Source organism: Pseudomonas trivialis (genome assembly GCF_001439805.1).
GTDB lineage: Bacteria > Pseudomonadota > Gammaproteobacteria > Pseudomonadales > Pseudomonadaceae > Aquipseudomonas > Aquipseudomonas trivialis.
On record NZ_JYLK01000009.1, the window covers coordinates 1 to 115,343 of the forward strand.

General features: G+C 59.6%; 100 protein-coding genes and 3 pseudogenes (1 of these 103 running past the window's edge). 58 read left to right on the forward strand and 45 right to left on the reverse strand.

Features of this window, described 5'->3' with window-relative positions:
- The 4 genes from TU79_RS14520 to TU79_RS14535 form a co-directional block, all read left to right on the forward strand.
- A partial coding sequence (locus TU79_RS14520; protein WP_211263080.1) for a transposase occupies positions 1-121 on the forward strand: 121 nt, incomplete at its 5' end.
- 119 nt (positions 122-240) lie between these two features.
- Positions 241-1,893 carry an acyl-CoA dehydrogenase family protein gene (locus TU79_RS14525; protein WP_057008629.1) on the forward strand — a complete coding sequence of 551 codons (1,653 nt, stop codon included), beginning with the start codon at positions 241-243 and terminating at the stop codon, positions 1,891-1,893.
- Positions 1,894-1,999: 106 nt separating this feature from the next.
- Positions 2,000-3,472: an AMP nucleosidase gene (gene amn / locus TU79_RS14530; RefSeq protein WP_162276074.1), complete on the forward strand. Its 1,473-nt coding sequence runs from the start codon at positions 2,000-2,002 to the stop codon at positions 3,470-3,472.
- Between the two features lie 71 nt (positions 3,473-3,543).
- A complete protein-coding gene (locus TU79_RS14535) occupies positions 3,544-4,179 on the forward strand; it encodes a pseudouridine synthase (protein ID WP_057008631.1) in 636 nt (211 codons plus the stop codon).
- 46 nt (positions 4,180-4,225) lie between these two features.
- Here the strand turns inward: TU79_RS14535 and TU79_RS14540 are convergent, their stop codons facing one another.
- The gene (locus TU79_RS14540) at positions 4,226-4,705 is read right to left on the reverse strand and encodes an Lrp/AsnC family transcriptional regulator (RefSeq protein WP_003176264.1); all 480 of its coding nucleotides are present in this window, start codon (positions 4,703-4,705) and stop codon (positions 4,226-4,228) included.
- 427 nt (positions 4,706-5,132) lie between these two features.
- Here TU79_RS14540 and TU79_RS14545 point away from each other — a divergent pair, with 427 nt between their 5' ends.
- Positions 5,133-6,140 (forward strand): DUF6515 family protein, encoded by a 1,008-nt coding sequence (locus TU79_RS14545; RefSeq protein ID WP_057008632.1) that lies wholly within the window; start codon positions 5,133-5,135, stop codon positions 6,138-6,140.
- On the opposite strand, the gene TU79_RS14550 is transcribed toward TU79_RS14545, so the two are convergent.
- Both TU79_RS14550 and TU79_RS14555 read right to left on the reverse strand, forming a co-directional pair.
- Complete coding sequence (locus tag TU79_RS14550; RefSeq protein ID WP_057008633.1) at positions 6,137-7,030, reverse strand: cation diffusion facilitator family transporter; 894 nt, start codon at positions 7,028-7,030, stop codon at positions 6,137-6,139. The genes TU79_RS14545 and TU79_RS14550 overlap by 4 nt on opposite strands.
- Positions 7,031-7,039: 9 nt before the next feature.
- Entirely contained in the window at positions 7,040-7,459 is a 420-nt protein-coding gene (locus tag TU79_RS14555) for a hypothetical protein (RefSeq protein ID WP_057008634.1), read from the reverse strand.
- A 167-nt stretch (positions 7,460-7,626) separates the two neighbouring features.
- On the opposite strand from TU79_RS14555, the gene hrpB reads away from it, so the two are divergent.
- The 5 genes from hrpB (at position 7,627) to TU79_RS14580 (ending at position 16,339) form a co-directional block, all read left to right on the forward strand.
- Positions 7,627-10,119 (forward strand): ATP-dependent helicase HrpB, encoded by a 2,493-nt coding sequence (gene hrpB, locus TU79_RS14560; protein ID WP_057008635.1) that lies wholly within the window; start codon positions 7,627-7,629, stop codon positions 10,117-10,119.
- Between the two features lie 305 nt (positions 10,120-10,424).
- Positions 10,425-11,894: a site-specific integrase gene (locus TU79_RS14565; protein WP_057008636.1), complete on the forward strand. Its 1,470-nt coding sequence runs from the start codon at positions 10,425-10,427 to the stop codon at positions 11,892-11,894.
- Complete coding sequence (locus tag TU79_RS14570; protein WP_057008637.1) at positions 11,887-13,821, forward strand: hypothetical protein; 1,935 nt, start codon at positions 11,887-11,889, stop codon at positions 13,819-13,821. The genes TU79_RS14565 and TU79_RS14570 overlap by 8 nt, the downstream gene beginning before the upstream one ends.
- Positions 13,818-15,866, forward strand: a complete 2,049-nt coding sequence (locus TU79_RS14575) for a hypothetical protein (protein WP_057008638.1) — start codon at positions 13,818-13,820, stop codon at positions 15,864-15,866. The genes TU79_RS14570 and TU79_RS14575 overlap by 4 nt, the downstream gene beginning before the upstream one ends.
- A 2-nt stretch (positions 15,867-15,868) precedes the next feature.
- The gene (locus TU79_RS14580; RefSeq protein ID WP_057008639.1) at positions 15,869-16,339 is read left to right on the forward strand and encodes a hypothetical protein; all 471 of its coding nucleotides are present in this window, start codon (positions 15,869-15,871) and stop codon (positions 16,337-16,339) included.
- A gap of 766 nt (positions 16,340-17,105) precedes the next feature.
- On the opposite strand, the pseudogene TU79_RS26070 reads toward TU79_RS14580, so the two are convergent.
- A pseudogene (locus TU79_RS26070) lies at positions 17,106-17,234 on the reverse strand (IS66 family transposase); the annotation flags it as partial.
- Positions 17,235-17,568: 334 nt separating this feature from the next.
- Here TU79_RS26070 and TU79_RS14590 point away from each other — a divergent pair.
- From TU79_RS14590 to TU79_RS14600, 3 genes are all read left to right on the forward strand, one after another.
- Complete coding sequence (locus TU79_RS14590) at positions 17,569-17,934, forward strand: hypothetical protein (protein ID WP_057008641.1); 366 nt, start codon at positions 17,569-17,571, stop codon at positions 17,932-17,934.
- Positions 17,935-18,277: 343 nt separating this feature from the next.
- Positions 18,278-19,939, forward strand: coding sequence for an ATP-dependent nuclease (locus tag TU79_RS14595; RefSeq protein ID WP_057008642.1), 1,662 nt, complete (start codon positions 18,278-18,280; stop codon positions 19,937-19,939).
- Positions 19,932-21,089, forward strand: a complete 1,158-nt coding sequence (locus tag TU79_RS14600; RefSeq protein WP_057008643.1) for a UvrD-helicase domain-containing protein — start codon at positions 19,932-19,934, stop codon at positions 21,087-21,089. The genes TU79_RS14595 and TU79_RS14600 overlap by 8 nt, the downstream gene beginning before the upstream one ends.
- A gap of 215 nt (positions 21,090-21,304) precedes the next feature.
- On the opposite strand, the gene TU79_RS26960 is transcribed toward TU79_RS14600, so the two are convergent.
- The 4 genes from TU79_RS26960 to TU79_RS14620 are packed head-to-tail and all read right to left on the reverse strand — an operon-like array spanning position 21,305 to position 24,587.
- On the reverse strand, positions 21,305-21,796 hold the full coding sequence (locus TU79_RS26960; protein WP_081602861.1) for an NUDIX domain-containing protein: 492 nt from the start codon (positions 21,794-21,796) through the stop codon (positions 21,305-21,307).
- Positions 21,717-22,367 (reverse strand): DUF7002 family protein, encoded by a 651-nt coding sequence (locus TU79_RS14610; RefSeq protein WP_015371090.1) that lies wholly within the window; start codon positions 22,365-22,367, stop codon positions 21,717-21,719. The genes TU79_RS26960 and TU79_RS14610 overlap by 80 nt, the downstream gene beginning before the upstream one ends.
- 3 nt (positions 22,368-22,370) lie before the next feature.
- Complete coding sequence (locus TU79_RS14615; RefSeq protein WP_057008644.1) at positions 22,371-24,044, reverse strand: adenylosuccinate synthetase; 1,674 nt, start codon at positions 24,042-24,044, stop codon at positions 22,371-22,373.
- A 3-nt stretch (positions 24,045-24,047) separates the two neighbouring features.
- Entirely contained in the window at positions 24,048-24,587 is a 540-nt protein-coding gene (locus tag TU79_RS14620) for an AAA family ATPase (RefSeq protein ID WP_015371092.1), read from the reverse strand.
- Positions 24,588-24,861: 274 nt separating this feature from the next.
- On the opposite strand from TU79_RS14620, the gene TU79_RS14625 reads away from it, so the two are divergent.
- The 4 genes and pseudogenes from TU79_RS14625 to TU79_RS14640 all read left to right on the forward strand — a co-directional run bounded on the left by TU79_RS14625 (position 24,862) and on the right by TU79_RS14640 (position 27,155).
- Positions 24,862-25,257: a hypothetical protein gene (locus tag TU79_RS14625; RefSeq protein WP_015371093.1), complete on the forward strand. Its 396-nt coding sequence runs from the start codon at positions 24,862-24,864 to the stop codon at positions 25,255-25,257.
- Positions 25,258-25,374: 117 nt separating this feature from the next.
- Positions 25,375-25,556 (forward strand): annotated as a pseudogene (locus tag TU79_RS14630) (hypothetical protein).
- A 475-nt stretch (positions 25,557-26,031) separates the two neighbouring features.
- The gene (locus TU79_RS14635; RefSeq protein ID WP_015371095.1) at positions 26,032-26,679 is read left to right on the forward strand and encodes a hypothetical protein; all 648 of its coding nucleotides are present in this window, start codon (positions 26,032-26,034) and stop codon (positions 26,677-26,679) included.
- Entirely contained in the window at positions 26,676-27,155 is a 480-nt protein-coding gene (locus TU79_RS14640; RefSeq protein ID WP_015371096.1) for a surface-adhesin E family protein, read from the forward strand. Before TU79_RS14635 ends, TU79_RS14640 begins: the two co-directional genes overlap by 4 nt.
- 375 nt (positions 27,156-27,530) lie before the next feature.
- Here TU79_RS14640 and TU79_RS14645 read toward each other — a convergent pair whose 3' ends face one another.
- The 3 genes from TU79_RS14645 to TU79_RS14655 all read right to left on the reverse strand — a co-directional run bounded on the left by TU79_RS14645 (position 27,531) and on the right by TU79_RS14655 (position 30,960).
- On the reverse strand, positions 27,531-28,505 hold the full coding sequence (locus TU79_RS14645) for a hypothetical protein (RefSeq protein ID WP_057008645.1): 975 nt from the start codon (positions 28,503-28,505) through the stop codon (positions 27,531-27,533).
- A 666-nt stretch (positions 28,506-29,171) separates the two neighbouring features.
- Complete coding sequence (locus TU79_RS14650) at positions 29,172-30,260, reverse strand: endonuclease/exonuclease/phosphatase family protein (RefSeq protein ID WP_057008646.1); 1,089 nt, start codon at positions 30,258-30,260, stop codon at positions 29,172-29,174.
- 40 nt (positions 30,261-30,300) lie between these two features.
- Entirely contained in the window at positions 30,301-30,960 is a 660-nt protein-coding gene (locus TU79_RS14655) for a DUF7847 domain-containing protein (protein WP_057008647.1), read from the reverse strand.
- A 180-nt stretch (positions 30,961-31,140) separates the two neighbouring features.
- On the opposite strand from TU79_RS14655, the gene TU79_RS14660 reads away from it, so the two are divergent.
- The 3 genes from TU79_RS14660 (at position 31,141) to TU79_RS14670 (ending at position 33,100) form a co-directional block, all read left to right on the forward strand.
- A complete protein-coding gene (locus TU79_RS14660) occupies positions 31,141-31,869 on the forward strand; it encodes a DUF2076 domain-containing protein (protein ID WP_057008648.1) in 729 nt (242 codons plus the stop codon).
- 117 nt (positions 31,870-31,986) lie between these two features.
- Positions 31,987-32,463, forward strand: coding sequence for a LabA-like NYN domain-containing protein (locus TU79_RS14665; protein ID WP_003236960.1), 477 nt, complete (start codon positions 31,987-31,989; stop codon positions 32,461-32,463).
- 25 nt (positions 32,464-32,488) lie between these two features.
- Positions 32,489-33,100: a 3'-5' exonuclease gene (locus tag TU79_RS14670; protein WP_057008649.1), complete on the forward strand. Its 612-nt coding sequence runs from the start codon at positions 32,489-32,491 to the stop codon at positions 33,098-33,100.
- 237 nt (positions 33,101-33,337) lie between these two features.
- Here the strand turns inward: TU79_RS14670 and TU79_RS14675 are convergent, their stop codons facing one another.
- A complete protein-coding gene (locus tag TU79_RS14675; RefSeq protein WP_057008650.1) occupies positions 33,338-33,634 on the reverse strand; it encodes a DUF3077 domain-containing protein in 297 nt (98 codons plus the stop codon).
- A gap of 492 nt (positions 33,635-34,126) precedes the next feature.
- Here TU79_RS14675 and TU79_RS14680 point away from each other — a divergent pair, with 492 nt between their 5' ends.
- From TU79_RS14680 to TU79_RS14700, 5 genes are all read left to right on the forward strand, one after another.
- The gene (locus TU79_RS14680) at positions 34,127-34,693 is read left to right on the forward strand and encodes a hypothetical protein (protein WP_057008651.1); all 567 of its coding nucleotides are present in this window, start codon (positions 34,127-34,129) and stop codon (positions 34,691-34,693) included.
- On the forward strand, positions 34,683-34,946 hold the full coding sequence (locus TU79_RS14685; protein ID WP_057008652.1) for an acyl carrier protein: 264 nt from the start codon (positions 34,683-34,685) through the stop codon (positions 34,944-34,946). The genes TU79_RS14680 and TU79_RS14685 overlap by 11 nt, the downstream gene beginning before the upstream one ends.
- Before the next feature lie 113 nt (positions 34,947-35,059).
- On the forward strand, positions 35,060-35,956 hold the full coding sequence (yedA, locus tag TU79_RS14690; RefSeq protein ID WP_057008653.1) for a drug/metabolite exporter YedA: 897 nt from the start codon (positions 35,060-35,062) through the stop codon (positions 35,954-35,956).
- Between the two features lie 48 nt (positions 35,957-36,004).
- On the forward strand, positions 36,005-37,342 hold the full coding sequence (gene rhlE1 / locus TU79_RS14695) for an RNA helicase RhlE1 (protein ID WP_057008654.1): 1,338 nt from the start codon (positions 36,005-36,007) through the stop codon (positions 37,340-37,342).
- A gap of 268 nt (positions 37,343-37,610) precedes the next feature.
- Positions 37,611-38,114, forward strand: coding sequence for a hypothetical protein (locus tag TU79_RS14700; protein ID WP_057008655.1), 504 nt, complete (start codon positions 37,611-37,613; stop codon positions 38,112-38,114).
- Between the two features lie 66 nt (positions 38,115-38,180).
- Here TU79_RS14700 and TU79_RS14705 read toward each other — a convergent pair whose 3' ends face one another.
- Both TU79_RS14705 and TU79_RS14710 read right to left on the reverse strand, forming a co-directional pair.
- Complete coding sequence (locus tag TU79_RS14705) at positions 38,181-39,407, reverse strand: TIGR03862 family flavoprotein (protein ID WP_057008656.1); 1,227 nt, start codon at positions 39,405-39,407, stop codon at positions 38,181-38,183.
- A 171-nt stretch (positions 39,408-39,578) separates the two neighbouring features.
- Positions 39,579-40,499 carry a histone deacetylase family protein gene (locus TU79_RS14710; RefSeq protein WP_057008657.1) on the reverse strand — a complete coding sequence of 307 codons (921 nt, stop codon included), beginning with the start codon at positions 40,497-40,499 and terminating at the stop codon, positions 39,579-39,581.
- A 75-nt stretch (positions 40,500-40,574) separates the two neighbouring features.
- On the opposite strand from TU79_RS14710, the gene TU79_RS14715 reads away from it, so the two are divergent.
- From TU79_RS14715 to TU79_RS14725, 3 genes are read left to right on the forward strand one after another with little or no spacing between them, the layout of a single operon-like run.
- Positions 40,575-41,144, forward strand: coding sequence for a GNAT family N-acetyltransferase (locus TU79_RS14715; RefSeq protein ID WP_057008658.1), 570 nt, complete (start codon positions 40,575-40,577; stop codon positions 41,142-41,144).
- A gap of 38 nt (positions 41,145-41,182) precedes the next feature.
- Positions 41,183-42,052, forward strand: coding sequence for an acyl-CoA thioesterase II (gene tesB, locus TU79_RS14720; protein ID WP_057008659.1), 870 nt, complete (start codon positions 41,183-41,185; stop codon positions 42,050-42,052).
- Positions 42,049-42,648 (forward strand): HAD family hydrolase, encoded by a 600-nt coding sequence (locus tag TU79_RS14725; RefSeq protein WP_057008660.1) that lies wholly within the window; start codon positions 42,049-42,051, stop codon positions 42,646-42,648. The genes tesB and TU79_RS14725 overlap by 4 nt, the downstream gene beginning before the upstream one ends.
- 53 nt (positions 42,649-42,701) lie before the next feature.
- On the opposite strand, the gene TU79_RS14730 is transcribed toward TU79_RS14725, so the two are convergent.
- The 3 genes from TU79_RS14730 to TU79_RS14740 are packed head-to-tail and all read right to left on the reverse strand — an operon-like array spanning position 42,702 to position 45,031.
- Positions 42,702-43,673, reverse strand: a complete 972-nt coding sequence (locus TU79_RS14730) for a hypothetical protein (RefSeq protein WP_057008661.1) — start codon at positions 43,671-43,673, stop codon at positions 42,702-42,704.
- A complete protein-coding gene (ypfJ, locus tag TU79_RS14735) occupies positions 43,674-44,561 on the reverse strand; it encodes a KPN_02809 family neutral zinc metallopeptidase (RefSeq protein WP_057008662.1) in 888 nt (295 codons plus the stop codon).
- 53 nt (positions 44,562-44,614) lie between these two features.
- A complete protein-coding gene (locus TU79_RS14740; RefSeq protein ID WP_057008663.1) occupies positions 44,615-45,031 on the reverse strand; it encodes a lipoprotein in 417 nt (138 codons plus the stop codon).
- A 185-nt stretch (positions 45,032-45,216) separates the two neighbouring features.
- Here TU79_RS14740 and TU79_RS14745 point away from each other — a divergent pair, with 185 nt between their 5' ends.
- A complete protein-coding gene (locus TU79_RS14745) occupies positions 45,217-46,095 on the forward strand; it encodes a DMT family transporter (RefSeq protein WP_003236935.1) in 879 nt (292 codons plus the stop codon).
- 1 nt (position 46,096) lies between these two features.
- Here TU79_RS14745 and TU79_RS14750 read toward each other — a convergent pair whose 3' ends face one another.
- Positions 46,097-47,431, reverse strand: coding sequence for an MFS transporter (locus tag TU79_RS14750; protein ID WP_057008664.1), 1,335 nt, complete (start codon positions 47,429-47,431; stop codon positions 46,097-46,099).
- Between the two features lie 213 nt (positions 47,432-47,644).
- On the opposite strand from TU79_RS14750, the gene quiC reads away from it, so the two are divergent.
- Both quiC and TU79_RS14760 read left to right on the forward strand, forming a co-directional pair.
- On the forward strand, positions 47,645-49,546 hold the full coding sequence (quiC, locus tag TU79_RS14755) for a 3-dehydroshikimate dehydratase QuiC (RefSeq protein ID WP_057008665.1): 1,902 nt from the start codon (positions 47,645-47,647) through the stop codon (positions 49,544-49,546).
- A gap of 78 nt (positions 49,547-49,624) precedes the next feature.
- On the forward strand, positions 49,625-50,290 hold the full coding sequence (locus tag TU79_RS14760; RefSeq protein WP_003236928.1) for a TetR/AcrR family transcriptional regulator: 666 nt from the start codon (positions 49,625-49,627) through the stop codon (positions 50,288-50,290).
- Between the two features lie 287 nt (positions 50,291-50,577).
- Here TU79_RS14760 and TU79_RS14765 read toward each other — a convergent pair whose 3' ends face one another.
- A complete protein-coding gene (locus TU79_RS14765) occupies positions 50,578-51,429 on the reverse strand; it encodes a shikimate dehydrogenase (RefSeq protein WP_162276089.1) in 852 nt (283 codons plus the stop codon).
- Positions 51,426-51,872, reverse strand: coding sequence for a type II 3-dehydroquinate dehydratase (gene aroQ, locus TU79_RS14770; RefSeq protein WP_057008667.1), 447 nt, complete (start codon positions 51,870-51,872; stop codon positions 51,426-51,428). The genes TU79_RS14765 and aroQ overlap by 4 nt, the downstream gene beginning before the upstream one ends.
- A 223-nt stretch (positions 51,873-52,095) precedes the next feature.
- Here aroQ and TU79_RS14775 point away from each other — a divergent pair.
- Positions 52,096-52,374 (forward strand): annotated as a pseudogene (locus TU79_RS14775) (DUF2442 domain-containing protein); the annotation flags it as partial.
- Between the two features lie 17 nt (positions 52,375-52,391).
- On the opposite strand, the gene trmA reads toward TU79_RS14775, so the two are convergent.
- Together trmA and TU79_RS14785 are read right to left on the reverse strand one after the other, a co-directional pair.
- Positions 52,392-53,471 carry a tRNA (uridine(54)-C5)-methyltransferase TrmA gene (gene trmA, locus TU79_RS14780; protein ID WP_057008668.1) on the reverse strand — a complete coding sequence of 360 codons (1,080 nt, stop codon included), beginning with the start codon at positions 53,469-53,471 and terminating at the stop codon, positions 52,392-52,394.
- The gene (locus TU79_RS14785) at positions 53,468-54,763 is read right to left on the reverse strand and encodes an NCS2 family permease (protein ID WP_057008669.1); all 1,296 of its coding nucleotides are present in this window, start codon (positions 54,761-54,763) and stop codon (positions 53,468-53,470) included. The genes trmA and TU79_RS14785 overlap by 4 nt, the downstream gene beginning before the upstream one ends.
- Before the next feature lie 188 nt (positions 54,764-54,951).
- Between TU79_RS14785 and TU79_RS14790 the strand changes: the two genes are divergently transcribed.
- From TU79_RS14790 to TU79_RS14805, 4 genes are all read left to right on the forward strand, one after another.
- A complete protein-coding gene (locus TU79_RS14790; protein WP_057008766.1) occupies positions 54,952-55,398 on the forward strand; it encodes a DUF4879 domain-containing protein in 447 nt (148 codons plus the stop codon).
- A gap of 95 nt (positions 55,399-55,493) precedes the next feature.
- Positions 55,494-56,018: a (2Fe-2S)-binding protein gene (locus TU79_RS14795; RefSeq protein WP_057008670.1), complete on the forward strand. Its 525-nt coding sequence runs from the start codon at positions 55,494-55,496 to the stop codon at positions 56,016-56,018.
- The gene (locus TU79_RS14800) at positions 56,015-57,004 is read left to right on the forward strand and encodes an FAD binding domain-containing protein (RefSeq protein ID WP_057008671.1); all 990 of its coding nucleotides are present in this window, start codon (positions 56,015-56,017) and stop codon (positions 57,002-57,004) included. Before TU79_RS14795 ends, TU79_RS14800 begins: the two co-directional genes overlap by 4 nt.
- A complete protein-coding gene (locus tag TU79_RS14805) occupies positions 57,001-59,184 on the forward strand; it encodes a xanthine dehydrogenase family protein molybdopterin-binding subunit (RefSeq protein WP_057008672.1) in 2,184 nt (727 codons plus the stop codon). The genes TU79_RS14800 and TU79_RS14805 overlap by 4 nt, the downstream gene beginning before the upstream one ends.
- Before the next feature lie 65 nt (positions 59,185-59,249).
- Here TU79_RS14805 and TU79_RS14810 read toward each other — a convergent pair whose 3' ends face one another.
- Both TU79_RS14810 and TU79_RS14815 read right to left on the reverse strand, forming a co-directional pair.
- On the reverse strand, positions 59,250-62,228 hold the full coding sequence (locus TU79_RS14810) for a membrane-targeted effector domain-containing toxin (protein ID WP_231986874.1): 2,979 nt from the start codon (positions 62,226-62,228) through the stop codon (positions 59,250-59,252).
- 207 nt (positions 62,229-62,435) lie between these two features.
- Positions 62,436-63,674: an MFS transporter gene (locus TU79_RS14815; RefSeq protein WP_057008673.1), complete on the reverse strand. Its 1,239-nt coding sequence runs from the start codon at positions 63,672-63,674 to the stop codon at positions 62,436-62,438.
- Between the two features lie 319 nt (positions 63,675-63,993).
- Between TU79_RS14815 and TU79_RS14820 the strand changes: the two genes are divergently transcribed.
- The 3 genes from TU79_RS14820 to TU79_RS25330 are packed head-to-tail and all read left to right on the forward strand — an operon-like array spanning position 63,994 to position 66,616.
- A complete protein-coding gene (locus tag TU79_RS14820; RefSeq protein WP_057008674.1) occupies positions 63,994-65,427 on the forward strand; it encodes a cytochrome ubiquinol oxidase subunit I in 1,434 nt (477 codons plus the stop codon).
- 1 nt (position 65,428) lies between these two features.
- The gene (gene cydB, locus TU79_RS14825) at positions 65,429-66,436 is read left to right on the forward strand and encodes a cytochrome d ubiquinol oxidase subunit II (RefSeq protein WP_057008675.1); all 1,008 of its coding nucleotides are present in this window, start codon (positions 65,429-65,431) and stop codon (positions 66,434-66,436) included.
- Positions 66,437-66,448: 12 nt separating this feature from the next.
- Complete coding sequence (locus TU79_RS25330) at positions 66,449-66,616, forward strand: DUF2474 domain-containing protein (RefSeq protein WP_010206690.1); 168 nt, start codon at positions 66,449-66,451, stop codon at positions 66,614-66,616.
- A 70-nt stretch (positions 66,617-66,686) separates the two neighbouring features.
- Here TU79_RS25330 and TU79_RS14830 read toward each other — a convergent pair whose 3' ends face one another.
- The gene (locus TU79_RS14830; protein ID WP_057008676.1) at positions 66,687-67,811 is read right to left on the reverse strand and encodes a methyltransferase; all 1,125 of its coding nucleotides are present in this window, start codon (positions 67,809-67,811) and stop codon (positions 66,687-66,689) included.
- Positions 67,812-67,975: 164 nt separating this feature from the next.
- Positions 67,976-68,686, reverse strand: coding sequence for a helix-turn-helix transcriptional regulator (locus TU79_RS14835; protein WP_057008677.1), 711 nt, complete (start codon positions 68,684-68,686; stop codon positions 67,976-67,978).
- 424 nt (positions 68,687-69,110) lie between these two features.
- Between TU79_RS14835 and TU79_RS14840 the strand changes: the two genes are divergently transcribed.
- Positions 69,111-69,887, forward strand: a complete 777-nt coding sequence (locus tag TU79_RS14840; RefSeq protein WP_057008678.1) for a ferredoxin--NADP reductase — start codon at positions 69,111-69,113, stop codon at positions 69,885-69,887.
- Between the two features lie 45 nt (positions 69,888-69,932).
- Here the strand turns inward: TU79_RS14840 and mscL are convergent, their stop codons facing one another.
- On the reverse strand, positions 69,933-70,349 hold the full coding sequence (mscL, locus tag TU79_RS14845; protein ID WP_057008679.1) for a large-conductance mechanosensitive channel protein MscL: 417 nt from the start codon (positions 70,347-70,349) through the stop codon (positions 69,933-69,935).
- Positions 70,350-70,638: 289 nt separating this feature from the next.
- On the opposite strand from mscL, the gene TU79_RS14850 reads away from it, so the two are divergent.
- The 6 genes from TU79_RS14850 to yjiA all read left to right on the forward strand — a co-directional run bounded on the left by TU79_RS14850 (position 70,639) and on the right by yjiA (position 77,732).
- Entirely contained in the window at positions 70,639-72,180 is a 1,542-nt protein-coding gene (locus TU79_RS14850) for a catalase (RefSeq protein ID WP_057008680.1), read from the forward strand.
- A 52-nt stretch (positions 72,181-72,232) separates the two neighbouring features.
- On the forward strand, positions 72,233-72,772 hold the full coding sequence (locus TU79_RS14855; RefSeq protein ID WP_057008681.1) for an ankyrin repeat domain-containing protein: 540 nt from the start codon (positions 72,233-72,235) through the stop codon (positions 72,770-72,772).
- A gap of 35 nt (positions 72,773-72,807) precedes the next feature.
- Positions 72,808-74,175 carry a DNA repair protein RadA gene (radA, locus tag TU79_RS14860; protein ID WP_003235145.1) on the forward strand — a complete coding sequence of 456 codons (1,368 nt, stop codon included), beginning with the start codon at positions 72,808-72,810 and terminating at the stop codon, positions 74,173-74,175.
- Between the two features lie 170 nt (positions 74,176-74,345).
- Positions 74,346-76,412 carry a carbon starvation CstA family protein gene (locus TU79_RS14865; RefSeq protein ID WP_057008682.1) on the forward strand — a complete coding sequence of 689 codons (2,067 nt, stop codon included), beginning with the start codon at positions 74,346-74,348 and terminating at the stop codon, positions 76,410-76,412.
- A gap of 15 nt (positions 76,413-76,427) precedes the next feature.
- On the forward strand, positions 76,428-76,625 hold the full coding sequence (locus tag TU79_RS14870; RefSeq protein WP_003176208.1) for a YbdD/YjiX family protein: 198 nt from the start codon (positions 76,428-76,430) through the stop codon (positions 76,623-76,625).
- 147 nt (positions 76,626-76,772) lie between these two features.
- The gene (gene yjiA, locus TU79_RS14875; RefSeq protein ID WP_057008683.1) at positions 76,773-77,732 is read left to right on the forward strand and encodes a GTPase; all 960 of its coding nucleotides are present in this window, start codon (positions 76,773-76,775) and stop codon (positions 77,730-77,732) included.
- 98 nt (positions 77,733-77,830) lie between these two features.
- On the opposite strand, the gene glyA is transcribed toward yjiA, so the two are convergent.
- Both glyA and TU79_RS14885 read right to left on the reverse strand, forming a co-directional pair.
- The gene (gene glyA, locus TU79_RS14880) at positions 77,831-79,084 is read right to left on the reverse strand and encodes a serine hydroxymethyltransferase (RefSeq protein ID WP_057008684.1); all 1,254 of its coding nucleotides are present in this window, start codon (positions 79,082-79,084) and stop codon (positions 77,831-77,833) included.
- 223 nt (positions 79,085-79,307) lie between these two features.
- Entirely contained in the window at positions 79,308-83,159 is a 3,852-nt protein-coding gene (locus tag TU79_RS14885) for a bifunctional diguanylate cyclase/phosphodiesterase (RefSeq protein WP_057008685.1), read from the reverse strand.
- A gap of 283 nt (positions 83,160-83,442) precedes the next feature.
- Between TU79_RS14885 and ettA the strand changes: the two genes are divergently transcribed.
- A complete protein-coding gene (ettA, locus tag TU79_RS14890) occupies positions 83,443-85,107 on the forward strand; it encodes an energy-dependent translational throttle protein EttA (RefSeq protein WP_057008686.1) in 1,665 nt (554 codons plus the stop codon).
- Between the two features lie 172 nt (positions 85,108-85,279).
- Here ettA and TU79_RS14895 read toward each other — a convergent pair whose 3' ends face one another.
- The 5 genes from TU79_RS14895 to TU79_RS14915 form a co-directional block, all read right to left on the reverse strand.
- A complete protein-coding gene (locus TU79_RS14895; RefSeq protein ID WP_057008687.1) occupies positions 85,280-85,777 on the reverse strand; it encodes a GreA/GreB family elongation factor in 498 nt (165 codons plus the stop codon).
- 70 nt (positions 85,778-85,847) lie between these two features.
- On the reverse strand, positions 85,848-86,204 hold the full coding sequence (locus TU79_RS14900) for a hypothetical protein (protein WP_057008688.1): 357 nt from the start codon (positions 86,202-86,204) through the stop codon (positions 85,848-85,850).
- 109 nt (positions 86,205-86,313) lie between these two features.
- Entirely contained in the window at positions 86,314-87,531 is a 1,218-nt protein-coding gene (locus TU79_RS14905) for an MFS transporter (protein ID WP_057008689.1), read from the reverse strand.
- A 105-nt stretch (positions 87,532-87,636) separates the two neighbouring features.
- A complete protein-coding gene (locus tag TU79_RS14910) occupies positions 87,637-89,490 on the reverse strand; it encodes an Lnb N-terminal periplasmic domain-containing protein (protein WP_057008690.1) in 1,854 nt (617 codons plus the stop codon).
- Between the two features lie 92 nt (positions 89,491-89,582).
- Positions 89,583-90,071 carry a DUF3015 domain-containing protein gene (locus TU79_RS14915; RefSeq protein ID WP_017253712.1) on the reverse strand — a complete coding sequence of 163 codons (489 nt, stop codon included), beginning with the start codon at positions 90,069-90,071 and terminating at the stop codon, positions 89,583-89,585.
- Positions 90,072-90,339: 268 nt separating this feature from the next.
- On the opposite strand from TU79_RS14915, the gene TU79_RS14920 reads away from it, so the two are divergent.
- Both TU79_RS14920 and TU79_RS14925 read left to right on the forward strand, forming a co-directional pair.
- The gene (locus TU79_RS14920) at positions 90,340-92,778 is read left to right on the forward strand and encodes a Lon protease family protein (protein WP_057008691.1); all 2,439 of its coding nucleotides are present in this window, start codon (positions 90,340-90,342) and stop codon (positions 92,776-92,778) included.
- Between the two features lie 368 nt (positions 92,779-93,146).
- Entirely contained in the window at positions 93,147-93,464 is a 318-nt protein-coding gene (locus TU79_RS14925) for a PA4575 family protein (RefSeq protein WP_057008692.1), read from the forward strand.
- Positions 93,465-93,472: 8 nt separating this feature from the next.
- Here TU79_RS14925 and TU79_RS14930 read toward each other — a convergent pair whose 3' ends face one another.
- Positions 93,473-95,296, reverse strand: coding sequence for a hypothetical protein (locus TU79_RS14930; RefSeq protein ID WP_082638500.1), 1,824 nt, complete (start codon positions 95,294-95,296; stop codon positions 93,473-93,475).
- Between the two features lie 163 nt (positions 95,297-95,459).
- On the opposite strand from TU79_RS14930, the gene TU79_RS14935 reads away from it, so the two are divergent.
- Positions 95,460-95,948: a TIGR00645 family protein gene (locus TU79_RS14935; RefSeq protein WP_024077486.1), complete on the forward strand. Its 489-nt coding sequence runs from the start codon at positions 95,460-95,462 to the stop codon at positions 95,946-95,948.
- A gap of 15 nt (positions 95,949-95,963) precedes the next feature.
- On the opposite strand, the gene TU79_RS14940 is transcribed toward TU79_RS14935, so the two are convergent.
- The 5 genes from TU79_RS14940 to TU79_RS14960 form a co-directional block, all read right to left on the reverse strand.
- Positions 95,964-97,397 carry a glycosyltransferase family 39 protein gene (locus TU79_RS14940; RefSeq protein WP_057008693.1) on the reverse strand — a complete coding sequence of 478 codons (1,434 nt, stop codon included), beginning with the start codon at positions 97,395-97,397 and terminating at the stop codon, positions 95,964-95,966.
- 173 nt (positions 97,398-97,570) lie between these two features.
- On the reverse strand, positions 97,571-99,304 hold the full coding sequence (locus TU79_RS14945) for an acetyl/propionyl/methylcrotonyl-CoA carboxylase subunit alpha (RefSeq protein WP_057008694.1): 1,734 nt from the start codon (positions 99,302-99,304) through the stop codon (positions 97,571-97,573).
- Positions 99,301-100,920 (reverse strand): 5-oxoprolinase subunit B/C family protein, encoded by a 1,620-nt coding sequence (locus TU79_RS14950; RefSeq protein WP_057008695.1) that lies wholly within the window; start codon positions 100,918-100,920, stop codon positions 99,301-99,303. The genes TU79_RS14945 and TU79_RS14950 overlap by 4 nt, the downstream gene beginning before the upstream one ends.
- Positions 100,921-100,997: 77 nt before the next feature.
- Positions 100,998-101,768 carry a LamB/YcsF family protein gene (locus TU79_RS14955; protein WP_057008696.1) on the reverse strand — a complete coding sequence of 257 codons (771 nt, stop codon included), beginning with the start codon at positions 101,766-101,768 and terminating at the stop codon, positions 100,998-101,000.
- A 21-nt stretch (positions 101,769-101,789) separates the two neighbouring features.
- Positions 101,790-103,022 (reverse strand): NRAMP family divalent metal transporter, encoded by a 1,233-nt coding sequence (locus tag TU79_RS14960; RefSeq protein ID WP_057008697.1) that lies wholly within the window; start codon positions 103,020-103,022, stop codon positions 101,790-101,792.
- 255 nt (positions 103,023-103,277) lie between these two features.
- Between TU79_RS14960 and TU79_RS14965 the strand changes: the two genes are divergently transcribed.
- Complete coding sequence (locus tag TU79_RS14965; protein ID WP_082638501.1) at positions 103,278-103,943, forward strand: GntR family transcriptional regulator; 666 nt, start codon at positions 103,278-103,280, stop codon at positions 103,941-103,943.
- A 122-nt stretch (positions 103,944-104,065) separates the two neighbouring features.
- Here the strand turns inward: TU79_RS14965 and TU79_RS14970 are convergent, their stop codons facing one another.
- The 5 genes from TU79_RS14970 to TU79_RS14990 form a co-directional block, all read right to left on the reverse strand.
- The gene (locus TU79_RS14970) at positions 104,066-105,055 is read right to left on the reverse strand and encodes an aspartate-semialdehyde dehydrogenase (protein WP_057008699.1); all 990 of its coding nucleotides are present in this window, start codon (positions 105,053-105,055) and stop codon (positions 104,066-104,068) included.
- 52 nt (positions 105,056-105,107) lie between these two features.
- Positions 105,108-106,037, reverse strand: a complete 930-nt coding sequence (gene rarD, locus TU79_RS14975) for an EamA family transporter RarD (protein ID WP_057008700.1) — start codon at positions 106,035-106,037, stop codon at positions 105,108-105,110.
- The gene (locus TU79_RS14980) at positions 106,034-106,780 is read right to left on the reverse strand and encodes an iron-containing redox enzyme family protein (RefSeq protein WP_057008701.1); all 747 of its coding nucleotides are present in this window, start codon (positions 106,778-106,780) and stop codon (positions 106,034-106,036) included. The genes rarD and TU79_RS14980 overlap by 4 nt, the downstream gene beginning before the upstream one ends.
- 81 nt (positions 106,781-106,861) lie before the next feature.
- The gene (locus TU79_RS14985) at positions 106,862-107,662 is read right to left on the reverse strand and encodes a HalD/BesD family halogenase (protein WP_057008702.1); all 801 of its coding nucleotides are present in this window, start codon (positions 107,660-107,662) and stop codon (positions 106,862-106,864) included.
- 41 nt (positions 107,663-107,703) lie between these two features.
- A complete protein-coding gene (locus TU79_RS14990; RefSeq protein WP_057008703.1) occupies positions 107,704-108,936 on the reverse strand; it encodes a cation:proton antiporter domain-containing protein in 1,233 nt (410 codons plus the stop codon).
- Positions 108,937-109,341: 405 nt separating this feature from the next.
- Between TU79_RS14990 and ftrA the strand changes: the two genes are divergently transcribed.
- The 7 genes from ftrA to TU79_RS15025 all read left to right on the forward strand — a co-directional run.
- On the forward strand, positions 109,342-110,322 hold the full coding sequence (gene ftrA / locus TU79_RS14995) for a transcriptional regulator FtrA (RefSeq protein ID WP_057008704.1): 981 nt from the start codon (positions 109,342-109,344) through the stop codon (positions 110,320-110,322).
- A gap of 233 nt (positions 110,323-110,555) precedes the next feature.
- Positions 110,556-112,106 (forward strand): amino acid adenylation domain-containing protein, encoded by a 1,551-nt coding sequence (locus tag TU79_RS15000; RefSeq protein WP_057008705.1) that lies wholly within the window; start codon positions 110,556-110,558, stop codon positions 112,104-112,106.
- Positions 112,107-112,340 (forward strand): acyl carrier protein, encoded by a 234-nt coding sequence (locus tag TU79_RS15005; protein ID WP_057008706.1) that lies wholly within the window; start codon positions 112,107-112,109, stop codon positions 112,338-112,340.
- A 13-nt stretch (positions 112,341-112,353) separates the two neighbouring features.
- Positions 112,354-113,295 carry a chlorinating enzyme gene (locus TU79_RS15010; RefSeq protein ID WP_057008707.1) on the forward strand — a complete coding sequence of 314 codons (942 nt, stop codon included), beginning with the start codon at positions 112,354-112,356 and terminating at the stop codon, positions 113,293-113,295.
- 14 nt (positions 113,296-113,309) lie between these two features.
- The gene (locus TU79_RS15015) at positions 113,310-113,966 is read left to right on the forward strand and encodes an alanyl-tRNA editing protein (RefSeq protein WP_069665332.1); all 657 of its coding nucleotides are present in this window, start codon (positions 113,310-113,312) and stop codon (positions 113,964-113,966) included.
- A 13-nt stretch (positions 113,967-113,979) separates the two neighbouring features.
- Complete coding sequence (locus TU79_RS15020) at positions 113,980-114,915, forward strand: DMT family transporter (RefSeq protein ID WP_057008709.1); 936 nt, start codon at positions 113,980-113,982, stop codon at positions 114,913-114,915.
- Positions 114,890-115,343: the 5' portion of a thioesterase II family protein gene (locus tag TU79_RS15025; protein ID WP_057008710.1), read on the forward strand. It continues 311 nt past the right edge of the window; the window shows 454 of its 765 coding nt (coding positions 1-454); its start codon is at positions 114,890-114,892; its stop codon lies off the right edge, out of view. Before TU79_RS15020 ends, TU79_RS15025 begins: the two co-directional genes overlap by 26 nt.

The window sequence follows — 115,343 nt, forward strand, 5'->3', positions numbered from 1 at the left end:
TACGGGTCAGTTGGAAGGAATAAACAATCGAATAAAGGTCATCAAGCGGATGGCGTACGGTTACCGGGATAGCGAATTCTTTTTCATGAAGATCAAGAACGTCTTTCCCGGTAATCCGTGAAGAACCTTTTTTAAGCACAGTGACGATGCTTAACTGAAACGCACTGGGCCTCATCGAGCTGCCTCTTGAACTGCCGGAAGGCGGCGATCGGCATGGGCCTTTTTTCCAGGAGGCCCGTCATGAACCTGCATCAGTTTGCCGAAACCCACGACGTCACCAACCAGCCACCCTCCCTGGATGGCATCAACCTGTACCGCATCGACCTGCCCTTGCAGGACTGGTCACGCCGCTTTGGCGCCGGCTGGGCGCAGCCGCGCATCGATGCCTATGGCGCGCTGGCCGGCGGACCGTTGATGGAGGCCGGGTTCCTGGCGAACCAGAACAAACCCGTGTTCAACAGCCATGATCGCTACGGCCATCGCATTGACCTGGTGGAGTTTCATCCGGCCTATCACCAATTGATGCGCACCGCCGTTGAACACGGCCTGCCGTCGCTGCCGTGGGCTCACCCGCAGGATGGCGCCCATGTGGCCCGCGCCGCGATGACCTACCTGCACACCCAGGCGGAAGCCGGCACCGGCTGCCCGCTGACCATGACCTTCGCCAGCGTTCCGGCCCTGCGCCTGCAGCCGGAGCTGGCGCAGGCCTGGTTACCGAAAATCCTCAGCAGCGAATACGATGGGCGCAACGTCGGCATGGCCCACAAGGCCGGCGTCACCCTCGGCATGGCCATGACCGAAAAGCAGGGCGGCACCGACGTGCGCGCCAACACCACCCGCGCCTGTCCGGTGGGCGCCGGCGGCCCCGGGCAAGCCTATGAGCTGGTGGGCCACAAGTGGTTCTGCTCGGCGCCGATGTGCGATGCCTTCCTCACCCTGGCCCAGACCGACAAGGGCCTCAGTTGTTTCCTGCTGCCACGCCACCGTCCGGACGACACGCGCAATGAGTTCTATATCCAGCGCCTGAAAAACAAGCTGGGCAATTGCTCCAACGCCTCCAGCGAAGTGGAGTTTCGCGGCGCGCTGGCGTGGATGGTCGGCGAAGAGGGGCGTGGCGTGCCGACTATTATCGAAATGGTCGCCATGACCCGTTTCGACTGCATGGTCGGCTCCAGCGCCCTGATGCGCCAGGCGCTGACCCAGGCCAGCCATCATTGCGCCCATCGCCGCGTGGGTGGCCGCGTGCTCAGCGAGCAACCCTTGATGCAGAACGTGCTGGCCGACCTGGCCCTGGAAAGCGAGGCAGCCCTGGCCTTGAGCCTGCGCATGGGCCGCGCCCTGGATCACCTGTGCGACGAACACGAAGCCCGATTCGCCCGGCTGGTCACGGCGGTGGGCAAGTATTGGATCTGCAAGCGCGCGCCGGCGATGATCAACGAAGCGGCGGAATGCATGGGCGGCGCCGGCTATGTGGAGGACAGCATCCTGCCGCGCCTGTACCGTGAGGCGCCGGTGAACTCGACGTGGGAAGGTTCCGGCAACGTGCAATGCCTGGACGTGCTGCGCGCGCTGTCCAAAGAGCCGGGTGTGCTGGAGACGCTGTTTGTCGAACTGGGTGATGGGCATGGCGACAGGCAGTTGGCGCGGCATATCGAACAGTTGAAGACCGCGTTTATGGACACCCAGGACATCCAGTACCGTGCGCGGCAATTGACCGAAGACATCGCCGTGGCATTGCAGGCCAAGTTGCTGCTGGAGGCGGGGAATGCGGCGGTGAGTGATGGGTTTATTGCCAGCCGGTTGGGTGAGTCGTCCGGGCGGGTGTATGGCACGTTGCCGCGTGGGGTGGACGTAGAAGCGATTGTTGCGCGCTCAACCCCCCAATCGGTCTGACTGCAATCGGGAGCAAGCCCCCTCCCACATTTACTGCATTCCAATTCCGGTGTTTCAGTGCAGCCGCGATACAGGCAAGATAAAGGCCTGCAAGTCAGAACACAGGATGCTTACCGTGACCGAAGCTTTTGTTGTCGTTCAAACCGCCGAAGAAGCCGTGGACCGGCTGGCCGCTCTGCATGAGCGTGCGACCGGCGCGCTCAACCAGGCCCTCAAGCAATACCTCAAGGACCGCGTCGAACCCGACGCCGAGCAGCGTGCGCTGTTTCGCTATCCGGAACTGCGCCTGACCTACCACTGCCACGGCGAAGTCCCACAGACCACCCGGGCCTACGCCAAGGTGCAGCTACCCGGTACCTACAGCGTGACCGTCACCCACCCGGCGGCCTTCCGTAAATACCTGCTGGAACAGCTGGTGCCGCTGATGCACGACTTCACCGTGACGGTGGAGGTGGGCGTCAGCCAGCAGAACATCCCGTACCCGTACGTGGTGGAGCAGGGCGACGAACTGGCCGGCTCCGGCGTGACCGCCGCGACCCTGGCGCGCGTGTTCCCCAGCACCGACCTGTCGGCCGCCACCGATGGCATCGCCGATGGCCTCTATGACTGGGAAAACACCGACCCGCTGCCGCTGGCGCTGTTCGATGCGGCCCGCGTGGACTTTTCCCTGCGCCGTCTGGTGCATTACACCGGCAGCGACTGGCGCCATGTGCAACCGTGGATCCTGCTGACCAACTACCACCGCTACGTCGACCAGTTCATCCTGCATGGCCTGGAACAACTGCGCAACGACCCGCGTTTCGTCCGCATGGTGCTGCCGGGCAACGTGATCATCGACAGGAACATGGACCACGGCGAAGCGTCAGCGATTGCCGCAGGCGTGGTGTGGCACCGCTACCAGATGCCGGCCTATCACCTGCAGGCCACCGACGGCCACGGCGTGACCCTGGTGAACATCGGCGTCGGCCCGTCCAACGCCAAGAACATCACCGATCACCTGGCGGTACTGCGCCCGCACTGCTGGCTGATGATCGGCCACTGCGGCGGCCTGCGCCAATCCCAGACCATCGGCGACTATGTACTGGCCCACGCCTATATGCGCCGCGACGGGATCCTCGACCGGGTAGTGCCGCCGAATATCCCGATTCCGGCCCTGGCCGAAGTGCAGATGGCCTTGCAGCAGGCGGCCGCCAGCGTCACCGGCGAAAAAGGCGAAGAGCTGAAAAAACGCCTGCGCACCGGCACGGTGCTGACCTACGACGACCGTAACTGGGAGCTGCGCTGGGCGCAGGAGCGGCCGCTGATCAACCTGTCCCGCGCGGTGGCCGTGGACATGGAAAGCGGCACCATCGCAGCGCAAGGCTACCGGCTGCGCGTGCCCTACGGCACCTTGCTGTGCGTGTCGGACAAGCCGTTGCACAGTGAAATCAAATTGCCGGGTTCAGCCAACGCGTTCTATGAGCGCGCGGTCAGCCAGCACTTGAAGATCGGCATCGAGGCAGTCGACCTGCTGCGCACCGAACTCAACTCGCTGCACTCGCGCAAACTGCGCAGCTTCGACGAGCCGCCGTTCCGCTAAGCGGTTGGGATGGTCATTTGGCGGTCAGGCCACTAGCATTGTCGGTCCTGACCGTTAGATGTTCCTTCGCCATGTCCCGTCCCACCCGTCCCGATTCGCGCCGCCCTGGCGTGAAACCTTCGCAGGCTGCCCCCCGTCGTGTCGCCAAGGCGCCGCCGGCCGAGCCGAAGCTGATCCTGTTCAACAAACCCTTCGATGTGCTGACCCAGTTCAGCGATGAAGGCGGGCGCGCGACCCTCAAGGATTTCATCGACATCCCCGGCATCTACCCGGCGGGCCGCCTGGACCGTGACAGCGAAGGCCTGCTGCTGCTGACCAACGATGGTCAGTTGCAGGCGCGCATTGCCGACCCCAGGCACAAGCTGGCGAAAACCTATTGGGTGCAGGTGGAAGGCGAGCCGAGCGAAGCGCAACTGCAACGCCTGCGCGAAGGCGTGGAGCTCAACGACGGCATGACCTTGCCCGCCCAGGCGCGGCGGCTGGACGAGCCTGAGTTATGGCCGCGTAACCCGCCGGTGCGGTTTCGTAAAAACCTGCCCACGTACTGGCTGGAATTGGTGATTCGCGAGGGGCGCAACCGTCAGGTACGGCGCATGACCGCCGCCGTGGGCCTGCCGACCTTGCGGCTGGTGCGCGTGCGAATTGGGGATTGGACTATCGACGGCCTGGATCAGGGCCAGTGGAAAGCGGTGCTGGCGCGTCTGTAAGCCGGTGTGGGAGGGGCAAGCCCTCGTCCACAGGGGTTCAGTGTTTTCAGGTGCGCAGGTGGGTCAACGGCAGTTCGGTGCTGTTGAGCACCTGATTGAGCACGAAGCTTGAGCGCACGCTGGTTACGCCTTCGATGCGGGTCAGATGGCCCAGCAGCAGTTTTTGATAGTGATCCATGTCCGGCACCACCACTTTGAGCTGATAGTCCGCGTCCATCCCGGTCACCAGGCTGCACTCCAGCACCTGGGGCAGGGTGCGGATGGCCGCTTCAAAGTTCTCGAAGCGCTCGGGGGTGTGCCGGTCCATGCCGATCAGCACATAGGCGGTCAGGCTCAAGCCGAGCATCTTGCGATCGAGCAGGGCGACCTGGCGGGAGATATAGCCGTCGTCTTCCAGTTGCTTGACCCGGCGCGAGCAGGGCGATGGCGACAGGCCGATACGCTCGGCCAGCTCCTGGTTGGAGATCCTCGCGTCGCGTTGCAATTCCGCCAGAATACTCAGGTCGTATCGGTCAAGCTTGCTCATCGGGTTGGCCTTTGTCGTAACTATTGCGGTTAATTATCCATGAAGGGTTAAAAATTGCGCAAGCACTGTTTATTGACGCAATCTTCGCAATCATCCGTCGGACATGGGCGGGTATCGTTATCAACAGAATCACCGCCTGGACAACAGTCCACAGCAGCTCGCCCAATCAGGCTTGCTGCGGCCGCCACCCCAGCAGGGTTGAGCCGGCCTCCAGGCTGCACACTGTCGACACGACGGCGTGAGGTGAGCCAACGCCAAAAGCGTTGCGCCAGGACGAAATTCTCAAGGGGTGGCCGACGGGTCGCCCCTTTTCTTTTGCCCCGTTTTTTACCTGCGATGAAACTTCTTGTGACTGATAACCTGTGCCAGAACCGGGCGAGGCTTTCCCAGTCTCATGTTCAAGCCCTAATCCGCAGTGAGGAATAGCATGAAGCGCATCTGGCGTATGGCAGGTGTTGGTTTGCTGGTGGCAAGCGTCGGCGCGCAGGCATTGGCCGATGAGCGCGATGGCGCGCCGGGGCCGGGTCCCGGGCCGAGGCCTCAGGGCGGCGGGCAGCATGAACGCGGGCCGGAAAGCGGCGGGCGGCCTGAAAACAATCAGCCGCGCCCGGAAAATCAGCGCATTGAACGTGGCGGGCCGAACGCGGGCGGCCAATGGCAGGGGCGTCCACCGGGCAACGAGCCGGGCCGGCCTGCGCCGCCGTCCAATAAGCTGCCGATCCAGGGGCGCCCGGATACCGTGCGTCAGACCGAGGAACCCCGCCAGGGTTACTACCGCGACATTCCCAGGCGCAATGACGACAACCGGCATTGGGAGGCCGGCGGCCCCGGCTCGCGTCCAGGCTTCAACGGGCGTCCCGACGACAACCGCTGGCCAGGCCGCCCCGACGGGCATGGCAACGGCTGGGGCCCCGGTCCGCAACATCGTCCGGGTTACGTCATCGACCGATTCCCCGACCGCAATTACCGTGTGCCGTACCGGGGCCAGGATTATTTCTTCTCTGGCGGCTACTGGTATCGCCCCCAGGGTCCGCGCTACGTGGTGGTGACGCCGCCGTACGGCATCCGTGTGCAGTATTTGCCGGACTACGCGCGCGAAGTGCGGGTGGGCGGTTCGCTGTTGTTCCTCGCCGCTGGCGCCTATTACGCCTATGAGGAAAGCACCCGGCAATACGTGGTGGTGCAACCGCCGGCTGAGGCGCCGCCGCCGCCTCCACCACAGGGCGAGGGCTATGACGTGGTGGCCTATCCCGCCAACGGCCAGTCACCGGCCCAGGTGCAGCAGGACGGTTACGACTGCTATCGCTGGGCGGTGCAGCAGAGCGGCTTTGACCCGCGCACCGTCACCTACGCCCCGGACCCTGCGGTGGTACAAGCCTACCGCCAGGCCCAGGGCAACTGCCTGAGCAGTCGCGGTTATCAGGTGCAGTACTAGGTCTTGGCGCCGGTGACCACTTCCTGCGGGTCGGCGTGCACCAGCACTTCGGCGCGCGGGTAGGCCTGGTGAATGGCATCGGCGGCCTGGTCGCTGATGCCATGGGCCACTGACAGGGTCAGTTCCCCCGGCAGCTCCAGGTGCAGTTGCACAAACCAATGATTGCCCGACACCCGCGTGCGCAAGTCATGGGCTCCCAGCACGCCCGGCACGCTGCGAGCCAGCTCGAGCATGTGCTGGCTCACGTCGGTGGGCAGCTCTTCATCCATCAGCACCGCAAAGCTTTCCCGTGCGATCTGGATGGCGCTCCACAGGATATAAGCCGCAATGCCCAGGCCGAACCACGCATCCACCTGATGAAAGCCAACCCCTGCCAGCACCAGCGCCAGCAGAATGCTGCCGTTGAGCATCAGGTCGGAGCGGTAATGCAGTGAATCGGCGCGCACCGCGTTGGAGCCGGTTTCGCGGATCACCCGGTGTTGCAGCATCAGCAACGCCACGGTCAGCACCAGGGAAAACACGATCACGCCGATGCTCAGCCAGGGCGCGCCGACCGGTTCCGGGTGCTGCAGGCGATGGTAGGCCTGGAACGCGATCAACACCGCACTGCCCGCGATAAACAGCGCCTGGGCCATGCCCGACAGCGATTCCGCCTTGCCGTGGCCGTAACGGTGATCGTCATCGGCCGGGCGCAGGGCGTAATGCACCGCGAGCAAATTGAGCAGTGACGTCACGCCGTCGAGCAGCGAATCGGTCAACCCGGCGAGCATGCTCACCGAACCACTGAACCACCAGGCGATGGCCTTGGTGACGATCAGCACGCAGGCCACCGCCACCGAAGCGCGGGTCGCCAGGCGCAGAAGCCTGGCGTGTTCGGGACTGCTGGTCATGGGCGATCCTTAAGCGGCGGGCTGCAGGCCCAGGGACGCCAGTTGTTGCACGCTGCCCTTGAACTGGATCAGGCGCGGGTCATCCAGCGGCAGGTTGCGGCCGGTTTCCTTCTCAATGATCGATTGCAGCTTGAGGTTGTCGACCTTGCCATCGGCGCCAACGGCTTCGTGGAGTTTCTGCGGATCGACCTGGGCGGTCTTGCCTGGTTCGAAGTAGATCGCGCCGGTGGCGAAGTCGACACCAAAGGCGATCAGGCCGGGGATCACGTAGAACAACAGGCCGATAGCATCGAGCACGGCGATGGTCGGGTCGATCTTGCCGTCGAGCTGGCCACGGCGATCCGGGTACATGATCGAGCCGCAGGCGGTGAGTTGGCTCAGCAGGGTGACGGCCAAAACACCGCCGATGACACGGGAAGCAATACGCATGGAAATCTCCTCAACACAGTTGAAAATGACTATAAGCCCATTCTGTTGAACGACGCCGACCCAAGGTGGGAGCTGGCAAGCCAGCACCCACCTTTGACCGTGTTCTCAGACCAGCGTCGGCATTGGGCCGTTCGCCGTTATACTCGCCGCTCTGCTTTGGAGCCAGTATGAATTCGTTGCCCATCGATGATGTTTTACCCGCCTTGCGTGACGCCTTGGCGATTCGCCATGAAGCCGTGCTGGAAGCGCCGCCCGGCGCCGGTAAAACCACCCGCGTGCCACTGGCACTGTTGAACGAGCCCTGGCTGGCCGGGCAAACCATCCTGATGCTCGAACCCCGGCGCCTCGCCGCCCGCGCGGCAGCCGAACGCCTGGCCAGCGAGTTGGGTGAAAAAGTCGGTGAAACCGTCGGCTACCGCATCCGTCTCGACAGCAAGGTCGGGCCCAACACGCGCATCGAAGTGGTCACCGAAGGCATCCTCACCAGGCGCTTGCAGGACGACCCGGCGCTGGACGGTGTGGGGCTGCTGATCTTCGACGAATTCCACGAACGTAGCCTTGATGCCGACCTGGCTCTGGCCCTGAGCCTCAACGGGCGCGAGCTGTTTCGCGACGAGCAGCCGCTGAAAATCCTGCTGATGTCCGCCACGCTCGAAGGCGAGCGATTGGCCAGCCTGCTGGACGACGCACCGATTTTGCGCAGCCAGGGCCGTATGTTCCCGGTGCAGATGCGCTGGGGGCGGCCGTACCAGTCCGGCGAGTTCATCGAGCCGCGCGTGGTGCAGACCGTGCTCGACGCCCTGCACGACGAGACCGGCAGCGTGCTGGTGTTTTTGCCGGGGCAGTCGGAGATTCGCCGGGTCCATCAGCAACTGGCCGACGCCCTGGGCGATCGCGCCGATGTGCTGCTGTGCCCGCTGCACGGCGAGCTGGACCTCAACGCCCAGCGCGCCGCCATCGACCCGGCGCCCGCCGGCAAGCGCAAAGTGGTGCTCGCCACCAACATCGCCGAGACCAGCCTGACCATCAACGGCGTGCGCGTGGTGATCGACGCGGGGCTGGCGCGCGTGCCGCGTTTCGACCCCGGCAGCGGCATGACCCGCCTCGACACCCAGCGCATCTCCCGCGCCAGTGCCACCCAACGTGCCGGCCGGGCAGGGCGCCTCGAACCGGGCGTGTGTTACCGGTTGTGGTCCGAAGACCAGCATGAAGGTCTGGCAGCCTATGGCAGTGCGGAAATCCTCGCCGCCGATCTCGCCGGCCTGGCCTTGCAACTGGCGCGCTGGGGCGTGACGCCCGCGCAGTTGGTGTGGCTGGACCTGCCGCCGAGCGCCGCGTACGCCCAGGCCCAGGACCTGCTGATGCGTCTGGGTGCATTGAATGAGGATAAATTGACCACCCACGGGCAGAAAATGGCCGAGTTGCCGGCCCATCCGCGCATCGCCCACCTGCTGTTGCGCGGGCAGGACCTGGGGCTGGCGGACACCGCCAGCCATGTCGCGGCGCTGTTGGGCGAGCGCGACATTCTGCGCGGCGCCGGCGCGGACTTGCACAGTCGCCTGGCGTTGCTGTCTGGCGAAGAACGCGCGCGCGGCACCCAGGGCGGCGTGCAACGGGCCAAACAACTTGCGCGGCAATATCGCGGCTATTTAAGAGGCCAGGCGACCCAGGCCGTGGCCGATCCCGACCACCCGCGCTGGCTCGGCGCCTTGCTGGCGCTGGCCTACCCGGACCGCGTCGCCCAGCAGCGCCGTGCCGGTGGCGCCGAATACCGCCTGGCCAATGGCCGTGCCGCGCTGTTCGCCGAGGCCGACAGCCTGATGAAACAGCCCTGGCTGGTGATCGCCGACCTCGGCAGCCGCCAGGGCCAGCGCGAGGAACGCATCTACCTGGCGGCAGATTTCGATCCGGCGCTGTTCGACACGGTGCTCGCCGAGCAGGTGCGCACGGTCGATCAACTGGACTGGGACGAACGCGAAGGTGTGCTGCGCGCCGAACGCCAGCGCAAGGTCGGCGAACTGGTGCTCAGCCGCGAGCCGCTCAGTGGCCTGGATGAAAGCGCGCGCAGCCAGGCGCTGGTGAATCTGGTGCGGCGCAAAGGCCTTGAGTTGCTGCCCTTTACCCCGGAGCTGCGCCAGTGGCAGGCCCGCGTCATGCTGCTGCGCGAGCTGGATAGGGGCGCGCCCAGCGAATGGCCGGACATCAGCGACAAGGCCTTGCTCGCCAGCCTGGAACACTGGCTGATGCCCTACCTGGGCAAAGTCTCGCGCCTGAGCCATTTCGCCCACCTGGACATTTCCAGCTACCTGCACAACCTGCTGCCCTGGCCGCTGCCGCAACGACTGGACGAACTGGCGCCGCAGCATATCAAGGTGCCCTCGGGGTCGTCGGTGCGCCTGGACTACAGCGAACAGCCGCCGATTCTGGCGGTGCGTTTGCAGGAACTGTTCGGGCTGGCGGACACGCCGCGCATTGCCGGCGGGCGCCAGGCGGTCAAGCTGCACCTGCTGTCCCCCGCACGGCGGCCGGTGCAGGTGACCCAGGACCTGGCGAACTTCTGGCGCAGTACGTACGCCGAGGTGAAGAAGGATTTGAAGGGGCGGTATCCCAAGCTATTCCATAAGTTGGACCCATGGGTAGATTCACTTAACAAGAAGTGATTGACAGTTTTCGCAAAGACGCCCTTCTGTAACATGGATCGTTGACAGATCGCGCCTGAAAATCCTCGTGAGCGGGGATACAGCCGGAGGGGGAATCGCGCGGATAGGGCTTTTGCAGCTCGTTCTGAAGCTCTTTGTGCATGACCGCGCTACTCGCTGCTTTGAGGTAGAAGGCAGCCTACAGCGGCTCTAGTTGCAATACGGCCTCCAATCTCACTGCGGCGGGGTGAGGGAAGTGAATTGATTAGGGATGCATCGAAAACGCCTAATCGATACTGTCGTCTCATCTACGTTAAAGGTGAGTCATGTCCTATCGAAATCCTCAGCACGAAGCGCGCCTGGTTCTTCTTTCGACCCTTCGAAGCGCCTTCTCAAGTCTCTACGTCAGTGAAGCGCCCGACGCAAAAAAAATCCTGCTGGAAGGGAGCGGCTCTGAAATTGTGTATCAAGTTGGTGAGGTTGGTGGAGACAACTACCCTGATTTATATAATTTCCCGTTTCTGTTTCATTTAAATGGATATCCGTGGCAAGAGGCTAATGATTATCTGCTGAACCTAATGCGTGAAAAGGCTCCGATCAATCGGCGCACTGACGATGTTCGGCGTCGTGCCAGCAAACTACTTGATTACCTGTTGTTCTGTGAGGATAACAATCTTGATTGGCTCGACTTCTCCGGTGCTCGGCCTCCACTTCGTCCGACATACAAGTATTTCTACCACCTGATTAACGAAGGCACCCGCAGTAATCAGGTGATAAATCAATACACAGGTGTTATCTACCACTTTTATAAGTACGTTTCCGAGTATTGGCATGATCTCGACATGAAGCGTGTAGATACGATCAAGCAGGTACGGTTCATCGTGCAGGGTTTTAAAGGTGTCAAGGTCGTAGATGCAGAAAAACGCAGCCAAACGCGACGTACGCCGCCGGGTAGTTCTGTGCAGCTAGGGTTCGTTCGCGATGACGGCGAGGACCTCAGGCCGCTTTATAATCTTGAGTTGGGTGCATTTCTGTCCGCCATTCGCAATGAAAAAGAATGGTCTGCAGTTGAGCGATTGATCCTGATGACCTCGCTAATGACGGGCGCCCGCAAGCAAACCGTTCTGACCATGCGCTTGAAGAATTTGAAAGGCTTTACAGAGGACAAACTGGAGGGGGAGGGTGCCTATAAATTACATGCTGGCCCCTGCACAGGCATCGATACGAAATACGACAAACCGCAGGTCCTGTACGTCCCGAAGCAACTTGCCGAAGAACTTGTTACGCTTGCTAAAAGCCCAATGATGAAGAAACGAAGGGAAAAGTTTCTAGCTCAGTTAGAGACAAGTCATCCCGGTCTGACGGTGGACGAAGATGATATGTATTTGTTTCTTTCAGATCAAGGTAACTGCTACTACATGGCCAAAAGCGATCCGCGCTATACGATTGTTAAGTCGCCGCAGACAGGGCAGGTCACGGAAACAGTTAAGCGCAAGTTGATCCAGAAAGCCTCTAGCCCATTTCCGAAAGACTTTTCATATCACTGGCTGCGAGCGACCTTTGGATATCAGCTCTACCAGCGCCTGCAGGCATTGGTTCAGGAGGGAGAGTTGAAGCCGGGCGAAGACATTGATTTTATTCAGAAGCGCATGCACCACGAGTCCAGGGAAACGACAGAGAACTACCTAAAGTTGTTCAAGATGACTCACGAAAAGGTCATTGCCCAAGAGGTTTGGGAGAGGAAGTTGTTCAATGGCGGCTACGCGGTGCTGAAGGTGGAGGCGCACGATGAATAGGCGTCAGCAATTCGAGCATCGTGCCAATACGCAGATTATTACGCTGAGTGAAGTCACCTATGAGTTTGCTGAGCCTGAGCGCTTGCGTTTGCAACTGTCTCCGAAGGTGATGAAGAAGCCGTTGGATATTGGCAGTTTTGCATATTTGCTGCGTGGTAAGAATGAAAGCGTTCGGGATGATCGCGGCACGCCGGTAGGGATTGAGTCTTTTGTCGAAAGCCGTCGTGAACTGATTGTGAGGCTGCTAGAGTCCTTTATCGGTCTGCGTGATAAGACAGTCCTATTGCGATTGACGCTTACCGCATATTTTATCGATTGGCTGAACGCGCAAGGCTACAGGGAAATGTTTGCCAGTGCAGCGCAAGCCCAGCAAGCCTATCGAGACTATACCGCGCACCTGAATCATCAAATAGCCCATCATGTATTGAAGCCCGTCAGTGCGAAAAATAGTCAGTTGAATGTTTCAAGGATTATTGAACTGCTTTATCCAGAAGACAGTCACCATATCCTAGCAGGTGCGGTCCCGATCATTGCCAAAAAAGGCTCTGAGGCAGCCAGCGCTGCCCATGTTGAGGTGTGCCGGGACGCTTGTTTGGCGATTGCCCAGCAATGCAGTGTTTTCGTCCTGAACAGCCAGCCATATCCCTTTGTTGTGAGCATCAGGGATTATGAGGTGGTTGTGTTTCCATCAAGCCATGGTTGGGTTGGCCCATTCAAGACATCGCCGCTTAATTATAATGCCGGCGAGCGACGGATTGCGACGGTCGAAGAATATTTGGCCGCTGCTGACAGGTTGGGGCGAAGGCTATACAAAAAATCGGAAGCAGAGCGCACTCTATTAAACGCACAGGCGAGTTTGGATGCGGCCAACGAATATGGGCGCCACTGGCACCGGCTTCAAGTGGCGGGTTTTGCCGCGAAAGCCTACGCAAGCCTTCTCCTTATGATCACAGGCGCCACGCCGACCGAGTTTGACCAGTTTAGCTATATAGACGCGATCGAGGTTGAGAAATCTCCAATCAAGAAAGAGTTGTCGGCTGTGAAGTTCCGGGCGGGCGGGAAATCAACTCTTTATAACATCGGGCGTGACACAGGGTTGCCGCTGCTCAAGGAGTACCTGAAGCTCCGTGAGTGGATTCTGAATGGCGTGTCGCATGAGCGGCTGTTCTTTACGATGCCTGCGAGTGGCGAACTAGCAAGCACCGATAACGAATTTTCTGAATTTAACACAACTATGTTGATGAAAAAATTCTTCAACTCCATCAGCGGCACCTTCCTTGACCCCAAGGTGCCAAGACTTTCGCCGCGCAAGATGCGCAAGTACAAGAGCCTTGGGATGCATACCGCTGGCGTGTCGCCGTCCACGGTAGCGGCAACCTTGAATCAGAGTTTGATGGTCAATCTTTCGACTTATTCGGAGGCTACTCCTGAGCAGCAGAAAGCTGAGTTCGGACAGTTTTGGCAGGCCATGCGCCATACAGCCAAAGTCGCGTTTGAGCGCAGCCATAGGCCTGCAGAAGGCGAGATCGGAACGGCGGCGGGTCACTGTGACGGGTTCAGTCAGCCGATCCCTGTGCATGATTTAGGGGCTGTTGCAATCGAGCCGAACTGCCGCAGCCAATACGGCTGCTTGTACTGCGAGCACTATATCTGTCACAGCGATGAAGAAGACCTGCACAAGATTGTGAGTTTGCAGTATGTGATCAATGCGGTGCGTGAAGCCGCGCCCGATTCGGCTCATGCTGAAGCGCTCTACAAAGAATTGTCGATCCGAATCGAGTTCATCCTTGAGGCGCTTGGCGAGCGTTCGAATGCGGTGAAGCAGTTGGTCGAAGCGATCAAGGCCAAGGTGTTTGAATACGGTGAGCTCACGCCTTTCTGGGAAAGCCGTCTGAGCCGTTATGAAAAAATGGGAGTGGTATTTTGAACGCTGTTGTCCAGTCCATCGGCAGTCTCTTTTCCAGCGGCCAGTTTTCGCCAACCAGTGAGCCAGATAAGGCGCCGCAACTCTACGGCAAGCCCGCACCCGATTTCGTTCTTTGTCGTGATGCGAAAGGCAACGCCACGGCGGTATACGGTGAACGCGTTTGGGACTTTAACCCATACCGGCTGAGTGCAAAAAAACTCGCGCGAATACGTTTTGATACGGTATTCAACGAAAGTGGCCTACAGCAGCAGGCGCTGATCGAAGAAGCCAGACATCTGCTGTATTGCCTGATCTATTTTGCCGGTGGCGGGCGACTCGGTAAGCTGAGCGCAAGCACATTTTGCCAGTATTGGCTCTTGCTGCGCTTAGCCATTCAGTTCTGCTATGAGCAGAAACAGAAGCCCATGGTTGGCGTGCTGTCCTTGCGGCAGATCTTTACCGTGCCGGTTTATCTGGCGGCTTTTATTGGCCAAAGTAGCTTCGATAAAAAGGTTTTTTCTGGGGTTTTGAAAGGCTTGGCCAGGGTGGGCGAAGAACGGTTGGGTTATGCCGTGATCAATCCCGCCAAATTTGATCTGTCACGACCAGAGCACAAGCAGCATCCAGTCATTCCGACACGAATCTATTTGAATCTCATCAATCTTACTGGCGACCTGCTCAATCAGCTTTATGTAGGCGTTGGGCGTTTCGAGTCCTTTATCGCCTGCTTTGCTGATGAGCATTACGGCATTACTCATGACAGACAGAATTCTTTGGGTGTTGGTGGCAAGGCACACCGGCGGCCCGACATGGGGCAAGCGATCAAGGATCATGGTCTGACTTCGGTGTTTGCCGGTGAGTTTGAGTGTTCTGGGAGGAGAAATCTGCAACTGCGCTTGCTCCGAATGCAGTATGTGGTGAAAACGCTGATCCACCTCTATACCGGCATGCGCGATCAAGAGGTGATGCGAATGCCGTATTACTGTTTGTCCGATCAAGTCGTCAGGCAGGTGGTCGTCGATGACCAGGGCATTGAACGTGATAAGCCGCGGTCAGTAAATGTCCTCTCGACCACCACAAAGTTCACCGGCTACAACAAAGAAGCCGCATGGTTCGCGCCGAGGGAGGTCGTCAGGGCGGTCGAAGTCGCCCAGGCGATTTGTCGCGGACTCGCCAAACTCTACAAAATCGAGTTGGAAGCCCGTTGCCCGCTGTTTCTCAACCCTTCCATTGTTGGTTATACGCGGAACAGTGCCGAAGTTGGCGTGACGAGTTTTAAGGCTAGAGGGACACAAGGAACTGTTTTGCACGGGCTGTCGATCCAGCCAGAGGACTTGCAGGAACTGGCGCAGAGCGATCCTTCTCGTGACTTTTACAATGAGCCAGCGTTTGCTGCCGGCCAGCCCTGGCCGCTGACAAGTCATCAGTTTCGGCGCTCGCTGGCATTCTATGGCAGCAGTAGCGGTTTTCTTTCCTTGCCGACGCTGCGGGCGCAGTTCAAGCACATGACGATTGAAATGTCGCGCTATTACGCGAATGGCTACGATAACCTGCGCACCATTTTTGGCTACTACGACGACAAGAAGAAGGACTTTGTGCTGCCAAGCAATCACTTCGCCTTCGAGTATCAGATGGCCGTGCCCATGTCGGTGTCGAACCAGTTGATTGCCGATCTTCTGTTTAATGAGGAACCGCTGTTCGGCGGCACCGGCTCGTACATGGAGAAACAGAAAGAGCGGGTTAAGGCGGGTGAGATTCAGATTGAAGATGTCCGCGCTGACACCGAACAACGGGTTAAAAGCGGTGCAATTAGCTACCGTCCGACACTGCTCGGTGGCTGTACTAAGGCGGGCCGTTGCTACTCCTTCTTGCTCGGTGACTACACGGAATGCCTGTCTTGCGAGGGCGCGATTATCAAGCCTTATAAGCTCAATGCGGCGATTGAGGATGCGGAGAATGAATTGTACAGTTACGCAGAAGGCTCGGGCGAATATCAAATTGTGAAGGGCGACATTGAGCGTTTAACCGCCTTCAAAGCCCGTCTGATTGACTCGGTGGAGGTTTAACCATGAAGTCTGGTGACGGAACAAGCAAGGGGGTGGGCGCTTGCGAGGAAGCCTTGCAGCGCCTCTTGGTTGGTAAGCCTGTTGTGCCCGAGCATGTTGCTTTAGACCTGTCGAAACTCACTGCCAGCATTGTCAGTCTGGAGGCTGGATTTGATCGTGGCTACTTGAAGAAGTCGCGTAAAGCGCATTTACCGCTACTGGCTCAAATCGAGGCGGTTCGGGCAGAGGCCAGCAAAGGGGCGGGTTCATCTAGCGGCAAAAAAATCCGGCAGATGGAAAGTCAGCTGGCCGCGCTGGAAAAAACGCTATCAATCGCTCAGATGCAGCGTGACAACGTGCTGGCTCAGAATATGATGTTGTGGCAACGGGTGCGCGAGCTGGAACATTCGATGGCTTATAGCCGCTCGGGCCACTCGGCAAAGGTCGAATCCCTGCTGCATAGTGACAAAGGCATGACCTTCACCTCGGCGTGAGCTTGTTCGAAAATTTCCGTGTTGACGGGGTAGCCCCCCAAGAGAACTTCTTGCGCAGCTTGGTCATTGCGACGACGAAATAACTCAGCTTGAACCGACTGGCACGATTAAAACCACTTGATCAGAAAGATGCAGGTTTCTCTGGAAGCCTGCTCCAACTGACTCATTGTGTCGAGCTCGATATGATTCTCAGGCAAACTCAGCAGCACTAGGCTTTCAGCTTTCTGCATGGGGTCGATATTCGTGTTCTGCAGTGACTATGGAAAAAGCGGGGCCTGGCTGCATGCTAAGGCCAAAGACGCCGGATCGCTATCGGCTGACAAGGAGGCGTATCTAGATCTTGAGATGGCGATCAAGCTGCGGGAGCGGACGGAGCATGAAGTTTCAGTACGTTGGTGGCAGCCGCGTCAGCAGAAGTCTCAGAAAGGCAAAAACCCGGAAATTAGCCGGGCTCTGCAAATCCCTCAAGGGGTTAAAGCTCAAGTGCCTCAAGGGCTACCGTGAAAACTCTATGGCCGGTTGACTCAAATGTCAATATTAGTCAGATAAGACTGACTCGCTTCCCTCACGGGCTTGGAACCTTGCAGCTTTGCAACTTCTAAAAAGCAGGCAGTCAATGTGTGCCGTAATGTGTAGTCGTCAGAGTCCGAGTAAGCTTTCCTAACGCTGTCAAACCGAATGTGAATTGTAAGCGTCCGGCCATCACGCCTTACGTGATTGAGCCGGTTGCCACTTATGCGGCAGCAACTGGTCGATTTCACACGCCCGCTGAACCGGCAACTTCCTGCAGGCCCCCAACCGAGTGTAGGACTGGTTCGGCCAACTGACTTTTATTCGCGACGTGTAGATCGGAAAACTTTCGGCGGGCATGGGCCATGCAGCCAATTTCGGTAATGGCCGAGCCTGACCGGTGTAAATCAACCCGAAGCTGCCGTTCACGAAGGACAGAAATCGGCCAAAAGCGGACCGCCGGCGCGGTTCTGGTTCAGCCCGATAGTCAAGGCTCACAGCATGCGACTGCATATCTAAAGTCATTCTGGCTTATTGCTTACACCTATATCCCTATAGGACCCCTCTCAAATTCATAAGACTTGTATTGGCCGCGGGATAATTGGCATAGTGCTACCACTCCCCAACTGACCCGGCGCCAAGGACTAAGTCAGCTAGAAGCTGACGGAAGTTCAGGGCCTTGCCAGGTTGCTTGTTCCAAGGATCTGGACATTTAGCCCATGAAAACATATGCAGCGCTGGCCCTTGCGCTCATCACCCTGTGCAGCTCCGTCCACGCGGCGAACTGGAAGATTTGCCGGCTGGACGTACAGATCGTCAACGTCTTGAAAGAACCGTACACACAGCTTCAGGGGCGGATCCTCAAGGTCGCCCCGACCTCCCCCACCACGCAATGTCCCCAGCAAGGCTCGACGGTCACCTTCACACCGGAAACCACCGATTACCAGAACACCCTCCCGCGTCGGCAATGGCCTCGAAAAAGCCAGTCGGTGCAGATTGACTACCGGTATCTGGATGGGATTTGCAAGGGCGACGGCCACCCGCATCCGTGTCGCATCGAGCACTACCCACTCATGGGGCGCTAATCGGGCGTCACTCGCTCACGCAACCTTCGCAGCAACGCGGTCAGCCATGCTGCAAAGTAACTCATTTGGCCCACGCAGCGGCGAGCCAATGCACAGCCGTAAGGCTGCCTAGGACGCGCCTGTGGGCACCTATTTTTGTTGTAATGGGATTAGGGTATTGTGCGTCCCTTATAGCGCCAAGGGTGCTCAGGGAGAAAAGGTCGATGTAGGGTACTCACTCTGCCTCGCATGGTCGTCGTCGCTGCTTCGTCTTCTCACTGGACAGGGTGCCCACGGCCCTATAGCGTGAACCGCAATGGCCTTACGCCACACCGGTCGCCGCAACTTCATAAGGATTTGAAACGTGCTCATAGAATCGCTACGCCTGATCAACTTCAAAAAATTCAAGGATCAGACTTTTGACTTCAACGAAGATGTGAATATTTTCGTGGGTGATAACAACGCAGGCAAAAGCACGATTCTGGAGGCTTTGGAGATCGTGCTCAATTTTCAGTATCGCGGTCGGCCATTCAATAGCGAGTTTTCCCCGGATCTTTTCAACGCCGAGACAGTCTCCGCGTTCCGCTCCTCGCCAAAATCGCCTGCGGACTTACCGATCCTCGTGATCGAGGCGTATATGAAGAACGTGCCCGACTATCGCGGTGCGAACAACAGCCTGAAGAAAGATGCTCAGGGGGTTCAGATCAAAGTCAGCTTTGATCCAGATTTTACTGATGCCTATAACGATTACCTAGCCTCCGGTGCCGCGATAACCAGCATCCCAGTGGAGTTCTACCAAGTCGAATGGATGGATTTTGCTTGGAATGTTATCAAGCCGATGACCAAGCAATTCAGAGCGCTCTACATCGACCCCACTCGTATTCATCCCACCTTCGGCAAAAATCAGTACATCTCGAATGTTCTGAGTACCGCACTCAGAAAGGACGAAGAGTACCGTCTGAGCTTGCACTACCGTGAGACCCTTCAATCCTTCAACAACACTGATGAGGTCACCACCGTCAACAAGGATTTGGATTCCGATAACAGGATCACGGAAAAGAAGCTGACCATCGCCGCCAACACCATGCCCGCTGGCGCTATCCAGAACGGTCTGCAACTCGAAGTCAATGCCGTGCCGTTCCACATGATCGGCAAGGGTGAGCAGAGTAAGGTGCAAATCAAGCTGGCCCTGCACAATAAGTCAAAAGATATCGACCTGGTAATGATGGAGGAACCAGAAAATCACCTGTCGCATGTCGAGCTAAGCAAGTTGGTGCAAGACATTGAGGACCAGCGAGACGGCAAGCAGCTATTCCTGACCACACACAGTTCTTATGTGCTGAACAAACTGAGCATTGATAAAATTTGCTTGCTGCATGACACATACAAGCGACTGCACCTCCTGGACAAGGGGGTGGTAAAGACGCTGAAGCGGCTGCCAGGCTACGACACGCTGCGTGTCGCGCTGTCCAAGAAGGTGGTTTTGGTAGAAGGCCCCTCAGATGAGTTGATTCTCAAAAAGATCTACAAAGACACCCATAAGGAGCGTCTGCCAGAGCAAGACGGGATCGATATCATTGTGGTGCGCGGTGTCGGGTTCAAGACGTTCATCGCGATCGGCAAAGAAATCGGTACCGCTATTAATGTCTTGCGAGATAACGATGGCGATTACGAAAATAACGTCGTTGAAGCACGCAAGGATTACACAGATTTTCCAAACATAAAGCTGGTCTCTTCAACGAACAACAATGAGTTTTCGCTGGAGCCAGCGATGATTCTGGCCAATGCGGATTCGGAAAAAGAGTTGCAGGCATTTGCAGAGATTGTCCTCTCAACCAAAACCATCAAGTTGTTCACTGCCAAACCTACCTTTGCTGAAAAGCTCGAATTTATTGTGGAGTGGTTCAGAAGCGGTGACGGCGACGGCAAAGGCAAGAAGAAGGTCGACACCGCGATTCGAATTTTCGAAACTGATGAGCCGTTCAAATATCCAGCTTTCCTCGCTGAGGTGCTGAATTTTGCCTAATAAACTCTGCATGGCGGGTGCCGGCTCAGGCAAGACTCACAAGGTCATTACCGAATCAATCGCCGAAATCAAGCGCGGAGGAAAGGTTCTGGTGGTGACCTACACGACCAGTAATCAGCAGGAATTGAGACGTCGATTTCTGGAGATCTTTGGTGCGCACAGTGATCGGTTCGTGGTCAAAGGTCTTTTCTCATTTTACCTGGAAGACATGGTGAGGCCGTATCAGCAGGCGTTATTCCCGCGGCGTATCAATGGCATCTGTTTCAACCAGCGCAATCCTCATATGAGGCCAGATTCAACGTTTATGCTACCGGGACGCGCCGAGCAGTTAGACGATAAGAGCTACAACCCAAGACACTTCCTGGCTCCATGCGAGACCAAAGCTCACACCGGCTTTCTCGCAAAACTGGCGAGCCGAATCATGAAGGTCACGAAAAACTCTGCCGCAGTACGACTAGGGGAGATTTATACTCAGGTGTTTTTTGATGAGGTTCAAGACCTGGTTGGATGGGACTACGAGGTGCTCAAGGGGCTGAACAAAGTGATGCCGACACCCATCACGTGTGTGGGAGATTTCCGGCAAACGGTGTACGAGACGACGTTTGGCCAAAAAGCGCCAAAAACGGCCGCTGAGAAGATCGCAGCCTTCAAGTCCATGGGCTTTGAGGATGAGTCACTGACACTTAACCGGCGATGCATTCAACCGATTTGTGACGTCGCCGATGCTGTACACAATGGTAACTATGAAGCGACGGAGTCGGCAGTGAAGGAGGTGCCACCTGAACTTGACCATCACCTCGGCACATTCATCGTCAAGGAGTCCGACGTCGCCGAATACATCAAGGTTTTTGACCCTATGGTGCTGCGCTGGAGCGTAACGTCAGGAGCGAAGCTTCTTCCCACCGAGGCGCGCTGCTATAACTTTGGCGGGAGCAAAGGGTTGGGTTTTGATCGGGTGTTGGTGCTACCTACTGAAAACCAGTTGCATTTCGTCCTGGATGGCCGAAAGCCGTTTCCCGCGAAGGATGAAACATCTCAGAACAAAATGTACGTCGCCATTACGCGCGCGCGATACAGTCTGGGGTTCATCGTGCCTGACAAGAAGGCTGCTGGCTTACGGTTCCCGATCTGGGCAAAAACTCCTGTTTGACGGACGTTAATAAATTCACGCAGTGAAGACTTCAACTAGATAGCGTTTCTGATTAGCGCCTCAATTTTTGGGTAAGGCTCACGTACTATCTGAGGAATGGGGGCATCACATCGGCACTTTTCACGAGCATCCGCGAACGTTTGACCGTCCGTTTTTGGCCGATAACTGCCAGTTACAACTGACCGCGTTCGACCCATCCCAACCGTCAGAGGCCTCTACGAAGCCAGGGGCGGTTCACACCACCTGACTTCACATACCGCTTCGCGCTCCCGGTCAGTCCACTGGGCGCAGGAGCACTGCTCGGTACATGTGTGCACCTTAAAGTAATGTTCGAGCGCAAGCACATGCTCGCCATCAGGCATCTGCCACAGAAACTCTCTGTGCGCGATACAGCGTCCTACTAAGGGCACCTCAATGCCAGTTTCCTCGTAGAGTTCACGTACCGCTGCCGCTTCAAACGACTCTCCATCCCTGAGCTTTCCGCTGGGCGTCGCCCAATAGCTCATGCCCGCCAAAACACCAGCCTGATACTGAATCTTAAAAAGCAGCAGTCGATTGCTGGGCTGATTACCAATAAACAAGCGGCTAAACGCTTGCGCGGCATATTTCTCCGCTCCATGGAAGACCCTAACCAATGACGCCCAATACCTCGGTGCCCTGCATCCTGCGAACTTCCACGACATAATCAGCGATGTTGGGAACGGCATAATCGACAACTAGCTCGACAACTTCCTTCACAGGATTGCCAGAACGCTTCACCGGATAATCCGCAATTTTGCAGAATATGCCCGTGCCTCGACGGTGGGGCATGGGCCAGGTATTGCCCGAGTTCATGTGACACAGCCAGATGGTTTCGGCATATGCCGGGATGAAGGTCGACGAGTCGAGCGTCAAGACATCATGTTCTAGCTTTCGATAATCGCGAGCTCCGAGCAGACCGTGGAGGCGCTTTTCCTCGGCCCAGAAAAAAACTTTGCCGTTTATCAATTCATACCACTGGCGTGGTGTTGTTCCACCCGTAAGCGCTCTAACCAACCGGCCCTCAGGCATGGGTTTCTGATCACGAAGCACAATATTGGAGGGGTCACCTGCTTTCACATCCATCTTCTGCCCACGATGCTCGCTCTCATATCGAGCACGGTCACCATCCCCCACTGCGAGGTGATCCAGAACTGCCGTGGCACTCATCAGTCCGCGCGTGCGAATGCTGTCCCAAGCTCCACGTTCGGCCATGTGATAAACGCGAGGGTAAAGCTCGATCAGTTTGTCCAGATCCATCTATTATCTCCTGTCAGAACGTGCAGTCCAGTTACGCCGATCGATCAGAGAGCGCAAATCGCTCGCATCGGCGTCTCGGGAAAAGCGGGTGTTGATAAGTGAAACAGGCGCCTGAGAAACGCGCTCGAGCTCCTCGACGAATTTGATCGTATCCGGATCGAGCTGCTCGAACCTGCGCGCCTTGCTATTGGAGGACTTCAAGTAATCGGCAAACGTCAGAACGATATCCGTCGGAGCGTTCAGGGCGCATGCTTTCCGGAATTGATCCCATTCGAACCATCCGACTCGCCTGCTGCGTTTGGTGGTGGAGGTTTTCTCTGCGGTGTTCAACACCTGGGCTTCAAGGCCCGCAAACGCTGCGATGTCATCAAAGGTCGTCGCATGTTTGAGCGTCCCGGAGGTATGGCCATCCTCACCATCGGGGTCGCCTACACGAATAGGCATGGGACGAATGACCATCAGGATTTTGCGGATCCTGCTGGGCGATATCCCAGCCTCGGCCAAGCATCCCGCAACATTCGTGTCCCTGGACGTCACGTGAGGATAATCTCCGTGGAAAATACTCAGCCCGCTGCCCTGAGTTCCCTCCAGCAAAATGGAATGGCCGCTGCGGTAGGCCTCTTCCAAACGGTCTGACGTGCAGCCGTGATAGTTTCCAGGAGTACCGACGTACGAACGAAGCTCATCAACATCTCGTGCGAGCCGGATCTCTTTACCCCTGCTCAAAATACGCCGAGCAGCGGCGGCTCCGCTACCGCTCCCGGTTGATGCAATGGTTGAGACCAGATGCCCGCCCCTCTCTGTCCCGATATCTTCCTCCTCAATGATGGTGGCCTGGGGATCAATGAACAATCGATCTTTTCGGATACCGCACTCCTCGATTTCTTTCAAAAGCCCTGGCAAATGAATCGTCATGCCAGGGCCGAGAAGCAGTCGTGCCGTCACGTCCCGCGACCCAGAAGGCAGATGGTGGTAAGTGTAAGGGCCGGCAGAACTGGCTACCGTATGTCCTGCATTGGGCCCACCGACGCGAATCATCACGTCGTACTCGCGCGCGAGGTAAGCGACGATGTTGCCCTTTCCCTCGCTGCCATACTGCCCGCCAATCAACACATCCACGCATCTGATTTCAGGCGGTGTGTACAGATGCAAACGGGCGGCAACCCGCACGAGCGTGTCATTTGAGTCCGAGCGTTCGGTGTAAACACGGACGTCGGCATCATCCTTGAGCGCCTGAATCTCTGTCTGATCCTTGAGCTGATTGACCTCGTCATAGGACAAAGGAATGGCTTGCCCCTCCATTCGCTTTGCATAACGTCCATGGAGCGTAGGATCGCTTGCGTAGAGGTGTACATGCACCAGGTTTGCACCGAAGACCTGTCGAAACTGCAGCACCTGCGCAAGAGTATTCAGGTGATCCACAACTAACGGTCGGCCATCCTTCTGCGCCTCACACACTGCCTGGGTTTCCCGGAGCATCCACTGGTCAGCGTCGTTCGCTTTGTGACGACGATCAGGTATGTCGGGTTGCGCCATGCGAAGGCGCCACTCGGAATCATCAATCGCTCGACGATCGTAAACCACGGCGAAGCCAAACTCCTTCTCCAACAAACTGGCCAAACCACTCTTGCCGCTACAGGTCTTGCCACTGATCACTACGATCTGACGAGTTTCCATTAGCTACATCTCCCAAATTCCTAATATTTGATCCGCAATTTGAAACGGGGTGTACGTATATGTATCGAAAACTTCGTCCGCAAAACCTGAGAGCGAACGGGCACTCTGCTCGTTAGGATGCAGCACGCTGGCGTTATATTCGTCGAGATCGGAACCGCCTCGTGCTGTGTACCTCTGTTGCAGGACAGATTCGGGCGCAATGATGTGCAGGTGCCTCACCGCATTGCCGAAACAGAGTCTGAACAATTCAACTTGCCGGGGCTTGCGGACCGCATCCAAGAGCCAGTTTTCGACGTCTGGCCGAGCTTGGATGGCTGGTTTTGCTACAGAGTCTATGAGCCAAGAGAAATCAGTGGCCTTGTCGAGAGAGTCGCCGAGTTCTTGGAGGTTATGACGATCAAGGGGCTCGCCCCGGGTAGCCAGGTGCGCACGCAGAAAGGAGCCGCTACTGATCGGAACAAATCCATGGAGTTTTTGGAGGGCTGCGGAAACCGACGTCTTGCCACTGGCCATCGGGCCACTTAGGAGAAGTAGTCGCTTCATACTTTGACGATCCCTGTCTTGCGAAACCAATATAGCGATGAAGCGTAGTTTAATTGGTTAATTTTGCCGGGATTTTTGTGGAACTGAGCCAGGCACCAACTGGCTGAAATTTGCAGAAAATATCACTGCTGCCGATGATAGATCCCAATGCCATGGCCTAAACCCAGATTGAGCCTATAGACGCGACTGAGTACTGTTAGTGATTACGTTCCCGTACCATTACGATGGACGCCGAACGCAGCTTTTTAAAATTATGTATGAAGGGGCGGTACCTATGAATGACCAGGCTGTAGTTGCGATCCGCTTCACCCTCTTCAAGCACAGTAGGGATTCTTTTCTTGCGGCGTTGGACGATGCCTCCATTCGCCATTCCAGCGTTATGAAGTTTTCAGGGCGGCCGCAGGCTTCGGGTTTTACCGAAATTATCTCGGCGCTGAGCGATGCTATGCCGTGGAACAGCATTGCTAAAGTGATCGTCTCTTGGGTCGAGGCTCGGAAAAGCCGACGCGTAATGGTCCAAGTGGAAGATGGCACGGTTGTTATTGAAGCCAATGGATACAATGCGAAGGATGTGGAGCGCTTATTAAAAGCATGCGCGAGCGTAACCGTCATCGATACGATGCCGGGGGATGCAGAAACCAAGGCCCTTGAATCAGGTGCTGACGACTAACCCGAACTGTCAGACCGGGGCTTTTGGGCAGATAATTGCACAGCTCCGACCACTCACGTGCCAGTGCTGTTGTTGCCTGCTTGCCCAACTCGCGCTCTGGATCAGTCTGGGCACCCCGTGTCGGATAGGAACCAATCAAAACCGCTGCCCCTCGAGGCTGCCATCATGGAACTGACGCTTTGGGCCGAACAGCGCGGATCTGCTGAAGTCGCCGGCAACGTTCGCGGTGCGCTGGACACAATCAGCAAGCACGAAGAGTTCATCAAATGACAATCGCGGTGCTGATGGAGCCGGAGTGACGTCGTCTGGGGGCACAGGGCGCGGGCCGTTTAATGCCTCGGGTAAAAGTATCCAAACAATACTGTTGGTGACGGATTAAACATTACTGCTGCAACTCGACCGTTGACGGCACCCTCAGATTGCCTTCAGCTGTTGACAACAGGCAGCAATCGGCCAAAGGAGCCGGTCACCGAGAAAAGAACTCCGCCGCGTTTTGATACTATCGGGCGCCCTTACCTTTGGCACGATACCGACATTAGGTTCTTCTGTGTTCGACAGAAGCAACTTTGATCAACTCTCCACTGAGCAACTGACTTTTTGGACCGCGCACAATGATTGCCCTGGTATGGACTCCCGCTGTGCCTTGGGAGGAAGGCTATTTCACCTGCTCTGCATTGATTGACGCCAGCCTCCTTTTCCGGTCCTTTCAATTTGTAACAACGTCCTGACGCAATTACGATAGAGTCTTTCCACACCAACAGGACTCTCCAAGCAATGGACATGCGTCGCCTTTTATCCTTCTCCTGCAGCAAAGCTATACTTCCTCTTTTCCTCGGACTGTGTTCCGGTAATGCACTGGCCAGCGGCCTCAGCGAAAGCCTGGTCTCGTGTGAGCCGTCATTTTTCAAACACCTGTATTCCCAGCGCGCCGATCTGGGGAAAACCGTCAAGCTGGCCCGCAACGATCAGCGCGGCCTGGCCTGGCCGCCAGTGCTGGACCGCCGCAACTTCAACACTGCTTTCCAGCACTTCACCCCCGCTGTCGACGACCAGGGCCTGCGCCTGACTAGCTACTACGACCGGATCATGGACCTGGGCGAGCAAGGCATTTACTACTTCTGGGGTTTCGAAATCGATGCCAGCCGCGAGCAAGTCATGGCCAAGTTGCCGCATGCGGAATGGCAGGAGGCCGGCGAGTACTTCATTTCTAAACCACGGATCAAGGCGGACGCCAATTCCGCCTGGCAGAACAATTCTGCGGCGGCCTCGGGCATCGCTCCGGCGGCGGGTTCCGCGGAAAAGCTCCTGATGCTGAGCGTCGAGGACGGGAAGACCCGCCTGCTCTGTTCGTTGCAGGGCAGCGTCGATGAGCTTCTGTTGCAGCAGGAACGCCCGGACCTGGCACAGGGAACCACACGATGAGGCGCCTGCCATGCCTAGCAGCGGTATTGCTGCTGGGTGGTTGTGCCCACGGCACTGTGCCGCAGAAAGCCGTGGCCGAAGCGCCGGCCACGACGCCTGCTGGCATGTTCAAACTGCTGGAGGACGCCAAACTGGCAACCTACTTCGACGCACACTCCGTCGCCTTGTACCAGGGCAATCCGCATTTGCGCCAGTTCTACCTAATCAACAATTACCTCGGACTCGCCGCCCCTAGCGGTAAACTTCCAGAGATTCGCAGTTCGCGGGCGATCCAGGTGATCAACTGCGAGCGGGACGAAATGGCGCAGTTCGGCCGGGTTTATTTCTCCGAGCCCTTTGCCCTGGGGCATGAAGTGACGCGCAAGAGCGATACTCCGCAATGGGGACCGTTGGAGCGGCAGTCGTTGATCGGGAGGTTGCGCGATTCGGTATGCAAGATCGATGCGGCGCATCTTCGGGCGGGTAATCCGGGGTAGCTGTATCTGAGCATGAGCAGGCGGCTATCACGGCGTGCCTGCTTTCAGGTGGCAGGGGTGGTGTCTTTCCTCTAAACGATGGAACTGGCCGACTGCTGCCTTTCGCAACGGGCAGCTTAGGGTCGTTTTCTGCCTCTCGCGATGGGCAGAAAACGGCCAAAAGCAGACCTTCGCTAAGCGCAGCTAACGGCCAGAATCGAGCGGGCACTGTGATCGAGCACCAGCCCGACTGCTTTAGGCTAGAGCGTATGACGTCGTTTGGTAGTCAGACCCCCTAATAAGACGAAACATTCCTGCCCAGAGAGGGCGAACTCATCAGCCCGCTACAAACTGAATTTTAAACAGCCGTCGATTATCCTCGCCCGCTCAATGCTATTAAGTGTTTACTGTCGAGGGAGGGAGGCGAATCAGGTCTTTCAACTCATCAATCGAATTTTCAGAAGGATCCCACCGGACTACCTCATGTTTGAGGGTGTGGATCAAACCGCTCATTGAACGTACCTTGTAACACAGGTTCCTGAGCACTTTAGCTATTTTTAATTCATTTCCATCCGGAACACGATAACGAGTTACTACTTCCATATAACGATCATTATGCCCATCCGTAAATTCATAGCTCTCGCCGCGATGCAGAACGTCTAGACGCAGATCTTTCTTAATTCCAAAATTAGGTAGAAGCCGGCTGTAGCTCTCAACGTCGTCATTATTAGTTATTGCCAAATGAAATAATAAAGAATCGCTTTCCAGCTTAAAATTATCATTATAGGTTGAGTAATCAATGACTTTAGTCAACAAGTCCTCTAGCACTGAAAGTAATTGTGTGCAGTACCCGCCCAGCACTACGTCCTTCTTAAATGAGGAAATTTCTAAAGATGCTTTGGAATGAATGAAACAAAGTAGTGTATCAATTACAATGTTTACATCTTTTTCAAGTGCCAAGATGACCTTTAGATTGTCATTCGAGTCACCTATTCTACGACCTCTATAGGCCCTACTGTGCTTGGTTACCCTGTCTTCGAGAATTGCCAGCAACTCGTTGGCAGCTACCGATAGGTTCTCACATTTGGGTAGTCTGATCTGTAAATCGCTGTATGATATAGAATCGTGCCAGTAGCTATACATGGACTTATATTTGCTGATAACTGCTTCATCACCGGCTTCTTTGTGTAGCGCGTGAAGTGCCTCAATCACCGGTGAAAAATCAACTAGAACTCGTCCATGGTTATCTGAAGGTCGCACCATCTCGAAAAACTCAGGGATTGAGAGGCTTTCTGAGATATATCCTATCTGGCCATTGGCTTTTCTAAACCCTACAAACAACTGAGTTTTCTTTCCTTCTTCGCCTTCCATTTCGCACCTAATTGATCAAGAGAAATTACGAAATCTTCGCCGCAAAACAGTCGTTGGTTTGTTCCGGGCTGAGCAAGGAGGATAAGCAGGATTAGTTGATGTGGCTAGGCCAATGTGGTGCTCGGTCAAGACAGAGTGGAGTGCTCGCCTTCGCTGCCTCAAGTTCAAACGGACTCGTCAAGCCCGCCTTTGGCTAGGTCTGCTATTGGCCGCCAGCTGCCGGTCAAGGCGCTCCCGTTGTGCTGGTCAAATTCGATGCAAACAGCTGGTCAGGTCGAATGCAAATGACAGGTCATTGGCAATGCAAACGGGTGGTCAAGTGGGATGCAATTGTCCAGCGAGCACTAGAGTGTCAATGCTCGGTCTGAAGCAAGCGTGCGGCTGGCGGATATTGTGTCAATGTCTGCCGTAATTGACCTGCAGATAGTCAATCCTTGGTTGTAACATTGACAGTCAATGCCATTTTCTTCTGAATTGGCTGACGCCTATATTTTTCCGGGGGATGCACGTTGTCAATCCATCAGGGAGATAGGTGATACCAAGCATTACTGGCCGGATGACCCGTTGGTGGCGGAGCCGACGGCCAGGATCAAGCCTCGCAAGCCTTAGTGTTGAAGATCAAAAAATGTGGGAGCAAGCCCCCTCCCACATTGATATTTTTGACAGTTATTGCGCGGCCGGCAGCAGAAAGCGGGCAATCACCGGCAAATGATTGGAAATACGCAACGTATCCGCCTGTCGCACCTTCGCTTCCACCCGCTTGATCCGCGGGCTGTAGAACAGGTAATCGAGTGTGCGATCCGGGCCGTCAATGCCGGGGTCGTTGGGGAAGTGCGTCAGCCATTTTTCACGGTCGATGCCGCTGGACTCGCTGTTGCTCGGGATCATCGGGTATTTGTCCCACAGCAGGTGCAGCTCGCTGTCCGGCGAATACTGCCCGCGTTTGCCGGCGTCCAGGCGCAGGTATTGGCCCAGCGGCAACAGGTTGAAATCCCCGCCGATCAACCAGGGCGTGCCCCGGCCTTCGAATTTATCCAGCAACTTCACGGTGGCCTTGACCTGCTCCTGCACCGCGCTGCGCCCAGGGGTGTCGCCGTCCAGACGGGTGTTGAGCACTGCCAGTTGGCCGCCGTCGCTCAGGGGCAGGTAGGTCAGCAGCAAGGCGGGCCTGGGCTGGAACTGGCGGCTGATGAAGTTGGCGTCCGAGGTGGGCAGTTGCAGGCGTTCGGCGTGTTCGATCTGGTAGCGGCTGAGGGTCGCGAGTTTGCGGCCGACGCTGCCGAAGATGTGCAGACTGGGCACGAAGTCGGCCTTCCAGTCGAACGCCTGGGCGCTGCAGGGGTAGAGGTCGACCAGGCGTTCCTGCAGCAGGGCCAGTTGGTCCTGGTAGTGGGAGGGCTTGGCGTTTTCGTCGATTTCCTGCAACAGCAGAAGGTCGGGTTGTTCGTCGCGGATCACCCGGGCCACTTCGTCGAGGCTGAAGGCCATGTCTTCGACGGTGGGACGTTCGTCCGGGCCGCCGCCGTCGCTGCGGTCGTACCAGAACACGTAGTTCTTGCCGGCCAGGTATTGCACGTTCCAGGTCATCACCTTGAGCGCCTGCCCAGGCAGCAGGGTCGGCGCACGGGGTGCGACGCAACTGACGGGCAAGGTCTGCCTGGCGGCCGGGCGCCAGGTCAGGTGGTAGATCAGGGCGGTGAGCAGGCCGGCAACGATCAGCAGGCCCAGCAGGGTGATGCGCAATAAACGGGTCATTGGCTCGGCTTATGGCGTTTCAGAAGTGGCCGTGAGCATATCACCGCGCGTCGGCATCGCCACCGATCAACATGAATAAACGGAACAGCACCACACTGGTAAACAGCTGCAGAAAGCTGTGCGCGCTGTCCATCAACAGCTCCAGCAGCGGCGCCGGCTCAGGGTAGGCCGCCACGCTCGCGCCCTTGAGCAGCCACAGCGGCGTCATCACGCACAGCAGGCACACGAGGATTCGCCAGAAATGCCCACGGGTCAGGCGCAGACTTTCCTTCATGGCCTCCAGGGCCGACATGCCGCGCAACACCAGCAGGTATTCGGCAAAGGCCAGTACCACCATCAGCCACAGCCCCGGCAGGAAATACAGCGACAGCCCCGCCAATATCAGCAGCGTGCTCATGGCGGTCAGCAGGGCGAAGCGCGGCCACAGGGCCAGGGCCAGGGCCCACACATCGCGGGTGCGCGGCGACTCGCCACGGGTGCGGGCGTCGAGAAACAGGATCAGCGCGCCGGTGTACAGCGGGTACACCAATAAACCCACCACCACGCTGTAACCGGCAAACGCATCGGCGCCCAGCGTGTGGTCCAGTATCTGTTGCAGCAAGGCTTCGAGGATCACCAGCGGCAAACACAATTGCGCGATGGCGCCGAGGTTGTGCCGGGTAAAGCGTAAAGAGTCGCGCAGTACGTCTAACGGATTCATCAGGGTTATCGCAGGCCTGTAAATAAAGGCAACACTTTAACCGATCAGACTCGCAGCGACGCAAACGTAAACCTTGCGTAAAGACCATTGAAACAACTCGTAACACCCCCATAACTAGCACGCACCTGGCCTGATCACAGGCAGGACCCTGATTTCTACCGGCAATCTAACGAGGTCGCCATGAACAGCGAAGAGCAAACCCTGATCGATGGACTGTTTTCACGGTTGCAACAAGCCGAAACGGACTCAGCCCCCCGCGACGCCCAGGCCGAAGCGCGGATCAAGGAGCACATGACTCGCCAACCGGCCGCCGGGTACTACATGACCCAGTCGATCCTGGTGCAGGAGCAGGCGCTGAAAAGCCTGGATGCGCAGAACAAGCAGCAGGCGCAGCAGATCCAGCAGTTGCAGGACGAGTTGCAGCGGGCCAAATCCGCACAATCGGTGCCGGAGAGCGGCGGTGGTTTTCTGTCGAGCCTCTTTGGCGGCAGCTCGCGCGATACCCCGCCTGCGCCGTCCAATGCCGGCGGTGGCTGGCGTGAACCCGCGCGGCCTGCATTCGGCCAGCCTGCACCGCAGCAGAACTATCAGCAGCCCCCCCAGGCGGCGGCTGCAGCACCCGTGGGCAGCGGTTTCCTGGGCGGCGCGATGAAAACCGCCGCCGGCGTGGCCGGTGGTGTGTTGCTGGCCGAAGGCATCAGCAGCCTGTTCCACCACAACCAGCAGCCGCAGGTGGTGGAGGAAATCATCGAACAACCGGCGCCGGCCAGCGATCAAGGCAACTGGGGCAACGACGACCAGAAATTTGCCGGCAATGACAGCTGGGGCAGCAACAACGCCGACAGCTTCGCCGACAACGATTATGCCGACGACTCCTCTTCCTTCGGCGACGACGATACCTTCGTCTGACACACCGGGACCGGGGCGCGCCGTCGTCCCGGTCTGATTTTTTCCGGAAACTTTCCTGTGGCTGGCATACTGGCACCCTTTCCGGGCCCTGACGCCTGGCTGTCATGAGGAAGTGCGGTGAAGAAAATTGCAGTGTTCGCCGATGTACAGAACCTCTACTACACCGTGCGCCAGGCCTATGGTTGCCACTTCAACTATGCCGCGCTGTGGGCTGACATCAGCGCGCGCGGGCAGATCGTCGAGGCGTATGCGTATGCCATCGACCGTGGCGACAGCAAGCAGCAGCAATTCCAGCAGATCCTGCGCAACCTGGGCTTTACGGTCAAACTCAAGCCGTACATCCAGCGCAGCGACGGCTCGGCCAAGGGCGATTGGGACGTGGGCATCACCCTCGATATCATGGACGCCGCCGACCACGTCGACGAAATCGTGCTGGCCTCCGGTGACGGCGACTTCGACATGCTGCTCGACCGCGTCATCAATAAACATGGCGTTGAGGCCGTGGCCTACGGCGTACCGGGCCTGACCGCCAATTCGCTGATACGCGCCGCCAGCCGCTACGTGCCGATTGAAGGCGCGTTGCTGCTCAAATAAATAGTTGGACGGAGTGCAAACAGGTTTGGAACGCATAGCGGTCATCGACTTTGAAACCACCGGCATCACGCCGAGCAGCCACTGCCGCGCGACGGAAATTGGCGTGGTCATTCTTGAGCGTGGGCAAATCGTCGACCGTTATCAGAGCCTGATGAACGCCGGCGTACGCGTGCCCGGCTTTATCGAACAGCTCACCGGCATCAGCAACGCGATGTTGCGCAGCGCACCGTCGGCCGAGCGCGTGATGAATGAGGTCAACGAATTCGTCGGCACCACGCCGCTGTTGGCGCACAACGCTGCGTTCGACCAGAAGTTCTGGGACTTCGAGCTGGGCCTGATCCGCCGCACCCGCCTGCAAAAATTCGCCTGCTCCCTGCTGCTGGCCCGCCGCCTGATGCCGGCGGCGCCGAACCACAAACTCGGCACCCTCAACAGCTACGCGCAACTGCCCCACACCGGCAAGGCCCACCGGGCGCTGGCGGATGCGGAGATGGCGGCCAACCTCACGGCGCATCTGGCCCAGGAGTTACGGCGCACCCACGGCGTGCGCGAACTGTCCCATGATTTGCTGTGCACCTTGCAGAAAGTGCCGGCGGCGAAGATCAATGAGCACCTGAAGAAACATCGCGGGTTTTGAGCCTGCGAAACCGTTTCGTCAACAGTGAGCGGGCTTGCCCCAATGCCGTTCAGTTAAGCGCAAATTCCCTGTGGCGAGCAGGCTTGTCCTGCGTTGGGCTGCGCAGCAGCCCCAAAACCAGGCTCTGAGCAGTGTCAGATACACGGTGTTTTCCTTCATTGGGGGCGCTTCGCACCCCAACGCGGGGCAAGCCCGCTCGCCACAACAAGCCGCTTCACCACATGTGTGCGCTTGCGCCTACCGCGGTTGCACACACTCCAACGCCCGATCCACCACCCCTTTCGCCATTTCCACCAAATGCATCACTGCCAGCTGTTGCGCGTTCATGGCGTCCCTGGACGAATGCGCGGTCTCCACTGCGCACTGCAGCAAATCCGCCGCATGGGCCAGGGCGTCTTCGAAGCTCAGGTTGTCATTCAGGATGAAGGTGGGCGCATCCGGGGCGGACGCTTTGAGATAGTGGTCGGTGGCGCGGCGATGGAGCAGGGCGTCTTCGCTGGGGAAGCGGGGTGGATCAGGGGTGACTTTGACCATGGTGAAACTCCTTGCTGGAAGAAGTTGGCACCGTCCGCTTGCACGCGAAGAGGGTGGCAACTGTGCGTAGGTGTGCAAGACCGGGGCAAGAAGTAAAACCCAGCAGACCCGAAGGTCTCCCACGCACAGCTGCCATAACTGGCAAGCACCAAGCAAAAGCTGAGCGCTAAGCTGCGTTGATTTGTAATTCTTATTGCCGCCGGACTTGCACGTCCGGTCACCGAAAACTCAATGACCGAGCGAGACTAGCTACCTGATCCGACGGAAACAAGGCCGTGGGATTCTCTCGGAAACGTCCCGCAAATGATAGGGATCGGTCTTGCTGGCCACTAAACTATCAGCTGTTTGTGGAGCCCTTTCCGCTCTTTCTGAATGGTCAGTAGGCCGATCAGCTAACGCACCGTCAGATCTTTCTGTTTTTTTCTTCGCCCATTTATCGCCCTTTGCCTCGACCTAACATTGCGCCTGTCATTTACGTAAAAGGACTACGTCATGCAGGAAAGCGATCTTCATACGGCGATCATGCGGGGCATGTTTGAACTCAAATCAAAAGGCATTGATTTCGGCTCAGCCTCAAACATGGCGTTTCATTTGGGGAACACGATGACAAGCTGCCCGGCAGTCATGGTGTTGCCTGATTCAACGGGCTGGAGCCATGGAGCCAGCTACCAGTTAGTGCGGCCCATTCATTCGGACTCTTCGGCGCCTGGCACTACGTTTGATGAGCTATGGAAATGTACGCAGCAGCACTACGGCTTGACTGCAGCAACGCTTATCACTGGCGCGGCAGGTATACCCATCAGCAAAATTGCCGTGGGCGCCTGGGTCCACGTCGGTTCCAGCAAAACGACGAATCTGGCGAGCTTGATTGGAATGCGTTTTTTTCCTCGTACATTGATCAGGCAACCAACGGTGGCCAGAATGGCAAAAGCAACGTTTGGCACCGTTCGGGTATTCGGGATTATCGGGCGAGGTATTCCCTTCGTTGCAGCGGGGCTGGCGATCTTTGATTTAGTCAGTATTGGCAAGTGTGCCTATGAGGCAAGAAATGGAAGGTGATCTGACCAGAGCCGAAATCAGCGAAAAAGTCATTCAGCTATTCGTCGATATCATTGGCTTCATCGACCGAACTCAGGTGACGGAGCAAACCGACTTCGTCCATGACTTCAAGATTATTGATGATGACCTGACTTGCTTCGTCATGCAGATCAAATGGCAGTTCAAACTGCGCGCGACTCAGGATGATTGGGATCACGTCACTACGATCGGGCAGGTTATCGATTTAATCGTTCAGCGCTCGGCTATTCAGTAGACCAGCCACCCCCTTCCGAAAAGTGTACGGCCCGTTTAAACAGGTTTTGTAACTTATGTTTAACAATCCGTCTTCCTAAAATAAGCACCCATCTCCTGCCATAGAGCCGCCCCATGCCTGGCCCCCGTCGCTTTCCCTTGCCCTTGATCGCTGCCTTTTTCGCGCTGTACGTCATCTGGGGCTCCACTTACCTGGTGATTCGCATTGGCGTGGAATACTGGCCGCCGTTGCTGCTGGCAGGGATTCGGTTCTGCACGGCGGGCGCGTTGATGTATGGCTTTCTCAGATGGCGTGGCGTGCCGGCGCCGACCTGGCCGCAGTGGAAGGCCGCCGGCATGATCGGTATTTTGCTGCTCACGGTGGGCAATGGCGGCGTCAGTGTGGCCGAGCATATGGGTGTGTCGTCCGGTGTGGCTGCGCTGGCGGTGGCGACGGTGCCGCTGTTTACCTTGCTGTGCGGCTACTTTTGGGGCGCGCGCAATACGCGGCTGGAGTGGGCGGGGGTGATTCTGGGGATTATCGGCATTGCCATGCTCAACATGGGCAGCACACTGCAATCGAGTCCGATGGGCGCAGTGCTGCTGTTGATAGCCGCGGCTTCCTGGGCGTTTGGCTCGGTGTGGAGCCGGCAACTGTCGCTGCCTCAGGGCGCCATGGCCAGTGCGGCGCAAATGCTGGTGGCGGGTGTGGCGCTGTTGCTGGTCAGTGCGCTGTCCGGCGAGCACCTCAAAGCCCTGCCGCCGCTGGAAGGCTGGCTGGCCCTGGCCTACCTCACCGTGTTTGGCTCGATCATCGCCTTCAATGCCTATATGTACCTGCTCAAGAACGTACGCCCGGCGGCCGCCACCAGCTATGCCTATGTGAACCCTGCCGTCGCCGTCTTGCTGGGGATCGTTTTCTTGGGTGAAACCATCGGCCTGGAAGAAGCCTTCGCGATGCTGGTGATCATCAGCGCGGTGTTGCTGATCAGCCTGCCCCAATGGCGCAAGCGCAAACCGGAAATAAGGTAAACTGCCGCGCATTACGCCTTTGCGCTGAATTTTTCCTACGGTAAACACATGACTTTCGCCACCCTTGGCCTGATCGAACCCTTGCTGCGCGCCCTTGAGACGCTTGGCTACCAGACCCCGACGCCGGTGCAGGCGCAAGCCATTCCGGCGGTGCTGGCCGGTCGCGACCTGATGGCAGCGGCCCAGACCGGCACCGGCAAGACTGCCGGTTTCGCCTTGCCTCTGCTGCAATTGCTGACGATGGAGGGGCCGAAAGTCGCCGCCAACTCGGCGCGCGCGCTGATCCTGTGCCCGACCCGCGAACTGGCCGAGCAGGTTCATGCCAGCGTCGCCGAATACGCGCAAAATCTGCCGCTGACCACTTACGCGGTGTACGGCGGCGTGAGCATCAACCCGCAGATGATGAAGCTGCGCAAGGGTGTCGACATTCTGGTCGCCACGCCCGGCCGCCTGATCGATCTGTTCCGCCAGAACGCGCTGAAACTCAACCAGTTGCAAACCCTGGTGCTGGATGAAGCTGACCGCATGCTCGACCTGGGCTTCTCCGAAGAGCTGGCGAACATCTACCGCATGCTGCCGAAAAAGCGCCAGACCCTGCTGTTCTCCGCGACCTTCTCCGATGAGATTCGCACGCTGGCCGGGCAGATGCTCAATGACCCGCTGAGCATTGAAGTCAGCCCGCGCAACGTCGCTGCCAACACCGTGAAGCAGTGGGTGGTGCCGGTGGACAAGAAGCGCAAGGCCGAGCTGTTTGTGCACCTGATGCGCAAGGGCCGCTGGAAGCAGGTGCTGGTGTTCGCCAAGACCCGCAACGGCGTGGATGCGCTGGTGGACAAGCTGCAAGGGCTGGGCATCAACGCCGACGGCATTCATGGTGATAAACCCCAGGCCACCCGCCAGCGTGCGCTGGACCGTTTCAAGAGCAGTGACGTGCAGATTCTGGTGGCCACCGATGTGGCGGCCCGTGGCCTGGACATCGAAGACCTGCCGCTGGTGGTCAACTTCGACCTGCCGATCGTCGCCGAAGATTACATCCACCGCATCGGCCGTACGGGGCGTGCGGGCAACACCGGCGAGGCGATTTCCCTGGTGTGCGCCGATGAAGTGAACATGCTGTCGGCCATCGAGATGCTCACGCGTCAGACCCTGACCCGCAAGATGGAGCCGGACTTCGAACCCGAGCACCGCGTGCCGGACACCGATGCCAGCGGGCAGGTGGTGAAGAAGCCGAAAAAGCCGAAGAAGCCCAAGGCGTCTGGCGGTGGTGGTGGCAAGCGCAATTTGGGCAAGTGGGTGGAGAGTGGGGATTTAGCGCCTGCCGAACCTTCGATCAAGCCGGTGCGCAAGGTGCCGGTGTTCAATACCGGGCCGCGCAAGAAAAAGTAAGTAGCGGGTATCGAGACGGTTTTGAGTGCAGTGGGCGAGGCAATCTCGCTCATGTAGGCAGTGTGCAATCTACTGCGCGGCAACCCACTGGTGATAGATGAGTGGGCTCTGCTTACGGCAGCTGATCGCTCTTTAGTGTTGTGGCAGGCAATGCAACGGTCGTTTGTTGTTACTTTAAAAAATACCCTCCTGGAACTGATGTTTTACTTTCATCCAATAAAATGGGCTTCAACTTTTTGATCCCCATGAATAAATTGGAGGTTTCTGTATGGCAGTATTTCTTGTTCCATTTGCCGTAGCCGCGCTGGGTGGATTAGGTATTATTGGCGGTGCTGTTGCAAGTCGAGAAATTTCGAAAAAGACAGCATCGGATGAACGTGAGGTGCAAGACCGCAACAAGGCGGCATTAACGGAGCGTTTTTCCAACGTTAAGAGCCACCAGGAACAAGGTGAAATTGCGTTGGCAGTCAATGATCTAAAAGAATTGATTGCCTTTTATAAGCAGACTCCTGGCGCGACAGACGATGAACTGCATAGTTTAATCAATGACTTGCGGTCCCTGACGTTTCAAGGTCAAGAAGAGGGCCGGCGACTGACGACTGACTATAAGGTGGCGTTGAGCGAGGCTGAGCATGGCTTCCCTTATGAACGCTATATTCTTAATCGTGATTACGTACACGAGTTAAAGCGAGTGCTGCCTGAGGGTGATGAGTTTTTAAACATGGAAGTTTCGAAATTCAACGCTATCCGGCCGCCGCTCAAAATTAATTGAAGGCTGCGATCACTCAGTCCAATCTCGACTTCGGTTGAGTATTGGACCCGGTCGCGCTCACTGTCCTTATTGGTTTAACCACGCCAACACACCAAACGCCGCCGCGCGTCCGCTGGTAAAACATCCCGTCAGCAAATACCCGCCGGTCGGTGCTTCCCAATCCAGCATCTCCCCCGCACAGAAAACCCCCGGCAATTGCTTGAGCATCAAGCGCTCATCCAGCGCCTCGAACGGCACACCGCCTGCGGTGCTGATGGCCTCATCGATGGGCCGTGTCTTCACCAGGGTCAACGGCAACGCCTTGATATCCACCGCCAGCTGCGCGGGATCATTGAAGTGCTCAGCCGGGGTCAACTCGCGCAACAGCGCCGCCTTCACGCCGTCCACTCCCAGTTGACTGTGCAAATGCTTGCTCATCGAGCGCGAACCGCGCGGTTTAGCCAGTGCGGCCTGCACAGTGTGCAGCGGCCTGCTTGGCAGCAGATCAATATGCACGGTGGCCGCGCCATCACGGTTGATGGCCTCACGTATCGGCGCTGACAGCGCGTAGATCAGGCTGCCCTCGATGCCGGTGGCGGTGATCACGCATTCGCCCAACCGAGGCTTGTCGTCACCCAGCCCGATGGCGACATTCTTCAACGGCGCGCCGGCGAATTTGCTGACCATCAATTCGCTCCAGGCCGACACCTCAAACCCGCAATTGCTCGGTTGCAGACGAACGTAGGGCACGCCTTTGTCTTCCAGCAACTTGAGCCAGGCGCCATCGGAACCCAGGCGTGACCAACTGCCGCCGCCCAGGGCCAGCAACACGGCATCGCTGCGCACGGTTTTCTCGCCGTCCGGGCTGTGGATAAGTAAATCGCCCTCGCTGTTCCAACCCAGCCAACGGTGCCGGGTGTGGATAGCCACGCCCTGGTCGCGCAGGCGCTTGAGCCAGGCGCGCAGCAGCGGTGCGGCTTTCATGTCGGCAGGAAATACTCGGCCTGAGGTGCCGATAAAGGTCTGGATGCCCAGGCCGTGGATCCATTCGCACAACGCCTCGGCACCAAACTCACGCAGCAACGGCGCCAGGTGCGGCGCCCGTTCGGCATAGCGGGCCACGAACGCCGGGTACGCTTCGGAGTGGGTGATGTTCATGCCGCCCACCCCCGCCAGCAGGAATTTGCGCCCCACCGAGGGCATGCCGTCGTACAGGTCCACCCGTACGCCGGCCTGGCTCAGGACTTCGGCGGCCATCAGCCCGGCTGGGCCGCCGCCGATGAGGGTGACGTGGTGAGGTGGGGTCTGAGGCATGGGCAGGGCTACGATGCTGTGAATAAGCCGGGCATTCTACCGGACGCGACGCCAGCTGCCTGATCAAAAAACGTACACTTTCCTGCAGGCCTTATGGATAAATGCCTACAGGCGCTTACGCTCAAGTTATCCACAGGCCGTTCCACAGCCATTGTGGGTAACGCCCAGCATTCAGTGACAACCTGATGACGTCCATACCCGCTGCGCGCTGTGGTGCAGGATGCCGTGGCGGCGTGCGAGGGCAGGGCGGTCCTTGCTGTAGCCACCGCCGATCACGCCCATCACTGGAATGTCGCGGCCCAGGCAGTGGCGCATCACGGCTTCATCGCGGGCGGCCACACCTGCGTCTGTCAGCTTGAGGTAGCCGAGGGCGTCGTCCTTGTGCACATCCACGCCGGCGTCGTACAGCACCAGGTCGGGCTGGTACAGCGCCAGCAGGTAGTTAAGCGCATCGTCCACCACCTTGAGGTAATCGGCGTCGCCCATGCCCATGGGCAGCGGGATGTCCCAGTCGCTTTGGGCCTTGCGCGCGGGGAAGTTCTTTTCGCAGTGCAGCGACACGGTGATGGCGTCCGGCGTGTCGTGGAGGATGCGTGCGGTGCCGTCGCCCTGATGCACATCGCAGTCGAAGATCAGCACGCGGTTGACCCGTCCGCTGGCCAGCAGGTAATGGCTGATCACCGCCAGGTCGTTGAAGATGCAGAAGCCCGCCGGGTAATCGTAGTGGGCGTGGTGGGTGCCGCCGGCCAGGTGGCAGGCCAGGCCGTGTTCGAGGGCTTGTTCGGCGGCGAGCAGGGAACCGCCGACCGCCCGCACGGTGCGCCTGGCCAAGGCTTCGCTCCAGGGCAGGCCGAGGCGGCGCTGGTCTTCGCGAGACAGTTCGCCGCTCATGTAGCGTGCGATGTAGCCAGGTTCGTGGGCCAGGGCCAGAATCTGCGGCGGGCACAATTCGGGGCGCAGCAGGCGGCTGTCTTCGGTCAGCCCGGTGGACACCAGGTGGTCGCGCAACAGGCGAAACTTGTCCATGGGAAACCGATGGTCTGCCGGGAACTCAGGGCTGTAGTCATCGTGGTAGATCAATGGCAAAGGCATGGGATTTTCTGACGGGAACCTGCGAACGATCTTACCAGCGCTGTACACTCTCGCACATGGCAAGGGAGGGGACCCATGGAGCCGATACTTGAATTGCACAGCGCACGCCTGATCATGCGCCAATGGCGCGACAGCGACCTGCCGGAATTTGCACGCATGTGCGCCGACCCGCAGGTGATGCGCTATTTTCCGTCCCCCTTGAGCCACCTGGAAAGCGCCGCATTGATTGGTCGTATTCGCGGCCATTTTGCTGAATACGGCTTTGGCCTGTGGGCCTTGCAGCGCAAGGACAGCGGCGAATTCATCGGCCTTACCGGCTTGCAGCATGTCGGCTTTGACGCCGGGTTTACTCCCGCAGTGGAAATCGGCTGGCGCCTGGCCCGCGAACACTGGGGGCTGGGTTACGCCAGCGAGGCGGCCTGGACCGCGCTGCGCAGTGGGTTTGACCGCTTGCAGTTGGATGACATCGTCGCTTTCACCACCGAGACCAATCTGCCATCACAAAAAGTCATGCAGGCCATCGGTATGCATTACGATCCCCAGGCAGATTTTGAACACCCCAAGGTTGCAGCCGATGACCCGCTGCGCCCCCATGTTTTGTATCGCATCACCCGCGACCAATGGTTGGACACGCTGCACGGATAAGCAGCCCGGAATGCCCCGTAGATTGTAGGAGTTGCTCTATGAGCCAAGTATTGGAAGATCTGGTGGACTTGCTGACCCTGGAGCCGATTGAGGAAAACCTCTTTCGCGGCCGCAGCCAGGACCTGGGTTTTCGCCAGTTGTTCGGCGGTCAGGTGCTCGGCCAGTCGTTGTCGGCCGCCAGCCAGACCGTGGAAGAGACGCGCCATGTGCATTCCTTGCACGGCTATTTCCTGCGCCCCGGCGACGCTGCCTTGCCGGTGGTGTATTCGGTGGACCGCGTGCGTGACGGCGGCAGTTTCAGCACGCGCCGGGTGACGGCCATCCAGAAGGGCAATCCGATTTTTACCTGCAGCGCCTCGTTCCAGTACGGCGAGGAGGGCTTCGAGCATCAGACCACCATGCCCGTTGTGGTGGGGCCGGAAAACCTGCCGTCGGAGTTGGAGCTGACCCAGCAGCGCGCGCACCTGATCCCCGAGCACATGCGCGACAAGCTGCTGTGCCCCAAGCCCATCGAAGTGCGCCCGGTCACCGAGCGCGACCCGTTCAACCCGCAGCCGTCCGACCCGGTCAAATACGTGTGGTTTCGCGCCGATGGCGCCCTGGCGGATGCGCCGGCGCTGCACAAGTACCTGCTGGCCTATGCCTCGGACTTCGGCCTGCTGACAACCTCGCTGCTGCCTCATGGCAAGACCGTGTGGCAAAAGGATATGCAGGTCGCGAGCCTCGACCACGCGCTGTGGTTTCACGCCGACCTGCGCGCCGACGACTGGCTGCTCTACGCCATGGACAGCCCGTGGGCCGGCAATTCCCGCGGGTTTTCGCGGGGCAGCGTGTACAACCGCGCCGGGCAACTGGTGGCGTCGGTGACCCAGGAAGGCCTGATTCGCCATCGCAAGGATTGGGCATGAGCCTGGCAGAGATTAAGCACTGGGTGTTCGACATGGACGGTACCCTCACCGTGGCAGTGCACGACTTTGCGGCCATTCGCGTGGCCCTGGGCATACCGCCCGAAGACGACATCCTTACCCATCTGGCCGCGTTGCCGGCCGATATCGCAGCGTCCAAACATGCCTGGCTGCTGGAGCACGAGCGCGAACTGGCGCTGGGCTCGACGGCAGCCGAGGGTGCGGTGGCGCTGGTGCGCGAACTGGCTGCGCGCGGTTATCGTTTGGGCATCCTGACCCGCAACGCGCGGGAGCTGGCGCATGTCACGCTGGCGGCGATCGGTCTGGCGGACTGCTTTGCTGCTGAGGATGTGCTGGGCCGCGAAGACGCGCCGCCCAAGCCTGCGCCGGGTGGATTGTTGAAGCTGGCGGCCGCCTGGGGTGTGGCTCCGAGCGAGATGGTGATGGTGGGGGATTACCGCTTCGACCTGGACTGCGGACGGGCGGCGGGGACGCGGACGGTGTTGGTGAACCTGCCGCAGAACCCGTGGCCGGAGCTGGCGGATTGGCATGCCGAGGATTGTGGGGCTTTGCGTCGGATGATCCAGGCCAGTCAATAGAAATCAAAAGGTGGGAGGGAGCAAGCCCCCTCCCACATGTTTATCCGGTTTCATCAGTTGAACAGGGCTTTCTGGCCCTGCGGCGAGGTGAACATTCTGTCGCCGTCATGCCCCACGCCGGGTACTTCCACCAGCCTGTGACTCAATTGCGGATGCCGCAGCTTGAGGTAGTCAAAATAGTTGTGCCCCCGAATCAACCGATACGCGCCCTGGGTTTCAGCCTCACAGCTTTTATCCAGCGCCGGGTGGTTGGGGTCGGTGTCCTGCTGGCCCAGCAAATAGGTGATATCCCGCGACACGTAGGCCTGCTCCAACTGCTGGGGCCCTTGGCCCTTGGCGTAGTCGGGCAGGTTTTGCATGCCGTATTTCCAGTCGTTGAAGCCCGGGCAACGGGCGGCGTCGAATTTCACCGGGCGTTGCGGGCTGAAATACGCGTATGACGACGGGTTGGCCACCACGTAACGCAGGCTGATGCCTTCGGTTTGCAGGGGCGGGTGAGCGTGGCCGGTGAGGGCGAAGCGCTGCACCACCTGGCCGCCTCCGGAGTGGCCGGCGACCACGATTTGCTTCAGTGCCGGGAACAGTTTGCGGTCGCTCAGGTGTTTGATGATCTGGTCCAGAGCACCAAACGAGCTGATCTGGCCCGGGCCGGTGGACGATGCGCCGCCCATCCAGTCATTGCCATGCCAGCGCAGCACTTGATCGCTCAGGTGGTTGCGCTTCACGTCCGCCTGGTTGAGAAACTGCGGCGCGATCACCAGCGTTTCAGCGCCGACGCCGGCCTGACGGGCGGCATCGACACCGCTGCGCAGGTAGGTCTGCGCGTTGCGCAGGCGACCATGCACGATGATCAGCGCCCGCGTGACCTGGGGCATCGGCTGGCGCCAGTCCTGGCTCAAGCCCAGGCTCAGGTCGCCGGCCTGCAGGTGAAAGCGGTCAGGGCTGACCTCCTTGACGCCGTGTTCGGCCGCCAGGGTTGAACAGCACACGAGCAGACCCAGCAACACACCCCATCGTTTGTTCATTTAGAGACTCTTGGCTGCAAAGGTGTCGCATTGAGTGATCTGGCCACCTGCGAAGCCGGTCTTGAACCAGCGAACCCTTTGCGCCGAGGTGCCGTGGGTAAACGAGTCAGGCACCACGCGGCCCTGACCCTGTTGCTGCAAGCGGTCATCGCCAATCGCGTTGGCGGCATTCAGCGCTTCTTCGATATCGCCCGGTTCCAGCCAGTTCAGGCGCTTTTGCGCACGGTTGGCCCACACCCCGGCAAAGCAGTCGGCTTGCAGCTCCTGGCGAACCAGCAAGCCGCCGTCGCCTTCCATCGGACGGCCCTGCTGGCGGGCGGTCTGAATCTTGGCCGAGATGCCGAGCAGTGTCTGCACGTGGTGCCCGACTTCATGAGCGATCACGTAGGCCTGGGCGAAGTCGCCGGCGGCCTGGAAACGTTGTGACATTTCCCGGAAGAAATCCAGGTCCAGGTAGACCTGCTGGTCGGCCGGGCAGTAGAACGGGCCGCTGGCCGAGGTGGCGCCACCGCAGGCGGAATTCACCCGGCCACGGAACAGAATCAGTTTCGGGTTGGTGTAGGTCAGGCCGTTTTCCTTGAACACCTGGCCCCAGGTGTCTTCGGTGTCGCCCAGCACGGCGCGCACAAAATCAGCCTGCTCGTCGTTGGCCGGGGGTGCCTGACGCGTTTGTGGGCTCACGGAAGGTGCCTGTTCGGCCTGGCCGGTCAGCTCGCTGAGGATCTGCATCGGGTTCTGGCCGGTCAGCCAGCCAATGCCGACGATCAGCACAATCGCCGTGAGGCTCAGGCCCTTGCCGCCGCCGAAGCGCATGCCGCCACCGCCGCCGCCACTGTCATCCCGGGCATCCACCACGTTGTCGCTGCGTCGGCCTTTTTTCCATAGCATGGTGCAATCCTCTTGATGAAAGGTCCTACAAAAAATATTGATGGAGTATGGCCTTATTGGCGGCAATACCCTTCGCCGGTGGCGACGATCAGGCAGTCTTTTTTATCCGCCAGCCATTTTAGGCCAGTGGCCTCGCCGTCCCCGGCGCGCAGCATCTGCGGGCCGTCCGGGCGGGTGAAGGCGATACCGTCGTCGGCTTCTTCACCCTTGAAGGTGCCGGTGTCCCCGGCATCCAGGCCGTATTGCATGGTCAGGATGTAGTGCCCACGGCCAATGGCGTCGTCCTTGGCGATGGTGAGGTTCAGGCCTTCGACGCCGATCCATTTGCCCACCCATTGGTCGGTAGGCGGGGTGGGCGGCACCAGGGTCGCCTGCACCGACGGCGGCGCAGGTTTGGCCGGTGCCTTGTCCTCATGGTTACAGGCGGCGAGCAAGGCCAGGGTGGAGAGCAGGAACAAGGTTTTTTTCATGGCGGGCAGGCCTTGGTTAAAAAATGTGCAATGCGGGCGTGAGCGTGCAGGGTTGGACCCAAACCCGGTGATTTAGTGCGCTGTTCGCCCGGTGTTTGGTTATGCTCTGAGGGCAGACCCTTGCCCGGCTGCTAGATTATTCGGTTGAGTGCCATCGCGTTTAACTCGCCACACAAGAGAATTCAATGACTGTCAGTACCCCCCTTTCCGGCGTCAACCATCCGTTCAAAGGCATCCTGTTGATTGTGGTGGCGACGTTCCTGTTCTCCAGCCACGACGCGCTGTCCAAGTACCTGGCCGGGTTCTACCCGATCGTGATGGTGGTGTGGGCACGCTACCTGGTGCACACCTTGCTGATGGCCGGGATCTTCCTGCCCCAGTCGGGCCTGCGCGTACTGCGCAGCAAACGCCCCGGCATGCAGGTGGTGCGGGCGTTGTGCCTGTTGGGCACCAGCCTGTTTTTCACCACGGCGCTGCATTACATCCCGCTGGCGGAAGCCACGGCGGTGAACTTCCTCGCGCCCATCCTGGTGACCGCGCTGTCGGTGCCGCTGCTGGGCGAGCACGTCACGCGGGGCCAGTGGCTGGCGGTGATCTGCGGGTTTATCGGCGTGGTGATCATCATCCACCCCGGCGGCGAGCTGTTTACCCCGGCAGTGCTGCTGCCGTTGTGCTCGGCGCTGTTCTTCTGCTTCTACCAGTTGCTCACGCGTATCCTCAGCCAATACGACACGCCCACCACCAGCAATTTTTTCGCCGGGCTGTGCAACACCCTGGTGATGAGTGCGATGGTGCCGTTCTTCTGGCACGTGCCGAGCCTGTGGCACGGGGTGATGATGCTGGCGCTGGGTACCTGCGGCATGACCGCCCACTTGATGTTGACCCAGGCGTTCCGCTTCGCGGCGCCGGCATTGCTGGCGCCGTTCGGCTACTGCCAGATCGTGTTTGCGGGGTTGCTGGGCTGGCTGGTGTTCAGTCATACCCCCGACATGACCACGGTGGTCGGCATCGGGGTGATCTGCATGAGCGGGCTGGCCGCTGCCTGGCAGCAGCGGCGTCGTTGAGTTACACGTCTACTGTCGGGATCTTGCGCGGGGCCATGAAGTACATCCAGGTCAGCGCAATGAAGTACATCGCCGGGATCAGGGTGAACAGCACCGTGTAGTTGTTGTTGGTCACCGTGAGGATATGGCCGACGATCTGGGTCATGAACATGCCGCCGATGGCCGCGCACATCCCGCCGAACCCGAACACCGTGCTCATCATGTGCTTGGGCGTGTAGTCCATTACCAGGCTCCAGATGTTGGCGGTCCAGGCCTGGTGCGCGCCGATGGCCAGGGAGATGGCAAACACCGCGACCCACAGCTGGCTGGAGCCGGCCGCCATGATCACGCCGACGATGCAGCAGGCGAACAGCAGCATCGACAGCAGTCGTGCCTTGATCGAGTTCATGCCACGGCCGATCAGGAACGACGACAGGATACCGCCGCCCACGCTGCCGAAGTCGGCGGTGAGGTAGATGATGATCAGCGGGATGCCCATCTGCGTCACGTTGATGCCCAGGTTGTATTGCTGGTTCAGGAACGGCGGCAGCCAATACAGGTAGAACCAGAACACCGGGGCGGTCAGGGCGTAAGCGATGGCGAAAGCCCAGGTGCCGCGCATGCGCAGGATGCGGCTGAACGGAACGCCCGGTTGCTCCGGCTCGATTTCCCGCTGCACGTAGTCCAGTTCCGATTGTTTAACGCTCGGATGGTCTTCCGGGTTGTAGTACTTCAAACCCCAGAACACCAGCCACAACGCGCCCAGCGACGCCATGCAGAGGAACGCCGCCTGCCAGCCCCACACGTGCAGGATCAACGGCAGCAGCATCGGCGTCATCATGGCGCCGACGTTGGTGCCGGCGTTGAAGATACCGGTGGCCACGGCGCGTTCACCGGCCGGGAACCACAGACGGGTGGTCTTGACGCAGGCCGGGTAGTTGGCGGCTTCGGTCAGGCCCAGGATAAAGCGGCACACCATAAAGCCCACTGCCGAGGTGGCCAGGCCGTGCGCGCCAGTGGCCAGGCTCCACAACAGCACGGCGCAGAAGAACACACGCTTCACACCCACTCGGTCGATCAGGCGGCCCTGCAGCACGAAGCCGATGGCGTAGCCCACCTGAAACCAGAAATTGATGTTGGCGTAGTCCATCGCCGTCCAGCTCATTTCCTTGGCGAGGATCGGTTGCATCACGCCCAGGGCGGCGCGGTCGATGTAGTTGAGGGTGGTGGCGAAGAACACCAGGGCCAGCATGCCCCAGCGAGTTTTACCCACGGCCAGGGCGCCGCGGATCTTGTCGCCGATGCCGGCGTGCGGGGTGCCCGGGCGCGTGGCCAGGGTAGGGTTTTGCAAAGGCATGAGGTCGTACCCGTTTTTTTGAAATTTTTATGGTGTGTTCTGGGTCTTTTCTTACGAGATCGATGGTGCGCAGCGGTTAAAAAATCGTCAATTCGCCAAATCGGCTAGTGTTCGATAATCGCACCAAAAACTAACCGGTTCGTACATTATGATTGCTGCGTGTTGGCTGGGGGCGAATAATTTGCCACAAACAACACGTGCCGGGAGAACTCCATGCAACGATCCATCGCTACCGTTTCCTTGAGCGGCACCCTGCCGGAAAAGCTCGAAGCCATTGCCGCCGCCGGTTTTGATGGGGTTGAGATCTTCGAGAACGACCTGTTGTATTACGACGGGAGCCCGCGCGAAGTTAGACAAATGTGTGCCGACCTCGGAATTGCCATCACCTTGTTCCAGCCGTTTCGCGACTTTGAAGGCTGCCGCCGCGACCGCCTGGCGCGCAACCTGGAGCGCGCCGAGCGCAAGTTCGACCTGATGCAGGAACTGGGCACCGACCTGGTGCTGGTATGCAGCAACGCCTCGGCCGATTGCGTGGGCGATGAACGCATCCTCCTCGATGACCTCAGCCTTTTGGCCGAACACGCCGGTCGTCGAGGCTTGCGCATTGGCTACGAAGCGCTGGCCTGGGGCAAGCATGTGAATACCTGGCAGCAGGTGTGGAACCTGGTGCGCCAGGTCGATCATCCCGCCCTGGGCGTGTTGCTCGACAGCTTTCACACGCTGTCGCTCAAGGGCGACCCGAGTGGCATCGCCCAGATACCGGGCGACAAGATCTTCTTTGTGCAGATGGCCGATGCGCCGATCCTGGCCATGGACGTGCTGGAGTGGAGCCGGCATTTCCGCTGCTTCCCGGGTCAGGGTGAGTTCGACCTGGCGGGGTTTCTTGCGCCGATCATCCAGAGCGGCTACAGCGGGCCGCTGTCCCTGGAAATCTTCAACGATGGTTTTCGGGCCGCCCCCACGCGCGCGAATGCGGCCGACGGCCTGCGCTCGCTGCTGTACCTGGAAGAGAAAACCCGGCAGCGCCTGGCCGAGCAGGCACCTGCCGCGCCGGTCGATATCCTCTTTGAAACGCCTGCCGCCAGCGAGTACGACGGCATTGAGTTCCTCGAATTCGCCGTGGATGAAAGCCTCGGCGCCAAGCTCACCCATTGGCTGGAGCGGCTGGGGTTTGCCAGGGCCGGGCAGCACCGCTCGAAAAATGTGAGCCTGCTGCGTCAGGGCGATATCAACCTGATCCTCAATTGCGAACCCTATTCCTTCGCCCACAACTTCTTCGAGGCCCATGGGCCGTCGTTATGTGCCACGGCGATTCGGGTCAAGGACAGTGCCAAGGCGCTGCAACGTGCCGTGGCCTTCAAGGGCCAGCCCTATCGCGGCCTGGTTGGGCCCAATGAGCTGGAGCTGGCTGCCGTGCGTGCGCCGGATGGCAGCCTGATTTACCTGGTGGACCCCAGCGAAGGCGGCCTGTACGACACGGATTTCAACCTGCAATCGGCGCCATCCGCCAGCGGCGGGCTGCTGCGCATCGACCATATGGCCATGGCGCTGCCGGCCGACAGCCTCGACAGCTGGGTGCTGTTCTACAAGAGCCTGCTCGACTTCGAGGCCGATGACGAAGTGGTGTTGCCTGACCCTTACGGGTTGGTGAAAAGCCGCGCGCTGCGCAGCCGCTGCAGCTCGATTCGCCTGCCGCTGAATATCTCCGAGAACCGCAACACCGCCATTTCCCACGCACTGTCGAGCTATCGCGGCTCGGGCGTGCACCACATTGCCTTCGACTGCGCGGATATTTTCGCCGAGGTGCGCCGCGCCAAGGACGCCGGGGTGCCGCTGCTGGATATCCCGCTCAATTACTACGACGACCTCGCCGCCCGGTTTGATTTCGACGACGAGTTCCTCAGCGAGCTGGCGTACTACAACGTGCTGTACGACCGCGACGCCCAGGGGGGTGAGCTGTTTCACGTGTACACCGAACCATTCGAGGGGCGGTTTTTCTTCGAGATCCTGCAGCGCAAGAATGGCTACGCCGGCTATGGCGCGGCGAACGTGGCGGTGCGTCTGGCGGCGATGGCCAAGTCGCGCAGCGGCGCGGTTCGTCAGGCGCGTCTGTGATACAGGGCCAGGTGCTTCCTTCGGCAAGCGCCGCGCCCCATAATCGCAGCCTGCATAACACACCGCCATGAGCGCACCATGACCCTGACTCCCGATCTCTCCGCCGTGTCAGACGCACCGCGCAAGAGTCGCAAGAACAATCCGGAAAAGACCCGGGAGAATATTCTCCAGGAAGCCATCGTCGAATTTGTTCAGCAGGGCCTGTCCGGCGCCCGCGTGGACGCGATTGCCGAGCGCATCCACACCTCCAAGCGCATGATCTATTACTACTTCGGCAGCAAGGAGCAGTTGTACGTCGAGGTGCTGGAAAAACTTTACGGCGACATCCGCAACACCGAAACCCGCATGAACCTCACCGCCCTGGAGCCGCGCGAAGCGATCCGGCGGCTGGTGGAATTCACCTTCGATCACCATGATCAGAATGTGGATTTTGTGCGTATCGTCAGCATCGAAAATATCCACAATGCCGAGTACGTGAAGCGCACCGACACGATCAAGGCGATGAACAGCAAGATCCTGGAGGGCCTGGGGGAAACCCTGCGCCGTGGCGCCGAGCTGGGATTGTTTCGCGAGGGGCTGGAGCCTTTGGACGTGCATTTGCTGATCAACTCGTTCAGCTTTTACCGGGTGTCCAACCGTCATACCTTCAGTGAGATCTTTCAGATCGAACTGTCGGATGAGGCGGTTAAACAGCGGCACCGTGAGATGATCTGTGAGTCGGTGTTGCGTTACCTGCAGGCTTGATTACGCATTTTGAAATGCAACCCATGTGGGAGGAGGCAAGCTCCCCGCTTATCAAACACAAAATAAGTTGTTGATTTAAAAATGAAATTTCAGGAATCCAGATTCCTGTGGCGAGCAGGCTTGCCCTGCGTTGGAGGGCGCAGCGGCCGTAAGACCATGCTCTGCGCAGGGGCAGATACACCGCGTTTTACTTGATTGGGGGCGCTTCGCACCCCAACGCGGGGCAAGCCCGCTCGCCACAACAAGCCAGCTCGCCACAACAAGCCCGCTCGCAGCCTCCCACATTTTCAGGTGTTCATGGTCTGGAAGTGCGCAAGCATTCTTTGCGCGTCCGCCACCTCACCACTGAACAATTCAAACGCTTTCACCGCCTGAAACACCGCCATATTGCCACCATCCAACGTGCGGCAACCCAGGGCACGGGCATCGCGCAACAGTTGGGTTTCCAGCGGAAAGTACACGATTTCCGCGACCCACAGTTGTGCGCGTAACAGCGCTGCGTGCACTGGCGTACCGGGCAGTTTGGCCATGCCCATCGGCGTGGTGTTCACCAGGCCATCGGCCTCGGCCATGGCGTTGTCCAATTGGCTGCCGACCTCGGCGCGCCCCATGCCGAAGCGCAAGGTCAAGTTATCCACAAGCTCGCGCGATCGAGCGGCGTCCACGTCGAAAATACTCAACTGCTGCACACCCTCGGCCAGCAACGCATGGGCAACCGCGGCCCCGGCACCGCCGGCGCCCATCTGCACCACGCGCTGGCGCGGCACATCATTGAGGTTGCGTCGAAAGCCTTCGGCAAAGCCCAGGCAGTCGGTGTTGTGGCCGATGCGTTTGCCGTCCTTGAACACCACGGTGTTTACCGCGCCGATGCCGCGCGCCTCGTCCGATAAGTCATCCAGCAACGGCAGGATCGCCTGCTTGCACGGGTAGGTAATGTTCAAACCGGTGAACTGCATCGACTCTGCGGCGCGCAGCAGGTCGGGCAGGGCGCTGACGGTCAGTTGCAACGGTTCCAGGTCGATCAGGCGATACAGGTAGCGCAAGCCTTGGGCGTCACCTTCCTGCTCATGCAGGGCCGGGGTGCGGGAGGCCTGGATACCGGCGCCGATCAGGCCGGCGAGCACGCGTGGTTTCATCAGGCGCATCCTTTGAGCGTGTGACTGAAATGTTCCAGGGCCAGGTGATAGCCATGGCTGCCAAACCCCGCCAGCACCGCCTTGGCGACCGGGGAGACGAACGAGTGATGACGAAAGGCTTCGCGCGCATGCACGTTGGATAGATGCACTTCGATCACCGGCACTTCACTGGCCACCAGCGCATCACGGAGGGCGACCGAGGTGTGGGTCCAGGCGGCGGGGTTGATCACGATTCCGGCGCAGCGGGCGCGGGCACCGTGGATCCAGTCGAGCAGTTCGCCTTCGTGGTTGGTCTGGCGAAACTCGACTTTCAGCCCGAGCTGCTGCGCACTGCGTCCGCACAGGGCGGCGACATCGGCCAGGGTTTCATGGCCATAAGTGGCGGGCTCGCGAGTGCCGAGCAGGTTGAGATTGGGGCCGTTGAGCACCAGCACGATGGGTGGCATTGGAGGATCTCCACAGTTCTTATTGGTTGTGGGGATAAAATGTACTGGTTGGTTAGTTTGGTCAATGGATGGCGCGGGGTGTGTTCGATTATCGAACGATTAATCGTGGCTTCAGACGTTGGAATGTGCGGTAACAACGCTGCATTCGACGAATTGTGCGCTGTTACTAATCTGTGAAAAAGCGTCGGAGTGATGGAGCCGGTTGTCGGGTTGCAGAAGGAGTCTTGCGGAGTTCGAAGGGTTTTCCCAGGAGGATTTCCAGCAGTCGGAAGTCGGCTTTGGCGGCAAGGCACTGTGCTGCGAGCTTCAGGCCCCGGATGTGTCGATCACCGGCCTGATCGCCACAAGCCAGCCTCTGATGGATCTAGCGGTAAGCCTGGTGGCGTCACGCAACGGTCGCAAGAGCAGCGCGGCCAAATCCGCCGCCGCTCGTGCGAATGGCAAGAAGGGTGGCCGGCCACCCAAAAAAGCGCCGGACACCGGTGACTCCACTGACGCATGACGCTGTAGATGTCTGGATCAACGACGGCTCAGCAACACCCCGGACTCCATGTGATGCGTCCACGGAAACTGGTCAAACAGGGCGCACCGGGTAATGCGGTGGGTGTCATGCAGTTGCGCAATGTTCGCCGCCAGCGTCTCGGGGTTGCAGGAGATGTAGAGGATGTTGTCGAAGCGTCGGGTCAGCTCGCAGGTGTCCGGGTCCATGCCGGCGCGTGGCGGGTCGACGAATACGCTGCCGAATTCGTAGCTTTTCAAGTCGACGCCGTGCAGGCGACGGAACGGACGCACTTCGTTCAGCGCCTGGGTGAGTTCCTCGGCAGAGAGACGCACCAGCGTGACGTTATTCACCGCGTTCTCATCGAGGTTGCTCAGCGCCGCATTCACCGAGGTCTTGCTGATCTCGGTCGCCAGCACCTTGCGCACGCGCGTGGCCAGCGGCAGGGTGAAGTTGCCGTTGCCGCAGTACAGCTCCAGCAAGTCATCCGGGCGCTCGCCCAATGCCTCGAACGCCCAGTTGAGCATCTTCTGGTTCACCGTGCCGTTGGGCTGGGTGAAGGCACCTTCGGGTTGGCGGTAGCTGAAGGTGCGCCCGCCGACGTCGAGTTTCTCCACCACGTAGTCGTGGCCGATCACATCGCGCTTGCCCTTGGAGCGGCCGATGATGCTCACGCCCAGATCAGCCGCGAGTTTATTCGCCGCCGTGTGCCAGTGCTCGTCCAGGGGGCGGTGATAGCACAGGGTGATCATTGCATCGCCGGCCAGGGTGGTGAGGAACTCCACCTGGAACAGCTTGTGACTCAGGGCGGCGCTGGCTTGCCAGGCAGCCTTGAGCTGCGGCATCAACTGGTTGATGCGCTGGCTGGCAATCGGGAAGTCTTCGATCAGGATCGGCGTGCGCTTGTCGTCCTGGGAGAACATCGCGTAATGACGCTCGCCGTCTTCGCGCCACAGGCGGAACTCGGCGCGCAGGCGAAAGTGCTGCAACGGTGAGTCGAAGACCTGCGGCTCAGGCGCATCGAACGGTGCCAGCAGGTCACGCAGGCGCGTGACCTTGTCCTGCAGTTGCGCGGTGTAGCGTGCGGCGTCAAAAGTCATGCGTTGAACCAGCCCAGCTTGATCACGAACAGAATCGACAGAATCACCAGCGCCGGGTTCAGCTCACGGTAGCGGCCCGAAAGCAGCTTGATGGCGGTCCAGGCGATGAAACCGAAGGCGATGCCGTTGGCGATGGAGTAAGTGAAGGGCATCGCCAGGGCGGTGATCACCACCGGCGCTGCCACGGTAATATCGTCCCAGTCGATTTCGGCCAGCCCCTGGGTCATCAGCACCGCCACGAACAACAGCGCCGGCGCGGTGGCGAAGGCGGGAACGCTGGCGGCCAGCGGCGAGAAGAACAGCGCCAGCAGGAACAGAATGGCGACCACGATGGCCGTCAGGCCGGTACGGCCACCGGCGCTCACGCCCGCGGCGGACTCGATGTAGCTGGTGGTGGTCGAGGTGCCGAGCAGGGAACCGGCCATGGCGGCGGTGCTGTCGGCGATCAATGCACGGCCCATTTTCGGCATGTGGCCGTCCTTGCCCATCAGCCCGGCGCGCTTGGCGACGCCGATCAGGGTGCCGGAGTTGTCGAACAGGTCGACGAACAGGAAGGCGAAGATCACGCTGACCAGGCCGATATCCAGCGCGCCCTTGATGTCCAGTTGCAGGAAGGTCGGGGCCAGGGACGGCGGCATCGAGGTCACGCCGCCGAAGGGGGTGATGCCGAGCAGGATCGACACAATGGTCACCGCCAGAATGCCGATCAGCACCGCGCCGCGCACGGCCAGGGCTTCCAGCGCCACGATCAGCACGAAGCCCAGGGTGGCGAGGATGGGGGCCGGTTGCTTGAGGTCGCCCATGCCAATCAGGGTGGCCGGGTTGGCAACCACGATCCCGGCGTTGTGCAGGGCGATCAGCGCGAGGAACAGGCCGATACCGGCGGCAATCGCCGAGCGCAGCGGCAGGGGGATGCTGTTGATGATCCACTCACGGATGCGGAAGATCGACAGCAGGAAGAACAGCACCGCCGAGATGAAAACCGCACCCAGCGCCACCTGCCAGGTGTGGCCCATGTGCAGCACCACGGTGTAGGTGAAGAAGGCGTTCAGACCCATGCCCGGCGCCAGCGCAATCGGGTAGTTGGCGATCAGGCCCATCACGGTCGAACCGATGGCGGCGGCCAGGCAGGTCGCGACGAACACCGCGCCCTTGTCCATGCCGGTCTCGCCCAGAATGCTCGGGTTCACGAACAGGATGTAAGCCATCGCCAGGAACGTGGTGATGCCCGCAAGAATCTCGGTGCGCACGTTGGTGTTGTGGGCTTTGAGTTGAAACAGCTTTTCCAGCATGCCGGCTCCCTGTGACGCGCTTTTGCGTCGTTATTTGTTGACCTCTAAGTCAAAGCACAAACTGCGCCAAGCGCCTGTGGTTTCAGAGAGGATCGGAAAAAGCGGCGCATCATACCAGCAGCCGAGGCTGTGTGGCGCGTGGCCTTGAGGCATACTGCGGCGACGTTTGATACCGGGTGGTCAACAGCATGAAAAAAGCCAACGCGTGGAGTCTAGCGCTGTTCCCCTTTATTGGCCTGTGGCTCGGTGCAGCACCGGCGTGGGGCGCCGCTGCACCGGCCTTGAGCGAGGTGCGGGTGTTCAAGGTCGAGTCGGCGCGCTGCACCGAGAGCATCCCGGACCGCGTGACCACCACCCAGATGTGCACGCACCGTGGGCCCACCAAGGTCTCGGTGATGGAAGTGGGCCTGGGCAACAACCCGGTCGGGCGCTTCAACGGCGCGGTGCTCAATGCTCAGCGCACGTCGGTGTGCCAGGTCGGCAATATCAGCCAGGCGTGCAATGGCGCAGGCCAACTGATCGGCTACATCTATGTGTTCGACCTGAACGTCGCAGGCCCCGGCGGCTTTGAATACAGCAACTCCTCGATCAATCCGCCGCGCAACACCCTCAAGACCCAACTCAATATCCTCTGATCAATCCGCTTGAACGCTCATACCCCCGGGAAGTCGTACCCCTGAGACGGCGATTTCCCTAACGCCGCGGATGTACACCAACCCGTGAGGTGTTTATGAGCGCGACCCCCAATGGCGCGGCGGCCCAACCGTTCGTCGCCCACCCAATACGCTTGACCCTCAACGGTCAGGAACGCCACCTGAGCGTGTTGCCCTGGACCACCCTGCTGGACCTGCTGCGCGAACAACTGGACCTGGTCGGCAGCAAGAAAGGCTGTGACCATGGCCAGTGCGGCGCCTGCACCGTGTTGCGCGACGGCAAGCGCGTCAATGCCTGCCTGACCCTGGCCATCATGTGCGACGGTGCCGAGCTGACCACCATCGAAGGCCTGGCCGACGGCGACCGGTTGCACCCGATGCAGCAAGCCTTCATCAAACATGACGCCTTCCAGTGCGGTTACTGCACCCCCGGCCAGATTTGCTCCGCCGTGGGCCTGGTCAACGAGGGCCGCGCCCACGACAGCGCCCAGATCCAGGAACTGATGAGCGGCAACCTCTGCCGTTGCGGCGCCTACAGCAATATTCGCGATGCCATCGAGGACGCGCTGCCCGCGTGCCGCCAGCAGGGAGGTGAGCAATGAATCCCTTCCACTACAGCAAGCCCGCCGATGTGCAGGAAGCGGTGCACCTGAGCAGCGCGGCCTCACGCTTCATTGCCGGGGGCACCAACCTGCTGGACCTGATGAAAGAGAACATCAGCCGCCCCGAGCACCTGATCGATATCACCGGCCTGCCGCTGCGCGAGGTGGAAGCAACCGCCGACGGCGGCGTGCGCATCGGGGCCCTGGTCAGTAACGCCGACCTGGCCTGGCACCCGCTGATCGAACAGCGTTACCCGCTGCTGTCCCAGGCCATTCTCGCCGGCGCCTCGCCGCAGCTGCGCAACATGGCCAGCACCGGCGGCAACCTGTTGCAGCGCACCCGTTGTTACTACTTCTACGACGCCGCCGTGCCGTGCAACAAGCGCGAGCCCGGCAGCGGTTGCCCGGCGCGCACCGGATTGAACCGCATCCATGCGATCCTCGGCGCCAGCGACCAGTGCGTCGCCACCCATCCTTCCGACATGTGCGTGGCTCTGGCGGCGCTGGAAGCGCGGGTGCATGTGCAGGGGCGCGCCGGCACGCGGGTTATCGAGTTTGCCGATTTCCATCGTCTGCCCGGTGATGCGCCGCAACGTGACAACCAATTGGCTGACGACGAGCTGATCACTGCTGTCGAACTGCCGGCCGATCACTTGGCCCGTCACAGCCACTACCTGAAAATCCGTGACCGCGCGTCCTATGCGTTTGCCCTGGTGTCCGTCGCCGCAGCCCTCGAACTGGACGGCGACCGCATCGTTGACGCGCGTCTGGCCCTCGGCGGTGTAGCGCATAAACCCTGGCGTGACCGCGCGGTGGAAAGCGCCTTGATCGGCCAGTCGGTCAGCCGCGAAACCTTCAGCAACGCCGCCGACGCGCTGCTGCAGGATGCCGAGCCGCTTGAGCACAACGGCTTCAAGATCAAGCTGGCACGCCGCGCAATTATCCGCGCCCTGAGCGACGCCGCCGTCGCAGGAGAACAGCCATGAGTGCTATCGGCAAACCCCTTGACCGCGTCGACGGTCTGCTCAAGGTCACCGGGCAAGCGCGCTACGCCGGTGAATTTCCCGAGGACGGCCTGCTGCACGGCAGCGTGGTTTCCAGCAACATTGCCAAGGGCCGCGTGCTGCGCATCGACGCCTCCAGGGCGCTGGCGCTGCCGGGCGTGGTGGCCGTGATCGACCACCTCAACCGGCCGAAAATTGCCAGCTACGATGACGCCTTCGCCGACGATGATGCGGCGGACGGCTCGCCCTTCCGCCCGTTGTACAACGACCGCGTGCTGTACAGCGGCCAGCCGCTGGCGCTGGTCATCGCCGATAACCTGGAGCTGGCGCGCCACGCCGGGTCCCTGGTGCACATCGAGTACGAAACCGAAGCCTTCGACACCGATCTGGCTGCGCAGCAGGACAGCGCTCACCCTTCGTCGCAGACCCCGCCCAAACCGCGCGGCAACTTCCAGGCCGAATGGTCCGGCGCGGCCATCAGCCTCGACCTGCATTACAGCACCCCGATCGAACATCACAACCCCATGGAACCTCACGCCAGCACCGTGCTGTATCAGCCGGACGGCACCTTGCACATCCACGACAAGACCCAGGGCCCGCAAAACTGCCAGTCCTATGTGCAGGAGGTGTTCGGCCTGGATAAAAGCCAGGTGCGCATTTTTGCCGCGTTCGTCGGCGGCGCCTTTGGCTCCGGCCTGCGTCCGCAGTACCAGTTGCCGTTGGCGGTGATGGCGTCGCTGTCGCTCAAGCGTTCGGTGCGCGTGACCCTCACCCGCCAGCAGATGTTCACCTTCGGCTACCGCCCGCGCACCCTGCAGCGCCTGCAGATGGGCGCCGCTGCCAATGGTCGCTTGCTGGCGCTGGGGCACACCGCGATTGGCCAGACCTCGCGCTTCGAGGATTTCAGCGAACACGTGGTGGAGTGGAGCGGCATGCTCTACCACTGCGACAACATTCAGCTGACTTACAAGCTGGTGCCACTGGACGTTTACACCCCGCTGGACATGCGCGCACCCGGCGCTGCCCTGGGTGTGATCGGCCTCGAATGCGCGATGGATGAACTGGCTTGCGCCCTGGCCATCGACCCGGTGCAACTGCGCCTGATCAACTACGCCGAGCGCAACCAGAACGAAGACAAACCCTGGTCCAGCAAAGCCCTGCGCGAGTGTTACAGCGAAGGCGCCGAGCGTTTTGGCTGGAGCCAGCGCAACCCGGAACCGCGCAGCATGCGCGACGGCCGTCAGTTGATCGGCTGGGGCATGGCCGGTGGCGTGTGGGAAGCCATGCAGATGAAGGCCAGTGCCAAGGCGCGTCTGGACGCGAATGGCAAACTGACCGTGAGCAGCGCCACCACCGACATCGGTACCGGCACCTATACCGTCATGACGCAGATTGCGGCCCAGGCCAGCGGTGTGGCGATGGCCGATATCAGCTTTCTGCTGGGGGATTCATCCTTGCCCACCGCGCCGTTGCAAGGCGGCTCGTTTACCGTGTCGTCGGTCGGTACGGCGGTGCAGCAGGCGTGCGAAGCGCTTAATGCCAAGTTGCTGAAAATCGCCCAACAGACCTATCCGGCCTTCAAGGGTGTGGACACCGCGCGCTTTGAGGACGGTCAACTGCACGCCGGCGAACAGCGCGTGTCCCTGGCGCAGCTGGTCAGGGACAGCGGCGAGCAGGCGCTGGAGGTGCAGGTCGACAGCGAGCCTGACAAAAAGCGCGAAGCCTATGCCACGGCCACTCACTCGGCGGTGTTCGTCGAAGTGCGCGTGGATGAGGACCTGGGCACCATCAAGGTCAGCCGTGTGGTCAGCGCGGTTGCCGCCGGGCGCGTGGTCAACCCGAAAATGGCGCGCAGCCAGATCCTCGGCGGTGTGGTGTGGGGCATCGGCATGGCGCTGCATGAAGAGACCCAGGTCGACCATCAACTGGGCCGCTACATGAACCACAGCCTGGCCGAATATCACATTCCGGTTAACGCCGATATTGGCGAGATCGATGTGGTGTTCGTCGAGGAACATGACGAGATCGTCAACGCACTGGGTTCCAAGGGCGTGGGCGAGATCGGCATTGTCGGCGTGGCGGCGGCGGTGGCGAATGCGGTGTACCACGCCACCGGCAAGCGGGTGCGGGAATTTCCGATCACATTGGATAAAGTGCTTTGACGTAAAGCATTCAATGATCGTGATTGAGGGCCGGGTAGATCCGGCCCTTAACGGCTTGTACTCGCTCAGGAGACTTTCAGGTCGATGAATAGGTCCGTCATATTCGGAGGTTGAATAACGGACGTCTCAGTGTTAACCGGAGCATCATCCACGAGAACCCCTGTTGCACCGGTTAACTCAGAGATACCGCGAATGGGTCGGCTTGCTTCGTAGGTGAATACATGGTCACTGCCCACTCGTACAATCCATTTTTGTTGAGGGTCAAGCGCTTGATCTTTCTCGATCACTTTGCTCGCGTAATAGTTCATGTTTTTGAGCCGTGTGGTTTTCTTCTCTACCGAAGGCACATCGATTGCTTTAATACGAATGCCGTTTTTTCGCAGGGTCAGAAGCAGTTCTCTGTTGGTATAGATCCCATGTTTACTGTGGGCAAGATCAATTAATTTTAAATTTTTACGCAGCGCCGGGGAGAACTCCCCCGAATCGAAAAACCTGTCAAGATCAGGCTGCAGCGCATGTTCAAACCCTTCCGAGTACAACACACGGACACCGTTTTTTCTAAACACCGCTGCATGATCAATCAGGATTTTCAATCCTGCTGACTGGGAGTGATCCTCGCCGATAATCATGCCGGATGATTTTTGATAAATAGTATCGATCACCTTGGCGGGCGATGCATTTTTATGGATTGTCGAGAGTGCAGGCCTGGGTTTGGTTTTTGCCGTCTTATGAAAACTTTCAGCGTCTTTTTTTAACTGGTTATCGATTTTGGTGATCGCCTTCGACGTCGAAGAGGTTCCATCGGCAGGGTAATCGTAGGCGCCGGGGTCAAACGGTTGACCTTGTGAGTTGCCCCACTTCCACGGCAGTTTTATACCCCCCGGGCCACTGAGCGGCTCCCAGCCTTTGCCTCCCGTGTATTGCACATTCATCACAGCCTTTTCAGTGAGCGGGTCGATGACCTGGGCGTAACCATTTCTCAGCTTGAACTTGGCATCGATTTCAAATACCTCATGGGTCCCGTCATTATTGGCAAGTCGAATAAGCCATTGGTCCTTGCCGTGAGGTCCTTTGACTTGATAGATGCCCATCGCATTGGGCGTTACGCCCTCTATTCGTCGCTCACCGTCTGTGACGATAGAGTCACCGATACTGTGCCATTGCGAGGGACGTAGCCGGTTTGCAGGCCATTCGGAGACGCGCGGAGGACTTGGCGCGGGGCTGTTGGGTGCGGATTCCAATGCACCTGTTACTTCGCTTGCGGCACCTTTGTCACCGTCGAAAAATTTCCCGGCACGCGGTGTCGCTACCAGTACTGCGTTGAGAACGCCGTTTAGAATTTGTTCGTTGCCATTTGCTTTGCCATGCCTGTTGTTGTCAACGCCGATGGCTGCTGTGATTACCCCGCTCGCCAAATAATAAGCATCTATTGCCAGCGCGACTTCGGGCACAACGAGCGCCAGCGGCGTGAGGAATAACGCTATTTTTGCAACCTTTTCGAGGCCGGAAAGTAGCTTCTCTTTCCGGTAGTCCCTGTCGCTGGTTATTTTGAAATCACCGTCCGCGTAAGCGCGACTTTTCTGGCGTCTTGCGACTTCATCAAACGGCAACTTACTCGGTGCTGTGGTGATATATGTCTGTGGGTCCCAGAAGCCGCTGAACGCCCGATGGTCATAGGACAACAATCCGCCTGGGGTCTCGCGCTTTTGCGGCCAAGTGCCGAGCCCGGCCATGGTTTCGTCTGCACCTGCACGCCCGATGCCGTTAGGTCTGTCTTTCAGGGCAACGTGCGTGGCCAGGGCTGCGCGTCTGACCGGATCGGCCATTTGAGCGGCGAGCCCTGTCTTCATTTCAGCCTGGCTATTGAACGTGTGAAAAAACGGGGAAGAACTCCCCGGTTCATAAACCAAGGTGAGCGCAGGCAACTTATTGCCGTTGGCGTCGAAGCTCACCCGATTGTCGGTTATGTAAATCAGGTCGGTGGATTCATAGTTTCCAATCTTCAGCAATCCCACTTCAATACCAGGATCCTTCGGCGGGTTTTTTAGAAGATCCTCAAACTTGATGTCCGGCCATGACGCCTGATTGCCGGATAAGCCAGCAGCCAGCATGGCAAGTTCGAGGCCTTGTGGGGGCAGGCTGCCTTGCTGATGCTGAGTCATCGCTGCTTTAACAAAAGACGCTTTGGCCAGCGCTGGATATTTTTCCTGATGGGCTGTCCAGAACTCGTCCAGAAAATGCTCATAAGGCTGTTGATAGTCCGCGTCCCAGATCAGTTCTTTAAACTCGGTGGGCGTGATTGAACGTTGGTTTGCGGCGTTATAAACCAGCGCGGTCGAGTCTGCGGGCGCCTGGTAAATACCCTGATAAGTATGCGTGATATCAGCTTTTTCGCGGCCAGGGTTAAAACGGCTGAAAAAATCGAACGTGCCCGGTGCATGAGTCGTCAACTCGGGTTTGACGATGACGTCAGGTCCTCCCTCAAAGAAAGGGAGGGGAAAGCCACTCCCCTTGGGCGTGTCTTGTGCATTGGTGATGAGCGCTTGTGTCAGGGAGATTCTTTTTAAAATGTTTGCGGGGTAAGGCCTTTCTCCTGTGGCGTTGTAGTCAAAAGTGACGAGAAACGTTTTATCAGGATCTATATTCCATTTTTCCTTTTCGGCAGGGGTCGTTGCCTTCTCTGCCATCTGCGCAAACGTTTTTTTTAAAAAAATTGAAGCTTCCTGATCAACGCTTTTGAAGGCGTCGGAAATTTTCTTTGTGACGGGGTCAATGTTGATATTGAGTCCCAAGTCGATGGGCACCGGAAGCTTCTCACCTGTACCAACGTTTTTGCCCGGATCAGGATTGACGCTGACTTCCTCAAACCCACCCCCTGGCGCTGCTTTGACCTCCTGTACCAGCTCCTGATCCTTGGACGGGCTGGAATCGATTGCGCGTTTAGCCCGCCCAATTGCGAGTGTCTGATTATCTTGGCTTTCAGGAGGCAGTATTGGCGCTGTCGAAGGGGGCAAGGGGGTATAAAACGGGTGACTGATTTGCATGGCTGGAGGCTCTGGGCATGTCGCGGCGTTGGATTGCACCTTCTGTGGTATTGGGGTAGGTAAAGTTCCAGTGCCAAGTAGCCCTTTTCGCTCCTTTGGCACTATGAGATATCGCTCTGCGCGCAGCCGGGTCTGGAAAAGGGCCGCCCAGCTTGGCTGGTGAGTCGATCCATTCGTTCTGCCAGCCTGTAAACGACTTGACGGTGATCAATTGCTTGGTTCTTCCTTGGGCACATGCATCCGGTCCCGATTGGCCAAGGTCGGGAACAGTTTTATCCACACCCCGGTCACCACCAGCGTGCCGATCCCGCCCATCACCACGGCGGGCACGGTGCCGAACCAGTGGGCGGTAATGCCCGATTCAAATTCGCCCAGCTGATTCGACGCGCCGATAAACAGACCGTTGACCGCGCTGACGCGTCCGCGCATTTCATCCGGGGTTTCCAGTTGCACGAACGAAGCGCGAATGACCATGCTGATCATGTCCGCCGCGCCCAGCACCACCAGCACCGCCAGGGAAAACCAGAACGAGGTGGACAGGCCGAAGGCAATGGTCGCCACGCCAAACACCCCCACGGCGGTGAACATCACGCGGCCCACCTTGCGGTCGACCGAGAACCGCGCCAGCCACAACGACATCAACAGCGCGCCCACCGCCGGTGCCGAGCGCAACAGGCCCAGGCCCCAGGGGCCGGTCAGCAAAATGTCCCTGGCGAACACCGGCAGCAACGCGGTGGCACCCCCCAGCAGCACGGCAAACAGGTCGAGGGAGATCGCGCCGAGGATGTCCGGGCGGCTGCGGATAAAACGGATGCCGGCCAGCAACGAATCCAGCGTGGCCTTGCCTTTGTTCAGCGGCGTCTGGCGGGCGGGCAGGTTGAGCATCAACACGCAGGCGATGAGGTACAGCACCACGGTGGGGCCGTACACCCAGACGCTGCCGAATGCGTAAAGCAGACCGCCGAGTGCCGGGGCGACGATGGTGGCCAGTTGCTGGGCCGACTGCGACGAGGCCACCGCCCTCGGAAACAACGCGCTGGGCACGATGCTCGGCAACAGCGCCTGGGTGGTGGGCTGTTCAAACGAGCGGGCAGCGCCAAGCAGGAAGGCAAGGATAAAGATCATCTCGCGGGTCACGTGGCCGGTCAGGCCGCCGATGGCCAGGGACAGCGCGATCAAGGCCTGCACGGTCTGGCAGATGGCCGCAACCCTGCGCCGCTCATAACGATCGGCCACATGCCCGGTGTGCAGCATGAACAGCACGCGCGGTACAAACTCCACCAGACCGACCAGGCCCAAGTCGAGCACGTTGCCGGTGAGTTGATAGAGGTTCCAGCCGATGGCTACGGTGAGCATCTGAAAGCCGCTGGCGGTGAAGATTCGCGCCAGCCAGAACGCGATGAAAGGACGGTGATGACGTAACAGCAACGCGGGTTCACTGGGCATCGGAGAGGCTGGCCGGAGCTTGAGGGAACGGTGAGATTATCATCAAGCTGTAACAAGTAGTTGCAAGAACGGCAGTGAGGCAGCCTGTCACGCGTCAATCGACCACACGGCCACTGACACAAAATAGGACTACTCTTTTACCAATGCTTGATCCAGATCAAACCCCGCGTCGGGATTGGGTCTGGAGGCCGCAAGGCCAGAATCCCTGCGTGGCTGGCAATAAAAAGAAACGAATTGAAATTCGCCACACTCCATATCCGTGGGGGCATTGGGTGCAGGCTCCTGCCCGCAGCCGGTATTACCTGACAGAGGAAAACTTATGTTCGGTTTGGAGGCGCTCGATCTCGCCCGAATCCAGTTCGCGTTCACGATCTCGTTCCACATCCTGTTCCCGGCCATCACCATCGGCCTGGCCAGTTACCTTGCGGTGCTGGAAGGCTTGTGGCTCAAGACCCGCAACGACACCTACCGTGACCTCTACCACTTCTGGTCAAAGATCTTCGCCGTCAACTTCGGCATGGGCGTGGTCTCGGGCCTGGTCATGGCCTACCAGTTCGGCACCAACTGGAGCCGCTTCTCGGACTTCGCCGGCGCCGTCACCGGGCCGTTGCTGACCTATGAAGTGCTCACGGCGTTCTTCCTCGAGGCCGGTTTTCTCGGCGTGATGCTGTTCGGCTGGAACAAGGTGGGGCGCAACCTGCATTTCTTTTCCACGGTGATGGTGGCCGTGGGGACGCTGATTTCGACGTTCTGGATTCTGTCGTCCAACAGCTGGATGCAGACGCCCCAGGGTTTTGAAATCATCGATGGCCGCGTGATTCCGACCGACTGGTTCGCCGTGGTCTTCAACCCTTCGTTTCCCTATCGCCTGGCGCACATGGCCACGGCGGCGTTCGTGGCCACGGCGTTCTTCGTCGGTTCCTCGGCGGCCTGGCACCTGCTGCGCGGCAAGGACAACCCGGCGATCCGCAAGATGCTGTCGATGGCGATGTGGATGGCGCTGATCGTTGCGCCCATCCAGGCGGTGATCGGTGACTTCCACGGCCTCAATACCCTGCAACACCAGCCGGCGAAAATCGCGGCCATCGAAGGTCACTGGGAAAACAAGGGCAATGAGCCGACCCCGCTGATCCTGTTCGGCTGGCCGGACATGAAGGCTGAAAAAACCAAATACGCGGTGGAGATTCCGTATCTGGGCAGCCTGATCCTGACCCACTCCCTGGACAAACAGGTGCCGGCGCTCAAGGAGTTCCCGCCTGAAGACCGCCCCAACTCGACCGTGGTGTTCTGGTCGTTCCGGGTCATGGTCGGCCTGGGCTTCCTGATGATCTTCACCGGTCTGTTCAGCCTGTGGCTGCGCCGTGGCAACCGGATGTACACGTCCAAACCGTTTCTCTACCTGGCACTGTGGATGGGCCCGTCCGGCCTGATCGCGATTCTCGCCGGCTGGTTCACCACCGAAATCGGCCGCCAGCCATGGGTGGTGTACGGGCTGATGCGCACGGCGGATGCATCCTCCGGGCACAGCCTGGCGCAGATGACCATCACGCTGGTGCTGTTCGTGGTGGTGTACTTCGCGCTGTTTGGCGCGGGCCTGGGCTACATGATGCGCCTGGTGCGCAAAGGCCCGGTCAGCCACGAAAGCACCGAACCGACCCCCGGCGGCCCCGGCCAGAAACGCACGCCGGCGCGTCCGCTGTCGGCGGCCGATGACGGCACCGATGACGACCACCTCCAGCACAAGGGGCATTGAGATGGGTATTGATCTTCCGCTGATCTGGGCCGTGATCATCATCTTCGGCATCATGATGTACGTGGTGATGGACGGCTTCGACCTGGGTATCGGCATCCTCTTTCCGTTTATTCCGGGCAAGGTCGACCGTGACGTGATGATGAACACCGTCGCGCCGGTGTGGGACGGCAACGAAACCTGGCTGGTGCTTGGCGGCGCGGCGCTGTTCGGCGCGTTTCCGCTGGCCTATTCGGTGGTGTTGTCGGCGCTGTACCTGCCGTTGATTCTGATGCTGATCGGGCTGATCTTTCGCGGCGTGGCCTTCGAGTTCCGCTTCAAGGCCAAGGACCACAAGCGCCACCTGTGGGACAAGGCGTTCATCGGCGGCTCGATCGCCGCGACGTTCTTCCAGGGCGTGGCGCTGGGGGCGTTCATCGATGGCTTCCCGGTGGTCAACCGCCAGTTCGCCGGCGGCTCACTGGACTGGCTCACCCCGTTCACGCTGTTCTGCGGCGTGGCACTGATCTTTGCCTATGCATTGCTCGGCTGCACCTGGCTGATCATGAAGACCGAAGGCAAGTTGCAGGCGCAGATGCACCGGCTGGCGCGGCCACTGGCCTTTGTGGTGCTGGCGGTGATGGGGGGCGTCAGCCTGTGGACGCCGCTGGCCCACGGCGATATCGCCTCGCGCTGGTTCAGCCTGCCCAATCTGTTCTGGTTCCTGCCGGTACCGATCCTGGTGCTGGTGACCCTGTATGGGCTGATTCGCGCCGTGGCGCGCCATGCGCATTACACGCCGTTCCTGTTGACGCTGGTGCTGATCTTCCTCGGCTACAGCGGCCTTGGCATCAGCCTGTGGCCGAACATCATCCCGCCGTCGGTATCGATCTGGGACGCCGCCGCGCCGCCGCAGAGCCAGGGCTTCATGCTGGTGGGCACGTTGTTCATCATCCCGTTCATCCTGGGTTACACCTTCTGGAGCTATTACGTGTTCCGCGGCAAGGTCACCCACGAAGACGGCTATCACTAGGAGGGTCGCACGATGTCCGGCAAACCTTCGTTGCACGAAATCGAACAGGCCGAAAAGCAGCCGCTGTGGCGGCGTCTCGGCTGGCTGGCAATGATCTGGACCGGCAGCGTGCTGGCCCTGTTCGTGGTGGCCAGCCTGATGCGCATGTTCATGAACGCGGCGGGCCTGACCACCCACTGACATCCCTGTCCGGGCTTCGCGGCCCGGTTTTCAGGCCTTGCTCTTCATCTGGAAGCGCAGGGCCTTTTTTTTACTTGCGCGCTTTGAGGATGACGAACTTGGGGGTAGCGGCGACTTGCTCGACGCCACGGAACAGGCGCGCCAATTTGCTGTGATAGCCCAGGTGGCGGTTACCGACGATATACAGCGCGCCGCCGACCACCAGCGCTTCCCTGGCCTGCTGAAACATGCGCCAGGCGAGGAAGTCGCCGACCACCTGCTGCTGGTGGAAGGGCGGGTTGCACAGCACCACGTCCAGCGATTGGGCTTCCTGACCGGCCAGGCCGTCGCCCGCACGCAGGATGACGTCACGCGCCCCCAGCGCCGCGCGCCAGTTCTCGTCGGCCGATTGAACGGCCATATAGGACTCGTCCACCAGGGTGTAGTGCGCATCGGGGTTGTGCAGCGCGCTGGCAATCGCCAATACGCCGTTGCCGCAACCCAGGTCGGCCACGCGGGCACTGCCCAGGTTGGTTGGCAGGTGGGGGAGGAAGGCGCGGGTGCCGATGTCGAGGCCTTCGCGGCAGAACACGTTGGCGTGGTTGAGCAGCGTGATGGCGGGCGTGTCCAGCGTGTAGCGGGTGGGGTAGGGCGACACGGCGGCCGGGCGGTCTTCAACGGTGGCGATCAGCAAACGGGCCTTTTTTACCGCCAGTGAGGCATGCATCGGCCCGATGTAGCGTTCGAGCAGTTCGCCGGCTGCCCGTGGCAAGTGTTTGACCATCGCCCCGGCAATCACCTCGGCGCCCGGCGCCAACTGGCCTTGCAGGCGGATCAGTTGTTCTTCAAGCAATGCCAGGGTTTTGGGGACGCGTACCAGCACCCGATCAAAGGGCCCTGTCGGCACTTGGCTGGCTGGCACAAACGGCACGGCATCGAATGCCCTGGCGTTGCGCAAAAGATTTTTTTCGAGGCCCTGTGCGGCCAGGAACGAGTCACCGCTGGACGTCACGTGCACCCGGCCTTCCAGGCTCGCCGCCAACGCGCCGAAACTGTCATTGAGCACCAGCACCCGGGTTGCCATCGTCGGTTGCTGCGCGGCCAAGTGGCTGAGCAGGTACTCGTCGGCTGCATCGAATGCCTGCAGCGGGTCATTGTGTTGCTCTGGCTGGCGAATCAGGTCGAGCTGGGCGAAGGGGCTGTCGAGCAGGGGCATGGCGGGGGAAACTCTGGGTCATCGATGGGCGTCGAGGCGGGAAGACCTGCCGCAACCATCTGAGCGAACTGCGAGGCGGGCCCTCGGGGCTGCATCAACACTCAGATTTGGCCGCAAATGTTACTTTTTTTTCGATGGGATTACATGGGGTGTTTACGCAACGCTCAAAACAGGCCGGCCTTGGACGCGCAGAGCACGGCGGCGATCTTGCTGTTGACGCCCAGCTTCTTGAGGCAACTGCTGATATGAAAGCCCACCGTGCGCTCGGCCAGGCACAAGATGGTGGCGATCTCAGACGCTGTCTTGCCCATGGCCGACCAGCGCAGGATTTCCGTTTCCCGTGGTGTCAGCTTGCAAGGCGGGCTGATGCCGGGCGTATCGGCGAACTTCTGCGCGACCACCGCGTGCATCGCATGGCACATCCAGAGTACCTGGCCGGCTTTTTCGTAAAGCTCCTCGGGGCTGACCTCGCGCTTGCTCCGACCCAGAGTCAGCATGCTGAACACGCCCTGGAAATCATGCACCGCCTGGGTCCATCCCTGATGCACGCCAAACGATTTGGCCAGCGCCCATAAATCGGGGGTGGCAGCGAAGGTTTTTTCCTCCCAGACAATAGGCAGCACGCTGCGTTTGCAATGAGCAACTATGGGATCAACATCAAAAAAGTGAGCGTGTTTATAGGTGCTCGTCCATTCATTTGGATAGTTATTGAGGTTGATGGGTTTCGTTTGGTTGTTTGCTTGTTGTGAGCTCATTGTAAACGAGCAATATTCAAATCCGAGTTCGTAGGTCTGATTAATCACCATCTCATAAACAGTAGTGATCTTGTTCTCGCCTTCCAGCTTGGAAAGCCTTGTGTTTCGCCAGTTAACCATCAGGAACGCTCCATGAGTTTTGGTGTGACTTGGGTACGTCCTAGCTCCCAATGCGGCACGAAAACAGTGTAGGACATGCCTTGCAGAATTGAACGAAAAATCTTCTTTATATGTCAGATGGCATCTTTGATTTTTTGTACGGAGACAGTGGTTTTGTATAGCTTAATTGATTAAGTGGTCGATTTTTCAGGCTGTCCACTTAGAGGGCGCAGCTAATTAATGGCGTATTTGAAGCGGCGTAATAGCGAAATATTCAGTAAGCGTTATATGCATGCGATGCCAAGCAAGTGTATCTAAAAGTTAACACATTGCCCTTCATTACAACGTGCCGCGGTGGCAACCCGTGGCAATGCCAGTACAAACCAACGGTGTTTACCCGCCAGGGTTTGAGGGACACTAGGGCACCTGTAGAACGGAGCCCCCCATGACGGCCAGTGCTGAGAAATTTACCCGCCAGACCCTGCTCGATGTGCAATCGCTGACCCCCAGCCTGTTTACCCTGCGCACCACCCGAGACGCCGGCTTTCGGTTCACCGCCGGCCAGTTCGTGCGCCTGGGCGTGACCAGGGCGGATGGCAGCACCGTATGGCGTGCCTACTCCATCGTGTCTTCGCCGTTTGACGAGCACCTCGACTTCTTCTCCATCGTGGTGCCGGGTGGCGAGTTCACCAGTGAGCTCAGCCGCCTGAAGGTAGGCGATACCTTGATGGTGGAACGCCAGGCCACGGGCTATCTGACCCTGAACCGTTTCGTCGATGGACGCGACTTGTGGCTGCTGGGCACCGGGACGGGCGTGGCGCCGTTCCTGTCGATCCTGCAGGACTTTGAGGTGTGGGAAAAATTCGAGCGCATCGTCCTGGTGTACAGCGCCCGCGAGGCCAGGGAGTTGGCGTATCAATCGCTGATCAGGGAGCTGGGTGAGCGCGAGTACCTGGCCGAGTTCGCGCACAAGCTCACCTACGTGCCGATCGTCACCCGCGAGCAGCATCCGGGCGCCTTGAATGGGCGTATCACCACCCTGATCGAAAACGGCGAACTGGAACGCGCCGCTGGCGTTGCGCTCACCCCGGAGCACTCCCGCGTGCTGATCTGCGGCAACCCGCAGATGGTCGATGACACACGTCAGCTGCTCAAACAGCGCGACCTGCAGTTGAGCCTGAGCCGGCGCCCCGGGCAGGTGGCGGTGGAAAACTACTGGTAAGCAAAAAGGCGCCCGCAGGCGCCTTCTTTGCGAAAACCGTTCGGCCTACAGCGGCTTGTCGTTCTGCGCCTTGAGCAGGTCGCGGATCTCACCCAGCAGCACTTCCTCCTTGGTCGGCACCGGTGGCAGGCTGGGGGCCTTGGCTTCTTCACGCTTGAGGCGGTTGATGACCTTCACGCCCATGAAGATCGCAAACGCGACGATGAGGAAGTCGACCACGCTCTGGATGAACTTGCCGTAGGCCAGCACCACGGCCGGTGCATCGCCCTGGGCTGCCTTGAGCGTTACCGCCAGGTCGCCGAAGTCCACGCCGCCGATCAACAGGCCCAGGGGGGGCATCACCACGTCGCCCACAAACGAGGACACGATTTTGCCGAAGGCGGCGCCGATGATGATACCGACAGCCATGTCGACTACATTACCTTTGACCGCGAAGGCCTTGAACTCACTGATCACGCTCATAGGTTTATTCCTTGTTACACATGAGAAGGGTGGGGCTCAGTGTAAGGCAGTCATGGCGGGCTCGCCCGACACAACTGTTAACACTGCCAGGTTTTATCGACACACCAAATCGCAAATAGTTTGCAAAGTGCCACCAATCGCGCGCGAAATACGCGCTATTTGACGGGGTTGCGAGAATAATTTCTCAATCGTCCTGGTGGGCTTTTTCTATTTATCTTCTGACTCGCGGGTCACTAGCCTCTGGCAAGCACAACTGAATGTGCGCGAAAAAAAACCAGAGGAAACCTCGATGAATCAGTCAACGAACCGTGGGCCCATACTGGCGCGACATGCGTTGCTGCTGGCCACCGCCAGCCTGCTTTCGCTGTCCGTACAGGCCGCCAACCTCACCCGTGACAACGGTGCCGCCGTCGGCGACAACCAGAACTCCCAGACCGCCGGCCCCAATGGCCCGGTCCTGCTGCAAGACGTGCAGCTGATCCAGAAACTGCAGCGCTTTGACCGCGAACGCATCCCGGAGCGCGTAGTGCACGCGCGTGGCACTGGCGCCCACGGCACCTTCACCGTCACCGATAACCTCAGCGACCTGACCAAGGCCAAGGTTTTCGCCGCCGGCGAAGCGACCCCGGTGTTCGTGCGTTTCTCGGCCGTGGTGCACGGCAACCATTCGCCGGAAACCCTGCGTGACCCGCGCGGCTTCGCCACCAAGTTCTATACCGCCGAAGGCAACTGGGACCTGGTCGGGAATAACTTCCCCACGTTCTTTATTCGCGATGCCATCAAGTTCCCGGACATGGTCCACGCGTTCAAACCCGATCCGCGCACCAACCTGGATGATGACTCCCGCCGTTTCGACTTCTTCTCCCATGTACCGGAGTCCACCCGAACATTGACCGAGTTGTACTCCGACTCGGGTACGCCGGCCAGTTACCGCGAGATGGACGGCAACGGCGTACATGCCTACAAACTGATTAACGCCAAAGGCGAAGTGCACTACGTCAAGTTCCACTGGAAGAGCCTGCAAGGCATCAAGAACCTTGATCCCGAGCAAGTCACCCAAGTGCAGGGGCGTGATTACAGCCATATGACCCATGACCTGGTCACCCATATCAACAAGGGCGATTTCCCCAAGTGGGACTTGTATGTGCAAGTGCTCAAGCCTGAAGACCTGGCCAAGTTCGATTTCGACCCGCTGGACGCCACCAAGATCTGGCCAAACGTGCCCGAGCGCAAAGTCGGGCAAATGGTGCTGAACCGCAACCCGGCGAACGTCTTCCAGGAAACCGAGCAGGTGGCCATGGCCCCGGCCAACCTGGTGCCGGGCATCGAGCCTTCGGAAGACCGTCTGCTGCAAGGTCGGGTGTTCTCCTATGCCGACACCCAGATGTACCGCCTGGGCGCCAACGCCTTGCAATTGCCGATCAACGCGCCACGGGTAACCGTCAACAACGGTAACCAGGACGGCACGCTCAACAGCGGCAAAACCACCAGCGGCGTGAACTACCAGCCAAGCCGCCTGGAAAATCGCGAAGAGCCGCAAGCCGCACGCTACAGTCAGTCGGCCCTGACCGGCAGCACCCAGCAGGCGAAGATCCAGCGCGAGCAGAACTTCAAGCAGGCCGGCGACCTGTACCGCTCCTACACCCCCAAAGAGCGCCAGGACCTGATCGACAACTTCGGTGGCTCGCTGGCCACGACCGATGACGAGAGCAAGCACATCATCCTCTCGTTCCTCTACAAGGCGGACCCGGAGTACGGCACCGGCGTGACCAAGGTCGCCAAGGGTGACCTGGCCCGCGTGAAGGCGCTGGCGGAAAAACTCAAAGACTGACCCGCAGGCTGTGGTCGGCGCCCCCCAGGGCGCCGACCCTTTGGAGAACACCATGCGTATTTCCATCGGTTTACTGATTGCCATGCTGGCCTTTGGCGCCCGTGCCGAATCGCCGGACCCGGTCGCGCTCAAGGCGCAGCTGCAAGACTATTACTTCGACGCCGCCCGCCGTGGCGACCTCGACATGCTCAACACCTTCATCGCGTCGGGCTACGCGCTCAACACCCAGGACGACAAGGGCTACACCGCGTTGATCCTCGCCGCCTATCACGGCGAAAGCGCCTACGTTGACCGCCTGCTGGCGGCCGGTGCCGATGCCTGCGTGCAGGACAAACGTGGCAATACCGCGTTGATGGGGGCGATCTTCAAAGGCGAGCTTAAAATCGCCCAGCGCCTGCTGGCCACCGACTGCAACCCCGACCAGCGCAATGGCGCCGGGCAGACGGCAGCGATGTACGCCGGGCTGTTCAAGCGCGTCGAACTGCTCGACGCGCTGAAGGCCAAGGGCGCCGATCTCAATGCGCAGGACCCCGTCGGCAACAGCGCGGCACGCTTGGCCAGCGGTGAAATCCGGACCCCGGCCTCGCGCTGAGCTATCATCGCGGTTTTTCGGTTGGAGGTTCTCAAATGGCAAAGGCCAAGCGCATGTACGGCTGCACCGAGTGCGGCGCGACCTTTCCCAAGTGGGCCGGCCAGTGCACCGAGTGCGGTGCGTGGAACACCCTCACGGAAACCATGATCGAGAGCGGCGGCGCTGCGGCGCCCACCGGTCGGGCCGGCTGGACCGGGCAGCAGGCGCAGATCAAGACCCTGGCCGAAGTCAGCGTCGAAGAGATTCCGCGTTTCTCCACCGCTTCCGGCGAACTCGACCGCGTCCTCGGCGGCGGGCTGGTGGACGGCTCGGTGGTGCTGATCGGCGGCGACCCCGGCATCGGTAAATCGACGATCCTGTTGCAAACCCTGTGCAGCATCGCCAGCCGCATGCCGGCGCTGTACGTCACCGGTGAGGAGTCCCAGCAGCAAGTGGCCATGCGCGCCCGTCGCCTGGGCCTGCCCCAGGACCAGTTGCGGGTGATGACCGAAACCTGCATCGAAAGCATCATCGCCACCGCCCGTATCGAAAAACCCAAGGTGATGGTGATCGACTCGATCCAGACCATTTTCACCGAACAACTGCAATCGGCGCCGGGCGGCGTGTCCCAGGTGCGCGAGAGCGCGGCGCTGCTGGTGCGCTATGCCAAGCAGAGCGGCACGGCGATCTTCCTGGTGGGCCATGTAACCAAGGAGGGCGCATTGGCCGGGCCGCGGGTGTTGGAACACATGGTCGACACCGTGCTGTATTTCGAAGGGGAGTCCGACGGTCGCCTGCGTCTGCTGCGGGCGGTGAAGAACCGCTTCGGCGCCGTCAACGAACTGGGCGTGTTCGCCATGACGGATCGGGGGCTCAAGGAAGTCTCCAATCCCTCGGCGATTTTTCTCACGCGCGCTCAGGAAGAAGTCCCGGGCAGCGTGGTCATGGCAACCTGGGAAGGCACCCGGCCGATGCTGGTGGAAGTGCAGGCGCTGGTGGACGACAGCCACCTGGCCAACCCGCGCCGCGTCACTCTCGGCCTGGACCAGAACCGTCTGGCAATGTTGCTCGCGGTGCTGCACCGTCACGGCGGTATCCCCACCCACGACCAGGACGTGTTCCTCAACGTGGTGGGCGGGGTCAAGGTGCTGGAGACCGCCTCCGACCTGGCCTTGATGGCAGCGGTGATGTCCAGCCTGCGCAACCGGCCGTTGCCCCATGACCTGCTGGTGTTTGGCGAGGTTGGCCTGTCGGGCGAAGTGCGGCCGGTGCCCAGTGGGCAGGAGCGCTTGAAGGAGGCGGCCAAGCATGGCTTCAAGCGGGCGATCGTGCCCAAGGGCAACGCACCGAAGGAATCGCCGCCGGGCATACAGATTATCGGGGTGACACGCCTGGAGCAGGCGCTGGATGCGTTGTTCGAGTAATCAGCCACACAGTAAAACCATGTGGGAGGTAGTGGCTGCCGATTTTTCAGGAGCTCCTGCATTTTTTTACCATCGCAAGGCTCTAGACCAACGTGGGGGGTGGCCTTTAAGGCAAGGAGCGCTAAACTCCGAATGGCTGTCTTTCTGTCCACCCTGGCTGGAATATAAAAATGAAAAATAATAATAGCCTGCTACGCCACCTGCCCTGGCTGGTGCTGGCAGTTGTAGGAGCATGCGCCCTGGGCGTAGTGGCCTTGCGCCGCGGCGAGGCGATCAACGCCTTGTGGATTGTGGTTGCGGCCGTGGCCATCTATCTGGTCGCGTACCGTTATTACAGTCTGTTCATCGCTAACAACGTGATGCAACTCGATCCACGTCGGGCCACGCCCGCAGTGGTCAACAACGACGGTCTGGACTATGTGCCGACCAACAAACACATCCTCTTCGGCCACCACTTTGCGGCGATTGCCGGTGCAGGCCCGCTGGTCGGCCCGGTGCTGGCCGCGCAGATGGGCTATCTGCCCGGCACACTGTGGCTGATTGCCGGCGTGGTACTGGCCGGTGCGGTGCAGGACTTCATGGTCCTGTTCCTGTCCACCCGCCGTAACGGCCGCTCCCTGGGCGACATGGTGCGCGAAGAGATGGGCCGCATTCCCGGCACCATCGCGCTGTTCGGCTGCTTCCTGATCATGATCATCATCCTCGCGGTGCTGGCGCTGATCGTGGTCAAGGCCCTGGCCGAGAGCCCGTGGGGCATCTTCACGGTGATGGCGACCATCCCGATTGCGATGTTCATGGGCATCTACATGCGCTACATCCGCCCCGGCCGCATCGGCGAGATTTCGATCATCGGCGTGCTGTTGCTGCTCGGTTCGATCTGGCTGGGCGGGCAGATTGCCGCCGACCCGGTCTGGGCCAAGGCCTTTACCTTTACCGGTATCCAGATCACCTGGATGCTGATCGGCTACGGGTTTGTGGCAGCGGTACTGCCGGTGTGGCTGATCCTCGCGCCGCGTGACTACCTGTCCACCTTCCTCAAGATCGGCACCATCATTGCCCTGGCCATCGGCATTCTGGTGACCATGCCCGACCTGAAAATGCCGGCGCTCACCCAGTTCATCGACGGCACCGGCCCAGTGTGGAAGGGCGGTCTGTTCCCGTTCCTGTTCATCACCATCGCCTGTGGCGCGGTTTCGGGGTTCCACGCGCTGATCTCCTCGGGCACCACGCCCAAGCTGCTCGCCAGCGAAAGCCACGCCCGTTACATCGGGTACGGCGGCATGCTGATGGAGTCGTTCGTGGCCATCATGGCGATGGTTGCCGCGTCGGTGATCGAGCCGGGCGTGTACTTCGCCATGAACAGCCCGGCCGCAATTGTCGGCACCGACGTGGTGACCGTGGCGCAGACCGTCAGCAGCTGGGGTTTTGCAATCACCCCTGAAGCGCTGTCGGCCGTGGCCCATGACATCGGTGAAACCACCATCCTGGCGCGTGCCGGCGGTGCTCCGACCCTGGCCGTGGGGATCGCGCAGATTCTGCACAGTGTGCTGCCGGGTGAAAACACCATGGCGTTCTGGTACCACTTTGCGATCCTGTTCGAAGCGCTGTTCATCCTGACCGCAGTGGACGCCGGCACCCGTGCCGGGCGCTTCATGCTGCAGGACCTGCTGGGCTCCTTCGTGCCGGCGCTCAAACGCACCGAATCCTGGACCGCCAACCTGATCGCCACCGCAGGCTGCGTGGCGATGTGGGGCTACCTGCTGTACCAGGGCGTGATCGACCCGTTGGGCGGCATCAACACCTTGTGGCCGCTGTTCGGTATCTCCAACCAGATGCTGGCCGGTATCGCGCTGATGCTCGCGACCGTGGTGCTGATCAAAATGAAACGCCAACGCTACATCTGGGTGACCATGGTGCCGGCGATATGGCTGCTGATCTGCACCACCACCGCAGGCTTCATCAAGCTGTTCGACGCCAACCCTGCGATCGGTTTCCTGTCCCTGGCCAAGAAGTACAGCGATGCTCTGGCCAATGGTCAGATCCTCGCACCGGCCAAGAGCGTCGACCAGATGCAGCACGTGATCTGGAACGCCTACACCAACGCAACGCTGACGGTGCTGTTCCTGTTCGTGGTGTTCAGCATCCTGTTCTATGCGCTCAAGGTTGGCGTAGCGGCCTGGGGCAACAAGGAACGTACGGATAAAGAAGCGCCATTCCAGGCCGTACCGGACGCATAACCGAGGATTGCAAACATGTTCAATGACATCAGTCGCCTCGGTAAATACCTCGGTCAGGCCGCACGCCTGATGGTCGGCATGCCCGACTACGACACCTACGTCGAGCATATGCAAACCAAACACCCGGACAAGCCGATGATGGACTACAAGGCGTTCTTCCGTGAACGCCAGGAGGCCCGATACGGCGGCAAGGGTGGGCCCAAGTGCTGTTGACCCGGCATTCGGGCTGGCAGTGATCCCATGTGGGAGGGGGCTTGCTCCCGATAGCGGTGTATCAGTTGCATGTAAATGCCTGACACACTGCTATCGGGGGCAAGCCCCCTCCCACATTTGTTTTTGTGTTCCTTCAAGGAGAATATTTTGTCCTCTCCCATTCCGGTCACCGTTCTCAGCGGTTTCCTCGGCGCCGGCAAGACCACCTTGCTGCGCCACCTGCTCAAGGCCGAGCACGGCCTTAAAATCGCCGTGATCGAAAACGAATTCAGCGACGCCGGCATCGACACCCAACTGCTGGGCGCCGAACCCGTGCAAGTCATGACCCTGTCCAACGGCTGCGTGTGCTGCACCATTCACACCGACCTGACCAAAGCCCTCTACCTGCTGCTCGAACGTCTGGACAGTGGCGAGATCGCCTTCGACCGCCTGGTGATCGAGTGCACGGGCCTGGCCGACCCCGCGCCCGTGGCCCAGACCTTCTTCATCGACGAGGACTTGCGTGAGCGCTACATCCTCGACGGCATCATCACCCTGGTGGACGCGGCCCATGCCGAGCATCACCTGACCCAGACCATCGCCCAGGCGCAGATCGGCTTTGCCGACCGCCTGTTGGTGAGCAAGCGCGACCTGGTGGACGAGGCCACGTTCGACGCCCTCAGCGAGCGCCTGACCCGCATCAACCGGCGCGCGCCGATTCGCGTGGTGGACCACGGCAACATCGACCTGGCCGAATTGCTCGATGTGCGCGGTTTCAATCTCAACGCTGGCATGAGCCTGCGCCCGGTGGGCAAGGCGCCGTCCATCGACCGTATTTCCAGCCTGGTGCTGCGCACCGATCAGCCGCTGGATATCGACCGGCTCAGTGAGTTCATGAACGAGCTGCTCGAAGACCACGGCAAGCAACTGCTGCGCTACAAGGGCGTGCTGAATATTGCCGGAGAGGATCGGCGTATGGTGTTTCAGGGCGTGCTGAAACTCTACGGCTTCGACTGGGACAGCGAATGGGCCGAGGGCGAGGCGCGGGAAAGTGTGATTGTGTTTATTGCCGATGAGTTGCCGGAAGACAAAATCCGCGAAGGCTTTGCGCGGGTCTACCAACCCTGACCTGACTGACTTGAAATGCAATCAAATGTATTTCAAATTTGGAACAGGCATAAAAAAGCCCGGCTCTAGAGCCGGGCTTCTTGTTCAAGCAACTGCACTCAAGCGCCGTACACCGGCAGCTTCTTGCAGATGGCCTTGACCTTCTCACGAACAGAATCAATCACGGCTTCGTTGTTCAGGTCCGCCAGGATGTCGCAGATCCAGCCGGCCAATTCCTTGCACTCGGCTTCCTTGAAGCCACGGGTGGTCACTGCCGGGGTGCCGAAGCGCAGGCCGGAGGTGACGAACGGCGAACGTGGGTCGTTCGGCACGGAGTTCTTGTTCACGGTGATGAAGGCTTTGCCCAGCGCAGCGTCAGCGTCCTTGCCGGAAATGTCCTGCTTGATCAGCGACAGCAGGAACAGGTGGTTCTCGGTACCGCCGGACACCACGTCAAAACCACGCTCGATGAACACGCCGGCCATGGCCTTGGCGTTTTTCACCACTTGCTGCTGGTAGGTCTTGAACTCAGGCTGCAAGGCTTCCTTGAAGCAGATCGCCTTGGCCGCGATCACGTGCTCCAGCGGGCCGCCCTGGGCGCCCGGGAAGACGGCGGAGTTCAGCTTCTTCTCGATCTCGGCATTGGCGCGCGCCAGGATCAGGCCGCCACGTGGACCGCGCAGGGTCTTGTGGGTGGTGGTGGTGACCACGTCAGCGTAAGGCACCGGGTTCGGGTAGACGCCCGCGGCGACCAGACCGGCCACGTGGGCCATGTCAACGAACAGGTAGGCACCGACCTTGTCGGCGATGGCGCGGAAACGCGGGAAGTCGAGGATCTGCGAGTAGGCAGAGAAGCCGGCCACGATCATTTTCGGCTTGTGTTCAACGGCCAGGCGCTCGACTTCGTCGTAGTCGATCAAGCCGTTGGCGTCGATACCGTATTGAACGGCGTTGTACAGCTTGCCGGAGGAGGACACGCTGGCGCCGTGGGTCAGGTGACCGCCGTGGGCCAGGCTCATGCCCAGGATGGTGTCGCCGCCTTGCAGCAGCGCCAGGTACACCGCGCTGTTGGCCTGGGAACCGGCGTGTGGCTGAACGTTGGCGTAATCGGCACCGAACAGTTCCTTGGCGCGGTCGATGGCAAGCTGCTCAACCACGTCGACGTATTCGCAGCCACCGTAGTAGCGCTTGCCCGGGTAGCCTTCGGCGTACTTGTTGGTCAGTACCGAACCTTGAGCTTCCATCACCGCAGGGCTGGTGTAGTTTTCCGAAGCGATCAGCTCGATGTGCTCTTCCTGGCGCACGGCTTCTTGCTCCATGGCGGCGAAGAGATCGGCGTCGTACTTGGCAATAGTCAAATCACGGCTGAACATGGCAGTCCTCAAGGATCGGGGGCAGAAAAGGAGGGCATTCTAACCCAATGGGTTTTGGATGGCATATGAAAGGACATCATGTCGCGGACAAGCGGGATTCATCTGGGGATTGGGGTTGAATGTGCCGCCGTCATCGGGAGCAAGCCCCCTCCCACAGAAGAACGCATTCCAACTGTGGGAGGGGGCTTGCTCCCGATGAGGCCATTAGCCGCACTGCACCCTCTCAGTCAAACAGGAACAGCGCATCATTGCTGAACTGCGCCTCGAACCGGTTCGCCGGCATCGGCCGCCCGAACAGGTAACCCTGCACCTCGTCGCAACCATGCTCCCTGAGGAAGTCCAACTGCTCGTGGGTTTCCACGCCTTCGGCGATCACCGCGAGGTTCAGGCTGTGGGCCATGGCGATAATGGCGCGGGCGATCTGCGCGTCCTGCTCGCCGGACGGCAGGCCGTCGACGAAGGTGCGGTCGATCTTCAACACGTCGATGGGGAACTGCTTGAGGTAATTGAGCGAAGAATAGCCGGTGCCGAAATCGTCCACTGCAATGCTCAGGCCCAGGTTTTTCAGGCTGGCGAGGATCTGCATGGCTTCGTTGACCTCGCGCATCAGGATGCTTTCGGTCAGCTCCAGCTCCAGGCACGCCGGCGGCAGACCGGTGTCCTTGAGGATGGTGGCGATGCGCGTGCCCAACTGGCCATCGGAGAACTGCCGCGCCGAGATGTTCACCGAGACTTTCGGCACGCGCACCTTGTTCTGGTGCCAGGTTTTCAACTGGCGACAGGCCTCGCTGAGCACCCAGTCGCCCACGTCCACCACCAGCCCCAGCTCTTCCAGCACCGGAATGAAGTCCCCTGGCGGCACCAGCCCACGGCGCGGGTGACGCCAGCGCAGCAGCGCCTCGGCGCCGGTCAGGCGTTTGCCGTCACCGCTGAACTGCGGCTGGTAATAAAGCACGAACTCGTCCTGCTCCAGTGCATGGCGCAGGTCGCTTTCCAGCTCCAGGCGCTCCAGGGCGCTGGCGTTCATGTCGGCCTGGTAGAACTGGAAGTTGTTCTTGCCGCGCTCCTTGGCGTGATACATCGCGGTGTCGGCGTTTTTCATCAACTGGCTCAGCTCATTGCCGTCCTGCGGGCTCAAGGCAATGCCGATACTGGCGGTCACGAAGAACTCGCGGCCCTCCAGCACAAAGGGTTTTACCAGGCTGGCGAGGATTTGCTCGGCCACATTGATCGCCCGGTTCAGCGCCAGTTCGCGACTGCCCCGCGGTTGCAGGAGCAAAGTGAACTCGTCGCCGCCCATGCGCGCCACGGTGTCGTCCTCGGCCACGCAGCCCAGCAGGCGCGTGGCCATTTCCTTGAGCATGCGGTCGCCGGCGGCGTGCCCGAGTGAGTCGTTGATCGGCTTGAAACGGTCGAGGTCGAGGAACATCAGCACCACCCACGACTTCTGCCGCTCGGCCGACTGCAACGCGGTGTGCAGGCGGTCCTGAAACAGCGTGCGGTTGGGCAGGTGGGTCAGGGCGTCGTAATACGCCAGGCGGTGGATGCGCTGTTCGCTGGCCTTGCGTTCGCTGATATCGCTGAAAAAGCACACATAGCTGGCCAGGTCGCCTTCGTCGTCGAACACGGCGGTAATCCCTACCCAGGCCGGATAATGCTCACCGTTGCGCCGCTTGAGCCACACTTCACCTTCCCAGGTGCTGTGCTGGTGCAACTGCTTGAGCACGTAGCGCAGGTGGGCTTCCTGTTGTTCATCCACGGTGAGCATGTTCGGCAACTGGTCGAGCACATCCGTCACCGCATAGCCGCTGACCCGGCTGAACGCCTCGTTGGCCTGCACGATATAACCGGCCGGGTCGGTGATCAGGATCGCCGAGGTGGAATGTTCGAATACCGTGGCCGCCATGCGCAGGTCTTTCTCGGCGCGGCGTTGCTGGCTGATATCGCGGCCCACGCCGAGGATGCCCTCGAAGGCGCCGTGTTCGTCCCACACCAGCACCAGGCGCATCTCGATCGGCACTTTGCGCCCATCGGCGCGCAGGCAGTCGAACAGGAACAGTTGCGTGTGGGTTTCATCGCGCAGCGCCGCCAGCGCCAGCGGATCGCCCGCTGCGCGGTTGACCTGTTCGAACAGCGCGCTGATGCCGGTCAGTTGCTGCGGGTTGGCGATGATCGACTGCCAGCCGTGTTTGAACACCCACTCCACGTCATAGCCCAGCACCGCATTGACCGATGGGCTGAGGTAGTTGAGCGCCAGTTGGCTGTCGGTGGAGCAGATCACATCGCTGATGCTCTCGGCCAGCATGCGGTAGCGCTGTTCGCTGTCACGCAGGGATTCGCTGGCTTCGATCTGGTCGGTAATGTCCTTGGCCACGCCAATGATGCGCGTCACCTGGGCGCTGTTGTCGCGGGCCAGGGCCTGTTCGCGGATATCGAACCGCCGCCAGTGATTGTTGCGATGGCGAAAGCGCAGCTGGCAGTGCAACTGAGTCGAATAGCCGACCTCGCGCTGCTGCTGGCGCTGGTCCTGATAGTGCTCGGCGTCTTCGGGGTGCAGCAGGATCTCCCAGAAATACTCGCCCATCTGCGCAAGTTCGACCTGGTCGTAGCCGAGGGTATGGCCGAGGTGGTGGTTGCTGAAGAGCATGCGCTGGCTGATCACGTCCTGCACATACAGGTGGTCGGGCACGGTGCGCACCACGTCCGACCAGAAGCTTTCGCGTTCCACCAGCGACAACTCGATCAGCTTGCGGCTGGTGATGTCATTGATGCTGAGGATCACCGCCTTGAAGTCGTCCAACTGTTCCGGCAGGCGCATCACCAGCCACAGGTATTGCGGGTGACCGGCGACATCGTTGAGCTGGATCTCCAGCTCCAGCTGTTTTTGCTGGGTCAGCACCGCTTCGAGGACCTGGTAGCCAATCGAGGTGGCGTTGTGCGGCGAGTCATCGAGCAGGCGCTCCCAGGCCTGGTCGCAGGAGCTGACATTCAATAAACGCACGGCCACCTGGTTCACCTCGGTGATCCGCAGCCCTTTGAGCAAGTGCCCACGCGCCTCGGGATTGTTTTGCAGCCAGGCGTACAGTTGCTCGCGGCTGTGCAACTGTGCCTTGTCGAAGAACGCCTTGAGGCTCGACAGGTCGAGCACGCACAGGGCCACGCCGGTGCCTTCGAAAATATCCTGGTAGCGGCGCCGGCCTTCATTCACCTGGCGTTGGCGCCGACGCATGTTCAGCAGCACGATCACCGGGATCAGCGAAAATGCCAGGCCCAGCAGGCATTTGCCGATAAACGCCGGCAGCAGTTCTTCGAGCACCGCGCTGCGGTCGAACAGGCCGCGCAGTTGCCAGTCGCTTTTGCTCAACGGGGTGATCAGCACGCTTTTGTTCAGTTCGTCCGCGGTCAGGTTGCTGACCCCTTGCGCCGACATACCGCCTTCACGGCTGACCACCTGGTGGTTGATGCGGTTTTCGATGGCCCACATCGGCCGCTGACCCTGGCCGTCCTGGCGGGTGAGGTTGGTCAGGTAGTCGGGCGCCAGGCGCAGCGCCCAGTACATCCGCGAGCCACCGCTGGGCTGGTGCAGCAGCAGGTAGATGAGGCTGCCGTCGTGGTTGTTGCTCAGGTAATAGGACTGACCGTGGCTGCGCTGAACCAGTTCTGCAAGCCAGGCGCTGTCCTGGCTGTCGGCGGCGCTGTCGCTGATAATCGCGCCGCTGGGGGCGAGCAGGGCGAGGCTGCGCAGTTCGGGCAGCGAGCGTTGCAGGCTGCGCATCAGGGCTTGTTGCTGTTCGTTGTCACGCGGGGGCTCGACCATGGGCAGCAGGTTCAACGCGATTTTTGCGCTCAGGGCCATGTTCAGGCTGATTTGCTCGGCCAGGTCGGCGCTGTAGTCGATGGTGTATTGCTGCTGGTTTTTCTGGTTTTGCTGCAATTGGTCAAACAACTGCCAGAACAGCAACGCGAGCAGCATCAGCACCAAGGTCGCCAATGCGCCTTTGAGGGTGCCGTGCATGGGCGCTCCCGGTGCCAGATGGGCGGCGCGCAGGGGCGAGGGCGGCGTGACGTTGGACAAGCTGTGATCCTGCGGTTTGGCGGACTGGCGCGGCGTGCACTATAAGCCTGACGCCCGGAGGGCGGCTAGCATGCCTTGACTTGTGGCAAAGTGCCAGCCCTGGCCTGGCTGGACTGACCAAGCGCATTCAGGTAGCTTTGCCGGTTACGCGGGGGCGTTCCAGCCCCAGACATTCAGGCTTTTTCCGCTCGCTGGCATTGATCATAGTCAAAGGCCCGCGCCGCGCATGGCCTGGCACGGGCTTCGCCCGCTCAATTCATCAGTCACTGACGCTAGGTTCACCATGGCTCAATACGTCTTCACCATGCATCGGCTGGGAAAAGTTGTTCCGCCGAAGCGGGAAATCCTGAAAAACATTTCGCTGTCCTTCTTCCCCGGCGCCAAGATCGGCGTGCTCGGCCTCAATGGCTCGGGTAAATCCACCCTGTTGAAAATCATGGCCGGCGTCGACACCGAGTTCGAAGGCGAAGCGCGCCCGATGCCGGAACTGAACATCGGCTACCTGCCGCAAGAGCCGATCCTGGACCCGACCAAGACCGTGCGTGAAGTGGTCGAAGAGGCCGTCAGCGTGATCAAGAACGCCCAGGCGCGCCTGGACGAGGTCTACGCGGCTTACGCAGAAGAAGACGCCGACTTCGACAAGCTCGCCGCCGAACAGGCCAAGCTCGAAGCCATCCTGCAGGCCAGCGACGGTCACAACCTGGAGCGCCAGCTGGAAGTCGCCGCCGACGCGCTGCGCCTGCCGGCGTGGGACGCCAAGGTCGAATTCCTCTCCGGTGGTGAAAAACGCCGCGTTGCCTTGTGCCGCCTGCTGCTGTCGGCCCCCGACATGCTGCTGCTCGACGAACCAACCAACCACCTGGACGCCGACTCCGTCGCCTGGCTGGAGCATTTTCTGCACGATTTCCCGGGCACCGTGGTTGCGATCACGCACGACCGTTACTTCCTCGACAACGTCGCCGGCTGGATCCTCGAGCTCGACCGTGGCGCCGGTATCCCTTACGAGGGCAACTACTCCGGTTGGCTGGAAGCCAAGTCCGACCGTCTGGCCGCCGAATCCAAGCAGCAATCGGCCCACGAAAAGGCCATGAAGGAAGAACTGGAATGGGTGCGCAAAGGCGCCAAGGCCCGCCAGTCCAAATCCAAGGCACGTCTGCAACGCTTTGAAGAAATGCAGTCGCAGGAATTCCAGAAGCGCAGCGAAACCAACGAGATCTACATCCCGGCCGGCCCGCGCCTGGGTGACAAGGTCATCGAGTTCAAGAACGTTTCCAAAGGCTACGGCGACCGCGTGCTGATCGACAACCTGTCGTTCTCCATGCCAAAAGGCGCAATCGTCGGCGTTATCGGCGGTAACGGTGCGGGTAAATCCACCCTGTTCCGCATGCTGATGGGCAAGGAAACCCCGGATTCTGGCAGCATCGAGATCGGCGAAACCGTGCAGCTTGCCTGTGTCGATCAGAGCCGCGACGACCTCGACGGCAGCAAGACGGTGTTCCAGCAGGTGTCCGACGGTTCCGACCAGATCCGCATCGGCAACTATGAAATCCCGTCGCGCACTTATGTGGGCCGTTTCAACTTCAAGGGCGGCGACCAGCAGAAGTTCGTCAAGGACCTGTCCGGTGGTGAGCGCGGTCGCCTGCACCTGGCCCTGACCCTGAAAGAAGGCGGCAACGTGTTGCTGCTCGACGAACCGTCCAACGACCTCGACGTTGAAACCCTGCGTTCCCTGGAAGAAGCCCTGCTGGACTTCCCGGGCGCCGCCATTGTGATCTCTCACGATCGGTGGTTCCTTGACCGCGTCGCGACTCACATCCTGGCGTACGAAGACGACTCGCAAGCGGTGTTCTTCGAAGGCAACTACACCGAGTACGAAGCGGACCGTAAAAAGCGCCTCGGCGATGCGGCTGCGCAACCGCACCGGGTGCGGCACAAGAAACTGGCCTGATTCAGGCGGGTTGTTTGTAAGAACGGAGCCTTCGGGCTCCTTTTTTTTGCGTTTTTTCAGGAATACCAAGGTGAGTTCATCGGGAGCAAGCCCCCTCCCACAGTCGGAATGCATTCCCCTGTGGGAGGGGGCTTGCTCCCGATGGCGGTATACCGGCTGACACCCGCCTGGGCTAAGCGTCGGGCGTGATGTGCAACACTTCAATCACCTGATCGCCGACGGGCCGTTTCCACACCACCTCGTCGCCGACCTGAGCGCCCAGCAGCGCGCGACCCAGGGGCGAGCCCCAGTTGATCAGGCCTGCGTTGGCGTCGGCCTGGTCTTCCCCGACCAGTTGAATGCGCTGCTGTTCGTCCTGCTCGTTGGCGAAGGTAACCCAACTGCCAATCTGCACCTTGTCGGTCGACGTGGCCGGCGCAACGACCTGAGCACTCTGTACCCGCTGGTTGAAGTAGCGCAGATCCCGCTCGAGATCAGCCTGGCGCTGTTTATCGGCCTGCTCGCCCTTGGCGGACTCGGCGCTGTGTTCGGCCTGCAACTGCGCAACCCTGGCCTGCAACTGCGCCAAACCGGACGCGGTGAGGTGATTGGGCTGCTCGCTGACCTGGCGTTCTACCGGCTGATCAGCCTGGGCGGCGGCGTTGTCTTCGTTTACAAAAGCTCGGCTCATGACATTCTCCTCAATGGAGGTTGGGCCCTGTGCGCCGCTCGATCGTTCCCGCGTTCTGCGTGGGAGCGATCTATTGGGCGCGGTAGGCCCTGGCGGCGTCGCGGTCTTTCTCCCGCTGCCAGGCACGCTCGCGGTAGTCCCAGCGGTTGTCTCTGTAGTCACGCAGTTCTTCGTGTTCACGCATGGCCTTGCACTGGCGAAAACCATCCTCCCAGCCGGCGGCGTATTCCCGGTCTTTCAGGTAACGCGGTACATTTTTGCGAAACTCCCCGCTGATCACCCCGGCTGCCTGGCGTCCGCTGCTACAGCCATCATCGAAGCCATCGGCAAACGCCGGTGGATAACCCTTGGCCAGCAGATCCTGATGGGTTGTTTGGCATCCCGACAACCACAACACTGCGCCCAGCATCACCGCATACCGCCACATGGCGCACTCCCTGGCCGTTTCTCGGCTTATGGGAGGAAGTCTAGTCAGGGATTTGTCGGGGCGGCGTGAAAGGCGGGTGAGAACGCTGTGAGATGGAACCCTCCCACAGTTAATTTTCATCTGGTTTGGATCGGTGCCCAACGTTCCCTGGCTGTGTCTTGGCGAACCACCACCAGGCGCCCACCCCCAGCAAGGTCGCCAGCACGGCCAGCATCAGGATCACCGATTGCGTGCCCAGCGGCGCCGCAAGCAGCGCCACCAGCAGGCCTGCCAGAGGCTGCGACAGGTTGTTCAGCAAGGTGATCACGCCCACGGTCTTGCCAAAATCCTGGGGCGGGATCACCCGTTGCCGGAGGGTGCGCAGGTAGACGTTGAACATCTTGTCGAAGCCTGTAATCAACAGGAAACCCAGCACATAGCCGCTGAGGTTCGGGCTCAGCGCGCTGATCAAGGCCCCCGTGGCAATCATCGAATAGCCGACACCGCCCAGCAGCCGCAGAGGCAGTGCCGCTCGGGCGAGGAAAAACAGGATCACGATCGTCGTGACCGCACCCGCCGCCTGCAGCCCGGCGTAGCTGTCCTTGCCGGCGCTGTATTGGCCGATCACCATGGCCGCCGAGGTGGCCAGGGTGACGCCGACGATCAGGTTCACGCCTGCGGCCAGCAGGATGACTTTTTTCAGCTCCGTGAGACGGCGGATATGCCCGAACGCGATGCGCAGAGGTCGCAGCCAGAGGTCCTGATGCTGCTCGAAAACCTCCAGGGTCACGCGGCTCAGGCGTTGCCACGCGAGCATGCTCAGGTCCGCCAGCAGGAACAGCCCGGCGACCCACAGCACCACCCAATGCCAGGCCCACACCTCCAGCATCAGTGCCGCCAGCAGTGGGCCGAGGACCAGGCCGGTCTGGTCGGCGATCTGGGAATACGACAGGGTTTTGGTATAGCTGTAGTGCTCGAAGATATGCGGCATCAGCACTTCGCGCGCCATGATGCCTTGCGTGGTCAGCACCCCGCACAGCGCCGACAGCAGCACCACCCAGGTGATACCGCCGAAAAAAACGTGGAGCGCCACGGCCAGCACACACAGCAAGGCCCGATAGACCTGGCTGATATGCAGGATTTTTATCGGGGAGTATTTGTCGCACAGCGCGCCGCACAACGGAAACGCAAGATAGCGCGGCAGCGATTCGACGAAGAAGGCCAGCCCCGCCCAGGCGACACTGTGGGTGGTCTGGAATACCACCAGCGGCACGATGAACAGCAGGATCTGATCGGCCAGCCTGGATAGAAACAGCGAGATGAAAAAAGCCAGGTAGTCCTTACGCATCAGAGCTCTTCTGTCAGCGAAGACGGGGCGACGCAATTTTCTAGAACCGCCGAAAGTCTTTGTGGCGAGGGGGCTTGCCACAGAGGTCCTATGGGTTGAAGTGGGTCAGTAGTGATACCACTTCACTTCCAGCATCACTTCATTCACCGGCGTCGACAGATGACTGTACTCGCGCTGGGCACTCAGGCGCAGGCCCAGGTTGCGCGACAGCTCCCACTGTTGGTTCAGGCTGATACTGCGGCGTACTTCGCCATTGGTGAAGAAATCCCCCTTGGCCTCCAGGCTGAGGTTGCCCAGCGGGTTTTTCCACAGCACGCCGGTGTTGAAGCCGGCGGCGGGGGAGATCGCTTCGCTGAAGTCGTTGTTGTGTTCCACGCGCACGGTGCCAAGGGCGAAGCCGAGCATGTCGTCGCGCAATTGCCAGGTGCCGCCGGCCCCGCCGTTGACGTGGGCCACCAGGGTTTCGTCGTCGTGTTTGCCCGGTACGCGCTCCAGGCCGCCGGTGACTTGCCATGACCAGGGTTGCAACAGCGCGTTGCGCGGGGTCAGGGAGCGGATGGTGGCCAGGTCCAGTTGCTGCAGTTGCCAGTGATTGCCTTCGTACTGACGCAGTTTCATCTGCAGGATTTCGATCTGCGCACCCAAGGGGAAACCTTCAGCGTTGTCGTTGAGGTCATGGTAGGCCATGCGCAGGCCGTATTCGCCGAAGGCCTTGTCGCCTCGAGTGCCGATGCCGGCCTGCCAGGTGCGTGATTCGTGGCCGTTTTCCGGCAGGCCCGGCGGCGTGATTTTCAGGTCCGGCGCAGGGTTCTGGTTGATCGCGCGCAACAATTCGAAGCTGCGCTGGGAGCGGGCGGTGTCGCGCTCCAGGCCATTGGCGCGGTAGCGGCCCAGGCGGTAGGCGGCGTCGATGACCAGCGCCTGACGGTCACGCGGCAGCGCCTTGAAGCCCGGCGCCTGCAACTGCTTCTGGTCATCGCTGATCTTCAGCACCCATTGTTGCTCATCGCCGTCCAGCGGCTTGGCGCGTTCCAGCAACTCGCGCTCGCGGGACGGGCGATAGTCGATCTTCTCCACCAGGCCCGCGTCCTTGACCGCCTTGACCGTGTCGGTGGGGATGGCGGTGAGGGGGAATTGCTCGGTCAGGCGCAGGCCGGGGCGCGCCACTTGCAGCAATTCCAGCAGGCGATAGGAGCAGTTTTCATCGAAGAAGAAGTAGTCGAACTTGATCTGCTTGAGTTCCCACACGTGCTCGACCATGCGCTTGGTCTCGACTTCGGTGAGGTTGAGGCGGTATTCCCACAGGTCGCGGTTTTCGAGGCTGCGGTATTCCGAGAGTTTTTCCTGATACGGCACCAGCGCGAACAGGCCGGGGTAGCCGCCGGCGAGGCCCTTCCAGGCGTAGAGAATGCTGTTGTCAGAGCCTTCGATGTAGGCGCCGAAGTTGATCGCGTAGCTGAGCAGCGCGGTCTTGTCCCGCTGCACATCCGCCTGGTCGATGCGCAGCAGGGTATGGCCGAACATCGACGACGGGCTGTTGAGGTAGGCCGCCGGGAAGATCATCACCGCGCTGTGGGGCGCGACGTCCTTGAACCACTGGGTGAATTCCTTGCACGCCAGCGCAGGCAGGTCGGTCAGTTGCAACTGCGCCTTGAGCCAGCGGGTGCGCGCGGGGTAAACGCATTGGGCGTGTTTTTCGCCAAGGCTGGCCGGAGCGTACAGCGCTTCAACGGTGGCCTTGAGCTCGGCATCCGGGTGGTGGGCACCGTCGGCTGCGAGAAAGAATGTGTTGTCGCTGACATAGCTGCGCCAGCCTTTGATCTTGCCGGCTTCGTAATGGCCCAGAGATAGCCAGAACGGATCGTTGGCCAGTTGCTGCAAACGTTGATCATCAATATGCGGGGCCGCGTACAGCGGGGCGCAGGCGAAGAGTGCCAGCCAGGCAAAGCGTTTGAGCATAAGGGCTACTTAAGTCGGAAAAAGTGAGACCCAAAGGGGAGGCGGGCCCAAAAAATAAAACCCGCGCCTCAAGAGGCGCGGGCAGGTCGAGCTTAAGCCTGGGTAGCGTATTTCGCCAGACGCGAATCACTTTTCAGTACAGCAAGGGTGTTGTTGTGCACGTCGTCAGCGGTCACGTCAGCCTTGCTGAAGATCTGCTGGAAGTGCTCGTGGGTCACGGCAGCAAAGTGCTCGCGATCTTCTGGCGCCACGCCCAGTACCACGGCGTAGGTGGTCAGTGCTTCGCCGTTGCCCTTGGCCATGTCTTCGGACAGCTCGTTCATCATGCCATTCATGGCAATCCAGGACTTGCCGCCGTAGGTCAGGGCGCTGTTGGTGCTGCAACCGTTGGTGCCCGAGGTCATGCCGAAGGTGGCGTTACCCGAGGTGCCGTTGGTGGTGGAAGCCAGGAAGTGAGCTGGAGTGCCGCGCTGGCCTTCGAACAACATGTTGCCCCAACCGCAGTTTGGGCCGCCTGGTGCTTCTGCCATTGCATTGAGGGAGACGACGGTGAAAAGAGTACCAAGAAGGATCCGTTTCATAGCTTTGTTCTCTTTGTGTGCAAACCAATGGACAAGGGGTTCAGGCGCTTGATCACGCCCTAGGGGCCAGTTATTAGTCCAACCCGCGCAGTTTGGAGTTTAGGCACGTTCCAAGGGTTCCGTGGGTTTTTATAAAACAATCGCCGTTGTCGCGATTTTTTTGCAGGACGCGCTCGGTGTCTATGCTTTCCCTACGGCTCGCCTTGCCAGAGCGCGCAAGGGGGAGCCAGAATGCCGTTATCTGCCCCGCCTGATGTAAGGAAGCCCGATGCCTGATCCTGTTGCTGCCAGCTTGCGTCTAGCGCCCGAAGCGCTGACTCGCCCTTTCTCCGCTGAACAGTTCAGCTTCTCGACCACCAATGATTTGGAGCCCTTTCGCGGTGTGCTTGGCCAGGAACGTGCGGTTGAAGCCTTGCAGTTCGGTGTGGCCATGCCACGCCCCGGTTACAACGTGTTTGTCATGGGCGAGCCGGGCACGGGTCGCTTTTCGTTCGTCAAACGCTACCTGAAAGCCGAAGGCAAGCGCCTGCAGACCCCATCGGACTGGGTCTATGTGAATAACTTCGACGAGCCACGCGAACCGCGTGCCCTGGAATTGCCGGGCGGCTGCGCGGCGGCGTTCATCGCCGATATCAACGGGTTGGTCGACAACCTGGTGGCAACCTTCCCGGCGGTGTTCGAACACCCCACCTATCAACAGCGCAAAAGCGCCATCGACCGCGCGTTCAACCAGCGCTACGACAAGGCCCTGGACGTGATCGAACGTCTGGCCCTGGAAAAGGACGTGGCGCTGTACCGTGACAGCACCAACATCGCTTTCACCCCGATGCTCGACGGCAAGGCCCTGGACGAGGCCGAGTTCTCGCAGTTGCCGGAGGCTGATCGCGAGCGCTTCCACTCGGACATCTCCGAACTGGAAGAGCGCCTCAACGAAGAGCTGGCCAGCCTGCCGCAGTGGAAGCGTGAGTCGAACAACCAACTGCGCCAGTTCAACGAAGAAACCATCACCCTGGCCCTGCAACCCTTGCTCGCGCCGCTGTCCGAAAAGTACGCCGAGAACGCAGGCGTTTGCGGTTATCTACAAGCCATGCAGGTGTACCTGCTCAAAACCGTGGTCGAGCAACTGGTGGACGACGCCAAGACCGACGCCCAGGCGCGCAAGCTGCTCGAAGAGCAATACTGCCCGAGCCTGGTGGTGGGCCATGCGGTCAACGGTGGCGCGCCCGTGGTGTTCGAGCCGCACCCGACCTACGACAACCTGTTTGGCCGCATCGAATACAGCACCGACCAGGGCGCGCTCTACACCACATATCGCCAACTGCGTCCGGGCGCGCTGCACCGCGCCAATGGCGGTTTCCTGATCCTTGAAGCCGAAAAAATGCTCGGCGAGCCGTTCGTGTGGGACGCCCTCAAGCGCTCCCTGCAATCGCGCAAGCTGAAGATGGAGTCGCCCCTGGGCGAACTCGGCCGTTTGGCCACTGTGACCCTCAACCCGCAGATGATTCCGCTGCAGGTCAAGGTGATCATCATCGGTTCGCGCCAGCTGTACTACGCGTTGCAGGATGCCGATCCGGACTTCCAGGAGATGTTCCGGGTGCTGGTGGACTTCGACGAAGACATTCCGATGGTCGACGAAAGCCTGGAGCAGTTCGCCCAGTTGCTCAAAACCCGCACGTCGGAAGAAGGCATGGCGCCGCTGACCTCGGACGCCGTGGCGCGGCTGGCCACTTACAGCGCACGCCTGGCGGAACACCAGGGGCGCCTGTCGGCGCGCATCGGTGATTTGTTCCAGTTGGTGAGCGAGGCGGATTTCATTCGCCACCTGGCGGGCGACGAGATGACCGACGCCGGGCATATCGAGCGCGCGCTCAAGGCCAAGGCCACGCGCACCGGGCGGGTTTCGGCGAGGATTCTGGATGACATGCTCGCCGGGGTGATCCTGATCGACACTGCCGGCGCTGCGGTGGGCAAGTGCAACGGCCTGACCGTGCTGGAAGTCGGCGACTCGGCGTTCGGTGTGCCCGCGCGGATTTCCGCCACGGTGTACCCGGGCGGCAGCGGCATTGTCGACATCGAGCGCGAGGTTAACCTCGGACAGCCGATTCACTCCAAGGGCGTGATGATCCTCACTGGTTACCTGGGCAGCCGCTATGCCCAGGAGTTTCCGCTGGCGATCTCCGCGAGTATCGCGCTGGAGCAGTCCTACGGTTATGTGGACGGCGACAGTGCGTCCCTCGGCGAGGCGTGCACGTTGATCTCGGCACTGTCGAAAACGCCGCTCAAGCAGTGCTTTGCCATTACCGGCTCGATCAACCAGTTTGGTGAAGTGCAGGCGGTGGGCGGGGTCAACGAGAAGATCGAGGGCTTCTTCCGCCTCTGTGAAGCGCGCGGGCTGACCGGCGAGCAGGGCGCGATCATTCCCAAGGCCAACGTGACCACGCTGATGCTGGATGAGAAAGTGCTGCAGGCCGTGCGCGCCGGGCAGTTTCACATCTATGCGGTGCGCCAGGCGGATGAAGCGCTGAGCCTGCTGGTGGGCGAGGACGCCGGCGAGCCCGACGACGAAGGGCAATTCCCCGAAGGCACGGTGAACGCGCGGGTGGTTGAGCGCCTGCGCGCGATTGCCGAGATGATCAGCGAGGAAGACCTGAAAGAAGCGGAGAAGGAACTGGCACAGTTGGCGCTGGCCGAAGCCAAACCGACCTGACGCTGAGTAACCAATGTGGGAAGGGGCCACCCCCCTTCTCAAATACAACCTGATTTTTTGAGTTTAAAGACTGAAGTTTCAGGCAACCACATCTCTGTAGTGAGCGGGCTTGTTGTGGCGAGCGGGCTTGCCCCGCGTTGGGCTGCGCAGCAGCCCCAAAACCAGGCTCTGCGCAGTGTCAGGTACACCGCGTTGGTATTGATTGGGGGCGCTTCGCACCCCAACGCGGGGCAAGCCCGCTCGCCACAGAGGCACCTGTGTGCTGCGAGACGTTAAATTGACGGTTTGTCGCCGTTGGTCTCTACAGCCTTGGTTTGTCTTGGTTTTCTTCTACTCTGAGGTAAACCAGTCTACCGAGGGGCGCCGCCATGCCGCGCAACCTTTGCCTTACCCGTCAATGCCTGGGCCTGGAAACCCGTATCGAATGCACCGTTCGCCCGCTTGCCGGGGACAGTGGGTTATGGATGTTGTTATTCGCAGCAGGCATGGCCGGCGAGCAGCCGTCCGCCATCAAGGCCGAGGGCCCGTTTCATGGGGCCTGCGCCGCTGAAACCCTGCTGGGCACCATTGTCGACGGCCTCACGCTGCAAGGCTATGTGCAGAGGCGCGAGCCGCCGATATGGGGCCTGCATTTGCAGGCCTACCTGCGCCAACTCAATCGCAGGCAAGAACGCCTTGTCCTCTAATCGCCGCGTTATTTGCTTTCAGGCTTGTCCAGCTTGACCTCGAAGCCATATTGCACGGTGCTCAGGTCGGTGCGCTGGTAGCCTTCCAGGCTGGTCGGCTGGCCGTAGAAGTAATGCACGTCGAACATCGCCGTGCCGTATTCCTCGGCGCGGTGGCTGACGCCGAGGATTTCCTTGAGGTAATTGCCGCTGGCGTCCTTGGCGTAGAAGCGCCAGCTGTCGGCGGGAAAGGCTTGTTGATCGACGATCAGCGCGTTGTCCTTGAGCGAAAGGCCCTTGGGCAGCTTGGTCGCATCCAGCGTGGTTTTTTCGATAGTGGCCAGAAACAGCGGGATCGAGCCCACCACAAACGCCGGATTCTCCGGGAACAGGTTGAGGTCGTAGGTGAGCAGGCCGCGCGCCGGGTTCAGTTCGAAGGCCTCGGTGGGCAACTCGATAGGGTCGCCGCGCTCGCCTTTTTCGTCGGCGGTAAAAAACGTCACCGGCGCCTCACTGCTGTTGCGTTCGGCGCCCACCAAATCGTCGTTGAAGGTAAAGGGGTGATCGAACACCACATGCGCGGCGCTGGCATCGTCGACGGACTGGCTGATGGTGACGCTGTTTTTCAGCTGCTCTTCGGTCATCGACGCGTCCTTGAGCCAACTCGCGGCGCCGTCGTCGTACACCGTGACGGGCATCGGCAAGGCTTGCACGGTCTTTTCCAGGCTGTTCTTGTCAAACCGCAGAACCGGCAGGTCGAGGTCCTTGCGGGTGACGGTGACCCTGGAAAAGTCCAGCACATTGACTTGCAGGGCGTCGATCACGCCATTGAAGTAGACCTTGGCGTAATACCGGTGCTGTTTTTGCTCGAAGGCTTTTTGCTCATCGGTCAGCTGTTTTTCAAGGGCCGGCGACCAGGCTTTTTGCTTTTGCAGCTCGGCCAGTTGTTTTTCGTAGAACGCCACTTGCGCGGCACTTTCGTTGATCGAGCCCGAACGCGTCAGAAACTGCCCGGTAATGTCCCGTGCCTGGACCAGCAGCGGGTTGGGCGAATCATCCGCGAGTTCCGGCGCCAGGGGCGCGCTGTTGGTGAGTTCGAGCTCGGCGTAGTTCTTTTCAAGCAGCAGCAGGTTGACGGTGACAGTGCCTTCGGTGCGCGTGTGACCGACGTCCTTTTTCGACAGGTCGAAGCTGAGCACCTTGCCGGGTGCTACCACTTCCACCGCGCCCTTGAGGCTCACCGGCTGCGGCTGGCTCTTGTTTTCGGTCTCGATGCCGTCGAAGAACGGGTAGGTCACCGTCAGGTCGTCGGGGTTGGTCAGGTTGGAGCTGCTGGGGCTCAACTGGATGCCGGGATCGGTTTCCGACCATTCCGGCTGGAATGGAATCACCTTGTTGTTGCTCAAGGTGACCGACTGCCATTCCAGGTTGTGGGGGAAAGGAAACTGCTCAGGCACATTGAAAGTGAAGGGGAATACCGGCTGCAAATCTGTCAGGTAGTCCGAATGGGAGGCCCTGCGCAGCACGAACAGGCCGTTGATGTAGGTGTCGACCAAGGCCTGCGGCGTGGCGTAGTGCTTGAGCAGGGCCAGGGAGTCTTCGCCGTACTCGGGCTCGATGGGTTTGCTGGCAAGCTTGGTTTGCGCGCGTTCAAGCAGCAACAGCGAACCGCCGAGGTCGGCGATGGCGTCACGCAGCTTGGGGTCCTGGATGCCGTCGAGGGACTGTTCGAACGTGGCGGTTTTCTCTTCGAGGGTGGCCTGCTTCTGCTCTTCGCTGGGAGAACAGCCGCTGGTCAGCAGCAATGCCGCGCACAGGCCGACGCTGGCCAAGGGAGATCGCACATCCATCATTGCAAGTTTTCCTGTCCGACAGCATTGAGTCGATTTGATGGGCTCGACACTAGCAGATAAACGCGCTTACAGATGCCGTACACGTCAGTTTTCTCGCGGTGACAGGCGGCTGGCGGCGGCTGGTATACTCGCCGCCATTTCTAGCCACGCTGTGTGAGATTCAATGGAACGTTTTATCGAAAATGCTATGTACGCCTCGCGCTGGCTGCTGGCGCCTATCTATTTCGGTCTGTCCCTGGGCTTGTTGGCCCTGGCGCTGAAATTCTTCCAGGAAGTGATCCACCTGCTGCCGAGCGTGTTCTCGATGGCCGAGTCCGAACTGATCCTGGTGCTGCTGTCGCTGATCGACATGGCCCTGGTCGGCGGCCTGCTGGTGATGGTGATGATTTCCGGCTACGAGAACTTCGTCTCGCAACTGGATATCGATGACAACAAGGAAAAGCTCAACTGGCTGGGCACCATGGACTCCTCTTCGCTGAAGATGAAAGTGGCGGCGTCCATCGTGGCGATTTCCTCCATCCACCTGCTGCGCATCTTCATGGACGCCAAGAACGTCGATCCGCAGCATTTGATGTGGTACGTGATCATCCACATGACCTTCGTGGTCTCGGCGTTCGCCATGGGTTATCTGGACAAACTCACCAAGCACTGATGCACCGCGCCGGCCTTACTGCTCGATAAAGTAGTAAGGCTGGCGATTGATCGACATCTGTTTGGTCACCGTGACCTTTTCCTGCAGTTGCTCGGTGCGATCCACCAGCGCCACATTGCCGGGGTTTGCGGTCAGGTAGCTGCGCAATTGCGGTTCGGTGCGCAGGATCGGCAGATAAGCCCGCAGATAGAACACGCTGGCGCCCGCAATCCGCTCGTTGGGTTGAAACAGCACCACGTTTTTGCCCTGGTCCCGCAGGGTCTGGATCTCGCTGATCACCGGCACGAACGAGTGGCGCACGTCCGCTTTGGGCGCGAACCAGAAGGCCGCCGTGAGGTAGCAGGCGATGGCCAGGGTGAATACCGCGCCGATCACGCGCCGATGGTGCGCGTACAGCGCCGGCTTGTGTTCCTTGAGCCATGCCAGCAGCACGCGCACATATTCGGCGGCCAGCACGGCGGCCGCCGGCGTCAGCGCCATCAGGTACACCGTGCGCTTGCTGGACGCCAGGGTCAGCAAGGTAAATTGCGCCACCAGCCACACGCTGAAAAACAGGCGATAACGGTTGCGCACCAGGCTTTTGCGAAAGTGCCACAGGCCCAGGTACACCAGAATATTCCACGGCAAAAACGCCTCGGGCAGCTTCACCAGGTAGTAGTAAAACGGCTCGTAATGCCCGGCTTCGACAAACGAGCCGCTGAAGCGACCGACGCTGTTGGTCAACAGCACTTCGCCCACCGCCTGCATCCCGTCGCGCTGAAACAGAAACCCCAGCCAGATCACCAGCGGCAGCAACGCCAGCAGGGTAAACAGCGCCGGCTTGAGCCAGTCGCCGATGCTCAGGCGCTTGTCCATCAGGCTGATGCTGACCAGGTACACAAAGATCACGATGCCCGGCATCGCCAGGCCCAGCACGCCCTTGCTCAGGGTAGCGATGACCATACCGGCCGCGAACAGCGCCCAGGCCCAGGTGCTGGAGCCTTCGCGATCAGGCCGCACGGCCTGGTAAAACGCCAGCAGTGCGGTGGTCACGCCGAGACTGAGCAATGAGTCCTCACCCACGCCGCGCACATTGCCCCAGTAACTGGCCATGGTCGCCAGGATCAGCGCTGCGCTGAACGCCAACGTCTTCGGCCGCCCGAAAGTACGCAGCATCCCGTACAACAGCATCACACTGAACAGCCCGGCAAACGCCGACGCCAGACGCACCGCCCCGGTGCTGGCGCCAAACAGCCGAATCGCACCGGCGTCGAGCCACAAACTCAGGGGCGGTTTTTCCAGAAACGGTTCCTGAAACAGGCGCGGCACCACCCAGTCGTTGTCCAGGTGCATGGCCATGGCAATCCCGGCCACGCGGGCTTCGGTGGAACCTTGCAATTCATGGTTACCCAGGGCGAAGAAGAACAACAGACCAACGAGCAGAAGCAGCAGAGGAACGGGACGCGTCATGGAGTGTGGCTACCGGGGCAGGGGACCGCTCGGGGGAGCGGACATGGCAATCGGCAAGTATAGGGAGGTGTTTCTTAACAATCCGTGAACGAGAGTGCGGTTGTCTGCAGGCTGCACGCGGCAATCGAGCTAATCCCCCGTTGCGCGTGCAGCCTGTGAACAAAGCGTTCAACTCAATTGGCTGTCTTGATTCGCCCAATCACGCAGCCAGCCTCGAAATAAGCACCTGCCTGTTCGGCAATCTGAACAACGCCCGCACAGGGGGCGAGGATCGAGGTTTCCATTTTCATCGCTTCCACCACGGCGATCACTTGGCCGGCGCTGACCGATTCACCGTCGCCGACGACCCAGGCATGCAGGTTGCCCGCTACCGGTGTCAGCACCGCTTGTGGATCTGCGGCCTCGCTTGGGCTGGCGCTGGCGGGGGCCGGTCCGTTCAGGCTGATGCCGCGCAACAGGGCGGCGGGCAGGCCCAGTTCGTGGCGCTTGCCGTCGATTTCGACGAAGGTGCGCAGCACCTCGGGGTCGGCCGACAAGGCGCTGCGTGGGGCGAGGGTGATCTGTTCGGCGAAGTCGGTTTCGATCCAGCGGGTGTGCACGGCGAAGCGGTCGGCGCCGGTGAAGTCGGCATGTTCCATCACAGCCCGGTGGAAGGGCAGTACCGAGGCGATGCCTTCGATGTTGAACTCTGCCAGGGCACGGCGGGCGCGGGCGATGGCCTGTTCGCGGGTGGCGCCGCTGACGATCAGCTTGGCCATCATCGAATCGAAGGTGCTGGGTACGCTCGAACCCGTGACCACGCCGCTGTCCAGGCGCACGCCGGGGCCGGAAGGGGGCTGAAACGCGCTGATGTGACCGGGGGTGGGTAGAAAGCCTTTGCCCGGGTCTTCGGCGTTGATGCGAAATTCAAAGCTGTGACCGCGCGGCACTGGCGTTTCGCTGAACGACAACGGCAAACCGTCGGCGATGCGTAGTTGCTCGATCACGAGGTCCACGCCGGTGGTTTCCTCGGTGACCGGATGCTCGACTTGAAGACGCGTGTTGACCTCCAGAAACGACAGCGTGCCATCCTGGCTGAGCAGGAATTCCACCGTGCCGGCGCCGACGTAACCGGCCCTGGCGCAAATAGCGTGGGCCGACTGATGGATACGCTCGCGCTGTGCGTCGCTGATGAACGGCGCGGGGGCTTCTTCCACCAGCTTCTGGTTACGGCGTTGCAGCGAGCAGTCACGCGTGCCGACCACCACGACCTTGCCGTGTTTGTCGGCGATGACTTGCGCTTCGATGTGTCGAGGACGGTCGAGGAACTGTTCGACGAAACACTCACCACGGCCGAACGCCGCTTCAGCTTCGCGCACGGCCGAGGCGAACAGTTCGGCGACCTCGTCCAGGCGCCAGGCCACTTTCATGCCGCGCCCGCCACCGCCAAAGGCGGCCTTGATGGCAATCGGCAGGCCATGCTGCTCGGCAAACGCCAGCACTTGGGCCGCGCTTTCGACCGGGCCTGGCGTACCGGCCACCAGCGGTGCGCCGACCTGCTGCGCCAGTTTGCGCGCCTCGACCTTGTCGCCCAGCACGTCGATGGTCTCGGGATTCGGGCCAACCCACACCAGCCCTGCGTTGATCACCGCGCGGGCGAAGTCGGCGCGCTCGGACAGAAAACCGTAACCTGGGTGCACGGCATCAGCGCCGCTGCGTTTGGCAATGGCCAGGAGTTTTTCGATATCCAGGTAGGTGTCTGCCGGGCGCTGGCCGTTCAGGGCATAGGCTTCGTCGGCCTGACGCACGTGCAGGGCGTCGATGTCGGCGTCGGCGTACACCGCAACCGATTGCACCCCATAGTCACGGCAGGCGCGGGCGATGCGGATGGCGATTTCACCACGGTTGGCGATCAGTAATTTTTTCATGGGCTTTTCTTCGCATCGGCAGTTGAAAAAGAGGCATCTGTGCGCGGTTGGAGTTCGCTGAATGTGTTCAGCGGGTTGAAGCGAATCTGCGCATTGATCGGTATCTGCCCGGCCAGGTCCAGGTGGTGATTGGCCACGGCGGCGATCACCGGGTAGCCGCCGGTCAGCGGGTGGTCGGCCAGGAACAGCACCGGTTGCCCACTGGCCGGCACCTGGATGGCGCCGACGGCGGTGCCTTCGCTGGGCAATTCCTGGTGATTGCTGCGCGTCAGCGGCATGTCCCCGGCCAGGCGAATGCCGACGCGGTTGGACTGCGAGGTGACGCGCCACAGCTGACTGCTCAGGCGCTGCACGGCATCTTCGGTAAACCAGTCAGTGCGTGGCCCCATCACCACGTCGAGGGTGACGATGTCCGCTGCCGTCGGCAGTTCGAAGGCCGGCGCTTCCTGCAGCGATACGCTGGTGCCGGTGGTGCGTGGGGTAAAGCCCAGGCGGTCGCCGACGGCGAGCGCCGGGGGGCCGACCTGGGCCAGGGTGTCGGTGGACAGGCTGCCGAGCACCGGCGTGACGTCAAAACCGCCACGTATCGCCAGGTAGCTGCGCAGCCCCGCCAACGGTGCGCCCAGGCTCACACGATCACCCATGGCCAGTTCGATGGGCTGGTAGTTGTCGGCCGTCCAGTGCAGGCCGCTGGCGCTGGTAATGGTGACCGGCGTGCGCGCGCCAGTGACCGCGATCACTGCATGGCCGTGGCAAACAAAGCTCAGGCCGCCGAGTACCGATTCCACACAGGCCATGTCCGAGCGGTTGCCCACGGCGCGGTTGGCCGCGCGCAGGGCGCCGAGGTCCAGCGCGCCGGAGCGCGACACGCCCTGATCGGTCTGGCCGGGGCGGCCCATGTCCTGCAACACGCTGTGTAACCCGGGGCTGATGATTTCCAGGCAGGCGCCGCTGGGGGCGGCGGCACGCGCGGCGGCTGCGGGAGCGGGCAAACCGCCGGCCGGGAGCGGGCCGGCGTCGGTGAATCGCACCTTATAGCCAGGGCGCAGCAGGGCCGGTTCGGCGCGGTTCAGGTCCCACATCTGCAACGGCGTGACGCCGATGATCTGCCAGCCACCGGGGCTGGCCTGGGGGTAGACGCCACTGAAGTCCCCGGCCAGGGCCACGGCGCCCGCCGGTATGCGGGTGCGCGGGGTTCGCCGGCGCGGCACCTGGAAACCGGCGCCGCCGGTGAGGTAGGCAAAACCCGGTGCGAAGCCACAAAAGGCCACGCTGTAGTCATGGGCGGTGTGGCGCTGAATCACTTCGGTGCGGCTGATACCCAGCAGGGTGGCGACTTCATCGAGGTCTTCGCCGTTATAGTGCACGGGGATTTCCACCCGGCGCTGCTCGCCTTCGCGGCGCTGGCTCAGGTCCCGGCCGGCGATGCGCTCGACCAGCGCCTGGCGCTCGATGGCGCTGGGGCGAAACTGGATCAGCAACGTTCGCGCGGCAGGCACGATTTCTTCCACGCCGGCAATCGGCTCCGCCATCAGGGCGTCGAACAGGGCCAGGGTTTGGTCGAGGTCGTTCAATTCGACGAGCAGGGTGTCCAGGTTGACCGGTAGAAAGCGCACGGGAAGCTCCTAGACGTGGCAAGTGCTGTCAGGCACATCGGTGATGAACAGGTGGCCGGGCGCGTGGGTGAACGCATTCATGGGCGATCTCCGGCAAACGGCCGCACGGACAGGTTGGCCTGCTCCAGCACTCGGCGCAGTTCGCGCGCCATGTCCACCGCTGCGGGGCTGTCGCCATGCACGCAGATGGAGTCGGCCTCGATGCGGGTGCGCGTGCCATCAATGGCTTCAATGGTGCCGTCCTCGACCAGGCGCAGCATGCGTTGGGCCACCTGTTTCGGATCGTGCAGCACCGCACCCGGTTCACGTCGCGACACCAGCGTGCCTTGGGGCGTGTAGGCGCGGTCGGCGAAGGCCTCCGCGACACACTGCAAGCCCTCGTCGCGCGCCCATTGGATCAGCGTGGAACCGGCCAGGGCCACCAGTATCAGCGTGGGATCGATGGCGCGGAGGGCGGCGATCACCGCCAGCGCCTGGCGACGGTCGTGGGCGATGGTGTTGTACAACGCGCCGTGGGGTTTTACATAGCGCACCGCCGTGCCCGCAGCCCTGGCCAGGCCTTGAAGCGCGCCGATCTGGTAGATCACGTCGGCGGTCAGTTCATCGCTGGCCAGGTCCATGTTGCGGCGACCGAAGCCGACCTTGTCCGGGTAAGCCACATGGGCGCCAATGGTGACGTTTTTGGCGGCGGCGGCTTGCAGGGTGCGCAGGATGCCGGCCGGGTCGCCGGCATGAAAACCGCAGGCGACGTTGGCGCTGGTCACCACATCGAGCATCGCGCTGTCGTCGCCCATGCTCCAGGCGCCGAAGCTCTCGCCCAGGTCGCTGTTAAGATCAATTGCACGCATCAAAAGTAACCTCCGGTTAAATCAGGCCGCGCCGATAAAGGCAAAGATGGCACCCGCCGACTTGTAGGCCATGAACCACGACAGCAGACAGGTGAGGATACCAAGCACCAGCAACCCGCGAGGATAGTGGTAGCCGTCCATGAGATCGGAGCGGCGCCAGCCCACGTACATGAAGATGCTCAGACCGAGCGGCAGGATCAGCCCATTGAAGCCGCCAGCGAACACCAGCAACGCCGCCGGTGGTTTGCCCAGCACCAGATAAACGGCCAGCGAAATGATGATGAACACCACGGTAGCCAAGTGACGCACGCGCTCGGTGATGCGCTTTGAAAACACGGTAATAAAGGACATCGACGTGTACGAAGCGCCGATCACACTGCTGATCCCCGCCGCCCACAGCACCAGGCCGAACATCATCATGCCGATATTACCCGCCGCCGCATGAAACGCCTGGGCCGCTGGGTTGGCGCCCTGGCCGGACACATCGATGACGACGCCACTGGCCACCACCCCGAGAATCGCCAGGAACAACACATAACGCGCCACGCCCGTGACCAGAATGCCGGTCAGCGCTGCCCTGGAAACCGCTTCAATGTTTTCCACACCCACCGTGCCCCGGTCGAGCAGGCGGTGCGCGCCGGCATAAGTGATGTAACCGCCGACCGTGCCGCCGACGATGGTGGTGATGGCGGCGAAGTCGATGAAGTCAGGCCACACCGATTGACGCAGGGCTTCGCCCAACGGCGGATGGGTGGCAAAGGCGGCGAACAGGATCAGGCACACCTTGAGAATGCCCAGCGCCATCATGATGCGGTCCATGGCAATGCCGGCGCGATGGGACGAGAAAATCGCGATGGCAAGCAGCGCACTCAACGCCCCGCCCCATTTGGGGTCCAGGCCGGTTAACGCATTCAAGCCGAGGCCCGCACCGGCGATATTGCCCAGCATGAACACCAGACCGCCGGACAGCACCAGCAACGTCAGCAGGTAGCCACTCCCGGGGATTGCCGCGTTGGCCAGGTCCGCGGCGCGCATCCGCGTCAGCGACACGATGCGCCAGACGTTCAACTGCACCACGAAGTCGATCAGGATCGAGGCCAGAATGCCGAACGCAAACGCCGCGCCGAGGGTCGCCGTGAATGTCGCCGTCTGCGTCAGAAAGCCCGGCCCGATGGCCGACGTCGCCATCATGAAAATCGCCGCCACCAGAGAGGCGCGCCGGTCTTTTGTGAACGCTTGAGGAGTCTGTGTCACGGCATCGTTCCTACAGTGAGAGATACCTCGACTGAGCAATGTGTGTGCCAGAAGCCATGAATCGGCACCTAAGTGTGGGTTGATAAAGGGTTTATTGTTGAACAATCTGTTGTTAATGAGTGATTCATGTGCACTCAATTGTTACCCAAAGCCCGCAAGCTGCTACTTAATGAAGCACGCTCCCTGCGTCATCCTTGTGCCTTGCACCCAGCTCTGATGGAATAACCGCGCGGTTATTCCTACCTTGGATTTCTTATGAACGACGCACCTCCCACTCTTCCTCGCACGCTGGGAGAATCCATCACCCAGGAAATACGCAGAATGCTGGTCGAAGGCGAACTCGTGCCCGGCCAACGCCTGTCCGAAGCCGCACTGGCCGAGACTCTGGATATCTCGCGCAACACCCTGAGGGAAGCGTTCAGAGTGCTGACCCGCGAAGGCCTGCTCAAACACGAACCCAACCGCGGCGTCACCGTCGCAGCGCCCGACATGGCCTCGATCATCGACCTCTACCGCGTGCGCCGCTTCATCGAATGCAAGGCAATCGCCCAAGGCTACCCCCAGCACCCCGGCGCCCTGCACATGCAGCAAGCCGTCGAAGCCGGCGCACGCGCACGCGAAGCCAAGGATTGGGTGGCAGTGGGCACGGCCAACATGGCGTTCCACACCGCCATCGTCGAACTCGCCGACAGCCCGCGCCTGCTGGTGTTTTATGGACAAATCTCGGCTGAGTTGCGGCTGGCGTTTGGCTTGCTTAATGATCCGCAGTTTTTGCACCTGCCGTTTCTGGACATGAATGCTTCGATACTTCGGTGTGTTGAGGAAGGGCGTGCGGGGGATGCGGTGGTGATGCTGGAGGGGTATTTGGTGCAGTCGGAGCGGACGGTGTTGGCGGCGTTTGAGCGCAGGGGGAGGGGGTAGGGAGGTTGCAGTCATAAAAAAGACGTCCGTGGACGTCTTTAGATGATCAATGGGTGCCTGGGATCCACCTGTGCTCGCCTGGATTACATCGCTGAGCAGGCAATCGCAGACGATAGTCGATTTCAGTCGGGTAACAATTGCATGATCTCGAACGCGTTCAGCGCCGCCCCTCGTAATAATTGATCGCCGCTGATGAACATGTCCAGGCCATGTTCCTTGTAGATCAGATTGTAGCGGATCCGGCCGACCTCGACCGCGTGTTTGTAGGTGGAGGTCATCGGCATCGGATAACTCCCAGTCGCGGGCGTATCCACGACTTCAACGCCTGCAGCAGCGGCTAGCAACTGGCGAACACGGTCCAGCGACTGGACAGGTTTTGTGAAGCGCAGGCTCAGGGCTTCCGCGTGGGAGCGCAAGGTGGGTACGCGTACGGCGGTTGTGCTGATGGCCAGGTCGGGTTCGCCCAGAACCTTGCGCAACTCCCAGACCACCTTCATCTCTTCGCGTGTGTAACCGTTGTCTTCAAACGAGTCGACTTGAGGAATGACATTGAATGCCAGGTTATGCGCGAAGTGCTCGGCACTGTCGTTATCACCGTAATCGGTGAATGATCTGGCCCGCTCCCGAAGCTCTTCCATTGCAGGCTGACCGGCGCCGCTGGCGGCTTGGTAAGTGGAGATGATCGCACTTTCGAGTTGGTATTCGTCGTGCAACGGGCCCAGTACCATCAGCGCGATGGCTGACGAACAATTGGGGTTGGCGATGAGCTTTTCACCGGCGTAGCGCTGGCCATTGATGGGCGGAACCAACAGGGGCACGTGATCTGCGTAACGGAATGCGGACGAGTTATCGATAACATAGGAAGACTGCGCAAGACGCTCGCCATACTCTAGGGCGAACGACCCCGATACACAAAGAAAGACGATGTCGCAGGTGGCGCAACCTTCGACCGAGAATGGCTCGATCAAGTGCTCGCTGTCACCCACCTTCAGTCGCTTGCCGGCCGAGCGCTGCGAGGCCATGCACACGACCTCGTACGCAGTATTTTCCAGCAGTTCGAGCATGGTCATGCCTACGGCACCGGTGCATCCGACCACAGCGATTTTTTTCATTCGAATCTCCTTATATGCCCGCGCGCCGTCGAAACGACGGCGCGCGGGTTGCTCATGCAGTACGCAGTTGTACCGCCGGGTTGGAAGCGGCGTTAGCCCGTTGCACCCGAATCGAGTTCCAGGTAAACAGCGTCAATGCCAGCCAGATAAATGCGAAAGCAGCCAGCTTCAGTGACGAGACTGGCTCACCATACACGAAGGCGGCCAGTACGAAGTTGCAGATCGGTGGGACGAATTGCAGGAAACCCAGCGTGATCATCGACAGACGTTTGGCTGCCAGACTGTACCACCACAACGGCAGTACGGTGATCAGGCCAGTGGCGACCAGCAGCAGGTCGTGGCTGGTCGATAGCAGGAACTGATGCCCCTGGCCCGCCGCATGAGCCAGCATCAGGAACACGGCCGCGAACGGCAACAACACGCCGATCTCCAGCGTCTGCACCACGACCGGGTCTCCGGGCACCTTCTTCTTGAATATGCCGTAGAAGGAATAGCAGAAGCCTATTACTAATGCTATCCAGGGGAATGACCGCAGATTAAGCAGCTCAAAGGCCATCAAGGTGACACCGGTTACAGCAAGCAAAATCGCCCAGGTCTGCAAGGTTGTCAGCCGCTCCTTGAAGATCAACCGTGACACCAGCATGCTCATTATCGGGCTGAGGAAGTAACCGAAAGCGACCTCCAGCACGCGTCCGGTCATAATCCCGTAGATGTACATCAGCCACCACAGCCCGAGCACCGCTGCGACCGTCAGCACGTTGATCGGACGCACTGTTTTGAGGGTCGAGCGCAGCACCGGCAGGCGCCCGGTCAGCAGCAACAGAGCCACGAGGAACAGCTCCGCGAATACCACTCGCCACGAAAGCAGGTGATAGGCATCCAGCCCTGCCAGCGGCTTGTACCACAGTGGGTACGAACCCCATAGAAGGGTGGCACCGAGACCGAACGCCACGCCATTGCCAGACTCGTTTTTTGCATTCATTGGAGTGCCTCTGCATTGAGTTTGCGTTCGATGCCGTCCCAGAACATTTCCATCAGATGCAAGTACTGCTCAATGCCTTCGGCAAACAGCCGACGCTGCTCTTGGGTCTGCAAGTGTTTTCCCATGACATTGAATACGGCGTTGGAATGGCCGACTTCCACTTCCATGTGCAACGTCCAGAAAAACCGGCCGCGCTCGTCCATACCTTCGTGTATCAGGCCGTCGTTGTACTTGGAAACCATCGATGCCGACATCGCTTCATCGGCAAACAGGCCGCCAAGGGCTTTCTGCAGCGGCGGTGTGTTGTAGAGCGCGCAAATGCCATCGTTCAGAGCTTGGGTGCTCGGCAGGCATTTGTAAGCCTCGATCTGTGCCTCGTCGATGCCCTTGTTGTGAAGGAACTTGCGATACAGGTCCGAGTGCGATTGGGTTTCGCCCAGTTCGTCGCGAGCATTGAAGGCGATTGTGCGCAACACCGCTTCGTCACGGGTAATGGTGGAAATACCGCACACGTAGAACGGCAGAAATTTGAAGTAGTGCAGCGTTTCCAGATACAGCACCTTGCTGTGCTCGGGACTCAGGCCTTTCTGCGCATAGGCATTCAGGAACGGGTGCTCAGTGGCACGGTGCTTGAGGATGTAGTCAATCTGCTCATCCATGAACAACTTCAGTTCCAGATCGACGCCACTGTCTCGTACAACGTAAGCGGATTCGGATTGGAACGTTTCTTGACTGATGGACATGGTGATTCTCCTTGAGGATACAAAAGCAACGGTATTAGGCACAGACCCTGCGGTGGCCGCGATCGTCAGGTAGCGAGTAGATCAGGCTTCTGAAGCTTCGGCGTTGCGCGCTTCGGTACCCCAGATGACGTCGATGCTTTCATGGGCGACATCGGCGCGGCGATCATGGGCGCTTGCCCAGCAGGTGTTGAGAATGATGCGAGTCGTTTCCTGCTGGATCGGCACAACGTGGTGCAAGGTGGTATCGGACTTGAGGAAGTACACATCGCCCTTGAGGTGGTGATAGGACTTGATGTCGTTGTTGAGGATGTACTTCCAGATTTGCGGATTCTCCTTGTCCCACTCGCTGTGCGGCACGCACTGCAGGACGCCACCGATCGCCGGGTCCTCAGGCGCTTCGATGATCCAGATCATGGTGTACGGGTAGTCGCCCCAGTGCCAGCCGTGGGTGTCGCCCGGATGACTGAGTTTGGTCACAAGGTACTGTTCCTGCTCCCAGCAGGACGCCAGGTCGTCACCGGCAATATTACCGAGAAATGTGCGCAGGGCTTCAGACGTGTACAGGGCTGGAATCAACGTGCCGCCTTCAGCGATTTCCGGCTGGTTGACGTTATACATTTTGCGGTAAGTGTTGCCGGTGGACGGGACAGTGACGTCGCGACGTACCGAATACTCGTTCAGCAGTTCATGCACTTCTTTATGAACATCTTCCAACACAGTGCGTGGCAGGAATGAGAAGTTCTTGAAGTTAAAGTAACCGTCGCGGCGAAATTCATTGCGAATTTTCTTCATTCGCGTTTCATCGGACAGAATGGTTTGAAAGTGCTTTTCAAGTTGCTGCTCAAGTGCATTAACCGCCAAGCCGGATTGCTGAGTTTTCATAGGGGCTCCTTTCCTTTTTTATTGATCGAGATAGCACATTATTAAATGTGTGATTGATGCGCTGTGCGCAGGGCCGGCCATCGACGCCTTTTCAAACTCAACAAGGGACCGGTCATTAAAGTGGTGACAATGGTCATTACCACTAAAGCGGTAAACAGTTCGGCGCCGATGATGCCCAGGTCGAGACCGATCTTGAGCACCACCAACTCCATCAGGCCGCGGGTGTTCATCAAGACACCGAGCGTCAGTGACATCGACCACGGGTAGGCCATCAATCGGGCGCCGAGGGCGCTGCCGACAATCTTGCCGATAATGGCGACAGTCAGAATGACCCCCAGCACGGGCAAGCCCAGACTGGAGAATGCCGAAGCGCTGGTACTTAAGCCGGTCAAAGCGAAGAAGCAGGGCATCAGGATGATCAGCGAAACATGCTCCAGACGCTCGATGATCATTTCAAGCAACTGCTGATCTCGTGGCAGGCACAAACCGAACATGAACGCGCCGAACACTGCATGCACGCCGAGGGCGTGAGTCAGGCTGCCATAAATCAGCACGCCGGCGACCAGCGCTATCAGTACCTTTGGCTGGGCAAGCCGTTCTTGGGCGGCCAGCCATTTGCACAGCAGTGGCTTGAGCAGGAAAAACGATACGGCTACCAGGGATAAAAGTCCGGCTACTCGCCCGCCGAGCATCAGCCAACTGCCGTCGTGGCCGCTGACCATCGCCACCAGAGCAATCAGCAGCCATGCGACCACATCGGTCATGGCTGCCGCCACTAGTGCGATTGTCCCCACCTCAGTGTCGAGGAGCGCCCGCTCTTTGAGAATTCGCGCCAGCACCGGAAATGCCGTGACCGAAAACACCGTGCCTATGAACAGCGTAAAACCCAACGCTGACACTGTTGGATGTGCAAAGCGTTCGAACAGCCAGGGAGCGATCGCCACACCCAGCGCAAAGGGGATCACAATACTGAACCCGCCAATCACCAGCGCCTTGACGCCGGTCTTGCTGCCTTTGGCAGGAAAGCGGAATTCAGCGCCAATGACGAAGGTAAACAGCAAAAGTCCCAATTCGCTGAGAACTTTCAATTGACGCATTGCGTCTGCATCGAACAGTCGTTGATGAAAGCCTGGGAATAATTGACCGAGAATAACCGGTCCCAGTACGAAACCGGCGATCATTTCCCCTACCACTTGGGGCTGGCCAAAACGTGCCAATACGGCGCCGAGCAACTTTGCCGTCAGCATTACAAACAAGATCTGTACAAACAACATAATCCCTGTCCCCAATCGCGTCCTGGTTAATCTCATACAGCAATCGGTCATTAACGGGCGTTCACGCGTTATGACCCTCTCCACCGCGATCAGCCAGTATTGCTCTGGCTGTTAATGCGTCGAGGTGACGGGTTATTTAATGGCAGGATTGAAGTGCTTCATAGACTTGAGCCAGCGCCGATAACAGGTTGATAACGATGGGGCACGGCGTGTCAGTCAAACTGTTCATTGTATGGACAGTGGACAATCGTCTGTCAGCGCATTCAGGGTTGCGCCAACACTGCGACATTCGCTTGGGTAAAGCGTGGTCGTCTGTTCTTCTCAGGATTGTCGCTAATGATTGTAGGGGACTCGATCGGTCAGCTACAGTGCGGCACCCGCCAATAAACGGTAAATTTTCGCCAAATGCTTGATCATCCTGGAACAGTTGCGATCCTTGTCTACAAAGGCCTCTGTGTATTCGAGTTCGGCATCGCGCTGGAGATCTTTGGTCTGCCACGCCCGGAAATCGATGTCCCTTGGTACACCTGCCTGACTGTTGCGGTCGAGCAAGGGCCCATGCATGCATTGGGTGGCATTCAAATCAGTGTCGATGCCGGCCTGGAGATGCTCGACAACGTCCGGACAATCATCATTCCGGGATGGCGCAGTCGTCATGAAGCACCACCTGAGGCATTGTTGGAGGCGTTGCGAAATGCCCATGCACGAGGCGCCCGCCTGTTGTCGATCTGTTCAGGCGTATTTGTTCTGGCTGCCACCGGTTTGCTCAATGGCAAAACGGCAACGACGCATTGGCAGCTCAGTGAAGAGCTGGCCGAAAGCTTTCCGGCGATCACGGTTGACCCGAACGTACTGTATGTGGATTCCGGGCAGATCATTACCTCGGCGGGCAGCGCTGCGGGCATTGACGCCTGCCTGCACCTGATCCTGCGCGACTTCGGTACCCACATTGCCAATTCGGTGGCCAGGCGCCTGGTCATGGCGCCTCAGCGAACGGGAGGCCAGTCACAATTCATCGTGGCTCCTGTGAGCAAATCGCCGCGTAACGAGCTGACCCGCGTACTTCAATGGGCTCGTGAAAATCTGGACAAGCCACTAAGCGTTTGCGACATGGCTAGTCAGGTCGCGATGAGCGAGCGCACGTTCCTCAGGCGTTTTGTCGAGACGACCGGGTTACCCCCCAAGGTCTGGTTGCAGCAGGAGCGTCTGAACCGTGCCAGGGATTTGCTGGAAAGCACCGATCAGAGCGCAGCCGGTATTGCGAGGGTCTGTGGTTATCGTTCGGTAGAGAGCTTTCGCAAGGCGTTTCGAAATGCAGTCGGACTGCCACCCTCTGCTTACCGCGAGCGTTTTGGCATCGGCGTGCCCCGCGAACAGACGGCCTAGTGTGACAAACCTCAGCGAGGCGCATGCTTCAGTGCGTCTCGTGACCCGGTCCCGGTAGCCAATCGACAGGCCGTTAACCGGCTGAAACGTTTAACGTGTGGCCATCCTCCTGATGAACACAGAGCGTCTTCGCCCATGAAATCGTCCGCAAAAAACCTTGATGGGTCATGCTTGACTTAAAAAAATGTTCGTTATAGTGTCCGATCGTCTTTTAAGCGGAACGGATGCCAGAAATGAACGCCCCGGAGAAAACGGATTCTGTCCCTGTAAGAAGTGACAACGGCGCTGTAGGCGAATCGCTGGTTATCGAGCGCTTCTTCAACATCGCGGCTACCTCTCCGGATACGTTGGCTGCAAAGGACTCGGTCTGTGAACTTTCATATGGTCAACTGGCACGTTTAGTCAAACAACTGGCGTGCGGACTCCGTGAACGGGGTGTGATGTCGTCTGACTTCGTCGCTGTCGAAATGACGCCGTCGGTTGATTTGATCGCTGTTTTACTGGCGGTCCAACTCTGCGGCGCCGCCTACGTGCCTTTGGACAAGTCCGCTCCAGTACAAAGAAACACAGCCATCCTTTGCGACTGTAATCCCAGGTTGATCGTCGGAGAGCCTGACAGCTCGCTTAGGGATGAAAAAACGTTCATACCGGCTTCTCAGTTGGTACAACCGGACACTGACGGGTATGCCTTTGCGGCTGTTGGCTCCCATCAACGCGCCTACGTCATCTACACCTCCGGAACCACTGGGCGACCGAAAGGTGTACCGATTACACATGGCAATGTGGCCGCTTTGTTCGAAGGCACCCAGCCCGTTTTTCAATTCAATCACGCAGACATCGTTGTTTTGTATCACTCGTATGCGTTTGATTTCTCTGTCTGGGAAATATCAAGTGCGCTGGGGTTCGGGGGCAAGCTGCTGATACCGACAACCGAAATAAAGTTATCGCCGGATCGGTTTGCGGCATTTATCAAAACCGAACAGGTGACCGTCCTTAACCAGACACCTTCTGCATTTGCAATCAACGCGGAATCGCTGGTGAAACTTCCCGTTGATGAACTGGCGTTGCGATTCATCATATTTGGTGGTGAGAGGCTCAACCCGAGCACACTGCGAAACTGGTTCAGCGTTTTTGGCGATTCCAGGCCGGCCTTGGTCAATATGTATGGCATCACCGAAGTTACCGTACATGCCACGCTGCATATTCTGACCCAGAAAGAGTCCTTAGAGCCTTCTTCCGTGATTGGTAAGCCGTTACCGGGATTTTCGTATCAGGTACTCAAAGAGTCGCCGAACACTGTAGGTGGAGAGTTGATACTGAGTGGTCCTCAGGTTGCGGACGGTTACCTGAACCGGCCCGAGTTGACGGCAGAGAGATTCATAATGCGCGAGGGGTATCACGAACGCTTTTATCGTTCGGGGGATCTAGTCGATGTGGCGGACAACGGCGACCTTATTTATATAGGTCGCGCCGATCAGCAAGTCAAAATTAATGGCTACCGGATAGAGTTGGGCGATATCGAGTCGACGTTTGAGCAGGTGGCGGATGTGCTTGAAGTCTGTGTGCTTCCTTTTAAAGACGCTGAATGGGGCGATTACCTGTTCTGCTGCTTTTCCTCGTCCAGTGACGAAGCCAGTACCGTCAAACAACTCAAGCAACGCGCGAGGAAAACGCTTCCCGGTTACATGCACCCGTTGCGTTACAAGAAAATTCCAGTGTTTCCAAAGACCGTTAATGGAAAAGTTGACAAGCGTGTTATCAAAAATAATCTGGAGGGACTCTGAATGTTGGAAGATACGTTGAAGGCGGATATTACCGCAGACTACACGGCCTGGATTGAAGAGGCACTGGAAAACCCGGTGGCCCAAGACGAAAACTTTCTTGATGTTGGCGGTAATTCAATGATTGCCCTTGAGCTGAATAAGCGTCTTCGTAAAAAGTACGACATTGAAGTTTCAATCGAGAAACTATTCAATAAAAGCATTGCGGACGCCATCAATCATTCGTTGAATCAGTAACAGGGAGATGACCATGGACAAACGTTATTTTCTCACGGAAGAACAACTGGCTTCCTTTGAAAAGAATGGCTTCATCGGACCTTTGACGATTTACACGCCTGAAGATATGCATGCCATCTGGAATGAAGTCAGACGAGCGCTGCCTGACCGAAGCAGCGCAGCGTATCCGGCAGACTCCTTTGGCAGCGGGACCAACATATCCAACTATGATCGACACCTGGATGTCGACAAGCTCGCGGAGCACGTCACGAATTTGAAGATTGTTGCTCCCGTGACCGGCATTCTGGGTCCCGATGTGATCTGCTGGCGCACAGAGTTTTTCCCAAAATACCCAGGCGATGAAGGTACCGATTGGCATCAGGCCGACACGTTTGCCAATGCCAGTGGTAAGCCGCAAATTTTGTGGCCAGGTGAAACCGAGTCTGCTTTTGGGAAAGGTACATTGACTGTCTGGACCGCCTTCACTGATTCGACCATCGAAAACGGATGCCTCGAAATCATGCCAGGCACCCATCTCAAGATGAACTACGACGAAACCAAGCGCATGGAATATGACGGCGACAGCGTCAATACGCTTGAGAAGGAAGGGAAAAAGCGCGGGTTCTTCGGTTATGACTACCGTGAACTTCAAGTCGACCCTGACTGGAAGCCGGACGAGGCGATGGCAGTGCCTCTGGTCATGAAAGCGGGGCAATGCGTGATCTTCTGGTCGACATTAATGCACGCGTCTTATCCCAACACGTCAAAAAAAGATGACCGAATGGGGTTCGCAACGCGCTATGCACCCAGCTTCGTCGATATCTATCCTGACACCGATACCGTTCACGAGTATGGCGGCAAAACATCACTTGAGAAGTTTGGCAGTGTCGTGGTGGCTGGGCAAAGTCTGAATCCAAAAAATGCCATTGCTGAAAAAACACTTCGCGGCAAGCCCTTTAATAAGCTGACTGTCTAATCGAGAACGCCATCATGGAGCAGCACCCTACTTATCTGAGCGATACCTATCATTATCACGCCTCCACATCTGTGTGTGGTGTGGGCACGGATGATAGAGGGCAATGGATTGCGCTTGAGGATAATTTATTTCATCCGCAGGGCGGCGGGCAACCTTCCGATTGCGGTTGGGTAAATGATAAAGCGGTTTCATTTTCGCGCCATCAGGATGGTCTGGTAGTGCTCCATGTGGATACTGATCACGTCTTTAGCGTTGGCGAGCGCGTCGATGTTTCAGTCGATGCCGAGCTCAGGAAACGCCACGCCGCTTTGCACACTGCCGGGCACATGATCAATTGGGTGTTGGGTGAGATGGGGTGGATTGCAAAGTCAGGTCACCATTTTCCGGGTGAGTCGAGGGTTGAGTTTCTCGCCGCACAAGGCGCACTGCCGGTCGATGATGAGCTGAAACAAAAAGTGGAGCAGCGAATTCAGGAGCTGATTCTGTCTGGAAAGGACGTCAAGACCTGGGATGAAGCGGGCGTGAGGTATTGCCTGATCGAGGGTTTCGACGCGATGCAATGTGCAGGCACCCATATCGATAAAACGGCAAGACTCGTCGAGTTTCAAATCAAGTCCCTCAAGTTGAAAAAGGGTGTGTTGAGGGTGAGTTACGACGTCAATCATCAATAAGGGAGGCGGTATCATGAGTGAAGTGAGTGAAAGGCTTCCCCGGTCAACAATTTATCTGATTGATCTTGGACTTCTTGTTGTCGCCATTGCCTGGGGGGCCAGCTACTCGTTAATGCAAATCATCGTTCATGCGGGTGTGGGCGTGCCTTTATTTCTCATGCTCAGGTTTCTGCTGGCGATACCGTTCATGGCATTAGGGGCAAGAAAATCCATTTTCAATATCAAAAAGGGGGAGGTCGTCAGCGGTGTGTTCTTCGGCGCACTGCTGTACGTGATTCTGACTTTCGAGACCCTCGGTGTTAAATACACGACCGCCTCAAACGCTGGATTTCTTATCGTAGTGTCGGTCGTGCTGGTTCCTTTCTTTGAGCGAATTCTGGGAGGACGCAAACAGCACAGCGCCGTCTTCATGGCGGGAGGCATCTCGATTGTCGGTTGTGGATTGCTATGTTTTGGGAAGGGCGGGTTTTCGGGAGCCAATTCAGGCGATGCGCTGATTCTTCTGGCCGCCCTGGTTCGGGGCTATCAGATCTACATGTTTGGCAGGAAAAGCCCAGGGGAAAAGTTTTCGCTCACCAATATCACGCTGATTGAGCTTGTTGTAGTCGCGTCGCTGGCAGCTATCAATGTTCTTGTCTTCGGAGGTTTTGAAGCGTCCCAGTTCGACGGTCTCACTGCAGAACTCTGGGCATACATAGTGTTCTTGAGCGTTTTTGCGACCGCCTTTGCTTTTATCATGCAGCTCTACGCTGCAAAGGTCTCCAGCTCAACACGAGTCGGACTCATCTTATCGCTTGAGCCGTTCTTCGCAGCGCTGTTTGCAGTTCTCATCGTGAAAGACAGTTTCAATATCGTTCAGATGGTGGGCGGCGTCATGATTGTAGCTGCTGCACTGTTAGGGCGATGGGCAGAGGAGAATCGAGATGCTCTGCAAAAACGATCTAATTGATGCGGTGCTCATACCTCATGCGGGCGGCAGTGCGTCGGAGCTGCGTGAGTTCTCTGCAGTCCTTCAGGGGAGGTTCAATGTTACCGTCTACGAATTGCCCGGGCGTGGGCGACGGCGTAGTGAGTTGCCGGTCACTGCGCTGGCTGATGTGTTATCAGACCTGATAAGTGTTATTCCTGAAACTGGCCCTGTCGTCATTATTGGTTATAGTTTTGGCGCGTACCTTGCGTTGTTGGTTGCGCACCACATGAGGATCGCCCAGGCGGAAAGGTCTATCACGCTTGTGCTGTTAGCGAACGAACCAATCCATAAGCGCCGATACTATTTAAGAGGTGTCCCTGAAAAAAAGCGGACTGACTTTCTAAACGATTTTTGCGAACAAATGGGCGGGGTGTCGGACAGTGTGATGGCAGATGACTGGCTGAGAA

Bases quoted from the DNA above. Each gene is read 5' to 3' on its own strand.
- TU79_RS14730 (WP_057008661.1), bottom strand. From the start codon at position 43,673: ATGAACAAACGATGGGGTGTGTTGCTGGGTCTGCTCGTGTGCTGTTCA.
- trmA (WP_057008668.1), bottom strand. From the start codon at position 53,471: ATGACTTTTGACGCCGCACGCTACACCGCGCAACTGCAGGACAAGGTC.
- TU79_RS14615 (WP_057008644.1), bottom strand. From the start codon at position 24,044: ATGGAAACTCGTCAGATCGTAGTGATCAGTGGCAAGACCTGTAGCGGC.
- TU79_RS14655 (WP_057008647.1), bottom strand. From the start codon at position 30,960: ATGAATCCGTTAGACGTACTGCGCGACTCTTTACGCTTTACCCGGCAC.
- TU79_RS14905 (WP_057008689.1), bottom strand. From the start codon at position 87,531: ATGCGTAAGGACTACCTGGCTTTTTTCATCTCGCTGTTTCTATCCAGG.
- TU79_RS14945 (WP_057008694.1), bottom strand. From the start codon at position 99,304: ATGAAAAAATTACTGATCGCCAACCGTGGTGAAATCGCCATCCGCATC.
- yedA (WP_057008653.1), top strand. From the start codon at position 35,060: ATGCCTGGCCCCCGTCGCTTTCCCTTGCCCTTGATCGCTGCCTTTTTC.
- TU79_RS14580 (WP_057008639.1), top strand. From the start codon at position 15,869: ATGAAGTCTGGTGACGGAACAAGCAAGGGGGTGGGCGCTTGCGAGGAA.
- TU79_RS14935 (WP_024077486.1), top strand. From the start codon at position 95,460: ATGGAACGTTTTATCGAAAATGCTATGTACGCCTCGCGCTGGCTGCTG.
- TU79_RS14835 (WP_057008677.1), bottom strand. From the start codon at position 68,686: ATGGTTAACTGGCGAAACACAAGGCTTTCCAAGCTGGAAGGCGAGAAC.
- TU79_RS14685 (WP_057008652.1), top strand. From the start codon at position 34,683: ATGGAAGGTGATCTGACCAGAGCCGAAATCAGCGAAAAAGTCATTCAG.
- TU79_RS14795 (WP_057008670.1), top strand. From the start codon at position 55,494: ATGAGCGCGACCCCCAATGGCGCGGCGGCCCAACCGTTCGTCGCCCAC.
- TU79_RS14645 (WP_057008645.1), bottom strand. From the start codon at position 28,505: ATGGAAGGCGAAGAAGGAAAGAAAACTCAGTTGTTTGTAGGGTTTAGA.
- TU79_RS14810 (WP_231986874.1), bottom strand. From the start codon at position 62,228: ATGCAAATCAGTCACCCGTTTTATACCCCCTTGCCCCCTTCGACAGCG.
- rarD (WP_057008700.1), bottom strand. From the start codon at position 106,037: ATGAATGCAAAAAACGAGTCTGGCAATGGCGTGGCGTTCGGTCTCGGT.
- TU79_RS14710 (WP_057008657.1), bottom strand. From the start codon at position 40,499: ATGCCTTTGCCATTGATCTACCACGATGACTACAGCCCTGAGTTCCCG.
- TU79_RS14930 (WP_082638500.1), bottom strand. From the start codon at position 95,296: ATGATGGATGTGCGATCTCCCTTGGCCAGCGTCGGCCTGTGCGCGGCA.
- TU79_RS15010 (WP_057008707.1), top strand. From the start codon at position 112,354: ATGGACAAACGTTATTTTCTCACGGAAGAACAACTGGCTTCCTTTGAA.
- TU79_RS14570 (WP_057008637.1), top strand. From the start codon at position 11,887: ATGAATAGGCGTCAGCAATTCGAGCATCGTGCCAATACGCAGATTATT.
- TU79_RS14635 (WP_015371095.1), top strand. From the start codon at position 26,032: ATGGACATGCGTCGCCTTTTATCCTTCTCCTGCAGCAAAGCTATACTT.
- TU79_RS14590 (WP_057008641.1), top strand. From the start codon at position 17,569: ATGAAAACATATGCAGCGCTGGCCCTTGCGCTCATCACCCTGTGCAGC.
- TU79_RS14750 (WP_057008664.1), bottom strand. From the start codon at position 47,431: ATGCCTTTGCAAAACCCTACCCTGGCCACGCGCCCGGGCACCCCGCAC.
- TU79_RS14745 (WP_003236935.1), top strand. From the start codon at position 45,217: ATGACTGTCAGTACCCCCCTTTCCGGCGTCAACCATCCGTTCAAAGGC.
- TU79_RS14550 (WP_057008633.1), bottom strand. From the start codon at position 7,030: ATGACCAGCAGTCCCGAACACGCCAGGCTTCTGCGCCTGGCGACCCGC.
- TU79_RS14680 (WP_057008651.1), top strand. From the start codon at position 34,127: ATGCAGGAAAGCGATCTTCATACGGCGATCATGCGGGGCATGTTTGAA.
- TU79_RS14990 (WP_057008703.1), bottom strand. From the start codon at position 108,936: ATGTTGTTTGTACAGATCTTGTTTGTAATGCTGACGGCAAAGTTGCTC.
- rhlE1 (WP_057008654.1), top strand. From the start codon at position 36,005: ATGACTTTCGCCACCCTTGGCCTGATCGAACCCTTGCTGCGCGCCCTT.
- TU79_RS14610 (WP_015371090.1), bottom strand. From the start codon at position 22,367: ATGGATCTGGACAAACTGATCGAGCTTTACCCTCGCGTTTATCACATG.
- TU79_RS14900 (WP_057008688.1), bottom strand. From the start codon at position 86,204: ATGTGGCGGTATGCGGTGATGCTGGGCGCAGTGTTGTGGTTGTCGGGA.
- TU79_RS14985 (WP_057008702.1), bottom strand. From the start codon at position 107,662: ATGAAAACTCAGCAATCCGGCTTGGCGGTTAATGCACTTGAGCAGCAA.
- TU79_RS14620 (WP_015371092.1), bottom strand. From the start codon at position 24,587: ATGAAGCGACTACTTCTCCTAAGTGGCCCGATGGCCAGTGGCAAGACG.
- TU79_RS14980 (WP_057008701.1), bottom strand. From the start codon at position 106,780: ATGTCCATCAGTCAAGAAACGTTCCAATCCGAATCCGCTTACGTTGTA.
- TU79_RS14865 (WP_057008682.1), top strand. From the start codon at position 74,346: ATGAAAAATAATAATAGCCTGCTACGCCACCTGCCCTGGCTGGTGCTG.
- TU79_RS14785 (WP_057008669.1), bottom strand. From the start codon at position 54,763: ATGCTGGAAAAGCTGTTTCAACTCAAAGCCCACAACACCAACGTGCGC.
- TU79_RS14545 (WP_057008632.1), top strand. From the start codon at position 5,133: ATGAAGCGCATCTGGCGTATGGCAGGTGTTGGTTTGCTGGTGGCAAGC.
- TU79_RS25330 (WP_010206690.1), top strand. From the start codon at position 66,449: ATGTCCGGCAAACCTTCGTTGCACGAAATCGAACAGGCCGAAAAGCAG.
- mscL (WP_057008679.1), bottom strand. From the start codon at position 70,349: ATGAGCGTGATCAGTGAGTTCAAGGCCTTCGCGGTCAAAGGTAATGTA.
- ypfJ (WP_057008662.1), bottom strand. From the start codon at position 44,561: ATGCTATGGAAAAAAGGCCGACGCAGCGACAACGTGGTGGATGCCCGG.
- TU79_RS14925 (WP_057008692.1), top strand. From the start codon at position 93,147: ATGCCGCGCAACCTTTGCCTTACCCGTCAATGCCTGGGCCTGGAAACC.
- hrpB (WP_057008635.1), top strand. From the start codon at position 7,627: ATGAATTCGTTGCCCATCGATGATGTTTTACCCGCCTTGCGTGACGCC.
- TU79_RS14555 (WP_057008634.1), bottom strand. From the start codon at position 7,459: ATGCGTATTGCTTCCCGTGTCATCGGCGGTGTTTTGGCCGTCACCCTG.
- TU79_RS14970 (WP_057008699.1), bottom strand. From the start codon at position 105,055: ATGAAAAAAATCGCTGTGGTCGGATGCACCGGTGCCGTAGGCATGACC.
- TU79_RS14820 (WP_057008674.1), top strand. From the start codon at position 63,994: ATGTTCGGTTTGGAGGCGCTCGATCTCGCCCGAATCCAGTTCGCGTTC.
- TU79_RS14815 (WP_057008673.1), bottom strand. From the start codon at position 63,674: ATGCCCAGTGAACCCGCGTTGCTGTTACGTCATCACCGTCCTTTCATC.
- TU79_RS14640 (WP_015371096.1), top strand. From the start codon at position 26,676: ATGAGGCGCCTGCCATGCCTAGCAGCGGTATTGCTGCTGGGTGGTTGT.
- TU79_RS14805 (WP_057008672.1), top strand. From the start codon at position 57,001: ATGAGTGCTATCGGCAAACCCCTTGACCGCGTCGACGGTCTGCTCAAG.
- TU79_RS15000 (WP_057008705.1), top strand. From the start codon at position 110,556: ATGAACGCCCCGGAGAAAACGGATTCTGTCCCTGTAAGAAGTGACAAC.
- ettA (WP_057008686.1), top strand. From the start codon at position 83,443: ATGGCTCAATACGTCTTCACCATGCATCGGCTGGGAAAAGTTGTTCCG.
- glyA (WP_057008684.1), bottom strand. From the start codon at position 79,084: ATGTTCAGCCGTGATTTGACTATTGCCAAGTACGACGCCGATCTCTTC.
- amn (WP_162276074.1), top strand. From the start codon at position 2,000: ATGCTTACCGTGACCGAAGCTTTTGTTGTCGTTCAAACCGCCGAAGAA.
- TU79_RS14565 (WP_057008636.1), top strand. From the start codon at position 10,425: ATGTCCTATCGAAATCCTCAGCACGAAGCGCGCCTGGTTCTTCTTTCG.
- TU79_RS15005 (WP_057008706.1), top strand. From the start codon at position 112,107: ATGTTGGAAGATACGTTGAAGGCGGATATTACCGCAGACTACACGGCC.
- ftrA (WP_057008704.1), top strand. From the start codon at position 109,342: ATGCTTGATCATCCTGGAACAGTTGCGATCCTTGTCTACAAAGGCCTC.
- aroQ (WP_057008667.1), bottom strand. From the start codon at position 51,872: ATGCCACCCATCGTGCTGGTGCTCAACGGCCCCAATCTCAACCTGCTC.
- TU79_RS14910 (WP_057008690.1), bottom strand. From the start codon at position 89,490: ATGCTCAAACGCTTTGCCTGGCTGGCACTCTTCGCCTGCGCCCCGCTG.
- TU79_RS14855 (WP_057008681.1), top strand. From the start codon at position 72,233: ATGCGTATTTCCATCGGTTTACTGATTGCCATGCTGGCCTTTGGCGCC.
- TU79_RS14915 (WP_017253712.1), bottom strand. From the start codon at position 90,071: ATGAAACGGATCCTTCTTGGTACTCTTTTCACCGTCGTCTCCCTCAAT.
- TU79_RS14740 (WP_057008663.1), bottom strand. From the start codon at position 45,031: ATGAAAAAAACCTTGTTCCTGCTCTCCACCCTGGCCTTGCTCGCCGCC.
- TU79_RS14725 (WP_057008660.1), top strand. From the start codon at position 42,049: ATGAGCCTGGCAGAGATTAAGCACTGGGTGTTCGACATGGACGGTACC.
- TU79_RS26960 (WP_081602861.1), bottom strand. From the start codon at position 21,796: ATGCCGTTCCCAACATCGCTGATTATGTCGTGGAAGTTCGCAGGATGC.
- TU79_RS15020 (WP_057008709.1), top strand. From the start codon at position 113,980: ATGAGTGAAGTGAGTGAAAGGCTTCCCCGGTCAACAATTTATCTGATT.
- TU79_RS14940 (WP_057008693.1), bottom strand. From the start codon at position 97,397: ATGACGCGTCCCGTTCCTCTGCTGCTTCTGCTCGTTGGTCTGTTGTTC.
- TU79_RS14535 (WP_057008631.1), top strand. From the start codon at position 3,544: ATGTCCCGTCCCACCCGTCCCGATTCGCGCCGCCCTGGCGTGAAACCT.
- TU79_RS14840 (WP_057008678.1), top strand. From the start codon at position 69,111: ATGACGGCCAGTGCTGAGAAATTTACCCGCCAGACCCTGCTCGATGTG.
- TU79_RS14675 (WP_057008650.1), bottom strand. From the start codon at position 33,634: ATGGTCAAAGTCACCCCTGATCCACCCCGCTTCCCCAGCGAAGACGCC.
- TU79_RS14870 (WP_003176208.1), top strand. From the start codon at position 76,428: ATGTTCAATGACATCAGTCGCCTCGGTAAATACCTCGGTCAGGCCGCA.
- TU79_RS14705 (WP_057008656.1), bottom strand. From the start codon at position 39,407: ATGCCTCAGACCCCACCTCACCACGTCACCCTCATCGGCGGCGGCCCA.
- TU79_RS14650 (WP_057008646.1), bottom strand. From the start codon at position 30,260: ATGACCCGTTTATTGCGCATCACCCTGCTGGGCCTGCTGATCGTTGCC.
- TU79_RS14760 (WP_003236928.1), top strand. From the start codon at position 49,625: ATGACCCTGACTCCCGATCTCTCCGCCGTGTCAGACGCACCGCGCAAG.
- tesB (WP_057008659.1), top strand. From the start codon at position 41,183: ATGAGCCAAGTATTGGAAGATCTGGTGGACTTGCTGACCCTGGAGCCG.
- TU79_RS14660 (WP_057008648.1), top strand. From the start codon at position 31,141: ATGAACAGCGAAGAGCAAACCCTGATCGATGGACTGTTTTCACGGTTG.
- TU79_RS14540 (WP_003176264.1), bottom strand. From the start codon at position 4,705: ATGAGCAAGCTTGACCGATACGACCTGAGTATTCTGGCGGAATTGCAA.
- TU79_RS14920 (WP_057008691.1), top strand. From the start codon at position 90,340: ATGCCTGATCCTGTTGCTGCCAGCTTGCGTCTAGCGCCCGAAGCGCTG.
- TU79_RS14895 (WP_057008687.1), bottom strand. From the start codon at position 85,777: ATGAGCCGAGCTTTTGTAAACGAAGACAACGCCGCCGCCCAGGCTGAT.
- TU79_RS14850 (WP_057008680.1), top strand. From the start codon at position 70,639: ATGAATCAGTCAACGAACCGTGGGCCCATACTGGCGCGACATGCGTTG.
- TU79_RS15015 (WP_069665332.1), top strand. From the start codon at position 113,310: ATGGAGCAGCACCCTACTTATCTGAGCGATACCTATCATTATCACGCC.
- TU79_RS14625 (WP_015371093.1), top strand. From the start codon at position 24,862: ATGAATGACCAGGCTGTAGTTGCGATCCGCTTCACCCTCTTCAAGCAC.
- TU79_RS14830 (WP_057008676.1), bottom strand. From the start codon at position 67,811: ATGCCCCTGCTCGACAGCCCCTTCGCCCAGCTCGACCTGATTCGCCAG.
- TU79_RS14525 (WP_057008629.1), top strand. From the start codon at position 241: ATGAACCTGCATCAGTTTGCCGAAACCCACGACGTCACCAACCAGCCA.
- cydB (WP_057008675.1), top strand. From the start codon at position 65,429: ATGGGTATTGATCTTCCGCTGATCTGGGCCGTGATCATCATCTTCGGC.
- quiC (WP_057008665.1), top strand. From the start codon at position 47,645: ATGCAACGATCCATCGCTACCGTTTCCTTGAGCGGCACCCTGCCGGAA.
- TU79_RS14965 (WP_082638501.1), top strand. From the start codon at position 103,278: ATGAACGACGCACCTCCCACTCTTCCTCGCACGCTGGGAGAATCCATC.
- TU79_RS14955 (WP_057008696.1), bottom strand. From the start codon at position 101,768: ATGCGTGCAATTGATCTTAACAGCGACCTGGGCGAGAGCTTCGGCGCC.
- TU79_RS14700 (WP_057008655.1), top strand. From the start codon at position 37,611: ATGGCAGTATTTCTTGTTCCATTTGCCGTAGCCGCGCTGGGTGGATTA.
- TU79_RS14790 (WP_057008766.1), top strand. From the start codon at position 54,952: ATGAAAAAAGCCAACGCGTGGAGTCTAGCGCTGTTCCCCTTTATTGGC.
- radA (WP_003235145.1), top strand. From the start codon at position 72,808: ATGGCAAAGGCCAAGCGCATGTACGGCTGCACCGAGTGCGGCGCGACC.
- TU79_RS14800 (WP_057008671.1), top strand. From the start codon at position 56,015: ATGAATCCCTTCCACTACAGCAAGCCCGCCGATGTGCAGGAAGCGGTG.
- TU79_RS14715 (WP_057008658.1), top strand. From the start codon at position 40,575: ATGGAGCCGATACTTGAATTGCACAGCGCACGCCTGATCATGCGCCAA.